Source organism: Clostridium sp. AF32-12BH (genome assembly GCF_003477935.1).
GTDB lineage: Bacteria > Bacillota > Clostridia > Lachnospirales > Lachnospiraceae > Brotaphodocola.
Genome location: NZ_QUEH01000001.1, coordinates 1 through 112,150 on the forward strand (window position 1 = coordinate 1; position 112,150 = coordinate 112,150).

Sequence of the window (112,150 nt, forward strand, 5' to 3'; positions counted from 1 at the left end):
TAATCAGATGCTCGGTAATTCAATTGCCGATGTAGTTCACGTGAATCAGGTGGTCAATTTTGTCTGATGATTGGCGGGAATCTGGATACACAGCCGAGCAGATTGCCAGTGCAATGTCCACCGACATCAACCTGGTTGCGCTGAAGGTGGCGCACCTGGCAACACTTGGCTATAATCTGCACGCACTGGAACATAAGAGCAACTTTTTGAAATAACGTACCTTCGAGGAGCCTGGATTGGCTCCTCTTTTTGTTGCAAATTGTGCAGGCGGCGCTTGCATAATTATCAGCCTAACATCTGCATGTGGTAGAGCTTCACTTTTTCCTCGAACGGCAGTCCCGGATCTGTTTGTTGTAAAATAAAAATGTAGTTGCAAAAAGGACTTGCAAAAATTATTTTGTGTTAAAAAATCTTAGGTTTTTAAACAAATCATCTTTACCATCTTGAATTGATCAGAAACTGCCATACTGACCTTTGTGGATAGCTTTAAACTATTTTTAGGGATGTAACGATAGTATGGTTCCTCCGTAATCACTTTCCCATTACCCCCGATTTTTGCTGCCAGTTCTTCCGCGGAATCCACATAAAAGAACATCTGTGCATCGGCATGGCCGACCTGTTTCATATATTTTTTCTTCATCATGGTCATGCCTCTTTTGTTCACTGTATCAAAAACAACTTCCATATTTCCAAATTGCCCAATCATACGCAGAAGGGCAATGACCTTATGTTCCTCAAAATAATGAAATAATCCGCCTGCAGTAACGAGAATAGGAGCATCAAGTACATCATTGCGAACTTTTTTGATCCAATCCTTTGCAAAGGCATCACCGGAAATATATAATTCCCTCTCTGGTTCGGGAAGAAAATCTCGCCGGTATTCGATCACATGCGGCAGATCCACGGCATACCAGTGTGTCTTTCCGTTATCACATCGGTGATAAGTTGTCTCCAGACCACAGCCCAGCTGGACAATCACACCGTCCGGTCTGCGTTCCAGAAAAGCCCGAATAATCCGATCCATATTAGCAGACCGGGAAGCAGAGGCCAAAAGGGTATCCTCCACGACTCCTAACTTGGACATAGCCAAACCTCCTGTTTTGATACATTACTTTCTGCCAACAAGCAGCCGGGAAGACCCCAGCATCATCATGGCAGCCCGGCGGTGGGAGCCAAAAGCTTCCTGTGCAGTGTCAACGAGTCGCACTTCCTCATACCCCATATCTCGCAATTTCTGCGCAAAACCTTCCATGTCACCGTACATCTTTGGTTTCATATCATCGTTGAGTGCAAAGACGCCGCCTTTTTTCAATACCCGCAGGCTTTCCAGCAGCAGTTTCTGCATATCAGCACCCATAACATTGTGATAGACATAGTTGCTGATGACTACATCAAAACTCTCATCAGGAAAATCCAGCTGCTTCGCATCACCGTGCTGAAATACACAGCGGGAAGCCACGCCCTCCCTGGCAGCATTCTTCTCGCAGAGTGCTTTGCTGTAATTATACACAGCGCCCCAGTAATCAACACCAATCACTTTTGCTTTCGGCCATGTCAGAGCTGAACGGATTGTCAATGCTCCGGAGCCGCAGCCTACTTCCAGAATCTTCCCCTCACCGTCATAGTCCAGATGAGAGAGAACGACTCGATGAACCTGTTCCATAATTCCGCCACCGCCAAAGGCATACTGCCGCCTGATCCATGTGATCCAGATCAGAAAAACCAAAATTGCGATTGTGATAACAGTAAACAGAACACCAAGAACAGCGACATGTAATACATAAAAAGAGAGGACAGCCAGCACAGCGGCCAAAACTCCGATTCCGCCAATGATGTAAAAGACAGGGTTGGACATCCAGCTTCCATAGTCTTCTCCGTGGGTGCCAAGTCGGATATTTTCCTGCTTACCATGGTTCTTGTTCATTACATTTCCTCCTTCTTTACGCAAGTTTCCAATTCTGGCTTTCTGTCTGCAGTTTTACCATATGGGCATATACACCATTCTTTTCTTCCAGATCCTTTGGTGATCCTTCTTCTGCCACGGTGCCATCAGAAAGGACAACAATTTTATCTGCTCCTGCTACGGTACGCATCCTGTGGGCGATGACCAGAACCGTTTTATCTGCGATCAGACGGGAAAGGGCTGTCTGTATCAGAGTTTCATTCTCCACATCCAGGGAAGCAGTAGCTTCATCTAAAAGAATGATCGGCGCATTTTTCAGAAATGCACGGGCAATAGAGATACGCTGGCGCTCTCCGCCGGAAAGTTCACAGCCATTTTCCCCGATCTTGGTATGCCATCCATCCGGCAGTTTTTCCGCAAATTCATCCACATTGGCAAGTTTCGCAGCAGCAATGACCTGTTCATCTGTGGCGTCTTTGTTTCCGATTCGGATATTTTCCAGAATCGTATTGTCAAACAGTGTAACATCCTGGAATACGATGGAATACAGAGAAAGCAGTGTTTCCGGGTCAATTCGGGATACATCCATGCCTCCCACGGTAATCTTTCCTCTGTTAATATCCCAGAACCTTGCTGCAAGCCGGGATACGGTTGTTTTTCCGCCGCCAGATGGGCCGACCAAAGCCGTAACCTCTCCCTGCTTTGCTGTAAAGGAAACATCTTTTAATACGGTTTCTCCGGTATTGTAGGCAAACCCAACATGGTCAAAGACAATATCATACCCCTGATTGGAAAGCCTGTCGCTGCCCTGCTGGATCGGATGATCGAGAACTTCATTCATACGGGCAATGTTGGTTCGTGTACTGATGACTGCCGCAAGATTCTGGAGTGCGCCCTGCAGAGGGTCATATAAACGGGATACTACCAGAAGGAACATAAAGAATGTAAGCACGGAGAGGCTTCCTTGCATGAGCAGAACAGCTCCCACCAGCGCAACCGTTGCAATACCAAGCTTCAGCACCAGTGACGCGGAAACCACAAAAGCAGCAAGACCAAATTCATTGAGGATGGAACGATGCTCCACGGCACGAATCTTCTTTTCCAGACCTTTTAAATATGCTTGCTCCGCATTGTTTGCTTTTAGGTCACGAACTGTTTCAATACACTCCTGTATCCCGTCTGCACAGGCCATCTTCACATCCATGGCTTTCTGATTCAGATTTTCCTGAATTTTTGCAGAAAATCCCACAATCGCAAAGGCAACCGGCAGAACCCATAAGGCAGCCAGCGCCATTCTCCAGTCCGTAAAGAACAGACCAACGGAAATCAGGATCGTAGAAATGATTGAACCTGCAAGCTCAGGGATAAAATGTGAAAAACTCTGCTCTAGGAAGGTACAGTCTGCCATAATGGTACTGGTAAGATCGGCTAAATCCTTTTTCCCGAAAAAGGAAAGGGGGATTTTGCGCAAATGCTCTGCTAGGGTAATGCGGCGGATACCGCTTTCTTTGTAAGTGGCAAAATAGGTCGCATTATATTGAAAGAAAGTGGTCAGCAGAATCAGACCGATACACACCACGCAGCCTGCCACATAAAATAGAATTTTCCCACCGGGAACACCTCCGTTCATCAGATCGCTGACCATGTAATATAAAAGACCTACCGGAAACATCAAAGACAGATTCTGAAGGACACAGGCCAGGCAGCCTTTGATCAGGTCTTTTGCTCCCTGTTCAGACAGGGCATATTTTTTCTGCAGTTTTTTGATCATATTACTGCACCTCCTTTGTTACCTTCCATTGCACGGAAGTCTGGTAATTTTTCCACATACGGCTGAAAATGCCGTCTTTTGCAAGCAATTCACAGCTGTTGCCGCACTCGGCAACTTGTCCGTTGCAAATGACAAAAATCTGATCCACATTTGTTACGGTAGAAAGCCTGTGGGCAATCATAATCACGGTCTTTCCCTCGGAAAGTCTTGAGAAAGCAGCCTGTACGCGGCTTTCGTTATCCGGGTCAGCAAAGGCAGTGGCTTCATCCAGAATGATGATCGGTGCATTTTTCAGCATTACACGGGCAATGGCAATTCGCTGCTGCTCGCCTCCGGAAAGATAGACACCCTTTGTACCGATAACCGTATCCACACCCTGTGGGAGTTTTTCCAGAATATCATCGCACTGTGCGTGATGAAGAGCAGTCAGAACTTCCTCACGGGTAGCTTCCGGTTTCCCCATACGCACATTTTCCAGAATGGACGCCTTGATCAGACGGCTGTTCTGAAATACGAAAGACACCGTATTCATGAGTTCCTCCTTCGGGATGTCTTTCACATTGACACCACCTATTGTTACCATTCCGCTCTGGGGATCAAAGAATCGGGAAATCAGGTTGGCAAGGGTTGTTTTACCACCGCCGGACGGGCCGACAAAAGCTACGGTTCGTCCTTCAGGAATGGTCAGTGAAATATCTTTTAATACTTCTTTTTCTCCATCATAGCTGAAATGAACCGATTTCAGTTCCACGGAAGCGTTTTGCGGATGCATTGGGTGTTTGGTTTCCTCCAGAGGCTTCAAATGCAAAACGCTGTCAATTCTCTGTAAAGCGTCATCTACGATCATGGCATTTTCACTTTGGAACATGATGCGTGTCAGTGTAACAGAAATAACCGGCGTAATCATGATATAGAAAATGAGATCCAGTAAGAAACCGGAAGTCACACCGTCTTGTGTCAGCAACAGTCCTCCGGCGATCAGTGTGGCAAAAACTCCGTTGATCGCAGCTGTATAGAACATCATCGGTGTCCGAAGCTGCTTGGTATAGGCGATCACCCATACTTTATAGCGGTCAATGGAGTCTTTAAACTTCTTAAAGGAAAAGATCGTCTGACCAAAGGTTTTTACCACCGGAATACCGCGGACATACTCTACCGCTTCATTGGACATATCATCCAGCGCATTCTGGTATTCTTTCATCTTTTCCTGCATCTGCTTTCCGGTCATTGCCATCATAATCAGAAAGCCCAGCACAACCGGAACAAGACTCAACAGTCCCAGTCTCCAGTCAAACACGAACAACAGCACCAAAAGACCGCAGGGGGTTGCAATGGCATTGGCTCTGTCGGGAAGCTGATGAGCGAGATAGGTTTCGGTGGCTGCACTGGATTCGTTGACGATTTTGCGCAGTTTTCCGCTGCCAAAACTCTCGGCAAATCCAAGAGGAAGCTTAACAATATGCTCCATGGTCTGGATACGCAGGTTTGTGGCAATACGAAATGCCCCTAAATGAGAACACATAAGCCCGGCTATGTAGACAAGCACCGCCAGGACAGCAAACAATACTGCCATCCAGCCATTGCCAGTCAGATTCTGTGCCTGGCCAAAATCTGGTGCCACCTCCAGTACTTCCTTGATCATTTTCCAGATGTAATAGAATGGCACCAGAGCAATCAGGGCACTGATGGCAGAAAGCACCCAGGAAGCATAGGTCAGGTACTTATGGCTGCCTGCAATTTCCAGCAGACGTGATAAATTGGATTGTTTTTTCAAAAAAATTCCTCCTTTTCTTTGTGTTTATGATAAAGAGAACACGTCTATGTTCTTACAATATCTAAATTTAGGTTAGTTACGGCTAACTTACAAACAAAAATTATAAGGCATTACTGCCCCATAATTTTCATCCATCCCGCTGTATAAAAGGCGCGCATTTCTCTGACGTAGTTTTCGGCATCTTTGAGCGGCATTTCGTGGATGATCAATTCAAAAAAAGTATGAAACATTCCGGTGATCAGAATATGCTCCAGCGAAGGATCGATATGCGGAGAGGGCCGTCCAAGCTGCCTTAAGACATCCTGATAGGCATGCGTCCCATCTATCTCAATCTCCACCATTTCATCAATTAGCCCGGCAAATTTTGTCCCTTCCGAACAGCAGAGGATCAGTTTACATTCCTCTAAATGTTCGTACGCATAATAGAGAATATCGTACATGCAGATTCCCGAAATATCACTCATGACTTCCGGCTGCTGGGCAGCTGGTAGTTCGGCGAACTCCTGCTGTGCCTTTATAAAACGGTTACGAATATATTCATAATGTTCACCAACGATGGCTTCAAAAAGTTCTTCTTTGCTTTTGTAATATCCGTAAAAGGCTCCAGTAGTCATTCCCACGGATTTCACAATATTCCGCAAGGAAGCGTCTTTATATCCTTTTTCTAAAAATTCTGCTTTCGCTGCCCGTTGGATATTTTCTAAAGTCGTTCCATTTCCGTTTATTTTGCACACCTCCTATATAACGCTGATATATAACACTGTTATAGTTATAATCTCTAAAAATTATTTTGTCAAGAGCAACAAGAAATAGTTGCATAAAAATAGCAATCCAAACAGCATTCTGCACTTTATTACTGATAAAATTTTTAAATACTGGTTTTGACAAAAGTTTCATTTTTTGTAACTATTCAGAACCAGCTTTACTCAAAGATGAAATCAGGGTGACCTGAGATTGCATTTTTGATTGCTTGGTAAGCATTATGTCCCCGCTTATGTGCCGTGCCAATGTAGGACATGATTTTCAGATAATCTCTGGCACCTTCCTCAGTTCGGAAGCATCCAGATACTTTGGTCTTGACCTTTATCATCCGAAGATCACGTTCTGCCTGGTTGTTATCAAATGGGACATTGAAGTTATGGATAAAAAGGCAGACTGAGACCTTGTAATTCGCAAGGCGTTCTACAAGGGCAAGGATTTTCCCTTTTTTCTTCCGGCCACGTTTTTTTCTCCGTGGTTTCGGGAAGTGGATTTTCTTTCTGAGCCTGTTCGATAAGTTTATCATACTTTTTATCGAACTTATGATAGTGATAATAGCTCAGAAAGTCCTTACCTTTCTCTATAACTTTGTCTTTGACCTTTTTCATTTCCAGTAAAATGGACGGAGCGTAAGTCCTTCCAAGGAGGTTAAGAAAACTTCTGAATGGGTAAACATTGCATTCATGAAAAAAGGCTCTGACATTGAAGCACAGCTCCATGTCAGAACCCTTTTATTTCACAAATTATTTTGGGGGGTTGCGTCGCCCGCTGTTTTCCGAGCCACGCACTTCCTCATGGTAAAAGTAATCCACAATTACGGGGTGCCCAGGCTCTGCTCGTCCGTAGGGCAGCTCGTTATCCACGAAGGGACAGCTGTATTCTTTCGCTAGCCGTTCCGCTTGATCCTCCAAACCACAGAAGTAGCTTCTGTCTCCCTTGTTGTAGATAGCGTCGTACAGCGGAACCAAGTCAGGATATTTTTTACGTATATAGTCAAGGATGTCTTTTTTGAAGCCGCCTCGCAGGTTTAAATTTTCTAACCATATCAGGTCGCATTAATTTCTGACCTGATGGAAGATAGCCTCAAAATCCGTGATACCGGGAAAAACCGGAGCGATAAAGCACACAGTTCGGATACCTGCGTCATAAACCTGCTTCATGGCATCCAGCCGCCGCTTGATGCTGACGGCATTGTCCATATCGTTTTTGAAATCCTCGTCCAGCGTATTGATCGACCAGGAAATCGTGACCTTTCCCAGTTCTTTCAGAAGGTCGATATCACGGATTACCAAGCCTGACTTGGTACAGATGAGAATTTCCGCCTCGCTGCCCCGAAGCTGCTCAAGAAGCTTTCGGGTGTTCTGAAACTGAGCCTCCTGGGGCAGATAGCCATCGGTCACAGAACCGATGACTACGCGCTGCCCTTTGTACTTTTGCGGATTTTTGATTGCCGGCCAATGCTTCACATCCAGGAATGTACCCCACGGTTCGGTGTGCCCGGTAAATCACTTCATAAACGAGGCGTAGCAGTATTTGCAGCTATGGGTACAGCCCACATAAGGATTGACGGAATAGCCGCCCACCGGCAGGGTGGATTTTGTCATAATATTTTTGGTTTCTACATCCTGAATCAGAATGCTACTATCTTTCACTTCCGCCATGTCTTCTGTTCCTCCAATACCCGGTAAAAAGCCGGGGGAAATTCTTGTACCATATGTGTTTCTCCCATGATAGGAAGTAGATCTTCCTTCATGAATACAGGGATGCCAAGCGCATGGGCCTGATGTGTCAGGTTCCACACCCATTCCGGTTTCGATACGGATTTGCCCTTCCTATGTCCGGTCTCAGTCCCAATGACGATCCACTCAATTCCGGTAAGGTCCACCATACCAACACCATCAAACATAGGTTCAAAGGTCACATGATAGTGTCCGCCATGGATATGCTCCCGCAAAGTCCGGATACGGTTTTTCTCTTTACTGGAGGTAACAGTTACACCAAACCAAGCATTCTCTAGGGTAGTGGAAAACACAATATCCTCCGGTCGCTTGGTCAAAAACAGATATTGGTGCTGCGGATTTTCAGTCATCTTGACAAATATCTGTTCCCGCCACTCTGGCTTCCAGTGGGAAAAATCGCTCATGCCGGTGAGCAGAAAATTCTGTGGGCGCTTTTTCTCCATCAGCCGCAGCTTATTGGGAAAAAACTCCGGCTTTTCAAAGTCGTCGATCATGTGAAACCGGCGGACATTATTTCTGGCGTAGCAGTAGCTGCAACCAATAGTACAGCCGATCACCAGATTCATGTTCTGAATACAGTCTTTAATACAAACAGCCACCGCTAACGCCTTCTTTCCGTTTTAAGATTTAGCCTTCTATCGCAGGCGCAACTTTCCCGAAGCCGTTCCAGGCATACAGCCCCTTCTTGTCCTCATCGCCCAGGAACTTGTCCACCTGACAGATGTGCAGGATATGGTCGCCAACTTCCACCGACTGCTGCAGAGTGGCCACCATCGCCAGACGAGTATCCACCGGAATCTGGATGTCACTGCCCTCCACAGCCATCATCTCGATGTTGTTGGCGGCCACCTTGTCGGTCTTGGCACCGGTAGACGCTCCGCAGGCCATCACCGACTGGGCAAGACTCTCGTCAGGAACGGTGACAATCACCTTTCCAGTCTCTCGTACCTGCTTACCGGTGTGGGACTGTTTTCCAGTGGCGAAGCCCACCATAGGCGGATTGAAGGAGAGGTAAGACACAAAGCAAATGGGAGCCAGGTTCGTAGAACCGTCCTCCTTTTTAGAGCAGATCAGTGTCAGCGGATTGGGGGAGGTCAGAACAGTAGCCTCCATAATGTTCAGTTCTTTCATGTCATTCAGACCTTTCTAAGAAATTTCAGTCGTTGACTGCATGGCCAACTAGTGATATATTTATTATATCTGATAGCAATTTTTGTTCAAGTACGCAAATTATTTGTACCTGGTATCAAAAAATATACCGCAAAAGACGAGGAACGATCCAATTATGACTTATGAAGAATTCAAAGAAAAGGTTGGCAGTGTCATTCTAACCGGCGAGGGAAACTGCCCGGTCACGCCGGTGGTTCAAATGCTGCAGGGCAAATGGAAACTCCAAATTCTATATGAGCTGTGCATCAAGTGCCCCATGCGGTTTGGGGAACTGAAAAAAGTTCTCAAACCCATTACCAATACAGCCCTGACCAACGCCCTGAAGGAACTGGAAGCGGACGAATTGGTTCAGCGTATCCAATATAATGAAATGCCTCTGCGAGTGGAGTACTCCTTCACCGAGAAAGGGCGGGATCTGCTGCCGGTCTTTTATTCTATCTCTCAGTGGGGCATGAAATATATACCGTAACTCCAAATATAATGACGCCTTTTTAGAATAGGAAAGCCGGGAAGCATTGGCACTGAGCCCACTTCCCGGCTATTGTTTTTTTCATTGACAGCTGGAGTTTCATTGTCAATGGCGTTTGCTTTACATTATTTTACGGAAAATATTTTATCACTTGACAAGCAAGGATGCAAACTGTGTTTTAAAACGACAAAGTTTCACCGTCGGCAGGGATCTTCACTCGAGAGAGAAGATTCTGTAATTCCAACTGCTCACTTAAAGAAGTGCGAGAAAGAGAAGCATGTGCCACATTATCCATATGACTGATAATAATATCGGCTTCTGGAGCGTGTGCGATTACTTGTGCCACATCTTCAGCATCCATAATCAGTCTGCCAAAATCAACAAGCTCCGCAGCACAAGCATTTAGTATGATAACATCAGGCTGAAACCGTCTCAAGTTTTCCTCTACCTGTTCATACCAAACGGTATCACCGGCAAGATAAAGTGTTTTTTCCTCTCCTTCCATCATAAACCCCATGGCAGAACCACAGGGAATCGTCACGCCATGTCGTGCCGGTACATTTGTCACGGTTATTTCTCCAATCGAAAGACCAGACTGCGGCAAGATTCTTACATCTTTAAATCCCGACCGAACAAAAACCTGCGCATCTTCGTCGTTCTGTACCAGCACGGGTGTTTCCTTGTTTAACATATTCCCAACTGTTCCGTCCATCTCCATATCAATATGATCCGGATGGATATGAGTAACAATATAATAGTCCACATCTGCAAGAATTTCATCAACCGTTGTGGGAAGCGGACAGATGGGCATGGAAATGAATGTTTTCTGAGAATCCGGCGTTTTAAAGGGAATGGATTCGGGAAGTCTTGCAAAGCAACCAAAACCGTCCTTGGGGGTGAGCCACGGATCGACTAAAAAAATCTTTCCCCCATAGTGAATTTTAATGGTTGCATTTCGTATCTGTCGAATTTGCATAATTTACCCTCCTGTTTGAATTTTAAATATCAAAATTGTATCCTTTACTCTGCCTCTAAGAGAAAAATGACTGGCCGAATTCCGTCTGGACAAGCGAACACGCCAATCGTATCATCATTCAGCCAAGTACCAGATGGCTGAACCAATTCCCCCAAGGATAACTGACGCGCCATGGGAGCAATCACCTGCCAGGCAACGCCACACATCCCATCCGGCGGATTGATGCCATCGCTGTATAATACTTGACCTTTCTGATGAAAAGGACACATCCCCAAATTAGGAATTGCATACGGTTCTGCCAGTTCCTGATAGTATTCCGTGCGCAACACGGTGATTTTAACCTTCTTATGCATTAGCATCCCCTCTTTCAAATTGTTCCGCGTAACGGTAGAGGGATTTTCCCTCGGCTGTACGAAGATAGCGGATGCCCAGCCCATTCGGTCCCAAGCGGAAGCGATCCAGCGCATCAGCATCCTTGAAGATGTGATACAGAAGAATGCCGCTCTTCTGTTCCGTCAATGCTGCCTCGCCCAAGACGTCATCCCTGTCGTGAAATGCCATGACCAGATAAACTCGGGTATCAAAGGACAGCGAATTTGTCTGACAATAGTCCCTGTAGTAATCTGCTGCTCGCTGGCCATGGCCCACATCCAACCAGTCATCCTGGCGGCGGGAGTCATGGAAAACCGCGGCGGCACACAGTGCCTCCCGCTCTTTCTGGGATAAATCCATCTTGTCTGCGATCAGCAAAGCGAACAGCAATACCCTGGCACAGTGTTCTTTAGTGTGTTTCTCGCTATCAGACAGCGAAAACTGTACTTCTTGTTCGAGAAAATGATACCATCTCTTATAGTCATTTTGAACTTGTTTCGGAATCGTCATGCCTCGCACGCCTCCCGGAGAGCAGGCAGCAGCTCATCCAGTCGCCCGTCCAGACCGAAGGACTTTTCTTTGATATTGTCCGTAATGTAGATCTCACCCAGATTAAGGGTCACATAAGTGGCGTTTGGCTCGCTGGCCACCAGGCGCATCATCGGGGCCTTGATCAGCTGATTGCGCCAGCCAATGCCCAGCTCCAAAACCACCAGTTTTTTCCCGTGGCAGGTTTTCAGAAAGTTTTGGAACCGTGCCTGGGCAGCGGTATCCGGAATCATTCTCTGACCCGCACCCATGTGGATATCCATGGGACCGCCGCACTTGGGACAGCGCGGCACCAATTCTGTAGGCACATGGCCGCTCTGTTCGGCAGCCGATAATTTTTCTGCCACCTCCAGACTAGGATAGATGGTGTCGTGGCAGGGGCGGGCACACTGCATCGTAAACCAGTTGCCCTCAATCTCATAGATTTTCGACGGATCGAAGCCACACAGTTCAAAGTGACCTTCTCCGTTTGATGTGACGACAAAGTAATCTTTCTCTCCCACAATGGCCTTCAAATCGTTCATCACCGGCGTAGGCTGGTACTGCCCGCAGTAATGATGGATGAGTCGGGCCCAGAAGGCCCATTTTTCCTCCTCGCTGGGCCATCCAGCCATCATGCCCTGCAAAATACACCCAAGGCCATATTTCCGTTTAAAATCCCCAAACAGTCTTTCAAAGGCCGCATTGTCCGCAAACAAATGCAGTCCTTCGGTGATGGACAGTCCGTTACTGGCCCCGATCAAGATAGCGTCCGCTTCTCTGAATTTTTTCGCAATAGGGTTCCAATCAATCATATTCGTTCGCCCCTTTCTATTTTATGTTTGCTGCGCTGGAGCGCTCCTGCCGGAGGGCAGCTAGAGTTTCCGCCAAATCTCCTTGCAGATACAGGCTGCGTCCCCGCAAATGCTCTGGCCTATGAGATGACTCTCGATTAAGACATGCATAAAAGACGTTTTCGTTTTTGGCAGTAAGTTCCCAGAAGGGCAGTTTGATGATACTGGGCGTCATCTCACCCACGCCAAGTTCCAACAGCAGGACTTTTTTGTCGAACTGATCCATTATCCAGCGTCGCAGGAATCTATGGTAGCGGTGCAGGTTATCCTGCCAGAAGGTTCCCTCCAGAAAGGTATCATCTCGTACCCAAGGCATCAGCACCCGCCCGCAATCCGGGCAACGAGGAACAGCTTCCTCCGGCAGGCGCACACCCACCAAGCGACCGGTCAGTTCCTTTACCAGTTCGCGGTTTTTCCAAATATCATCCCGACAGGGCTGGCTGCACTGGCAGTAGCTAAAGTCTCCCTGAAAGGCGCAGATTTGTTTCTGGGGAAATACTCGCAAAAACTGCTGATCGACATTAGTGGTCAGCACAAAGACCGGTTTATCTGCAATAATTGCTTGCAGATCCAGATAGGGCTGCCCCGTAGGGGCTTCCCACATGAAGCGCATATATTGGCTGTAATATCCCCACTGCTCCCCATAGCTGGAAAAACAATGGTAGAATCCAGCCAGCGGGGAGGTAAAGCCATACTGTTCACGAAAGGGAGCCAATGCCTCCGAAAGTGCCGGGGACCAATGGTAGTGGTCGTATCCAGCTGCGCTTGACAGGCCGGAACCGCCGCCGATCACGATGGCATCTACCTGATCGATACGCTCGGCAAGTTCCTGAAGCGCCGCTTGGTTTCCAACCCTCATTGATCGTTATCTCCGCTTTCCATGGTGTTCCGTGCATCCCGCAGCACTTGAGCAATGTCGGCCACAATGGTCATGCCCTTATCCTCCAACTGCTTGGGCAGGAAGTCATATTTGTCGTTGATAGCAATATATCGAACATGGGGAAAGCTGAGGGTCAGGTTCCAGAAAGGCTCCTGGATAAACATGGGAGTCATTCGGCCAACGCCCAACTCCAGGAACAGAATTTTGCTGTCTTTGTGTTCCAGTACATAGCGAGAAATTTTTTCGTACTGTTCTTCATATTTCTTTCCTTGCAGGAAATTCCCATATCCTCGCACCCAGGGGAAAGCCTCACCGCCGCAGTGCGGACACCGGGGAATGAGATCGGTGGGAATCTTCGTGCCATCCCCCATAGCGGCCACCATATCAGCCACTGGCTTTACCGCATCCCAGGTGTCATCGGTACAGCAGGCGGCACACTGGAAGAACCGGTGATCTCCCTGGATCTCCGCCACCTTCTCCTCCGGGTAGAGTTTGACAAACTGGGTATCCTGATTGGTGGTGAGGATGAAAAAGTCCTTGCCTTTCAACAAAGCGTCTAGATCCAGATAGGGATGACGCACAGGTGCGGTCTGGGTGGTGTGAAGGAAGGTGGCGAGATACCCCCAATACTCTTCCCGGGTCTCCCAGGGATGCATCATCCCTGCAAAAGCACCTTTGAAGTGGTACTTCTCCGCAAAAGGCCGGAAGTATTTCCGGTAGGAGTCGTTGTCCTCATAGTAAAAATCTCCGCCACCGGCAGCGGACAGACCGGAGGCCCCGCCCACTACCACACAGTCAGCTTCCTTTACCTCCTGTACCAACCGATTGATCTGTTCGCTATACGGCAGCGGCTTTTTGTCAGTCAGCTGATAAGGCGTACTGCCGGAAGCATAGATATGATAGTACTTGGAATAATTCATCTGGGCCTGCATGACCAAATCATCATAGAAGTTCATTGTCATCATTCCTTTCGAGTGGGTGTTATTTTTATTCTTACTTCAAATCATTTTAGCATCCTCTTGCGCTGCTGTCAATATGCTGTTATAATAAAAATAACATCAAAGAAAAAAGGAGATCAGTCCATGAAATATCCCACCCGCCTTAGCGATGCCGTTCATATTTTAGCCTTTATCGCTCTGTACCCAGACTGCGACCTGACTAGCAACAAACTGGCAGAAAGCGTTCAAACCAATCCTGCCTATGTACGCCAGCTCATGTCCGCCTTGCGGAAAGGAGGGCTGCTGGTCAGCGTGAAGGGACATCCCCGGCCTGCCCTGGCTCGTGAGCCGGAGAAAATCACTCTGCTGGATGCCTATCGGGCAGTGGAGGGCAACAAGCCCCTGCTCCACCAGGACATCCATACCAATCCAGCCTGTGGCGTGGGTGTAAATATCCAACTGGTGCTGCAGGATTTTTACTTGGATATTCAAAAAACAGCGGAACAAAGAATGCAAGAAATCACGCTGAAAGATGTGCTGGAACAATATCACATGAAGTTAGAAGGGATGCTCTTGCAGCGTTTATGACGGATTGATTTTCAGAAACTCTTCCATTTGGGACAAAAATTCTTCTGAACGGGAAATACAAGACCTCCTTGCGGTACTATACTGAGAACCGGAGAGACCTATACCCTGTATGGGTATTCCGCTTTTCAGAAAAGGAGGTTTCAAATATGCAGGAAAAGTACAATGTCACAGGCATGACTTCTGAGAATTTATTAGTTTACAAAACTGGAATTTGGCTATTTCGTTGCAACAATACTTATCCAATGATTTTTTGCATTTGAATACGTTTTGATCTCTGTAAAACCCGCTTCTTTCAAAGCGGCAACAAGTTGTTTAGATGTGTAAATCTTCATACCATTGATCATCTTTGTCCATTTTTCATCTGCGCCATTCGTTCCGTCACTCTCGTTACAAATCAGGAATATGCCTTCGCTTTTCAGCACACGGTTGACCTCGGAAAAGCATTTTACTAATCCTGGCCAAAAGTAAACTGTTTCGAAGGCAGAAACATAATCAAAAGTCGCGTCAGAAAAGGGTATAGCAGATACATCTCCTTGAACTACATTACATTTCCCTTGTTTAATGGCGAGGGCGTTCAACTTTTGAGATTCTGCCACACTAACCTCAGAATAATCCATTCCTGTCACGTGGCCACTTCTACATCTATCAAGCCAGACCGCAATATTTGCTCCGCCACCACAGCCGATGTCCAAAACTTCAGCATCAGACTTCGCGGAGATATTTGAGAATCCCCATTGCGATAATTTGGCGTGACCGCTGTTCATCATCTTCGTCATCAATTTTCCGCCGAAGCCTTGTGGCTTACGGGTATTTTCAAAAAATCTCATTACAGAATTCCTCCTCCACAAATACCAGTTTTCTTAATTCGACAAACCGGTATTGCTCAATCGTTTTTCTCCGTTAGGAGAATATACAATCCATGCATGATGGAACCACCCTGCAATGCGGTATAAACATATCTGCTGACAGCATCCCATGCTTCGCCACAGAACTTTCCGTTCATCAGATGATAAAAATCATCCTGTTGCGGTGTCCTTTTCAAAAGAAAAGTATCTCCTGTCTTAAAACATGGACATGGTCCTGATTTTGGATCTGCCAGGTATTTTTCCTGCAGTTCAGGGAATACCTTTGTTTCCAGAACTGTTATTCTGCATTCATGCTGCATAGACTCACCTCCGTCTTATATTTCTCGCTTCACATAGGTCAGCTCTACATCGTAACCAAGCTTTTCTAACATCTGCAGGAATGTGTTATTTACAATTCCGTCTTTCTTTTTTATCAGGCGATTTACATAGGACGGCGTGGTTCCAACTTCTTCAGCCAGTTTTGCCTGCGTGGTCGCAGCTTCTATACATTTTACCTTTACATCGACCTCTATATTATTCTTCAGCATACTCCACCTCGTTTGTTTTCTAGTTGAAATATATTTCACTGTAAGTGCAATTTATTATAACGCAGAAATTGTTCTCTTTCAATTGTCGTTCCGCATTGTTTACAGTCCGAATTTTGAACGATTTTTTTAGAATCCACGCTTCTGCAAGCAGAGGGGCTGTGAAAAAACATAGCCTATAAAAAAGAAGGACCAAGGATTCATAATGAATCCAAGGTCCTCTTTTTGTGTTAAAATTAATCTGCAATGAAAAAAATAACATGCACTTATTCTAACCCCAAACAGGCAGTTTTGCCAATACTAATTCAAGATTATCTGGACATTTGTGATCCGGTGCTGACATTTGATCGATTTATGGGAGAAATCGATTTGGAGAAATACCTGAAGGAAATCCCGAAACATGAGGTGGGAAGACTTCGGTATAACCCGGTCAGTATGCTGAAAACAATCCTGTTCGGATTTATGACAAATGGATATATCTCTCTTCGTAAGCTGGAAGACAGCTGCAAAGTGAATCTAAGGTTCATGTATCTGATGGATCATAAAGTCCCATCCTATCGGACTTTTGGATATTTTATCAATGAGATACTCAGCGATTCTATTGAGAAACTATTCTGTGATATCAATCAAAAAATTTTGAGAAAGAACATACGGACCTGCAACATTTATATATTGACGATTCTAAGTTTGAAGCCAACGCAAACAAGTATTCCTGGGTATGGAAGAAAGCGACTGAAAAATCCAGATACCGCCTGTTTGAGAAGATCACTTCCCTGTTTCAGGAAATTAATCTTGAGCTTCAATACACGGGGATAAAGTTTAGTATTAATACGGAATACTCGCCAGAATACTTAAAGGAAGCCGCATCGAAATACGTAGAAATCTGGCAGTTGGATGAAACAACGTTTGTCGCTGGTAAAGGACATCGAAAGTCCGTCCAGCAGCGCCATTATGAAAAACTTAAGGAATATCTGTCAAAGCTGAATGAAAGTCAACAAATTTATGGGGTAAGGGGGAAATGCGCTTTTAGAGACTACTTCGTTTATAATTTTTTAGTCTAAAAGAGCGTGTAAAAAATGATTTCTCATTTTTTCACACGCCCTTATATTGGCAGCAACACGCAGTCCTTAGCCGAGCGCGGAGCTTCCGCTATCCGGGTTTGGACGCCAGCCGTCCATGAGCTTGTCATTCTCCATGATAAAGGGAGTCGCCGTATCCTGTCCCCATGAGGTGTCATATTTTCCCATAAGATAATCGCTCAGTGCCGTTCGGTTCGCAAATCGCAGCAGCCGGTACGGCTCCTGAAAGGCAACTTTTTCTACAAAGTACAGCGTCCCGTCCTCCGCCGTCAAAAGTACGCCAACATGCCCGACAAACAGCAGAGATTCCTCCTCAGTCGGCTTATCATGGAAGAATACCGTGATAAGGCGGATCCTTTCATTCTCCTGAAAAGTAACGCCGCGGGATGCCCATTCTTCTTGTACAGTTTGCACATGGCGCGGTATTTCCGTGGTATTATTCGCCTTCATAGAGGAATACAGTGCGCGGAAATCCGCAAGGCTGCTTCCTCCCAACGCAGAGGGATCTGTTTTCAGCGTCTCCTCGTCCACAAACAGCACATCTTCACCGGCATTGATTTGAGAGTCTGCGCTCACAGAGAGGAAATCCCCAAACAGGCTCATGGCGGTGATCCGGCAGTTATAGCCCGGAAACGTCCCGTTCTTCGCCGTCCATTCGTCCTGCATGGTATAAGGGTCGTATTTCGTATACAGCAGCTCCGCTTCCTCAAAGCCATCCGTAAGCCATTCCTGCTTCACGATGTCATTAAAGTGATCCAAACGGCGGAAAAAGCCCTGAATACGCCCATCTGACACGCCTGCGTCGGAGAGCAGCTCCTGCAAAAGCTCCCTCGAACCACTGTCGTTCAAGTTCGTGTATTCAATTTTTTCCAATGCCGGACGCTGCTCGGCTGCGCCGCAGCCTGCAAGTACGGCGGCAATAAGCACAACACATATAATAAAAGTGATTTCCCATCGTGATCTCATAGTTCTAATCCATCCTTTCTTTGGCGATTGCTCGATTTGCTGAGGTTATTATAGCACCGGATCATAAATCTTATGTTAAGATATACAAAGTGTTGCGGCTTTTGCAGCAAGCAACTTTCCTCACATCTCCAAGTGTTCTGCCATGAGAAGCATTATCTGGTGCAGGCGGTGTGTAGGAGTATCGAAGCAACGAACAAAAAAGTAAACAGACAACTCATGAGTGGCGAGGATAAATGGCCATGCCTTCAATGATTGCTTTCAATCTGCACCCATCACGCTCGCATCGTCCGCAACCTGCTGGGCGAACTGGCGGAGAAGAACCTGCGGCTCAACGAAAAGCTCACCCACATGGGGCAGCGCACGACGCGCGCAAAGCTGATGTCCTATTTTTCCGCCGAGGCGCAGCGGCGCGGCGGCTATGAGTTCGACATTCCGTTCTCCCGCCAGCAGCTTGTGGATTATCTTGGTGTGGAGCGCAGCGGGCTATCTCTGGAGCTTGGAAAAATGCGGGATGAGGGGCTACTTGACTTTCACAAAAGCCATTTTCTTCTCAAAACGCCGGAGTCGGACAGCCTTCTTCCTTCTACGCGATAAGGAGCCCCCCCTTCGAGTGTATCGGCAAGTGCGGATATACCGGGCAGGACGTTGGGCTTTTGCAGGCGTAAGAAACAGCTACGGTCTGTAGAGATTGGCAGGACAGCGTCAACTCGTACAATCTGATTTGAAAATGCCCACAGCCGCTTTGGCTGTGGGTATTTTCTGTTTGAACTCTAAAAGCTTTGCAGAACGCAAGGAGCCTAATTCCAAATTCAGCATGTCACCAACTATGAGGAAAACATCTTTTAGAGAAAGGTCAAAAGGTTCGGCAAGGAAGATGAACCGCATCCCTTTGCGACACCGCTTTCGAAAGATTACAGCTTCGCCCCTTAACAAAGACTTTAAGTTAAATCTGTTATACTGCAGCAGTCCCCTCGAAAATACAGACAGGAGAAAAAATTGACCTATGATGAAAAAAAGATATTTCGCTATTCCCATTCTTGCAATCGCACTGCATTTTTTGCTGTCCAACCTGTTGTATTTCCTTGTGGAAAGACTTGTTTTGGATGTTTTTCATATCTCCCCACAGCAATTTATGAAATACTCATATTGGGGCGAGATTCTGATTTACGTCGTCCTTATCCTCGTATTCTTCACCCTCTATAAACTGCTTTGGAGGAAAGAGATAAGCGAACCGCGCACAGCGACAAATTTCAAAGATGTGCTCGGCAGTCTGGTCGTGGGATTTGGCATTTGCGGAATCTCCGGTCTTTGGATCATGCTGGCAGAGCAGCTTCCCTCGCTTCAAAAAAGCGTTGAGGCAATGAACGCCGGTGCTGAAAATATTGCCGGCGGAAATGCATTTGGAACATTTATGATTGCGGTGATCGCTGCACCTGTTGTAGAAGAAATTCTATTCCGCGGCATTGTGCTTCGCTCCATACGGAAATTTGCCCCCGCTTGGGGCGCGATTCTAATATCATCCGTACTCTTCGGCGTTTATCACCTGAATATCGCGCAGGCTGTCTATGCCACCCTTATGGGCATTGCCGCAGGAATCCTTTACGAGAAGAAAAGGGACCTGTTGTTTCCCATCCTCGTGCATTTCGCAAACAACCTCATTACTATGCTGCAGGGCTTTGCGCCATCCGAAGTGAATGAACTGATCAGCATTTTTATTCTGATCATGATCGCTCCGGCAGGGTATATCGTCTGCCGCTCACTCCGACAGGACAAAAGAGCAGATAGCATGTAAGGGGTTTCGATGAGGCGAAACCCTGTGATTGCTGACCTGTTTCACCGCATGAAGTACATGGAACGCCGTGGAAGTGGTCTGCGCAAAATCGTCAGTGAAACTGAAAAGCTGCCTGGATACACAGCGGCATATAAGCCTGAATTTTCCTCAACAGCGACAGATTTCAGAGTCATCTTGAAAAATGTAAACTACAACATGTGCGGTGCTTCCGTACATGATGCCGCACATGATACAGCACATGATGCCGCACATGATACATCTGTGATCAGCAAGCAAAACTTGCTATTGGAATTTTGTGCAGATCCTAAAAGTCGAGATGAAATGCAAGCATATATTGATGTTTCCAGCCGTTCTCACTTCAGCAAATATTACCTCAAGCCTTTATTATCTTCTGGTAAACTTGAAATGATGTTTCCAGACAAACCCAAAAGCAAAAACCAGAAATACACTACCGTTCATTCCAAATAACCCAGAAGCAGGGCATTGGGGCTCATCTCCCATTGTCCTGCTTCTTTTCATTCCTGTTCCTCCTTCCAACGCTCCAGATGCCGTTTGCACAGGGCATCCGCTTCTCTCTCATCATCTTCCGTCACTTCCCGTTTTCCTTTGGTCAGTTCAATCTCCAGATAAGTCCGGTAATCATCGGCTAAGAGGTCGAACAGTTCCTTGGGAGTATGGCACACCTCGCCGGTGCAATAGTGAAAGTCCTGGTCAAATTCCACCCTTACACATCCGTGACGGCTGATATAAACTTCGATGGTCTCGTCTGCGGCCAGGTAGTCCGCAAAAATCTCCAGCACCTTTTCAAAGGTCAGCATCTGTTTTCACTCCTTTGCTACGCTTCTTATTCTACTCATATTATCCGGTACGGACAGGCAAAAGACAAGGATACCGCCAAAAAGAAAAAGCGGAGGAAGGTGCGGCGAAGAAACGCCGTTACTCCCTCCGCAAATGGAGTATCTATCCCTGTTATGAAAGTTTGGAGAGTTGGGTAAGGAAATCCGTCATACCTGTTACCTCCTGCTCAAATTTGTCTCGCCGGATTTCGGGCGAAAAAAATAGAGCCTCGCCCCATTCTCGTTTTCAAAGAATGAGCCAAGGCTCTATGTAACAGGATACCTGATATTAAATTTTTGCAGAATTCGTCAGAACTCGCCAAACGAACCTGACACTGTTTTTCATTCCGTTTCAGCCGGATTTTTGCCGAAAATCTGTCAAGGATATCGGGCTAATTTCCCCTCCAAAATGGCCTTCTGTAAACCCATTTTCCCACTCATTAGGCTCAAAAATAGGCCGTAAACCCATGGTAAACCCATCAAAATGGGTTAATTTGAAGTCAAATTTCCTCAAATTTCACCATCGGAATCAGATGATTTCAGGCATAGAAAAAGCCCGGAAAATGGCGTATTTCCGGGCTTTTTTAGCATTATTAAGCAGTCGATTATCGCTTGCTGAACTGCGGAGCGCGACGAGCTGCTTTGAGACCGTATTTCTTTCTCTCTTTCATACGCGGGTCTCTGGTCAGGAAGCCTGCTTTTTTCAGAACCGGTCTGAAATCAGCATCTGCCTGAAGCAGTGCTCTAGAGATACCGTGACGGATTGCACCAGCCTGGCCAGTGAAGCCGCCGCCGCGAACGTTAACCAGAACGTCGAACTTGTCAACGGTCTCGGTTGCTACTAACGGCTGACGAACAACTACCTTTAAGGTCTCAAGACCAAGATACTCGTCGATGTCTCTCTTGTTGATGGTGATTTTACCGGTACCTGGTACCAGATATACTCTTGCGATAGATTTTTTTCTTCTACCTGTTCCGTAATATTTATTTGCCATGATAACTTCCTCCTTTCAGTACCTTTCCTTAGAATTTGATTTCCAGAGCTTCCGGCTTCTGAGCTGCCTGCTCATGATCCGGTCCTGCATATACATGAAGCTTGGTCATCATGCTTCTTCCTAAAGGTCCCTTCGGAAGCATACCCTTAACAGCAAGCTCGATCACACGCTCCGGCTTCTTAGCCATCATCTCACGCAGAGTGGTCTCTTTCATACCACCTACGTAATCAGAGTGATGATAGTAGATCTTCTGATCTAACTTCTTACCGGTTACTTTGATCTGATCTGCATTAACAACGATCACATAATCGCCGCAGTCGATGTGCGGGGTGTAGATCGGTTTATTTTTACCTCTTAATACTTTTGCTACTTCTGAAGCCAAACGTCCTAAAGTACATCCGGCAGCATCTACTACATACCATTTTCTCTCAATCGTCGCTGGACTAGCCATAAAACTCTTCATTGGTTAACCTCCTGTTAAACTATCTGTTCCTAACGGTCACTTACCGCAATTGTTTTGAAATGTATAGTAAAATGCCTATTCCGGGGCTTTGGCCTAAGCATTTCCACCTAACGTCACAGTTGTATATTATATTATATCCGCCGTTTCATGTCAAGCGCTTTTTCCTTGATTTTACGTGATTTTGAAGGGTTTTCCACAGTTTTTTCAATTTTGCGGTATGTTATCCACAAGCGGAAGGGCAGTTACCCACCGCAGAGCAGTTTCCTTTGCTGATGTTTCTTCTTCCTGTGCTGTATTTCCGGAGGGCTTTGCACATTTCACACAATCTGGACGTTCCCCGCCGCTTTGCACCAATTTTCTCAGCGCCTCTGCCTCTTCTGGCGTAAAGCAGTCTCCAGCTTCCTTCTCCGTCTCTTTCAGCACATAGCGTCCATGAACATCCCCCGCCTGTAACCGCTCCGGCTTTTCCAGATCGGTCACATAGACTTTCTCAGCCCCATTCTGGAATGCATGATGGATATTTCTCCGGAGGATTCCATCCAGTTCTTCCTCCACGCAGCGGGTGAGCACGAAAAAGGCTGTCTTCTCATCTTTTATATGGGACTGCAGAATATCATACTTCCAGTATTTGTTCTCCCGGTGATGCCAGTCCGGCAGTTCTTTCTGATATTCCATGCTGACCAGAGTCAGTCCTCTCGCCGGTGCCGTGCGTCCTGCTGCCTGGCGGTCTCTTGCATCCAGAATTTCTTCCATGTGCTTCGGCGGGTACGCACCCATGCCAACTTCCAGAAGGGTTCCCGCAATGATGCGCACCATATTATAGAGGAATCCACTTCCGCTGATGCGGATGGTGATCATGTCATCCTGCTTTGTGATATCCAGACTGTAAATGGTACGCACCGTCTCTTCTGCCTGGGTCCGCACTGTACAAAAACTCTTAAAGTCATGTTCTCCGATCAGATAAGCAGCTGCCTGACGCATTTTCTCAAGATCCAGGTTAAAATAACAAAAATGAGCATATAATCGTTCTAACGGCATGGAAATTTTCCGGTTTAATACCTTGTATTCATAAGTTTTGGTGCAGTTTGCTTTCCGTGGATGCCAGTCTGCAGGCACCTCTTTTGAGCTCTGGACGCGGATATCTTCCGGCAGACGCTGGTTGAGCGCAAAGCAGATTTTATCTGCCGGCATGCGGTTTTCGGTGTCGAACACCGCTACATTTCCTCTCGCATGAACCCCGGAGTCGGTCCGGCTCGCACCGATCACAGAAATGGGTTCTTTTAACAGCGCTGTCAGTTCCCGGTTCAGCACTTCTTCTATGGTAATACCGTTTGGCTGCAGCTGCCAGCCACGATACGCGGTGCCGTCATAAGCGACCACCAGTTTTACTCGTTTCATACGTTCCTCCAGGTAGCATTCATTTTTTAGCTTGCAACATGTATCTGTAAATTTCTAAAATCCGATTCGTAAAAGTGTCACATAAGAAGCATCACATACAATGGCTGTAAATAGAAAATTGCTTTCCAAAAACGCAGGAAAGCAATCTTTTCATTTATGCACGCAGTAAGATGACAAGCACCAGATAAATCACATAAACCAGATATCCGATATGATCACGCTTTGCGTATTTAAGCGGTTTCATCTTGGTCCGTCCCTCACCGCCATGATAACAGCGGGCCTCCATGGCCATAGCCAGATCCGTTGCGCGGCGGAATGCTGAGATAAACAGCGGAACCAGAAGCGGAACCATGCTCTTTGCCTTCTGGATCAGATTTCCGCTCTCAAAATCAGCGCCTCTAGCCATCTGGGCTTTCATGATCTTGTCCGTTTCTTCGACCAGAATCGGAATAAAGCGAAGGGCAATGGACATCATCATGGATATCTCATGAACCGGCACTCCGACTTTATTTAAAAAGCCAAGGCTTTTTTCCAGACCATCGGTCAGTTCATTCGGTGTCGTTGTCAGGGTCATGACAGAAGAACCAATTACCAGATAGATCAGGCGCAGTGCCATAAATCCAGCGATACGCACACCTTCCTGGGTGATCTTTAAGAAACCAATCTGGAAAATTGCAGTTCCCGGTGTTAAAAATAAATTAAAGCTGACACTGATCAGCAGCAGGAATACAACGGCCTTTAAGCCCCTTACGATAAACGAAAAAGGAACCTTTGACATGCGGATCGCTGCCACCAGAAATAAGGTTGCTGCCACATAGCAGGCAATGCTGTTCGCAAAGAACAACGACACAATAAATACCAGTGTTCCAAACAGCTTGGTCCGGGGATCCATGCGGTGCAGCACCGAATCCACCGGATAATATTGTCCTAAGGTAATATCACGAATCATGCTCTTTCATCCTTCCCGAGCAGTTTCAGGATCGCATCCTTTGCCTCTGCTACTGTGGTAATATCATCGGCAATCGGCACACCATGCTCTTTCAGCCCATGCACAATGTAAGTAATCTGCGGTGCAGCAAGTCCGATTTTCTCCAGCTCCTTATAATGACGGAAGACCTCTTTCGGCGGTGCATCGAACATCTTTTCCCCGTGGTTCATCACCATGATCCGGTCTGCATAGCGTGCAATATCCTCCATGCTGTGTGAGACGAGAATAATGGTCATATGGCGTTTTTTATGAAGTTCTGAGATTTCATCCAGAATTTCATCCCGCCCTTTTGGGTCCAGTCCTGCCGTCGGCTCATCCAGGATCAGTACTTCCGGATGCATTGCCAGAACACCGGCAATGGCAACCCTTCGTTTCTGTCCGCCTGAAAGTTCAAATGGAGACTGCCTCCACAGTTTCTCATCCAGTCCAACCTGGATAAGGGCTTCTTTCGCCCGCTCTTCTACTTCTTCTTTGGAAAGTCCCTGGTTTTTCGGTCCAAAGCAGACATCAGAAAAAACGTCCACTTCAAACAGCTGGTGCTCCGGATACTGGAAAACCAGACCAACCTTACTGCGCAGCGCCTTCATATCGTAGCCGTCCTGGTAAATGTTTTCTCCATTATAATAGATTGCTCCGCTGCTGGCCCGCAAGAGACCATTCAAATGCTGGATCAGTGTGGACTTTCCGGAACCGGTATGTCCGATCAGCCCGATAAACTGTCCATCCTCAATTTCAAAACTGACATCCTTTAAGGCATACTGCTCAAAGGCTGTTCCTTCCCCATAAATATGGTTCAAATGTTCTGCCCTGATTGACATAGATGCCTCCTTCTATTTTACCTCTGGATATTTTTCATGAAACATCGGAAGAAGCTTTTCCATCAGCTCGTCCATGGTCAGAATTCCGTCCGGCAGGTCTAAGCCCGCCTGCTTTAGCTCGTAGGCAAGCTCCGTCACCTGCGGAACATCCAGCCGGTATTCCTTCAATTCCTTTACCCGTGAGAAAATCTCCCGCGGGGTTCCATCCATAACCAGTTTTCCGTCATCCATCACGATCACGCGGTCTGCGTCGATGACTTCTTCCATATAATGTGTGATCAGAAGGACCGTGATCTTCTCCTGGCGATTCAGCTCGTGAAGCGTGGCAATGACTTCCTTACGTCCATTTGGGTCCAGCATCGCTGTCGGCTCATCCAGAATGATGCACTGCGGCTTCATTGCCATAACACCTGCGATCGCCACACGCTGTTTCTGTCCACCTGACAGCTTATTTGGAGATTTTAAGCGGTATGCCGTCATGCCAACCGCTTCGAGGCTCTGGTCCACGCGTTTCCAGATCTCATCGGTCGGGACCCCAAGGTTTTCCGGTCCGAACCCGACATCTTCCTCTACAATATTACCAATGATCTGGTTGTCCGGATTTTGGAAGACCATGCCGGCTGTTTTGCGGATATCCCAGATGTGGGCATCGTCTGCGGTATTCATGCCGGAAATCCAGACCGTTCCATCCGTCGGAAGAAGAATGCCGTTCACCTGCTTGGCAAAGGTAGACTTTCCAGAGCCGTTATGCCCCAGGATTGCCACAAAATCCCCCTGTTTAATGTCCAGGGTCAGATCATCGATGGCACGCTTTACCTCTTCCACATGGTCATCTTCATCCCGGCGGATATAATCGTATATTAATTTTGAAGCTTTTATGATTCCCATAAAATTGGCTTCCTTTCCTGTATACAGCGATATCGTTTTCCTTTGTGAAAAACTGCCTTAGCTTTTTCCCCATCAAGCAGAAAAATTCCGCAGTTTTCCACCGTTTTTTCATTTTAAGCGAAATTATACACAGCGTCAACCAGAAAACACACGAGTTCCTGTTTTTCATCTCCAAATAGGCAAAATCTGGTTCCTTTAAAGAAGTGTTTCATCATAGATTGCCCGGGCTCCTCCGGTAAATTTCAGGCGGGTTCTCGCGCAGATGACTCTGGCCGCCCCGATCTGCCGTCTTTCGATCCGCACCGGAACTGCCACCTCTTTTAAATGCATGCCGATCAGGGTATCACCAATATCCATTCCGGCCGCTGCGCGGATATGCTCCACTGCCACCGGACTTTCAAAAGTATGATACGCTGCTGTCGCAAAAGAGCCTCCGGCTTTCGGCTGCGGAATCACGTTGACCTGCTCATATCCATAACGCTCGGCTGCCTCTTCCTCCAAAATCAGGGCACGGTTTAAGTGCTCGCAGCACTGGGCAGCAAGAGAAACACCTGCTTCTTTTGCTGCGCGGTAAATCCCGTCAAACAACGCCTGCCCCAGTTCCGGGCTGGAAAAGCTTCCAATCCGTTCCCCTGCCACCTCACTCGTAGAACAGCCAACCACAAAAATACTGCCCTTTTTCGGATGCGCGGCTGCGAGCAGCTGGGAAGCTGCCTCATACGCCTCGTTTTCTATTTCCATCAGTTCCTGTTTATCTGCTTTCCGATCGGATAATCCGGTTCCCATCGCTGTTTTCCTCCATTCTTCTACCCATGATGTTTCACTCATTATACGCTATCTTACCACAAAATAACAATATTGCACAGTAAGTATCAAAGGGGCGAAAGTTTCCACAGCCGCCATGCATGGCGGCTGCGGAAACTTTCGCCCCTCGTTCGTTATCGTGTGATATTGTTGCTTTAGTGTACCCACACACCCTGCTCATTCACATAAAATGTGTCGATGTTTGTATTCACGGCCTTGTTGCCCTGGCCTGGATAGAAGTAATACCAGTTGCCTTCGACCTCGTTCCAGCCTTCAGCCATATAGCCGGTGCTGTTTAAGTAATAGGTTTTTCCGTCCTTTGTCAGCCAGTGTCCACGAACCAGGCAGCCATAATACTGATCCTGAGTTTCGTTCATATAGCACCAACGGCCATTCCAGGAAACCCAACCGGTGACCATGGCACCACTTGCATCCAGATAGTACATCTGGCCATTACGTTCCTGCCAGCCAGTCAGCATTTTGCCGCTATTATCGAACACATACCATCTGCCGCCTACTTCAACCCAGCCGTTCTTTACGTAACTGCCATCTGGATAATAATAATACCAGGCATTATCGTATTTCTGCCAGCCAGCTTTGCTGTTTCCCGGAGTTCCGCTTGGTCCGCCATTACTGGTGCTATTGTTTCTGCCGCTTCCGTCCGATACATCTTCCTTGGCCAGGTAGATTTCATCGGATTCTACCCATTCGCTGCTCTTACCATAATCGTCCTGTTTGGATGTTTTTGCGATGGTACGAACACGGAACTTATAAGTTCCTGCCTGCGTCATATACGGATAAAAATTGAAGGTTTTACTGGTTGTCTCGGTTGTGTAAATTTTGGTGGATCCCTTGCGAAGCTCTACCTCATACTGACCGGTTCCTCCATTGTCTGGTTCCTCCCACCGGGCAGTTCCCTTTGCATTGTCCTTCCAGTAAGCATCCTGTGGAGCTTCAAATGTGCCTTTTAATGGTTTTAACCGGGCCTTGATTACCAGATCACCGCTGCTCTTGCTGGCACTGATAAATTCGCCGCCTTTTATGGTCACATTGCTGGAACGATAGGTTCCCTTAAATGCATAACCGGAATCAATCACTTCCAACCGGATCTTTAACTCTGGCTGATATCCGACGCTTACTTCTTTGGAAGAAGAAGTCGTCCAGTCCGCTTCTTTAATCTGATAGCGGTCCGTGGAACCGGAAATTGCGATACCGCCGCCCGGTGCCGTGGTACTGTCAATGTCAATGGCTGCATCCCCGATCTTATCGCCTGGCTCTAAGTCGGTATAAATCTGTAATTTGACACTGGAGATTGTTTTGTCAGCCGCATAAGCTGTTTTCATTCCTGCGGTACTGACACACAGGGCAAATAACATTCCCCATACCGCAAACCTTTTCTTTGTCATGCTCATCCCTCGCTCTCTTATTTTCGATCATTCATGTTCTGTATTCTCTTGTGCGATCTATATATTCCTGATCTCTTTTTGTAATTTCATTATAAGCGAAGTAAGTTGTTCGGTCAACTTACGTATTCCTTACCTTTCTGACACAATCCTGCCGCAAATTGAAAGATTTATGACACATCCCACAGAGCTTTTTTGTTTCATAGGCTGCAATTTCTTATGAAGCCAAAAAGCTCCCGAAGATTTCTCTTCGGGAGCCATAAGCTCATAGATTTATAAAATTATAAATTAAACAAGCTCTAACAGCACTTCCATAGCGCCGTCGCCCTTACGCTGGCCGATCTTAACGATACGGGTGTAACCACCGTTACGGGAAACGTACTTCGGAGCAACCTCATCAAAGAGTTTTGCCGGGATATCTACGGACTTGGTGTTTTTCTTCTTACCAGCAGCTGCGGTCGGAACCTCAGTTACATCGTAGAGAACTTTGAGCATCTGACGACGAGCATGAAGTCTGGACGGCTTATCTTTCTTGATTTCCTTCTGAACTTCATCATAAACGGTAACTTTCTTGCCGTTTACTACTTCTTTGACTCTCTTACCCTCAGCGTCCTTTTTAGCAACCTTAGCGGTAACAGTAACGGTCTCGAAGTTATCTTTCTCTTTCACAGCCAGTGCGATCAGACCCTCAGCAACTTTGCGGATCTCTTTTGCTCTAGCCTCAGTAGTTTTGATGCTTCCATGATACAGCAGTGCAGTTACCTGGCTGCGGATCATTGCTTTTCTCTGGCTGGAAGTTCTTCCAAGCTTTCTATAACCTGCCATTTTATTTTCCTCCATATAATGTGGAGTGCAGTCCCGTGCCCTTTGGTCTTACCGGACCACAGCTTCCAATTTTCATAATGTAGCGGCTCTCTGCCTGATGGACTTACGGAGCCGCCACTTTTTCAGTTTCTAATTGTCGAATTACTCCTCGCTGACAGGGGAAACTCAAACTCCGTTTCACTTCGTTCGAGTATCACCCAAGTTCGTCGTTTTACTCCTCACTCGGATTCAGCTGCAGACCTAATTCTTTTAACTTCGCCAGAACCTCCTCGAGGGACTTTCTGCCGAGGTTACGAACCTTCATCATATCCTCCGGAGTTCTGTTGCACAGCTCCTCCACAGTATTGATGCCGGCTCTCTTTAAGCAGTTGTAGGAACGAACAGACAGTTCCAGTTCATCGATGTTCATCTCGAGAACTTTCTCTTTCTCATTGTCCTCTTTCTCTACCATGATCTCAGCGGTCTTGGCATTCTCAGAAAGGTCAATGAACAGATTTAAGTGCTCGCTCAGAACTTTCGCTGCAAGGCTTACAGCCTCGTCTGGAGCTAAGGTTCCATTGGTATACACGTCTAAGGTCAGCTTATCGTAATCGGTAACCTGTCCAACACGGGTATTCTGAATGGACATGTTGACACGCTCAACCGGTGTATAGATGGAATCCACCGCGATCACACCAACTGGCATATCTTCTGTCTTATTCTTGTCTGCGCTCACATAGCCACGGCCCTTGGTGATAGTAAGCTCCATGTAGAACTTGCTGTCTGCACCGCCGCTTAAGTGTGCGATCACCTGATCCGGATTCATGATCTCGATGTCCGGGTCAGCCTGGATATCAGCTGCAGTAATGACACCCTCACCTTCGAACTCGATGTAGGCGGTCTTTACTTCGTTGCTATCGCTGTTGTTCTTAATAGATAAGCTCTTGATGTTCATGATGATCTCAGTTACATCTTCCTTAACACCCGGAATAGAACTGAACTCATGCAAAACGCCGTCGATTTTCACCTGGCTGACAGCTGCACCCGGCAGAGAAGAAAGCATGATTCTTCTCAGGGAGTTACCCAGCGTTGTGCCATAGCCTCTCTCAAGTGGTTCAACTACAAACTTGCCATATTTCTTATCATCAGAAATCTCAACAATCTCAATGTTTGGTTTCTCAAAATCGAACACGACTCTAGCCCCTCCTTTTGGGTTCTTCTATCGAGGGAAATTGGTACTCTTAATTATTTGGAGTACAACTCGACGATAAGCATCTCGTTTACCGGAACATCAATCTCATCTCTGGTCGGCAGCTCTTTAACAGTACCGCGCAGATTCTCCTGGTCAACATCCAGCCAAGCCGGAACCAGACGTCCTGCAGTTACCTCAAGAGCATCTTTGTATCTCTGAGAAGATTTCGCCTTCTCTTTTACTTCGATTACGTCACCAGCTTTTACCAGGTAGGACGGGATGTTTACACACTTGCCGTTTACCAGGATGTGCTTGTGATCTACGATCTGTCTGGTCTCGCGTCTGGTGCGGCCGAATCCCATACGGAATACAACGTTATCCAGTCTGCGCTCCAGGAGAATCATCATGTTCTCACCAGTCTGGCCTTCCATTTTCTCGGCTCTGGTGTAGTAGTTACGGAACGGTTTCTCTAATACGCCATAGATGAATTTTGCTTTCTGTTTCTCACGTAACTGGAGACCATACTCACTTACTTTTCTGTTAGCTCTTTTTAATTCTCTGTTTGATTTTTTATCAATTCCTAAATAGATCGGATCTAAACCAAGAGATCTGCATCTTTTAAGAACAGGAACTCTATCTACTGCCACTTTTAGTACCTCCTAATTAGACTCTTCTACGTTTTGGCGGGCGACATCCGTTATGTGGAACCGGAGTTACGTCCTTAATGCTAGTTACTTCAATACCGCATGCGGAAAGCGCACGAATTGCTGCTTCACGGCCTGAACCAGGTCCTTTAACCATAACGTCTACAGATTTTAAACCATGTACTAAAGCTGCTTTTGCGGCAGTTTCTGCAGCCATCTGAGCTGCATATGGAGTAGATTTCCTTGAACCTCTAAATCCCAGACCACCGGCACTTGCCCAGGACAACGCGTTACCCTGTGCATCGGTTAAGGTAACGATGGTGTTGTTAAAAGAAGACTGGATATGTGCCTGTCCGCGTTCAACGTTTTTCTTTACGCGCTTTTTTGTCACTTTTTTTGCAGTGGACACTTTTTTAGCCATTTTAAACTAACCTACTTTCTTGAATTTCCGAATCTTGTTTCCTGTTTTTAAAACATGCAACGTGATTCTACATAATGTTACGAATTACTTATTTCTTCTTGTTTGCAACAGTCTTACGAGGACCTTTGCGGGTTCTTGCATTGGTTTTGGTCTTCTGACCACGAACCGGCAGACCTTTTCTATGACGGATTCCGCGATAGCAGCCAATCTCCTGCAGTCTCTTGATGTTCATAGCGATCTCTCTACGAAGATCACCCTCAACAGTCTGGGTCTCAGCAATAACAGCTGCCAGCTTCTTTACTTCGTCATCGGTCAGATCCTTAACACGAGTGTCAGGATTAACGCCAGCCTCAGCAAGGATACGGTTTGCACTTGTTCTACCGATTCCGTAGATGTAAGTCAGACCGATTTCAACACGTTTTTCTCTTGGTAAATCAACACCTGAAATACGAGCCATTTGCGTCGTAACCTCCTATAACTTTTTGTTTTTAACCTTGTCTCTGTTTGTGCTTAGGATTTTCACAGATTACTCTGATACTGCCTTTGCGTTTGATGATTTTGCACTTTTCGCAAATCGGTTTTACTGATGATCTCACCTTCACGGCAATTCTCCTTTCTACAGTTGCATATATCTGTCCAGATATATTGGTACAGCCGGGCTGGTTTTAGACAAACTTCACCCAGCATCTCAACAAAGTCGCCATGATATTATAACATCATGGTTTCTTTTATGCAAGTGTTTTTACAAATATTTTTACAATTTTTTATTTATAAAAGCGGATGCTTTTATAAGCTTATTTATCTCTCCAGATGATTCTGCCCTTGCTTAAATCATACGGAGACATCTCAAGGGTAACCTTATCGCCCGGCAGGATACGGATATAGTTCATACGCAGCTTACCGCTGATATGAGCCAGCACCTGATGGCCATTCTCTAATTCTACCTGGAACATTGCGTTCGGCAGCTTCTCAACAACAGTTCCCTCGATTTCAATAACATCTGATTTCGACATATAATCAATTCCTCCTAAATACAACCGTGGCGTTCCACCCAGGTCTTGAGCGCGTTTCGGATTTCTTCATCAGTGGGAAGACCGCGAAAAAGCGGTGTCTTCCCTGCCTGAATATGTTTCTTGTTTTTCCGCTTCGGGTCGTCCACCTTGCGGGTGGTTCCATTTGCCATGGTAACGGATTTCCCTTCATCGGATATTACGATATAATACTGGTTTTTGTCATGCCCTGCAAGAGACTTTACCGGACAGTACCGCTCTATGTTCATCGCGCACCGCCTTTACAGAGATAAGATCTCCGGCTCACCGTCAGTAATGAGAATGGTATTCTCATAATGGGCAGACAAACTGCCGTCTTTCGTCACAACGGTCCAGTCATCATCCAGCCACTCTACATTCGGGGTACCGATGTTGATCATAGGCTCAACAGCCAGTGTCATGCCAGGAACCAGTTTGATGCCTTTGCGGTTCCGGGAGAAATTTGGCACCTCCGGATCCTCATGTAAATGAGAACCGATTCCGTGACCGACCAGATCGCGGACAACACCATATCCGAAGCTTTCTGCGTAAGCCTGGATTGCCGAAGAGACATCATTGAGATGATTGCCAGCTTTCGCGAACTTAATCCCCTCAAAGAAAGATTGTCTCGTGACATCGATCAGTTTCTGTGCCTCCGGACTGATCTGACCAACCGCATGGGTTCTTGCTGCATCGGAATGATATCCTTTGTAGATCACACCAGCATCCAGACTGACAATGTCACCCTCTTGGATGATATGATGCTTATTCGGAATACCATGTACCACTTCATTGTTCACGGATACGCAGATGGATGCCGGGTAACCGTTATAATTCTTAAAGGAAGGAACACAACCGAATTCCCGGATCAGTTTTTCGCCCAGACGGTCAATGTCCAGCGTGGACATGCCTGGCTGAATGGCTTTTCCCAGTTCTTCGTGTACCTTTGCCAGAATTCTTCCAGCTTCCCGCATGAGTTCAATCTCTCTTGCAGATTTGATCGTTACGGCCATATTACGCCTCCAGGACAGCTTCAATGTCCTCAAATACTTTATTCAGATCCTGTGTTCCATCTACGGATTTCAGAATTCCTGCTTTTTTGTAGTAGTCAATCAGCGGCTGCGTCTGGTCGTGATAGACAGTCAGACGTTTCTTCACAGTCTCCGGCTTATCGTCGTCACGAAGCACAAGATTCTGACCACATGCATCGCAGACACCTTCTACCCTGGTCGGATTGTAAACAATGTGATAAGTAGCACCGCAGGAGAGGCATGCTCTTCTGCCGGACATACGATTAATGATGGATTCATCCGGAACGTCTACATCGATTGCAAAATCCATCTTCTGTCCCAGTTTGTTCAGTGCTTCGGTAAGGCTCTCTGCCTGCGGAATGGTTCTTGGGAAACCATCGAGCACATATCCGTTCTCGCAGTCAGCTTCTGCAATACGGTCTAACAGCATACCGATGGTTACATCATCCGGTACAAGCTGTCCCTGGTCCATGTAGGATTTTGCCTTCATGCCAAGCTCTGTGCCGCCCTTAATGTTAGCACGGAAAATATCTCCGGTGGAGATGTGCGGAATTCCATATTTCGCTGCAATCTTCTTTGCCTGGGTGCCTTTTCCGGCGCCCGGAGCACCTAACATGATGATCTTCATTCTGGTCTATCCTCCTATATACAAAAGAAGCTGCTGCCCTTACGCGTGCAGCAGCTTTCTCTTACGAACGCTTAATCATTTAAAAAACCTTTGTAATTTCGAACGATCATCTGGGATTCGATAGACTTGAGTGTCTCCAGGATAACGCTGACAATAATGATCAGGGAAGTACCCATGAAAGACAGACGGCTTACCGTAAACACTCCGGAAATGATGATCGGGATAATGCTGACAATGATCAGACCAATCGCACCGATAAATACGATGTAATTTAAGATCTTGTCAAGGTATTCAGAAGTCGGTTTACCTGGGCGGATACCCGGGATGAAACCGCCGGACTTCTTCATATTGTTTGCCACTTCCAGCGGATTGAAGGTGATGGATGTGTAGAAATATGCGAAAAGCACGATCAGCACAAGATAGATCACCAGTCCCACAGAATATGCCGGCATTTCCGGTCTGAACCAGTAAGAAGAGTTCAGAACCATCAGGATCTTACCACCAATGGTAGTGTAATCCGGATGGAAAAACTGTGCGATTACAATCGGGAAGGACATGATGGAGGAAGCAAAGATTACCGGGATGACACCTGCGGTGTTCACCTTTAACGGAATATGGGAAGCCTGGCCGCCCACTAACTTTCTGCCTACCATCTTTTTTGAATACTGAACCGGGATTCTGCGCTCGCCATCCTGAAGGATGATAACGAACACAACCATAGCTGCAAGGATCGCAATCATAATCAGTACGATCAATACAGTAGATCCGATGTTCTTGCTGTTGCTTAAGAATCTGGTGTACAGGGTGTTCACATCCTGCGGAAGGGAGGATACGATATTGAACAGCAGGACGATAGAAATACCATTGCCTACGCCCTTGTCTGTGATACGCTCACCGATCCACATCAGGAATGCGCTTCCTGCAGTCATGGTAACGACTGCAATGATCACGCTCCATACATCATAATTGATCAGAAGTCCCTGACCGCCGAAACCGACTGCCATACCGATGGACTCGATCAGTGCAAGTGCAACCGTTAAATAACGGGTGTACTCTGCGATCTTCTTACGACCATCCTCACCGTCACGCTGCATTTCTTCCAGTTTCGGAATTGCAATCGTGAGCAGCTGCATGATGATGGAAGATGTAATGTACGGGGTGATGCTCAATGCAAAAATAGACAAGGAGGAGAAGGATCCGCCTGTCATCGCATTGAAAAATCCAAATGCATCAGTGGACTGATTTGCAAAAAAGTTTGCAAAAAAGTCCGTCTTTACTCCAGGAATCGGCAGTTCAGATCCAAAACGGATTACCACCAGCATGAGGAAGGTGAAGATCAGTTTCGATCTGATCTCCTTGATCTTCCATGCATTTCGGAGTGTCTTTAACATATTAGATCACCTCGCAGGTTCCACCTAAAGCTTCAATCTTAGCCTTTGCACCCTCACTGAATGCATCTGCCTTTACGGTCAGCTTTTTGGTCAGTTCTCCATTACCCAGGATCTTAACGCCATCTCTCGGATTTTTAACAATTCCGCTCTCAAGAAGAGTCTCAACAGTAACAACTGCATCGTTCTCGAAGCACTCTAAAGCGCTTACGTTGATACCAACGATCACTTTGGTGTTACGGTTCTTGAATCCTCTCTTCGGGAGACGTCTGTATAACGGCATCTGACCACCCTCGAAACCAGGTCTGGTTGCGCCGGAACGTGCTTTCTGACCCTTGTGGCCCTTACCAGCAGTCTTTCCGTTTCCGGAACCGTGACCGCGTCCTCTTCTGAAATTATCGCTATGCTTAGAACCTACAGCAGGCTGTAAATTGGATAAATCCATTGCACTGCACCTCCTTACTTTTATAATTAGATTTCTTCTACCTTAACTAAATGCTTTACGTGCCAGATCATACCTCTGACAGCCTCATTATCCGGAAGTTCAACAGTCTTGTTGACTTTCTTCAGGCCCAGAGCCTCTACGGTAGCTTTCTGCTTCGGGATAGCACCGATCGGGGATTTGACTAACGTTACTTTTAACTTCTCTGCCATTTCATTACCCTCCTTAGCCTAAGATCTCTTCAACAGATTTGCCGCGAAGTTTTGCATACTCTTCCGGAGTCTTAAGCTGAGTCAGACCGTTGATCACTGCAAGAACAACGTTGGTCTTGTTGTTGGAGCCTAAAGACTTAGCACGGATGTTCTTGATACCAGCAAGCTCCAGTACGGAACGAGCCGGGCCACCAGCGATGATACCGGTACCTTCCGGAGCCTTCTTTAACAGTACAGAAGAGCTGCCGAACTTGCAGATGTGGTCGTGCGGGATACTCTTGTTCTCGTCAACCGGAACCTCTACCAGGTTCTTCATAGCTGCTTCTCTTCCTTTGCGGATTGCTTCCGGAACTTCACCAGCTTTACCAAGACCTGCACCTACGTGACCATTGCCATCACCTACTACTACCAGAGCAGAGAATCTCATGGTACGTCCACCTTTTACGGTTTTGGATACACGCTTGATTGCTACTACATTGTCATTTAATTCAAACTGACTTGGGTCAATAATTGTACGCTTCATGCCGTTCTCCTCTCTACTAGAATTTCAGACCAGCTTCACGAGCTGCGTCTGCAAGTGCCTGGATCTTACCCTGGTAAATGAAACCGCCTCTATCGAAAACGACTTCCTCAATACCCTTCTCCAGAGCTCTCTTAGCGATCAGAGTTCCAACATAAGTTGCTGCTGCAGTGTCATTGGTGTGCTCAAGCTCAGCCTTAACTGCCTTCTCATTGGTGGATGCTGCTACCAGAGTATTGCCGACTGTGTCGTCAATAATCTGAGCATACATATGATTATTACTTCTGAAAACAGCCAGACGCGGTCTCTCTGCAGTACCTGCAAAGCGATTACGTAATCTGGTATGCTTTTTAACGCGAATTTCGCTTCTTGATTTCTTACTAACCATCTTTGTACTCTCCTTAATTATTTCTTACCAGTCTTACCAACTTTACGTCTGATAGTCTCATCAGCATACTTGATACCCTTGCCCTTATACGGCTCAGGTCTTCTCTTATCTCTGATCTCTGCAGCGTACTGGCCAACTTTTTCTTTATCGATACCTTTAACCGTGATCTTATTCTGACCGTCCAGAACAGTCTCAAGACCTTCCGGATCTTCCATCTCTACCGGATGGGAGTAGCCCAGGTTAAGGGTTAATTTCTTGCCCTGCTTAGATGCTCTGTAACCTACACCGTTTACTTCCAGAACTTTCTCGTAGCCAGCGGTAACACCAACTACCATGTTATTGATCAGGGTTCTGGTCAGACCATGTAAAGATTTCATCTTCTTTAAGTCATTCGGTCTGGTTACAACAATATGTCCATCTTCTTCCTTGATGTCCATCTCTACCGGTAACTCTCTCTCAAGGGTTCCCTTAGGACCTTTTACAGTCACTTTATTATTCTCTGCAATCGTTACAGTTACGCCTGCCGGGATTGCGATTGGCATTCTTCCGATACGTGACATGCCATTTACCTCCTACTTAAATTTTCGGAAAACGCTCTGTGCGTTTTCTGTTTTCAGTTACATAATATATAGAAGTAGCTTCGCGGCAACGAATTACCAAACGAATGCTAATACCTCTCCGCCTACGCCCAGACGACGTGCTTCCTTATCGGTGATAACGCCCTGGTTGGTAGAAATGATTGCGATTCCCAGACCGCCAAGTACTCTCGGAAGGTCCTCTTTGTTAGCGTATACACGCAGACCCGGTTTGGAAATTCTCTTGATGCCGCTGATGATCTTCTCATTCTTATCTGCACCGTACTTTAAAGTGATGCGGATGGTCTTGAATGCGCCGTCCTCAACGATATCGTATTTTGCAATGTAACCCTCTTTTACCAGGATGTCTGCGATAGCAAGTTTCATCTTGGAAGACGGTACGTCAACAGTGTCATGTTTAGCAGTGTTTGCGTTACGGATTCTTGTAAGCATATCTGCGATCGGATCACTCATAGTCATGATGGATAATTCCTCCTTAATATTGTTAGTTGGTTTCCTTTTTGTTGGACCTCACTCCTTCGAAACTTACAGGCACCACAAGGGGGCTTATAAGTTTCGGGAGGGACATCACTGATTGCGTTGCCTGTATTCTCACACGGGCTACAACGTCACTCAACTAAGCTCATGCTGCGCTTTACAGCTTGCATTCGCTAAGGTTCGTGACGGGCCTCGCACTAAGCTTGCCCAACGCCTTGCGGCTTGGGCTCGCTAAGTTGCTTTCGGCCTACCAGCTTGCCTTCTTAACACCCGGGATCTGGCCCTTATATGCCAGCTCACGGAAGCAGATACGGCAGATGCCGTACTTTCTTAAATATGCATGCGGACGTCCACAGATTCTGCAACGATTGTACTCTCTGGTGGAGAACTTCGCCGGACGCTGCTGCTTAATCTTCATTGAAGTCTTAGCCATGGATCTTTCCTCCTGTTATTTTGCAAATGGCATATTGAATAATGTCAAAAGTTCACGAGCTTCTTCATCAGTCTTGGCAGTGGTAACGAAGATGATGTCCATACCTCTTACCTTGTCAACTTTATCGTATTCAATCTCAGGGAAGATCAACTGCTCTTTGATACCCAGAGCGTAGTTACCTCTGCCATCAAATGCATTCGGGTTAACACCGCGGAAGTCACGTACACGCGGCAGAGCCAGGTTGATCAGACGATCAACGAACTCGTACATCTTCTCACCACGAAGGGTAACTTTACATCCGATCGGCATACCTTCTCTGATTTTGAAGTTTGCAACGGACTTTTTAGCCTTAGTGGTAACTGCTTTCTGTCCGGTAATCAGCTCTAAATCTCTAACTGCAGAATCCAGAACCTTAGCATTGTCTTTTGCCTCACCAACGCCCATGTTGATAACGATCTTATCAAGCTTCGGGACTTCCATGATGTTCTTGTAACCAAATTTCTTAATCAGTGCGTCAACCATCTCGCTCTGATACTGTTCTTTTAATCTAGCCAACTCTCTGTTCCTCCTCTCTGCAATTAGTCGATTACTTTACCGGTTGCCTTAGCAACGCGGACTTTCTTACCATCTTTTACTTCAAAGCCAACACGGGTAGCTTTGCCATCAACAACCAGCATAACATTGGAAATGTCCATTGCTGCTTCCTGATTTACGATGCCGCCCTGCGGGTTTGCAGCGTTCGGTTTGGAGTGCTTGGTAACCATGTTGCAGCCCTCAACCAGAACTTTACCGCCCTTAACGCTCAGGACTTTACCGGTTTTGTCTTTATCTTTACCTGCGATAACCTTTACAAGGTCGTCTTTTTTAATTTTCTGCACAGCCAATACCTCCTTACAGTACTTCCGGAGCCAGAGATACGATCTTCATGAACTGCTTCTCACGTAATTCTCTTGCTACCGGTCCAAAGATACGGGTTCCTCTTGGGGTCTTGTCATCTTTGATAATAACTGCTGCGTTCTCATCGAACTTGATATAAGAACCGTCTTTTCTGCGTGCGCCCTTAACGGAACGAACAACAACGGCCTTAACAACATCGCCTTTCTTTACAACGCCGCCTGGTGTTGCATCTTTAACGGAAGCGACGATTACATCACCAATGTTAGCATATCTTCTTGTAGAGCCACCCATAACACGGATGCAAAGTAACTCTTTTGCTCCGGTGTTATCAGCAACCTTCAGTCTGGTTTCCTGCTGAATCATGCCTGATACTCCTTCCTGGATAACTTATTTAGCCTTCTCGATAATCTCAACCAGTCTCCATCTCTTGTCCTTGGACAGCGGTCTGGTTTCCATAACTTTAACGGTATCACCCTTGCCGCACTCGTTGTTCTCGTCATGAGCTTTTAACTTAACGGTCTTTTTTACGATCTTGCCGTATAAAGGATGTTTGATGTGGTCCTCGATTGCTACAACGATGGTCTTGTCCATCTTGTCGCTTACGACTTTACCTACGCGGGTTTTTCTTAAATTTCTTTCCACGGTCATGTTCTCCTTTCAAACCTTAAGCCAGTTTAGATTTCTCTGTAATAACAGTCTGAATTCTAGCGATATTCTTGCGAACCTCTTTGATTCTGCTGGTATTATCTAACTGGTTGGTTGCATTCTGGAATCTTAAGTTGAAAAGTTCTTTCTTTGCAGCTACTAATTCTTCCTGTAACTCAGCCGCTGATTTTGCCTTTAAACCTTCTACGAATTTATTAGTTTTCACTGTTATCACCGCCTTCTAAATCTGCTTTAGCAGCAATCTTACATTTGCATGGTAACTTGTGCATAGCAAGACGTAATGCCTCACGCGCGGTCTCCTCCGGAACACCAGCGATCTCGAACATTACTCTGCCCGGTTTAACAACTGCTACCCAGTACTCCAGAGCGCCCTTACCGGAACCCATTCGGGTCTCAGCCGGCTTAGCGGTTACCGGTTTGTCCGGGAAGATCTTGATCCAGACTTTACCACCACGTTTGATGTAACGGGTCATAGCAACACGGGCTGCCTCGATCTGGTTAGATTTGATCCAGCACGGCTCGGTAGCAACCAGACCGTACTCACCATAGTTAATTTTATTTCCTCTTAAAGCCTTACCGGTCATAGTTCCACGGAACTGTTTGCGGCGCTTTACTCTCTTAGGCATTAACATTATTTATCGCTCCCTTCCTTGTTTCCTCTAGTAGGAAGTACCTCGCCTTTGTAGATCCAAACCTTAACGCCAAGCTTGCCGTAGGTGGTATCTGCCTCAGCGAAACCATAGTCAATATCTGCTCTTAATGTCTGTAACGGAATGGTGCCCTCGCTGTAGAACTCGGTACGAGCGATATCAGCACCGCCAAGACGTCCGCCAACAGCAGTCTTGATTCCCTTAACGCCAGCCTTCATGGAACGACCCATGGTAGACTTCATAGCACGACGGAAGGAAACACGGTTTTCCAGCTGCTGTGCAATGTTCTCAGCTACTAACTGAGCATCGCGGTCCGGTCTCTTGATCTCTTTGATGTCGATAAATACTCTCTTGTCGGTGAGCTTCTGAACCTCTCCTCTGAGCTTCTCGATCTCTGCGCCGCCCTTACCGATTACAACGCCCGGTTTAGCGGTGAAGATGATGATCTTCACTCTGTCAGATGCTCTCTCGATCTCAATTTTGGAAACGCCAGCGCTATACAGTTTCTTCTTGAGGAATTTACGGATGTTGTAATCCTCAACGAGGCAATCAGCGAAGTTGCCTTCTGCATACCACTTGGAATCCCAGTCTTTAATAACACCGACTCTTAAGCCGTGCGGATTAACTTTCTGTCCCATAATTGCCTCCTCTTATCTCTCATTCAGCACAACAGTGATGTGGCTCATTCTCTTTTCGATTCTGTAAGCTCTGCCCTGTGCTCTCGGTTTTACTCTCTTCATGGTCGGTCCCTTGTTAGCAAAGCACTCCTCTACGTAAAGTTTTGCCGGATCCATGTTGTTGTTGTTCTCTGCATTAGCAATTGCAGATTCCAGTAATTTTTTAATTAAAGAAGAAGCATATCTTGGGTTGTAAGTTACAATACCAAGTGCGGTCTGTACATCTTTGCCTCTGATGGCATCTAATACGAAGCAAGCCTTCTGAACAGAAACACGTGCGTAAGATAACTTTGCGCTCGGTCTGGTGTCCTTCTGGGCATTTCTCTCTCTCTTAATCTGACTTCTATGTCCTTTAGCCATTGCTAATTAACCTCCTTTCAATCCTGACGATTATCGTTTGGATTTCTTCTCGTCTTTTCCATGTCCTCTGTAAGTTCTGGTAGCTACGAACTCACCCAGCTTGTGGCCAACCATATCCTCGGTAACATATACCGGAACATGCTTTCTGCCATCGTGAACTGCGATTGTATGTCCAACCATCTGCGGGAAGATTGTGGAACGGCGGGACCAGGTCTTGATTACCTGATGCTGTCCTGCTGCGTTCATTGCATCAACTTTTTTCAGTAAGTGTGCATCTGCAAATGGTCCTTTTTTTAATGAACGTGCCATAGGTTTTGTATCCTCCTTGAATTATTTAATGGTCTTGCCGTCGCGTCTTCTTACAATCAGCTTATTAGACTGCTTGTTTTTCTTTCTGGTCTTCAGACCCAGAGCAGGCTTGCCCCACGGAGTAGAAGGACCCGGACGACCGATACCAGTCTTACCTTCACCACCACCGTGTGGATGGTCATTCGGGTTCATAACGGAACCGCGAACTGTAGGACGGATACCCATATGACGTTTTCTACCAGCCTTACCAAGGTTAACAAGATTGTGCTCGCCGTTGCCAACAACACCGATGGTTGCGCGGCATACGATCGGAACCATTCTCATCTCGCCGGAAGGAAGTCTTAAGGTTGCATATTTGCCTTCTTTTGCCATAAGCTGAGCAGCGTTACCAGCGGAACGAACCAGCTGACCACCCTTGCCCGGATACAGCTCAATATTATGAATCTGCGCACCAACCGGAATGTTTGCCAGCGGTAAGCAGTTACCTACTTTAGCCTCTGCAGTCTCGCCGCTCATAACCTTCATGCCGTCGGTTAAACCAGCAGGAGCCAGGATATAAGCTTTCTCGCCGTCTGCATAGCAGATCAGTGCGATGTTTGCAGTTCTGTTCGGATCGTACTCGATACCGATAACGGTTGCCGGGATACCATCCTTGCTGTTTCTCTTGAAATCGATGATTCTGTATTTTCTTCTGGAACCGCCACCACGATGTCTAACGGTGATCTTACCCTGGTTGTTACGGCCAGCATTCTTCTTTAAAGAAGTAACCAGAGACTTCTCCGGGGTGGACTTGGTGATCTCACTGAAGTCAGAACCGGTCATATGTCTTCTGGAAGGTGTATATGGGTTGTATGTTTTAATTCCCATGACTTGAACTCCTTTCAATTCCGTACACGTCCGTGCGTTTTCAACGCACTCGCGTGTATCTCTTTATCACGGCGCAGTATATTCTTTTCACTGGCTGCCGTATAGTTTCTTTTCATTTCATCGCTCAACGAAGCTCGGCTTTCAGCCTCGCTAAGATTCGCGATGGGCTTTCGCACTAAATTCGTGCTCTGCGCACTCATTAAGTGCTCAATGCCTACAGACCTGCGAATACCTCGATCTCTTTGCTGTCCTCAGTTAACTGAACGATAGCTTTCTTGGTAGCAGCGGTCTTGCCGAAGGTCATACCACGTCTCTTGTTCTTGCCTTCGCTGTTCATGGTGTTTACACTCTTAACTTTGGTTCCCGGGAACATCTTCTCAACAGCCTCTTTGATCATGGACTTGTTCGCATCGGTGTGAACCAGGAAAGTGTATTTCTTCTCGCTCATTGCGTTCATGCTCTTCTCGGTAACAACCGGTTTCAGAATGACATCATAGTACTGAACGTTAGCCATTATGCGTACACCTCCTCGATATTTGCAACAGCAGCCTTGGTAGCTACTACGGTGTTGTATTTCAGAATGTCATATACGTTGATGGTATTGACATAAGCGGTCTTTACAGACGGGATGTTCTTAGCAGACTTAACAACGTTCTCGCTGTCCTCGCCAACTACTACCAGAGCCTTGTTAACCTTTAAGTTATTCAGAACGGTCTGGAATTTCTTGGTCTTGATCTCATCAAGTTTCAGCTCGTCAACAACGATGAACTTGTTCTCAAGCACTCTGCTGGTCAGTGCAGACTTCAGAGCAGCTCTCTTCTCTTTCTTGTTGAGTCTGATTGTGTAATCTCTTGGAGTCGGAGCGAATACGATACCGCCGCCGGTCCACTGCGGAGCTCTGGTTGAACCCTGACGTGCATGTCCGGTTCCTTTCTGTCTCCACGGTTTTCTACCGCCACCAGATACCTCAGAACGGGTTTTTGCTTTCTGAGTACCCTGACGATTGTTAGCAAGCTGTGCAACGACTGCCATGTGTACTAAGTGCTCGTTAACCTCAACACCGAATACAGCATCGTTTAAATCCATCTTGCCTACTTCATTACCTTCCATATTGTAAACAGATACGTTTGCCATCTGTGTGTTCCTCCTTTCTCGTCAAAGCTTACTTGGAAGCTTTCACTGTTTCTTTGATCGTTACTAAAGATTTCTTCGGTCCTGGAACAGCGCCCTTAACCAGAAGCAGATTGTTCTCAACGTCTACGCGGACAATCTCAAGGTTCTGAATGGTAACCTGCTTGGAACCCATATGTCCCGGCATGCCTTTACCCTTGAATACCTTGCTCGGATCAGAACAAGCACCGTTGGAACCCTGATGACGATGGAACTTAGAACCATGAGCCATAGGTCCTCTGTGCTGACCATGTCTCTTGATCGCGCCCTGGAAACCTTTACCTTTGGAAACAGCGGTTGCATCCACCTTATCGCCGTTAGCGAAGATGTCAGCTTTGATCTCGTCCTTTACAGAATACTCTTCTGCGTTCTCGAAACGGAACTCGCGGACGAATCTCTTGTAGGAAACACCTGCCTTGTCGAAGTGTCCCTTAACCGGTTTGCTAACCAGTTTTTCTCTCTTGTCTACAAAACCAACCTGAACTGCTTTGTAGCCATCGTTCTCAACGGTCTTAACCTGGGTTACTACACACGGGCCAGCCTGAAGAACGGTTACCGGAACTAACACGCCATCTTCGTTGAAGATCTGAGTCATTCCGACTTTGGTAGCTAAGATAGCTTTCTTCATTTCAATTTCCTCCTTACAGCGGATTACCTTTTACGGCAATCATACTAAAGCTTATTTCTGTTTCATTTTGATGTCGATATAAACACCAGCCGGCATTTCCAGTTTGCTCAGTGCATCAACTGTCTTCTGGCTCGGAGTGGTGATATCGATAAGTCTTTTGTGAGTTCTCTGCTCGAACTGCTCTCTGGAATCTTTGTACTTGTGTACCGCTCTCAGAATAGTTACTACCTCTTTCTTGGTCGGTAACGGTACCGGTCCGCTCACCTGAGCCCCTGTCTTCTTTACGGTCTCGATGATTTTTCCAGCAGACTGATCAACTAACTGATGATCATAAGCTTTTAATGTGATTCTCATTACTTGACTTGCCATAAAAAAAGTCGCCTCCTTTTCGCACTTTTGTTTGAAGTACGACAAGCGGTGACTGTACACATCTCCGTGTGTGTCGCGCGGACTACACACTGCGTTACTGCAATTACTCTTTTACTACAGCTGTTAAATTGGTACAGTGACTTGTCGTCAGTTTCCTAACTTGACATTCGCTCCACGGAAAACCTGCCATGTGGGCAGCAACCTCACGCTTCATCGCTATCATGTCACAGCCTTTGTATATTACCATAGTCTTTCCATAAAAGCAAGTGTTTTAGCCATTATTTTTATGTTTTTATTTGTATACAATCTATTTCCCATTTCCCGGTCCAAACGGGTTTCTTCTATATATAATGGCATATCCGATCCATGTAAAAATGCAAAAGGGAAAGCAGCCGGTCTTTCAACTGTCCGCTTTCCCTTTTCTGGTCATGCCTGTCTAAACGCCTATCCGATGCCAGCGCTCACTTCCGGCACGTTCATGGTCCGGTTAGTCGTTATCCCATTCCGGTTCCTCCGGACTGCGATAACTTCCACCATCCACGCTTTCGTCATCTTCTTTCACCAGAATGCCGCTGCTGTTCGTTTTGTATTTCACACCATTGCTGTCTTTCACCGTGGTGTTCTTCGCGATCTTTCCGGAGGTATTGACTACGTAGTTCTTGTAGCTGCTGCCGCTCGGAATGCTGTACACCTCATATTTACTTCCGGAATCTGCCTTCTGGAGTTTGCCCATATAATAAAGGTAATTATCGTATACCCCCGTATAGCCGCGTCCGGTGGAATTGAAATAGTAAGGCCAGGATACGCCGCCCTCCGTGATGTTGTACTTTCCCTTCAGCATACTGCTCTGAGCATAGGTTCCAAAATAATAAGCCGTATACTCACTTTCACTGCTGTTGGTATAAACCTTCTGAATGCCATAAACCGGAACACCATATTCATTAAACAGATAGGTATTGCCATTGATACGCTTCAAATCACTGCTTTTCGCGCTGCCCTTGGACGGACCAACCTCCGGAACTCCCTTGGAGTTAAAGTAGAACCATTCTACATCATGATCGTAATGCCCCTGCAGATATTCCGGCGGTTCCGTAGAATACCAGCCGGTACGAACTTTTCCATCGGTATCTACCAGACGATAATCCTCAATACTGTCCGATTCATCTCCAGTAACGCAGACCCAGCCCGTCTGGAGTGCTCCATCCTCCCGCAGGCAGTAATAAGTTCCATTGATCTTTTTCTGTTTGACGTTCGTTCCGTTTTCATTCGGCACAACTTTTTTGCCGTTCGTTCCAAAATAATACCAGTACTGGCCATCGTTTGCAGTCTCAAACGGTCCCGTGTGCTTCTCTTCATCCTGATATTCTTCCGGCGGAGTCAGTTTTTTCCATCCGGTTACCATGGCTCCGGCATCATCGCAGTAATACATATTGTCCAGGATCCATCCGGTTTCCATAACACCACTGTCTCCGAAATAATGGTACTGGCCATCGATCTGCACCCATTTGTCTTTTGCGCATTTTCCGTTGTTTCCAAAATAGTACCAGTCATAGCCGGATGTTTTCCGGCTGTTCGCTACCTGAAGCCACCTATTCGCAATCATGACACCACTGGCATCTACATAGTAATCATCGTTGTCGACCCATTTGTTTGTTGCCATGACACCGCTGCTCTCCAGATAACGCCAGGTTCCGTCCTGAGCCTGACGCCATGCGTTCGTAACCTTACTTCCGTTATTATTATAGTATACCCAGTTACTGCCCTCCTGCGCCCAGCCGGTTGCCGCAAACGCAGTGATTCCAACTGTGCCAAAGCTCATAACCGCAGCCAGCATAACCATTGCAAAATTCTTTTTCTTCATATTATAAAGCTCCTTCGTATCATTGCGCCGCCGCTTCTTTTTGCAGGTCCATCCGAAACCGGCAATCATCCTTATTCAAGCGACCTTTATGCTTTCCATTTTAGCAATAATACACAGATTATTCAACTAATTCACACGAAATAGATTCTTACAAATTTCGGACAAATAACAATATAAGTATATGACAAGGGCCGTGCGAGTTGCCGAAAGGCAACTCACACGGCCCTATTAAAGTGAATCAAATGGTTACTCTGTTTTATACCTCAAACATCAGATCACCATAGCTCGGGAATGGCCACAGGTCCTTGTCTACGATCATTTCCAGCTTGTCGGCCGGTGCACGGAGTGCTGCCATAGCCGGAACAACCTTATCGTGGTAAGCATGGGCCTGAGCCTCTGCACCGGAAACACCTGCTGTTTTCTCCGTAATGTCGGTCAGTGCTGCCAAAGCCACTTTCATGTCAGACAGCAGTGCAGAAGTTTCGGTAAGCAGTTCTGTCTGCACACTGGTATCTGCCTCTGGACATGCAGCCTTGACTGCTCCCAGGGAACCTGCCAGCTGGGTTGTGTACTTGATAACTGCCGGGATGATCTGCTTGCTTGCCATATCGATCATGGTCTTTGCTTCAATGTTGATCATCTTGGAATATGCCTCGTACTCAACCTCGGCGCGGGACTCCAGCTCTGCCTTGGTGAATACGCCAAAGGATTCATACAACTTCACAGCCTTATCGGTGGTGATAGCCGGGATTGCATCTACCATGGAGCGGATGTTCGGAAGGCCGCGTCTCTCTGCTTCTTCTACCCATACATCGGAATAGCCGTTGCCGTTGAAGATGATGCGCTTATGATCGCGGAACTGCTTCTTGATCATGTCATGAACTGCAGTATCAAAATCCTCTGCCTTTTCGAGTTCATCTGCTGCTTCCTTAAATGCCTCAGCTACAATGGTATTCAGCACTACGTTTGCCGGAGCGACAGAATCCGAAGATCCCACCATACGGAACTCAAATTTATTTCCGGTAAATGCAAACGGTGAAGTACGGTTACGGTCGGTTGCATCTTTGTCCAGATCCGGAAGGGTTGCAACGCCGGTCTTTAAGGTACCGCCGGTCTTGGAATGGGTTGCCTCACCGGTGCTGCACAGCTGATCGATGACATCCTCCAGCTGCTCACCTAAGAATACAGAGATGATGGCTGGCGGTGCCTCATTTGCACCCAGACGATGATCGTTTCCGATATCGGCTGCGGATTCACGAAGCAGGTCTGCGTGGGTATCAACTGCCTTTAAGATGCAGGCCAGAACCAGAAGGAACTGGATATTTTCATGAGGGGTATCACCCGGATTTAACAGGTTCACGCCGTCATCGGAAGTCAGGGACCAGTTGTTATGCTTACCGGAACCATTGACACCTGCGAACGGTTTCTCATGAAGCAGGCAGGTAAGGCCCTGACGGCCGGCAACCTTCTTTAAGGTTTCCATGACCATCTGGTTGTGGTCTACTGCCAGGTTTGCCTGATCGTAGATCGGAGCCAGCTCATGCTGTGCCGGAGCAACCTCATTGTGCTGGGTCTTGGAGGTAACACCAAGCTTCCAGAGTTCCTCGTTGACTGCCTTCATGTAAGCACCAATACGCTCACGGATCGCACCAAAGTAATGGTCATCCAGCTCCTGTCCCTTAGGAGGCATTGCGCCAAATAAGGTACGGCCGGTGTAGATCAGGTCTTTTCTCTGTAAATATTTCTGACGGTCTACGATGAAATACTCCTGCTCCGGACCAACAGATGGACATACACGCTTTGCAGTGGTATTGCCAAAGAGTCTTAAGATTCTTAAGGACTGCTCGTCAATCGCCTGCATGGAACGGAGAAGCGGGGTCTTTTGATCCAGTGCTTCACCGGTATAAGAACAGAATGCAGTTGGGATGCAAAGAGTTACGCCACATGCATCTTCTCTTAAGAATGCCGGGGAGGTGCAGTCCCATGCGGTATAGCCTCTTGCCTCGAAGGTAGCACGCAGACCGCCTGAAGGGAAGGAAGATGCATCCGGCTCACCTTTGATCAGCTCTTTGCCGGAGAATTCCATGATTACCTTTCCCTCTGAATCTGGTGCAGAAATGAAGGAATCATGCTTCTCAGCAGTTACACCAGTCAGCGGCTGGAACCAGTGGGTATAATGGGTTGCTCCTCTTTCGATGGCCCAGTCCTTCATTGCATGTGCAACTACATCTGCAATGGATGGATCCAGCTCAGCACCATCTTCGATGGTCTTTTTCATTTTTTTGAAAACGCTCTTTGGTAAGCGTTCTCTCATAACGGTTTCGTTGAAGACGTTCTTGCCAAAAATCTCAGCTACATTTACGATTTCGCTCATAGACTTTTCCTTCCTCTCATTAGAATTGCCGTTCCCGGTTTCCTCATCCTGCCCTAACTTATTTTTATGTATACTTAATTTTCTTAAGTCGGGTTCCAGGTTAAAAAAAATGGTGTTCTTCCTTTCTGGAAGAACACCATCGTTCCCTTCTTAAAATAAACCATTAGTTTGGAAAAAGCAAGTGTTTTTTTGCATTTTCCAGTATTTTTTTCAAAGCACTGAAATTCAGGCTTTTCCAACGGAACCGAACAGTTCCATCTTCTCTTTTACAGTTTCCTTGATTGCCTCTGCTCCCGGTGCAAGCAGCTTACGCGGATCGAAGCCTTTGCCTTCCAGATCTTTGCCTGCTTCAATATACTTACGGGTTGCATCAGCAAACGATAACTGGCACTCGGTGTTTACGTTGATTTTTGCTACGCCAAGGTCAATCGCTTTCTTGATCATGTCAGCCGGGATACCGGTACCGCCATGCAGAACAAGCGGCATATCGCCAACCTTCTCTTTGACTGCTGCGAGCGTCTCAAAGCTTAAGCCCTTCCAGTTTGCCGGATATTTGCCGTGGATGTTGCCGATACCTGCTGCCAGGAAGTCTACGCCGAGATCTGCAATCATCTTACACTCGTTCGGATCTGCGCACTCGCCCATACCGATTACGCCATCTTCCTCACCACCGATGGAGCCTACCTCAGCCTCGATGGAAAGTCCCATAGCATGAGCAACTTTTACCAGTTCTTTGGTCTTCTCTACGTTCTCCTCGATTGCATAATGGGAACCATCAAACATGATGGAGGAGAAACCAGCCTTGATGCATTTGTAGCAGCCATCGTAAGTGCCGTGGTCTAAGTGCAGTGCTACCGGAACGGTAATGTTCATTTCCTCGATCATGGCTTTTACCATTGCGGAAACAGTCTTAAAGCCGGTCATATATTTGCCTGCGCCCTCGGACACGCCCAGAATAACTGGGGAGTTTAACTCCTGTGCGGTTGCAAGGATTGCCTTGGTCCACTCCAGGTTGTTGATGTTGAACTGACCTACTGCATAGTGTCCTTCTACTGCTTTTTTCAGCATTTCTGTTGCAGATACTAACATGTTCAAAACCTCCGTTTTTCTATAGTTTTGCCGCAATGCCTGTCCCAAACCAGACACCCTCTGTAACGGACTTACATTTTGTTACTGCGGCTACTGTCTCTATTATAGTACAAAAACTAATTTTTGTGAAGCATATAACAGGATTGTCTACAGCCCAAGAATTTCTGCCACATTCTTCTCCATGTCTGCCGCGTCGCACTCTCTGGTATGACGGATCTTTGCGTTGCGGATTTCTTCCACAGCACGCGGGATTGCCACACCGGATGCTTTGCACAGCGCATCGATGGATGCAAATTCATCGGTGTCTGCCTCCTTGCCTGTCACCGCTGCCATAACGCTGTGGGAGAACTTGTACGGACTTGCAGTAGACGCAATGACCGTCGGCGTCTTGTCTCCGGTTTCTTCCACATACTTTTTATATACGCAGGAAGCGACTCCGGTATGCGTATCAATGATATATCCGGTTTCATCTGCCAGATGCTTAATGCCTGCAGCATTCTCTGTCTCTGTTGCATAGCCGCCCACAAAGTCTTTCATGAACGCTTTCATGGAATCCGTTACCGTGTAGGCACCCTTCGTGCTTAAATCTTCCATAAGCTTCTTATTTGCAGCCGCGTCACAGCCGGTGCTTAAGTAAATAAGGCGCTCTAAGTTGCTGGAGATCAGGATATCCATGGACGGGGAGTTGGTCAGGATAAATGCCCTCTTGCGGTCATAAGTACCGGTCTTAAAGAAGTCATAAAGAACCTTGTTGTCGTTGGAAGCACAGATCAGGGTCTTGATCGGCACGCCCATCTGTTTTGCCAGATATGCAGCAAGAATGTTTCCAAAGTTTCCAGTCGGAACTGTCACGTTGATGAGATCGCCATTCTGGATCTCGCCGTTTAATAGCAGTTTTGCATAAGCGTAAACATAGTAAACAACCTGCGGAACCAGACGGCCAATGTTGATGGAGTTTGCAGAAGAAAGCTGGAAGCCCTTTGCTGCCAGTTTTTCCGCAAATGCCTTATCACCGAAAATTTTCTTAACACCAGTCTGGGCGTCATCGAAATTACCATGAATGGAAACAACCGCAGTATTTTCGCCTTTCTGGGTTACCATCTGCAGTTCCTGTACTTTGCTGACACCACCCTTCGGATAGAAGACAATGATGCGAGTTCCCGGTACATCTGCAAAACCTGCCATAGCAGCCTTACCGGTATCACCGGAAGTGGCCGTTAAGATTACGATCTCATTTTCCACATGATTTTTCTTTGCAGAAGTGGTCATAAGATATGGAAGAATGGACAATGCCATGTCTTTGAACGCAATCGTGCTTCCATGGAACAATTCCAGATAGTAAGCACCGTCTGCCTTTACAAGCGGAGCAATCTCCTCCGTATCGAACTTGCTGTCATATGCGTGATCGATGCAGTAACGCAGCTCTTCTTCTGTAAAGTCTGTCAAGAACTGCTTCATAACACGGTATGCCGTCTCCTGGTAAGTCATGCCAGCCAGTTCTTCCATAGATACATCCAGTTTCGGAATCGAAGTCGGCATGAATAATCCGCCATCCTCTGCCAGTCCCTTCAAAATAGCCTGGGATGCTGTCAGTCCGCTTTCGCCGCCTCTTGTGCTCTGATATGTTAAATTCATAGCTTTTTCCTTTCTCCCTTTACAAGTATGCACAGGTTTTCTGTAACGATTATTTTTTGTTGATTGTAGCACAGGCGAACAGGATTTGTCCATGATTTATTCTGGTTACAATTTAAAAAATTCCAACCGGATTTTTTCATCCCAAACCAGGAAATTATGTTTCGGAACACTTTTTTCTGGGCAATCCTGCATGAGATGTGTATTGAAGGTTCCTTTCGGATATGCTAAACTAAATGGATATTAAGAAAAACACTCAGAAACAACTTACTTTTCACTGCACAGCATGAGGAGAACTGCAATGTACACTTACGCGTGGTATCACTGGCTCACTTTCTTTTATATCTACTGTTTTTTCGGCTGGATCTTCGAATCTACCTATGTATCCCTAAAGCAGCATCGTTTTGTCAACCGGGGATTTTTACGTCTTCCCATGCTGCCTTTATACGGAACCGGCGCAGTCATGATGCTCTGGGTATCCCTTCCAGTCAAAAATAATCTGTTTCTGGTTTACTGTTCCGGTGTTGTTGCTGCCACACTTCTGGAATATGTGACCGGTTATGTGATGGAACGTCTGTTTAAGGTCCGTTACTGGGATTACAGCAATCAAAAGTTTAATCTTCATGGATATATCTGCCTGACCTCTTCCATCGCCTGGGGATTTCTTACCATCTTCATGACGGAAGTGATTCACAAGCCGATGGAACGCTTTGTACTGAACCTGCCGCCAGCACTGGAATGGTGTCTGCTGGGCGTAATCAGCGGATGCTTTGTCATGGATACCATCCAGTCCACCAAGGAAGCACTCAATCTCGCCAAGGCACTGGAACGTGTTGCAAAGCTGCGGGCCGATCTGGACGAAATGCAGGTACAGCTTGCTTTATTGAAAGCTGAAACAGCACAAAATATTGAAACCGCCAAAGAAGAGTTGCGCATGACTGTGGCTGAAAATATTGAGTCGGGCAAAGAAATAGCAGCCGCACGCAAAGAGGCTCTGGAAGAAGCCGTTGCTGCCGGAAAAGAAAAACTGGCAGAAACCGCCGCTGTTCAGAAGGAACGCCTGACCGAAGCAGCTTCCGCACGGAAAGAACGTCTGACCGAGGCGGCTTCCGCGCAGAAAGAGGCACTGGCAACCGCTGCCGAAATTCACCGGGAAAACGTCGCCGCACGCAAAGAAAAGTTTGCAGAAACACTGGAAGCTCACAGAGAAAACGTCGCTGCACGCAAAGAAGAACTGGCTGCAGCAATCGATCTCAAAAAAGCTTCCCTGGCAGCCCGCATCAGCAGTCTGAACGAAAAGATTGCCGACACGAACCGCCTCTTAAAAAACCAAAAAACAATTGGGCGTCCTTCTATTCTGCGCCGCAACCCATCTGCAGTTTCCAGACATTTTGCTGATGCATGGAAAGAACTGTATAAAGAATGGGATGATCAAAACCACGCTTGACCGGGATCATGATTCAACATTCCGGTTCAAATCACCTGATTGCAGCACCGGAGGCATCTTATGGATTTAAAACAGATCGAATACATTGTAAAAATTGATGATGAACACAGCATCACACGTGCTGCGGAAAAACTTTTTGTAACCCAGTCTGCCTTAAACCAGCAGCTTCTTCGTCTGGAAAAAGAACTGGGCGCCCCGCTCTTTCATAGAAGCAAGGTGGATATGCGCCCCACGGAAATCGGTCAGGTTTATCTGGATAACGCAAGAGAAATCCTGCGGATCAAACAGCGTACCTACAACCTGATCAACGACATGACGGATGCCAAAAAGGGGCGTCTCTCCATCGGCTTCACTCCGGGTCGCGGAAGCGAAATGTTCACCCATGTCTACCCGGCATTTCACCAGTCTTACCCAAATGTCATTGTAGAACCACACGAATTAAGCGTACACCGCCAACAGCAGATGATTGCCCAGGGAAATCTGGATATCGGATTTCAGACGCTGTCCGAACGCCAGCGTACGGACAGTGAATACATAAAACTTGGTAAGGAAGAGATTTTTCTTCTGGTTCCAAGCATTCATCCGGCTGTAGAACAGCTCTCGGCAAAACCAGTTTCCCCACTCCTGCATTCAGCGCAAAACTCCGGTCAGACAGATCCAGCTTCCATTTCTTCTGCCTTTCCGATTGCCGACTTAAGCCTGTTTCAATATGAACCATTCGTGTTGATGTACAAAGAATCCACGATCCGCGCCATCACAGATGATATTTTCCGCAAATCCGGATTCACACCGAATGTTCTCTTTGAAACCTCCAGCAACAATACCGTGCTTTCCATGATCCAGGCAAATCTCTGCTGTGGAGTTGTCCCGGAACACTACGTGCGCAATCTGCCGCCCAGCGTCAGCTGTTTCGCCTTTCCGTCCCACCCATCCTGGGATATTGTGGCCAACTACCGTAAGAACGGATATCTGAGTGAAGCCGCCCGATATTTCATCGAGCTGGTGCGGAACTTCTGGAAATAGCAATTTAAGTATATGAAACAAGAAAGGGCCGAAAGCTTCCGCCCCGCCGTATGGCGGGGCAGGAACTTTCGGCCCTAATCATTGCGTTCACGGTATGGTTATATTTTAGTATGCTCTTCCCCAGTATACCATCTTTTTAGCCGGCTTGCCGCAGCATACGCACTTGTCGGAGAGGGTCTCCTGTGCGAACGGCATGCAGCGGGAAGTTGCTGCGGTATCTTCTTTGATCTTGTCTTCGCAAGCCTGATCGCCGCACCACATTGCCTTTACAAAACCAGGTTTCTCGTTGATGGTCTTTACAAACTCATCATAAGTGGTTGCCACATAGGTATGGGAATCGCGGTGTGCTCTTGCACGCTCCAGCATATCGTGCTGAATGGTGTCTAAGAGTTCGCTTACCTTTGTCTCGATCTCATCCAGGGAAACGGTTACTTTCTCATGGGTATCGCGGCGTACCAGTACCGCCTCATTGTTCTCGATATCTCTCGGTCCGATCTCAACACGTACCGGAATACCACGCATCTCAGACTCACTGAACTTCCAGCCCGGGCTCTTGTCGGAATCGTCGACTTTCACCTTAAAGTTGGAAAGAACATCTCTTAACGCAAATGCTTTGTCCAGAACGCCCTCTTTCTGCTGCTGGATCGGAACGATCACAACCTGGGTCGGAGCGATTCTCGGCGGCAGTACCAGACCATTGTTGTCACCGTGTACCATGATGATGGCACCGATCATACGGGTGGTCATACCCCAGGAAGTCTGATGGACATACTGCAGGGTATTGTCTTTTGCTGCATACTGGATGCCGAATGCCTTTGCAAATCCATCGCCGAAGTTATGGCTGGTACCGGACTGCAGTGCTTTTCCATCGTGCATCAGGGACTCGATGGTGTAGGTTGCCTCTGCTCCTGCAAATTTCTCTTTGTCGGTCTTCTGTCCGCGGATAACCGGGATTGCCAGAACCTGCTCGCAGAAATCTGCATACAGATTCAGCATCTGGATGGTTCTTGCCTCTGCTTCTTCTGCAGTTGCATGTGCGGTATGACCTTCCTGCCACAAGAACTCTCTGGAACGAAGGAACGGACGGGTGGTCTTCTCCCATCTTACAACGGAACACCACTGGTTATATACCTTCGGCAGATCGCGGTAGGAATGAATGTCTTTTGCGTAGAAATCGCAGAACAGGGTTTCCGAAGTCGGACGTACACACAGGCGCTCCTGCAGCGGCTCCAGACCACCGTGGGTTACCCATGCAACCTCCGGTGCGAAACCTTCTACGTGATCTTTCTCTTTCTCAAGCAGGCTCTCCGGAATGAAGATCGGCATATAAACATTCTGAACGCCGGTTTCTTTGAAACGGCGGTCCAGCTCATGCTGAATATTCTCCCAGATTGCGTAGCCTGCCGGTTTGATGACCATGCAGCCCTTAACGCTTGCATAATCACACAGCTCTGCTTTTTTTACCACATCCGTATACCACTGGGCGAAATCTACGTCCATGGATGTGATTGCTTCTACCATTTTTTTGTCTTTTGCCATGGTTAATCTTCCTTTCTTGAAAATATTAAAAAAAGTCACCCGGTCCTTTGCCATCTCTGACAAGGGACCGAATGACCAGATAAATTCGGCGGTACCACCCTGATTAGCACTTTCTACATAAAAAGCACTCGCTCTATGCTCCGTTAACGCCGGAAACTACGCTGCAGTTCACTGCAGGACTCCAAGGCCGGTTCAGCACTCAGGGACATGAAAGTCTTGCACCAAAATGACTCTCTCTCTGAAATGTAATGGATGCTTACTAATCCTCTTCACTGTCATATTGTCTTATAAACATCTGCCGCATACGACTCAGACGGACATCTTGAAAGCCGCTTGCACCGCATAACTACATGCTTGATTTTAAGGCATTTTTTCTGCTTTGTCAAGGGGCTGCGCTATGCGTACCACTTCCACCAGATTCGTGTGCTGAGCATTTCCGCGCGCATAAGGGGTCGGGTGCTGTGAAGTCAGTACATTGATGCTGCCAGCCATATCGGTGCCGTCCTCATCCGGTCGGTACCAGGCTCCCTGGGAGATTGCGGTCACGCCCTGCATGATCCGCTCGGTAATGTGGACCGGCATACGAATCCTGCCGCGGTCATTGAACACTTCAACCAGATCCCCCTCACGCAGGTCACGCGCAGACGCATCAGCCGGATTCATCCACAAGGTCTGGGGATCCAGCCTGTGCATGGTCCGATTGTTGTCATGAATGCTGTGACAGCGCCGTTTGGTATGCCATCCGGTCAGCTGCAGCGGATAGCGAAGGGAAAGCGGATCCTGCGGTCCTTCCACAGGCGGAATATAACGCGGAATCGCCGGCACAAATTCCGGAAATATTCCACGATAAACCTGTTCTGAAAAAATTTCAATTTTACCACTCCTGGTCGGAAACGGAACCCGGTCCGGATCCTGACATTCTTTTTCAAACGCCGGATGAACCGGTTTCTTTTTGTAGCGGAACAGTGCCTGCTGCTTAAATGTCTGGTAATCCGGCAATTCTGTCTCTGTTTTTTTCAGATCTTCATATAAATATTCCAGCCATTCCGAAGATGTGCGTCCACAGGTAAACGCTTCTTTTAAACCAAGCCGCTCTGCCACTTCTGCCAGCCAGTCATATTCAAACCGTCCTTCATAAAGCGGATCCAGAACTTTGTTATTAAATCCGAGGAAATTGCCGTACTGCCAGGGCATAGTGATATTCTCACACTCAAACATAGAAATGCCCGGAAGCAAAATGTCGGCAAATTTTGCACTGGCAGTCATAAACAGATCACTGCACACGATAAACTCACATTTACTCTCATCCTGTAAGATCCGCGCAGTCCGGTTGATATCGCTGTGCTGGTTGATCAGACAATTGCCTGCCAGGTTCAGGATCATCTTAATATCACGTTCCAGTTTCACCGGTTTTTCAGAACCATCCAGCCATTTCACACCATCCAGTTCTGTCATATCATGCCCGTGCAGGACTGCATCGGTCCATAAAAATACCGGGATCTGACGGTTGTATGGATTTTTAAGCTTGGGCCACGACGGATTTTTATGTTCGGTCCAATCAGCAGTTCCGCTCGCCCAGCCTCCGGAAATTCCCACATTTCCAGTCATACAGGCAAGTAAAATTCCGCCCCGCGTGCTCTGTTCTCCGCTTGCATTCCGCTGCGGACCATACCCCTGGATCAGGGCTGCCGGTTTTGCCTGCGCATAACGGATGGCAAGACTGCGGATGGTTTCTGCCAGTACCCCGGTGATAGCTTCTGCCCACTCCGGAGTTTTTTCCACTCCATCCTTTTCTCCGTACAAATAGGAAAGATAGCACTCCGAAGGATCCACGCCTTCCGGCATATGGTTTTGATCAAATCCGAGACAACAGCGGTCTAAAAACACCTGATCCTGCAGCTTCTCCTGCACGATGACCCACGCCATGGCATCCATCATGGCGCTGTCGGTTGCCGGGCGGATCGGGATCCACTCTGCATCCAGGCGCATGGCCGTATCGTTTTTGCGCGGATCGATCACAATGATCGGAATTCCTTTTTCCTTTGCACGAAGGAGCACATGCATCGTAATGCTGTCAAATTTCGTTTCTTCCGGATTATGCCCCCAGAGAAGGATGAGCTTCGCATTCAGCCAGTCCTCCGGATTGTGCCCGGTCTGGTTCGTGCCATACATAAGAGGCGTTGCGTGGCGGATGCACGCGGTACTGTAGGAATTATAGTAATCCAGAAAACCACCATCTAAATTCAAAAGACGTTTGGCCAGATTATTTCCCCGGTTTAAGGCGCTGATTCCGGTCGCATAGTTTACATAGCGGGAACCAGCTCCATACGTGTCACGGATACGGATCCATTCCGATGCAATGATATCCACTGCCTCGTCCCAGCTGATCCGTTCAAATTTTCCCTCCCCGCGTTTTCCCACTCGCTTCATGGGATAGCGCAGACGGTCTTCTCCGAGATAAGTCTTATGATAATTCATGCCACGCACGCACGCAGTCAGCGGAATTTCTCCATCCGGGGCATCACACGGGCGCTCCGTACTGAGATGGTCAATCTTGCCGTCTTTCATGTGAACGCAGATCACGCAGCGTCCTCCGCAGTTGTTTCTTCCCGTGGTACGGATGGTTTCTGTTGCCTGCACTTTTGTTATTTCTGTCTCTTCTGTCACTTGCATTTCTGTTCCCTTCACTTCTGCTGCTTTCGTTTCGGTTCTTTCCTTTCTGCTGTCTACGCTTCTGCTTCCCCCGCTTTTTCTGCTTTCATTTCGGTTTCTTTCATTGCTGCTGGCGGCTCTTCTGCTTCCTTCATTTCAGGTTCTTTTCTTTCTGCTGGCGGCTCTTCTGCTTTCTTCATTTCAGGTTCTTTTCTTTCTGCTGACGGTGCTTTCGCTGTCTGCGTTTCTGCTGCACTTACTTCCGGGCGAGAATTTCTCCGGCGGTCATGCCCCTTCTTTTCGTAGTATTTCTTCTTATCTTCATACATTTTTGCATCTGCTTCTTTTAAAAGTGCATCGAGTGCATCGCATTCTTCTGTCCAGATTGCACCGATAGAAAGGCTGATATGATGCTGACGCGTATTCAGTTTCAGCTGCGACAGTAAAAATTCAAACTGCACTTCCAGAACATCCGGATAAACCACCACGAATTCATCGCCGCCGATCCGGTAAGTGTGTTCCGGAAAAACTGCCACGATCTGCTGGGCAGCCCGACGGATAAAGGAATCGCCCGCCTCATGTCCCTGTTCGTCATTTACCTGCTCCACATTCTGGTATACGATAAAAAGCACCACAGCCGTCGTAACGACCATGAGCAATATCTGTAATGTTTTTCTAATCCGGCTATTCATTCTTATCCATCTTTTCTTATCATGCGGCACATATCGTTCGATATGCGGGCGGTTAAATTATAACTTTTTCATTTTATCATTGTAATAAATCCATACTACCATAATTCCACATTCTTTTCCACGAAAAAACAGGTAAAAACAATACAAAAAGAGACTATCACCCGGCAAACTTCAATTGCCTGAGTGATAATCTCTTTTTAAAACGTCACCATTCAAACCGAATGACTGTAAATTTTAGTAAAACATCTGGGATCCAGGTCCTAACGGAAGACCAAGCAGATACCATACCGCAAACATTGCGATCCAGCCAATCAGGAAAGCAAGGGAGTACGGAAGCATGGTGGAAATAACGCTTCCGATTCCTGCCTTTTTATCGTACTTCTGGAAGAATGCTACCGTCAGCACGAAGAATGGCATTAACGGAGCAATGATATTGGTACTGGAATCACCAATACGGTAAGCAACCTGGGTCAGCTCCGGAGAGAGACCAAGACGCATGAACATCGGCACGAAAATCGGTGCCATGATTGCCCATTTTGCAGAATCCACTGCAATGAAAATATTGATAAATGCAGTCAGTACAATAAAGCAGATGATCAGCGGCAGTCCGGTAAACCCTACAGACTGCAGGAAATCCGCACCGGAAACAGAAATAATGGTTCCCAGATTTGAATAGTTAAAGCATGCTGTAAACTGTGCTGCAAAGAAGATCAATACCATAAAGCTGGATAAGCCACTGATTGTTTTATTCATCAGGGCAACTACGTCTTTGTCGTTTTTGATGACGCCGGCTCCGATACCATAGGCAAGACCTGGAAGTAAGAACAGCAGCATCATAAAGAAAATGATTCCGCTCATAAACGGAGAGCTTAAGAACGAATGGGTCTCCGGATTGCGCAGCAGACCATTGGTCGGAACTACAAGGATTGCGATCAGTACGACATAAACCAGAGCTGTGATGCCTGCAAAACGCATGCCGCGTTTCTCATTTTCTGCGATATCCTGAACCTGCTCAGAAGCATCCGGAACATACGGAGTCAGACGCGGCTCGATCAGTTTGTCTGTTACCAAAGTTCCGATCACGGTGATCAGAACGGTGGATGCTATCATAAAATACCAGTTTGCAACCGGCAGAACGGTATAGTTCGGATCCAGCATCTGGGCTGCCTGGGTAGACATACCTGCAAACATCGGGTCATTGGTACCGATCAGAAGGTTTGCGCTCCAGCCTCCGGATACACCGGCAAATGCTGCTGCCAGACCGGCGATCGGATGACGGCCAAATGCCATAAACAGGATTGCGCCAAGCGGAACCAGTACAACATATCCGGTAGAGGATGCGATATTGGACATGATTCCCAGGAATACAACCACTGCAGTCACCATTCCCTTCGGGGTGGATGCTGCGACTTTGCGAAGCAGTGCAGACATGAAACCGGTTCCGTCTGCAACACCAACACCGATCATAATGGTAAATACGGTTCCCAGTGCAAAGAAACCGGTAAAATTACCAACCACGGTGGTTACCATGTGGCGGATGCTGTCCGGAGCAAGCAGGCTAACTGCTGCTACTGTTTTCTGGGTGATCTGCCCGGAAGCGCTGTCCAGAAAATCATAGGTTACAGAAACTCCGCAAGCTGCACAGATTGCGGATAAAACGATAACAATTCCTGTTAAGATCAGGAAAATGGTTGCCGGATTCGGCAATCCGTTTCCGACACGTTCTACGGTATCAAGCGCCCGCAGAATAAACCCCTTTTTTTCTTTTGTTTTTGCCTGTGACATGTTACTTTTCTCCAATCATGATTTTAATAATTTCATCGTTGGTCTCTTTCATTCCCTCTTTGCCCAAGCGGCCAACATTTTTTAACGTATCCTCGACTCCTTTGGATACAATACCGTCTCCACCGTAGAACTGCTGTCCGCGGATATACATATTATATCCAAGAATCCCGGCATCTACTGCAGAAGCGATTTTTGCCGCACAGGATGCCTTTGCTCCGTCGCACACAATTCCGGAAACAATAGCCAGCGCATTCACAACTGTATGAATGACTTCCTTGTATCCGCCGCCGCAAAGATAAGCAATTCCTGCTCCTGCTCCTGCGCCCGCTCCGACTGCCCCGCAATATGCAGACAGACGTCCGATCGGTGTCTTTACATGAATGGTCGTCAGATTTGCCAGCATCAGTGCACGGTAACGCATTTCTTCGCTGACTCCCAGCTCTTTGGCATATACGATCACCGGAACGGAAGTTGTGATTCCCTGGTTTCCACTGCCAGAATTGATCACGACCGGAAGCTCGCACCCGTTCATGCGGGCGTCGGAACCTGCAGCTGCCATAGCCTTTGCCCGAACCCTGACATTATCTCCATCCATGGCTAACAGCACTTTTCCGATATTCGCTCCATACTCATGCCGGATACCTTCCTCTGCAATTGCCATATTGCAGCTGATCTGCTGGTCCAGAAGTTCTTTTACATCGGCCACGTCTGCGGTCGTCGCGAATTCCCAGATATGCTCCATGTCCAGAAGACTTCTGTCTGTAAGTCCTTCCTCGCTGTCACCCGCTACCGGAAGCTGCTTAAGGATCTGTCCATCTTTTTCGATCAGCACAATATTCGTATGGAAGTTTGCAATACGTACTTTCACGTAGGATTCCCCGCGATACAGGATCACAATGATATCGAAGGTACACCCCTCGTCAATGTGCTCCACTTCGATGGAGGTTGTCTCCATAAACTGCTTCATCTGAATGATCTGCTCCGGAGTCACCTGTGCGATCACTTCCAGCTGTTTCTCCGGATCTCCGGCTATGATCCCGGCTGCAACCGCTGCATCAATGCCTTTAAGATGATCCGTATTCGGAACAATGACCGATTTTACATTCTTAATGATACTTCCACTTGCCTGAACCTTCACTCTGTCTGGCATCCCGCCAAGTGTCCTGCGGGCCACGGCACCTGCATATGCCAGTGCGATTGGCTCAGTACATCCCATAGCCGGAATCAATTCTTCTTTTAAGATCTGAATATATGCCTGATAACGCTGATCCGACTTTTTCATTCCATTTGTCCCCTTTCCTGTTTCGTATTTTTTAAATGGATCTAATTTAAAAAATAGATTCTATCATTTTGGCTTGCCTTATTGATAAAAACATCGTAACATAAAGGTGGATTAATGTAAAATTTAAAGTTTTTATTATATCGTTTAATTATTTTTAATCTTCGAACGGAGGATGTTATGGAATACCGTGAAATTAACACGTTTTTGCATATCGCACAGCAGCAAAGCTTTTCCAAAGCAGCCAAACAGCTTGGCTATTCCCAGGCCGCTGTCACGATCCAGATCAAACAACTGGAAAAAGAACTGAATGTCCATCTGTTTGACCGGATCGGGAAACAGATTTCCCTGACACACCAGGGGCAGATTTTCTATAACTACGCCATCTCGATTGTCAAAAGCATGGAAGAAGCAAAATCCGCTGTTTCCAATGTGCTGGATGTTTCCAATCTAAATGGTCAGCTCTGTCTTGGAACCATTGAATCCATCTGCGCTTCCATTTTTCCGGAACTGCTGGCAGAATACCACCATCTTTACCCAAATGTCTCCATCAGTATCATCACCGATTCTCCAGAGGTGCTCCTAAACCGGATGAACGAAAATGCCATCGACATCGTGTATATTCTGGACCGCCGCATCTACGATACCCGTTGGCACAAAACGCTGGAAAGCCCGGAACGCAATATCTTTGTCGCTTCTCCAAAGCATCCCCTGGCACAAAAGGATCACGAATTAGGACTGGACGAAGTCCTGCATTTTCCATTTCTCCTCACAGAAAAAAATGCAAGCTACCGCTACATGCTGGAGCAGTATCTGGCCTCAATCGACCATTCTATTCAACCCTTTCTGGAGATCGGCAACACGGAATTTATCATTCAGATGCTCTTAAAAAATATGGGGATTTCTTTTCTGCCTGAATTTACGATCCAGAAAGAACTGGAACAGGGGCAGTTAAAAGAACTGAAGGTCCGCGATTTTCACATACAGACCTGGCGGCAGATTTTTTACCACAAGGATAAATGGGTAACCCGGGAAATGCAGGAATTTCTGAAACTGGCAGAAAAAATGGACACAAAAAAGCAGCAGAACACCAGATGATATTCTGCTGCTTTTGTCTGTACTGCATAGCGCGGATGCAACACCCGCGCGTCCGTATCTTTATTTCTGACTTTCCTCATAACACTGGCGTACTGCCTGTGCCAGCTGGTCTGCGCAGGAAGTATCTCTGCTTCCGCAAGTATTGCCATGAAGCACATTGTAAACCTGATCAACGGTCATGCCGTCTACCAGCTTGCTGATCGCTTTTAAGTTGCCGTTGCATCCTTTTGTGAATTCTACATTCTTTACTACATCGCCCTCTAAGTCAAAAGAGAGGGAAGTCGGGCACACATTGTGTGGTTTTACGGTGTATCTCATCCTATTTTCCTCCTAATGTTTTTTGCAGGCTCCAATCGTGGAAATGGCTGCCGCAAACAGCCTCCTGCTTTTTTAATCAGTCGCTGTCTGGCAGCAGCTTGATCCGTACAATGATCCGGCGGACAAAACCGCCTTCGGGAACCTCAATATCTTCCTCATGACTCTGGGCCGGGAACTCGCCGCCCTCTTCCAGCTCCAGCATCAGCCAGTTGTAGGCTGCTTCTCTTGCATCGTCCAGGGCATCCTCCAGATCCGGTCCGTCTCCTTCGCAAAGTTCCAGATCCGGGAACACGATATGGAAACCGTCGTCATCTTTATGCGGTGTGATTACCGCAGGATAGGTAAATGTCATTTTCCTGCCTCCTGTTTCATTTTATTGCATTGTATATCGAGGAGACGCCAGTGGCGCATCCGCTGATTCCATGCAGCACTTGCACTCCGGCTACGGAAATATTTCAACAAGGCAGTATCAGTATACGACATTTTTTTTCATATGTAAATGGATTATCTTCAGTCTCTTAGCCGGTTTTCCCATGGACCCACCTCTTTTTGATTTGTACTTCCTTTGTACATGTTCTAGTCTGCCCACCTGCTTTCGATCTATGCAGTCAATTTGCAGGAAATCCGAAATGCCGCCTCTTTCCCGGAAATTCCATCGCCCGTCGCAGGCACAAACCATTTTTCATCAGGAAGGAAACGCGCCAAACTGCCGGAATATACCGCCAGACGGATTCTGCCGGAACGTTAACTGCTTTCCGGTCACCGGATGGGTAAAGGTGAGTTCAAATGCTGCCAGAGCCACATCTGTCCTTAGTGCACGTCTGGGGATACGTGTTCCTGGTTCTGCCGGTTGTCTCTGTGAAAACTCCGGATTATAACGGTTGTCTCCCCAGATTGGCATTCCATGCCCGGACATCTGCACCCGGATCTGGTGATGACGTCCGGTAAGCAGTTCAATCTCCGCCAATGTCAATTGCCCATACGGAGGAATCTCCTTTGTTTCCAGGGCCCGGCAGATCAGTTCCGCACGTTTTCCACCTTTTATCCCCATATCCACAATCCGTGACACATTTTCTTTTTCATCTTTCAACAGATAATCCACATACTTTTCCACATTATCCACAGGTTTTCCACAGAGTACCGTCAGGTATTTTTTATGCATTTTCCCTTCAGAAACCTGTTTGCTCAGCGCAGCTGCTGCCTTTTTTTCTTTCGCGTACACCATAACACCGCTCACCGGTTTATCCAGCCTGTGGATAACTCCCACATACGGTTCCGTGGATTTTGTGGACAGGTTGTGATTATCCTCACGATTCTTTGTGGATAAGTATCTGCGTATTTCACTGACCATGTCTGCCTGGAAACCACGTGCCGACTGTGACTCCATCCCAACCGGTTTCCAGACAACCAGAATCGCTTCATCTTCATATAATATATTCAACATCTCATTATGCTCCTTCGCGTTTGGATTTCTTCTGTCTTGTAAATCCTGTTTTTGTATGTTTGATCTGCTTTTTCTAATTTCCGGGTAAATAGTTTGATTCTCAAAATTTTTAAAGGAAATCCCTTGCATTTTTCTCCCCAAAGCTGTATAGTATATAAAACAATTACATGTAGTTTTGAAAACTACATTCATTTTATTCTTGTTTTCCTATTTAAGGAGGGATCGTCATGACACTGAAAATCAAAGACCCGGGCAGCGCCCTGACGCATTTTATCGCCATGATTCTGGCACTGTGCGCCTCATCACCACTGATCATAAAAGCAGCACAGGAACCCGGTCTGGTCCACGTACTGGCACTTTCCATATTTATTACCAGCATGATCCTGCTTTACGCAGCAAGCACGATTTACCACACCCTGGACATTTCTCCAAAAGTTAACCGTATCCTGCGTAAGGTAGACCACATGATGATTTTTATTCTGATCGCCGGAACCTATACACCGGTCTGTCTGCTGGTTTTAGGCGACCGCACCGGCGGGATCATGCTTGGACTGGTATGGGGCATTGCCGCTGTCGGCATTCTCATCAACGCCCTGTGGATCACCTGTCCAAAATGGTTTTCTTCCCTGGTTTATATCGCCATGGGCTGGATCTGTGTTCTGGCTTTTGGCAAGATCATTGCAGCACTTCCGCGCCAGGCTTTTGGCTGGCTTCTCGCGGGCGGCATCATCTATACGGCAGGCGGTGTGATCTACGCACTGAAACTTCCCATTTTCAACCAGAAACACCGCTACTTTGGTTCCCACGAAATTTTCCACCTGTTTGTGATGGGCGGAAGTCTTTGCCACTACATCATGATGTATGCTTTCGTGGCCTAGTGGTTTTCGGACGCAGCAATCAGCTGCAGCTTTTCTTTCCGGCTCAGCTGCTTGAGAGCCCATTCCCGCTTCATGGCTTCCTGTTTTGTGCTGAATATCTCATGATATTTCAGCACAACAGGCCGGCGGGTTTTGGTGTATTTTGCGCCTTTCCCGGCATTATGGGCCTGTACACGTTTTTCCAAGTCATTCGTCCAGCCGCAATAAAGCGTTCCATCCGCACATTCCAGAATATATGTGTAATTTTGAGCTGACATTCTTTTGCCTCCGACAATTCGTCACGGTTCACAGGTTACATCGTACCATAAGAACGCCGCCCCGGCAAGGATTCCCCGCTTCGAATGCATTATATTCCAAATCGTCAAAATCGGCTGCCAGAGCGGTATCATACAGATTTTTCAATTCAAAAAATCCCGGCATGTGAGCAGTAACAAACCACCAAACTATGTAGGCGGCGCCTGCTGCTTGCAAGCACAGCATGCGCCGCCCAGGTTTCCCTGATCTATGAAAAGCACCGGCCTGATGCGGGATGCCAGGCTGTTTTCTCTTTGCAAAAGTTCTTCTTCCCTTTATAAAAACCAAATCGTTCTGTACATTCCAGTTTCTCTCGAGCACCTCTATACGATAGGATACGCAGTTTTTTTATTTTTGTGCATCCGGATTCAGATTTCTTTTACCAGAATCAGACAGTCTCCGGGATTTATTTTTTCTTCCAGAAGCTCATTTGATTCCATGACCGACTCTTTTGTGGTATGAAACCGTTTTGCCACGCTCCACAGGGAATCCTGTGGCTGGACGATATAACCAACAATTCCCGGCATGCGCTTCATCTTTTCGCTATCCATCGGCTGAATCTGCGCCTGAAAAATCACCGGATACTGCTCCGGCTGCAATACGAAAACATCCAGGGAGATCACCGCCCGGATTTCCGCCTGTCCACCTCCTGCCATAACCGCAGTCAGCTGTTCCAGTCCCGGCTGCAGATGCCAGATGCTGTCCTCCCGGATTCCGGGTACTTCTGCTTCATAATGAAATGGAACGATGCGGGTAACGGCCTGCACCGGTCTCGCATCATCGTCTGTCAGATAAAGAATTTTCACCTCCAGGACGCCATCCATAACCAGTGCATTTTCCCGCACTTCTGCCGCATCCATCTTGACACTTCCGCTGCTGTGACAGATTTGAAGGACCCGCGGTTCCAGTTCCATTCCCACTTTTTCCACAAGTTTACACTTTCCGCAGTTGCGGCTTAAGATGCGGTCAAACACAGCCTCTCCGGTATCCAGTGTAATTTCCCGGTTTGTCGCATACAGATCCTGCAAAAGCATCAGCTCCTGCTCTTCATAAAGACGTACATCCAGTTCAATCACTGCATCCACAGAAAGTTCCCGCATTTCTCCGTCATAATCCGGTTTTTCTTCCAGATCCCGGTGAATCAGTTTCAAGCCAATGGCAGGAATCATCTCCGCAGCAGCGCCCTGCATCTCCACTTCTCCGGAAAATGGAATGCTTTCTTCGATCCATTGAATCTGACCACTTTCCCCGCCCTCATAAAGTGCAAAAATCAGCAGGGTGCCTTCCAGATGGATCTGACCATCCAGCGGTTTTGCCGCACTTCCGGAAAGCTTGATTTCCGTCCACAGCATCCGCTCGATCGCCGGCTTGTTTCCCGGCAGCGTCACATCCTGTTTTAAGCGCCAGGTATCTTTCCTGCGCAGGGCAATCACAGCAGCCGGCACCTGTTCTTTTTGGATTTGAAGACGTACTCCGTCTGTCTTCAGCTTTCCGGTATCTCTTATCTCCACTGCGGCCTCCGTATCATACAGTGCCTCTGCCTTTGCCTCCAGTGTCACAAGCGCCTTAATCCCCAGTTTTCTCGAATTGATCATCTCAGTATTCAGATCATCCAGCTGCCAGGATACACTCACAAAATCCTTTTCTTCCAGATCCGGTATGTTGATGATCTCCTCAAACGGGATTGCTCCGCCAAGCGTCTGCAGTCCGCCCTCTTCTTTCCGGTAAAGCACATGAAATTCCAGCTTTCCCCTCACCGTGATCCGTTCCCGCTGAATCCGGACCGGTTCCAGCGAAATCACCCCCGCATCCAGGATCACCTCACTGATATCGCTCATCGTGTCCGGAACAATAAAATCGTCATCCAGAGTCACCTGTGTCCCTGTCTGGCTTTTCAGACGGTTCCTGTGCAGATTCTGTTTTTCCAGCTCCAGCATAAAAAAGCACCCACCTTTCTTTTTGTATCGGAAACCCTTTACAAAAAGTCTATGTGGATGCTTTTTCTTTTATTCTTCTTTGGAATCTTCTGCCATTTCCTCTTTCAGTCGGGCCAGCTCTTCCTCCAGTTCTTTGATGCGTTCTTCCATTTTGCTGAAATGCTCCATGGTAACTGCTTTATTCTTGTTTTTGATCGGTACACCAGCCACCTTGACCGGGCGTGCCGGAATGCCGACTGCAGTGGTATCGTTGTCCAACGGTTTTAACAGCACTGCATTCGCAGCAATGTTACAGTTATCTCCCACTTCAAAAGCACCAAGGATCTTTGCGCCACAGCCTACGGTAACATTGTTTCCAAGCGTTGGGTGACGTTTTCCCTTGTTCAGACCAACACCGCCCAGGGTAACACCCTGGTAAATGGTACAGTTATCTCCTACTACGGTTGTTTCACCGATCACAACACCGCAGCCATGGTCAATCAGAATACCGTGACCAAGCTCTGCGCCCGGATGAATCTCAATCAGTGTGAAAAAGCGGGCAATCTGCGAGATCAGACGCGCAATAAAAAACATGTGATGTTTATAAAACCAATGCGCAAACCGGTGCCAGATCAAAGCGTGCACACCCTGGTAAAGCAAAAGTACCTCCAGGGCACTCCGCGCTGCCGGGTCACGTTCCTGTACTGCTTTCACATCGGTCCAGATATCTTTTAAAATCATAAGTTCATCCTCCGCAAGCATTTATGAATCCCATTCTATCATATGATGTCGCGGAAATACAAGTGTTACTGAAAAATGACGGGCTGTTCCAGATACTCTGTTTTTATAACAACAAAGGGATACGATTTTTCCACCCCTGTCGTTTCTCCCGTCTGCGGTCCCAGAAGTTCTGTATCTGTTACAATCGCATTTTCCGTCAGGTAAAGTTCTTTTACGGAAATACTGTAACCCCCGGTTTCCTGTTCCCCATACCCGACAACTATGTACAGATTCTGATCATCGGTATACGTCAGCTTAAACGGTCCCATCTTTTTTTCTTCGATCACATTTTTCAGTTCTTCCGGAAGATCCGTTTCACCAACCACCGTAAACTCCAGGTCGCGTACCTTTTCCAGTTCTTCTTTCTCCACGCTGCAGGCCGTTAAAAACCGCACCACGAAGACCCATGCCAGAAGAGCCACTACAACCAGCACTTTCCCACTTGTTTTCTTTCCCATAACAGCCTCCCCGAAAATATGTTTATTACTAAGCTATTCTCCCCGGGAGGAATTTATACGCTGCTGTTCAAAATTATTTTCGGTTTCCGGTCTTTACATCCACCTGATTGCGCATCTGATTTTTTTCTCCAGACAGATACTTCTCCAGATTTTCTCCGGTAATCCGCACGATGCGCTCGAAGGTTTCCTGTAAGTGGAATTTTCCGGCACTGTGCGGGGTAATGATGGCGCGCGGCGCATCCCACAGCGGATGGTCAGCCGGAAGCGGCTCCGGTTCGGTTACATCCAAAGCACAGCCCGCAAGGCTGACTCCCTCACGCAGAACTTTATTTAACGCATCACAATCTACAGCGTCGCCGCGGCCTGCATTGATCAGATAACTGCCCGGCTTCATAAGGCACAGTCTGCGCTCATCCATGATGTGGTGGGTAGCCGGAGTGCTCGGTAAAATAAATACTGCAAAATCTACCTTCGGAAGAACCTCATCCAACTGGTCCATGGTATAGATCTCGTCGATAAAATCTGGTTTGTCCACCACATTGCGTCGGATTCCGATCACATGGCTGCCAAGCGCTTTCATTCGCTTCGCATACTCGCTTCCGATATCGCCAAGACCGGCAACCAGCGTCGTGGAATTCCAGATAGAGGTTACACTTCCCTCCTCCTTCCATGCATGATTTACCTGATTCTTCATATACAAATCCATTTTCCGGCAAAGCATCATGGACATGGCAAGCATATGCTCAGAAACAGACAGACCATAAGCACCGGTCGCACAGGTTAAGATCGTATCCGGTCCAATGATGCCCGGCTTGCAGTATTGGTCAGAACCGGCGGAATTCAGCTGCATCCACTCCAGATGGTCGTTCTGCTTCACCAGTTCCGGACTGATGTTGCCAAAAATAATGTCGGCTGCTTTGACTTCCTCAGCTGTGGCAGTTTTGATCGTGGTGTAATGAAACTTGCAGTCCGTTCCAATTTTTTCGATATAAGACTTGTGTTTGTCGCCAAACGGCATTGCTACTAATATGTTCTTCATGGGGGATCCTCCGTATTTGCTTATTTTATTGTTTCATTTTAGACCAATTCAGGAAAATACACAAGAAAAACGTTGTCGCTTGTTTTCAGAGATATGTGATGATAAAATAAGAAAACAAAAGATACTGGCTAGGCACAATAAAACACGGAAAGGACTTTCCCATGAAACTTCTGATCGTAAGACACGCTGACCCTGACTATTCCATCGACTCCTTAACACCAACCGGCTGGAAGGAAGCACAGCTGCTCGCCGAGCGGCTTATCAAAACTCCGGCAGACGCTTACTACGTTTCCCCGCTTGGCCGGGCAAGAGATACCGCCTCCCTGACGTTAAACGAACTCGGACGCACTGCAACGGTATGCGAATGGCTGCAGGAATTTTCCCCACGCATCATAAAACCTGGCATGGACCGTACCTCCTGCATCTGGGACTGGCTTCCGGAACTCTGGACGAAAGAACCCCGCTACTATGACCCGGAAGAATGGTATCACACAGAAGCCATGTGTTCTGTCAACGCAGAGAAAGAATACAAGTGGGTTACTACAGAATTTGATCGGCTATTAGCCGCACACGGCTATGAGCGGGAAGGATTCTACTACCGGGCTGTAAAACCCAACCGCGACACCATCGTGCTTTTTTGCCATTTTGGCGTGGAATGTGTACTGTTAAGTCACCTGATGCATGTCTCCCCCATGCCACTCTGGCACAGCCTGTGCGCAGCGCCATCTTCGCTCACAACCATCTACACCGAAGAGCGCAGGCAAGGCATCGCCAGTTTCCGCGTCAGCGCATTCGGAGACACCTCACATCTTTACGTGGCAGGAGAAGAACCTTCCTTTGCAGCACGGTTCTGCGAAACCTGGGACAATGAAGAAGAGCGGCATGACTGATTGCCGCTCTTCTTTGCTCTATTTTCATTCTAATTTATTTCTGCTCTTCCCGGCTGCAGATGGCCACCCGGTGCTGATATTTCTCCCTGGTAGCCATGCCACCGCGGATATGCCGCTCAGACTTATTAATGTTCAGTACGATTCTTGCCCGGGCTGCCAGCGCCGGATTTATGTATTCCAGACGATCCGTGACATCCTTGTGGACCGTGCTCTTGCTTATCCCAAATTTTTTCGCAGTCTGACGCACCGTAGCATTGTGGTCTATGATGTAATTGGCAATGGCGATGGCCCGCTCTTCAATATACTCTTTCAAAGGAAAACCCCTCGGAATTCTTTTTTACAGTCTATGAAGCATTCTGAGGGGTTATACTATTTATTCTTAATTATGCCATACTATATTCCAGCATTTCATACGCCACGCGGCATCCTTCGCTGATCTCAGCCGGAAGCAGCGCCCTGGCTACGCACTTTTCTTCTGCAGCTGCATCATCCACACGCTGCAGATACGCATAATCTCCATCAATTCTTGCTACTGTGTACTCTACTCTCTCAAACATAGCCTTCTCTCCTTTTCATCTCCCGGCCAAATAGCCGGTTTAAAATCCGGTCACATAACATCGTGTACAATGCAGCGCCCACATTCGTACCGATTCTTAACACAACCGCTCCTGCCAGCCCAAAAGCCCCAGATGCAATATAGAGCGCCCCAAATGTGTTGAAGACGGTCTGCCATGCATATCCGGCGGAAAACCCAACACCAATTCCACCCAGGATTCCCAGATACGGGTGCAGAGACTCAGGAAGCAGGAAATATAAAACCGTAAAAACGGTACAGCCCAAAATGTTGTACATCCCACGGGTCTTTGCTCTCGGTGCCATATCGCCGGAAAACGGCAGACACACCGACATGCAGGCAATGCCCGCCCACATGGCTCTGGGCAGTCCCAGGAGATTCATGATCAGGAGCGCTGTTGATACGGTCAGTGTCATGCGGATGTACCACCAGTTTCTCGCCGAACGAATGTGAAACTCCCGGAATAAATCCAGAAAACTCCTGCGGTATGGACGCAGCTTCTGATTTTTATAAAAAACAACCATGCAGATCAACATTCCGGCTAAAAGTCCCAATATGCGCTTTTGATAGTCGGCTCCGCTTACATCGTATCCCTGCAGAAGCAGATAACTCAGTACAAACGTCGAATGGTTTGACATGATCACATTGTGGCAGCCAAGTACCATCAGGATCATAATACAGACACAGTTCACGAAAAACGCATAGCCCGGTGCCAGCATATTCGAAATGCGCGGTCCTGCCATCAATACGGCAAAGATCAGCCCAATGCAGATGAGACCATGCGATGTACGGATTCCGAAATCTGCCTGACGAAGCACCAAAAGTGCCAGCAGCACAACAACACCTGCAATGCTGTTGGCCGAACCAAACAGCACACTGAACGCGGTCACCACTGCGAAACAAAACGCAACCACCAGATATACCTTAACATTATAAATAAGGATATGACGTTTCTTTTCTTCTTTGTTTTCCGTCCGCCGGATCAGATTCTTGGAACCTGCACAGCTTAATTGCAATTCCTGGTATACAGTCATAACATCCCTGCCTTTTCTCTGAATTCGTATTAAGAACTATATCCTGTACCGGCCGGAATGTCAAATGATTTGTGAAAACATTTTTGCGACCATGGAATATAATCAAAATGAACGATTGCTGAACGATTTTCATCTGTCCAGGTTGACATTGGAAACTGCCCTATTTATAATCGTTCTGATGGCTCCGGCAGCACAAATCATACAAACGCTGACATTCTTTCCAAAACTGCGGGAGCAGCAATCACACAAAATAACGACGTTTTACAGGAGGCAAATCGGGCAATGGCAAAGAAAAACGCACGCAATACCCGCGGCAAGATCGTAAATGCCGCATGGAAGCTCTTCTACGAGCAAGGCTATGAAGATACAACCGTAGAAGAGATCATTGATCTGTCCGGTACATCCAAGGGATCTTTTTACCATTACTTTGATGGCAAAGACGCGCTCCTTTCTACCTTAAGTTCCCTGTTCGATGAAAAGTATGAAGAACTGATCCAGGAACTGACACCGGAAATGACTGCCATGGACCAACTGCTATTCCTAAATCAGGAGCTGTTTCGCATGATCGAGAACAGCATTTCCCTGGATCTTCTGGCACGGCTTTACTCCACCCAGCTCACCACAAACGGAGAAAAACATCTTCTGGATCATAACCGGATCTACTATAAGCTTCTCAAAAAGATCATTGCCAAAGGACAGGCAGACGGACAGCTCAGTACCCGTTCCAATGTCAACGAGATGGTAAAGCTTTATGCACTCTGTGAGCGTGCCCTACTCTACGACTGGTGTCTCTGCTCCGGCGAATATTCCCTGGTGGAATATGCCGCAAAAGTAATGCCTGGATTTTTAAGCAGCTTTCAGCCGTAACGGGTTGAAAGCTGCTTTTTGCTGTATTGTACCTCAGAATTTATGTGCCTTGCATCCGTTTATCAAAAATATATTTTTCGTATCGATTTTATTTTTATTAATCGTCTAGTTATTATTTATTGTATTTAAGACATTTTTATCATTTTAAATTCATTTTCGTACAGTATTCATTCTATACGTTGTTCTGTATTGTAGTCTAAAAAAAGCTATGTTATAATCGACCACATCATATTGCTGGGCACATATACAAAAACACAAATAGAATCCCGTTTCTATTTCAGCATACGCAAACAGCAATGGGAATGAGGAGGAAAAACTATGTTATCAGGACAGATTGGAATTCTGGCTGCCATTGTGATTTATCTCGCTGCAATGGTATACGTCGGATTCTATTTCAGCAAACAGGGCAGCGGCGATTCCGCTGATGATTTTTACTTAGGAGGACGAAAGCTCGGACCATTTGTAACCGCCATGAGTGCAGAAGCCTCTGACATGAGCAGCTGGCTCTTAATGGGACTGCCAGGGGTCGCTTATCTTTCCGGTATCGCAGATGCAGGCTGGACCGCCATCGGACTTGGTCTTGGAACTTATTTGAACTGGCTGATCGTGGCACAGCGTCTTCGCCGTTACTCCGTTGTATGCAATGCCATCACAATCCCGGACTTTTTATCCAGACGTTATCACGATCATAAGAATATCCTGATGTGCATCTCCGCGATCATCATCCTGATTTTCTTTATTCCTTATACTGCTTCCGGATTTAAAGCCATCGGAACGTTATTCTCCAGCCTGTTCGGTGTGGATTATCACATGGCTATGATCGTCGGTGCGGTCGTCATTGTCGGCTATACCGTTATGGGCGGATTCCTTGCAGTATCGACCACCGACCTGATCCAGAGTATCGTTATGACCATCTCCCTGATCGTGATCGTTTTCTACGGTATCCATATGGCTGGCGGCTGGGATCAGGTTGTAAGCAATGCAACTTCCCTGGCTGGTTACCTTTCCATGACACACATTCACGACCGCGCAAGCGGAAGCGCTGCACCGTACAATTTTTTAACCATTGTTTCCACACTGGCATGGGGACTTGGCTATTTTGGAATGCCGCACATTCTGCTTCGTTTCATGGCCATTGAGGACGAGAAGAAACTGGTTCTCTCCCGCCGGATCGCAACGGTATGGGTTCTGATTTCCATGTGCGTTGCAATCCTGATCGGTATCATTGGTTACGCTGCTTCCGTAGCCGGTGCAATCCCGCTCTTTACCCAGAGTTCTGAGTCCGAGACCGTCATCATCCAGTTCGCTCATCTGTTGGGACAGCACCGCTTCCTGCTTTCCTTAGTCGCAGGTGTCGTTCTCGCCGGTATCCTGGCCTGCACCATGTCCACCGCAGACTCCCAGCTGTTAACCGCCGCTTCCGGTGTCTCCCAGAACCTTTTGCAGGACTTCTTAAAGATCAAAATGAGCACCGCCGCTTCCATGATGGCAGCGCGCCTGACGGTTGTCGCAATCGCGATCGTTGCAATCTTTCTGGCATGGAATCCGGACAGTTCCGTATTCTACATCGTCTCCTTCGCATGGGCCGGTTTCGGTGCAGCATTCGGACCGCTGGTACTTTTCTCCCTGTTCTGGAAACGTACGACCCTGCAGGGTGCACTTGCCGGAATGGTAGCCGGTGGCGTGATGGTGTTTGTATGGAAATATCTGGTCCGTCCGATGGGCGGTACCTGGAATATCTATGAACTGCTCCCGGCATTCATCGTATCCGCTCTCGCCATCGTGATCGTATCCCTGGCAACGAAAGCTCCGTCCGAGGAGATCTGCAGGGAATTCGATTCCGTAGGAAAATAAACAATTTGCTATATGAAACACAAAAGGGCCGAAAGCTTCCGCCCCGCCGTATGGCGGAGCAGAAACTTTCGGCCCTTGTTCATTGCGTTGATGATATTGCTACATAAAATCTGCCTGACAGTACATAATCACGCCATCCTTCATGGTCATCTGGGGGACGATGACCTGATGACCGGTGAATGTATGTCCGGTTCTGTCGCAATAAGGCACTTCCTTTTCTTTCACTTTAAAGATCACAAGATCTGCTTCGGTTCCAGGTGCCATGGAAGCCAGGCTTTCCCGGTGCACCAGTCTTGCCGGAACACGGGTTACCGCATCCAGGACTTCACCAAGGCTCATGCCAAAATCCAGGTATTTGCTCATGATGCGCGGCAGGCTGTGCTGCCGGATCATAAACTTCTCCGCCTCTGATTACAAATGCTCCCATTGAACTTGCTCCTTTTTCTTATTTTTTCGCTGCATCAATTGCTTCAAACAGCTGATTTACAATCTCATCTCCCAGGTCATCACGAACCATTTCGTAAACCGGCTCTGCCTTTTCGCGAAGTTCGGCCAGCACAGAATCATCCAGTGTGATAATCTGGCATCCCGCATCTTCACAGGTCTTTTTGTAGCTCTTAATGCTCTCATCGGCCTTGGAGTTGCCGTACTTGGTTGCAGCTGCCGCACACTCATCAACCAGGGTCTTCACATTGTCCGGAAGGCTTCCATACAGGTCCTTATTCATATAGAAGGTAATGATATGACCCAAATGGTTCGTCTCAACCACATACTTCTGAACCTCCTGCACGTTGTTGCCGACAATGTTCATGTACGGGTTCTCCTGACCGTCGATCGTACCCTGCTGCAGACCCATGAATACTTCTGTGAACTGCATCGGAGTTGCCGCTGCGCCCAGTGCATTCCAGTATGCAATGTGGTACTTATTGGTCATAACACGGATCTTACTTGGAGACTTAAAAAAAGAAGCCACAGGAGAAATCAACCTGGGGCTTACTCATGAACATGGAATCGATTTGTTTACATCCGTTTTTACTTCCTTCAACCAGCGCTATCCAGGCATTTCTTTTTCCCTGACAGAGGCAATCGTGGCGAAACAGAATGAACTGCTTTTGTCCGGTCAGCTGGACCTGGGACTGGTCATGCTGCGGGAATCTGAACGGATCAACCTGGAATATATCACACTCTTTTCGGAAGAACTGATCCTTGGTGTTCCGAAAAATCATCCGGAAGCGGCACGCGCCAATGCATTTGGCACGCCGCTTGCCACAACGGAATTAACCCGTTTTTGGAACAGCAAATTTTCCCTGATCTTCAGTGTCTCCACCATGCGCCAGCTGATTGATCCGCTGTTCCAGGAAGCCGGTTATAAACCAACGATCCTCATCGAAACCGCCATGAACCATGCACTGATCCAGCTGGTAAGCAAGGGCTTCTGCTGTACCATCGTTCCCTATTCCAGAATGCTGAACAGCCCTTACAGTGCAGACTGCGCCTGGTTCAAACTGCCTGGTCGTCCAAGCTGGCAGGTATGCTTCGCCCGCAGAAAAGACACAAGCTTAAGCGAAGCACACCGGTATCTAATCCGGCTGGCCAAGCGCTATGGAGAAACTTTAAAGGAACGCTTCATCTGATCCGGAAACGCTTTTTTGTTTTACCCCGGAGTCATCATTTCCATCTTACCCCAGGATCATCGCCCAAACCGGAATTGTCACAAGGGAAAGCAGGGTGGATACCACAATACATTTTGTTGCAAAGGTATAATCACAGCCATACTTTGCTGCCAGAATCGCAGAAGTACTTCCCGCCGGCATTCCGGTGATCAGGAGGCAGACCCCGGTCAGGAACGGATCAATGCCCGCCAGGCGGCAGCCAACCAGTACCATAGCCGGAAGAATGACCAGACGCAGCGCAGACATGAACAAGGTATTGCTATCCAGCATGCTCTTTAAGGACATGCCAGAGAACATCATACCGATCAGCACCATGGTCATCGCCGTGGTACAGCCGCCTGCGGAGCGCACACCCTTATCCAAAGCACCCAGAAGCACCTTCACCAGATCCGGAAGTACCGGGATTCCACAATTTAAAACTGCCTGATATGCCTCATTCAGTGGTGCCTGAAAGATCATCAGACCCAGGCCGATATACACTGCCACAATACACGGATGAACGACCAGTTTTTTCACCACGCTCTTCATGTCCGGGCTCTCGGTAAAGCAGGCAATACCGGCGGACCACATCATGACACGCATTGGAATGATAAAAATAGATGCATACATCATGCCTTCTGCGCCATAGATTCCCTGTGCGATCGGCAGCCCCAGAAATCCAGAGTTGGAAACGATCGTGCAGTACTGCATAACACGTTTTACTTCCTTGGGTTTATGGTTATAAAGCACTTTGCTGAGGATATAGCACACCAGCTGTACCAACAGAGAAATAGCCAGGACCACGGCAAATTTTCTTAAAATTTCCAGATTAAATTCCATCCGGAAGGAATTGATGATATTACAAGGCAGAAAGAAATACAAAACGAGATCGGTCAGGATTGCCTTTGCATCATCCTTTAAAATGCCTGTACTTTTTAAAATTGCCCCGGCAGCCACCAGAAGAAACATCATGACCTGCAGGGTCCATAAATTACTGATATCCATTTTCTTTTTTGTCTCCCCTTGCTGTAATCTTGTTCTTGTTCAAACATACCTGCGCTAAACAGCGCGTCATAGTACACGTATATATACCCAGAAACAACCAATATCCACAAATAGGGCCGGTCAACAAGTGACCGGCCTCCATTCGAAGTCTGAATCTTGCAGTTTTCAGGCTGCTGTTCGTGTATGCAGAAACAGCGGCCATTCTGAACTTATTCTGTTAAAAATAATTACTTCATCTGCATGCCGACACGGATCATACGGAAAGTTCTGTCTGCTGCATTTGCGTAAAGTTCTTCTGCACGCTCCAGAGCTTCTTCAATATCCATAGCGCCGTTGATGGTCGGAACAATGCTCTCCACGCCAAACTCGTAAATTTTCTCTGCTCCGTTGCCCATACCGCCTACGATTGCAACAGCCGGAACACCTTTTGCCTTGCAGCGCATACCAACACCGCTCGGTACCTTACCAAATGCAGACTGCCAGTCGATACGTCCCTCACCGGTTACAACCAGGTCGGTACCCTCTAACAGACCATCGAAATCGATCAGATCCAGCACGGTCTCGATACCGGACTTTAAGTTTGCCTTTAAGTAACCGCACAGAGCTGCGCCAAGTCCGCCTGCAGCACCTGCACCTGCCTGGTTCTCTACGTCCATACCCTTATCGCGCATCACTGCTGCATAATTCTTCATGCCTGCTTCCAGACGATCCAGGATTTCCGGAGTACCGCCCTTCTGCTTACCGAAGGTATAGGTTGCGCCATCCGGTCCGGTTAACGGGTTGTTTACATCACACATAACGGTGATCTCTGCCTCAGCTACTGCCGGATGAAGACCGCTCATATCGATGTCTGCTACTTTTTCCAGGTCGGAACCAACGCCAGTCAGCTCGTTTCCGTCCGCATCCAGGAAGCGAACGCCCAGTGCACGCATAGCACCCATACCACCATCGTTGGTCGCACTGCCGCCGATTGCGATGGAAAGCTTACGGTAACCGTTGTCCAGAGCGTCTTTAATCAGCTCACCGGTACCATAGGTTGTGGTATTTAACGGGTTTCTCTTATCGGTTGGAACCATCGGAAGACCGGAAGCTGCTGCCATCTCGATGATAGCGGAATCGCCGTGGAATACACCGTAGGAAGCCTCAGTCTCCTCCATGAGCGGGCCGTGTACTTTCACCTTGCGGTAATCACCTTTGGTTACAGCGATAACTGCATCTACGGTACCCTCACCGCCATCTGCGATCGGCACGCCTACTGTCTCACAGCCCGGGAATACACGCTGTGCAGACTCATTTAACAGTTTGATGATCTGGTCAGAAGATAATGTTCCTTTGAAGGAATCGGAAGCAAACAGTAATTTCATAAATCCTCCTTATATAAATGGAATTGATGATATGGTTGGTTTTATTATAACAGAAAATGGACCGGCATTCCAGAAGAATCGCCGGTCCATCGTCAATGCCGTAATTGGTATTCAGTTAGAAATTAAAGCAGACCAGCCTTGGTCATCTCAGCTTTGATCTTGTCTAATACCGGTCCCTCCGGAGTAGCCAGGTTCGGGGTATACGGAAGACCGATGTTACGGCCGCGTAAGTTAGCCATATCCTTTGCTGCTACCGGGAAGCTTGCGCCGTCCATGGACAGACGTACCGGGTTTAATTTGAACTGAGCCTCAAGAGAACCCTGAAGATCGCCTGCAACGTACTTGTTGTATACGTCAGTGATCAGTTCCGGCATGAAGTTTGCTGCGGTACATACACCACCAACTGCGCCGTGGCACATGGAAGCGTAAAGCAGGGTATCTTTTCCGCCAAATACCTTGAAGTCAACGTCTCTGTTTCTGCGGATGAACTCAGAAGTCTGGGTGATATCACCGCTGGTATCCTTCATACCTACGATGTTCGGAACTTCATGAGCCAGTCTCTCAACCAGGTTTGCAGACAGGGTGTAGCCTACACGTCCCGGGTTGTTGTACAGCAGTACCGGAGTCTCCGGAATAGCGTCAGCGATTGCTTTGAAGTGAGTAAACAGCTCGGTCTCAGTTGGCTTTAAGAACATTGGCTGCAGAACAGAAACGCTTGCTGCGCCGTTTGCTACTGCCATCTTTGCAAGACGGATGCACTTCTTGGTGCTGATTGCACCGATACCGAAGTATACCGGAACACGTCCAGCTGCCTGATCTACAACGATCTTTAAGCCTCTCTCCATCTCGTCTTCTTCTACTACGTAGAACTCGCCGTTGCTGCCGAATAACAGGATTCCGCTAACGCCGCCATCGATTACGTAATCAACCTGGCTGCGGATTGCAGCTTCGTCGATCAGCTCATCTTTGTCGATCGGGGTGATCATCGGGACAACTACGCCCTTAATAAACTCTGTATTCATACCTATCTCCTTCCAGCGTTCTGAATTGACGCCTTATCTGACACACTGCTGCCCACGAACCCGTAAGCAGCAGTGCATGATGACTTTATTTTAAATTATTTTATCTGGTAAAGCTTATTATTTAACGATGCTGGTACCAGAAATCTTCTCGTAGTACTTAACGATGCTGGAGTGATCCTCTTTGTCGCATCCCTCAGATCTTAAGAACTGCATGATCTCCATCATCTCAGCGGTTAACGGAGCCGGAGAGCTGATTGCATGAGCTGCGTTCAGAGCGTTGTTCAGGTCTTTGATGTGAAGCTCGATACGGAAGCCCGGCTTGTAGTTGCCAGCCAGCATCATCGGAGCCTTAGCATCCATAACGGTAGAACCAGCCAGACCACCGCGGATTGCCTGGTATACTAACTCAGGATCGGTGCCAGCTTTCTTAGCGAAGGTCAGAGCCTCAGCTACAGCTGCGATATTGATAGCTACTACCATCTGGTTAGCCAGCTTAGCTACGTTACCGGAACCAAGGTCACCAACGTAAACTACGGAACCAGCCATAACCATCAGCATGTCATAGTACTTGTCGAACAGCTCTTTCTTACCGCCGCACATAACGGAAAGGGTACCGTCGATTGCCTTCGGCTCACCACCGGATACCGGGCAGTCAAGCATATCAATGCCGTGCTTAGCCAGCTCAGCACCGATTGCCTTGCTCTCAGTTGGGTCGATGGAGCTCATGTCGATAACAACAAGACCCTCTTTAGCGCCCTCAACAACACCGTTCTCGCCCAGAATTGCTGCTCTTACGTGCGGGGAGTTCGGAACCATGGTGATAACAACGTCAACCTGGGATGCCAGGTCCTTGTTGCTCTCAGCTGCGGTTGCGCCGCAGGATACCAGGTCTGCTACAGCTTCTTTATTGAAATCGAAAACAACCAGCTCGTGACCTGCTTTAACCAGGTTCTTTGCCATCGGTCTTCCCATGATACCTAATCCGATAAATCCAATTTTCATTTTGAATTCCTCTCTTTCTTAAATAAAAAAGTAAAACATCATTTGGTTTCCCTGACAGGATTCGTGCTTTCGCATTTCTTTCTGTCAGCTTATGTCTGAATTATAATCAAACCGGTTCCGCCAAACAATAGGCAGAATATCCAAATCCGAATTCAAAAATGAGGCAAATGTGATAGTTTTTCAATTTTATCGCATTTTTATTTCTTTCAGTTTCATTTTTATTTCATTTTCAACTTATTATTCCATTTTCCTGTGTTTTTTCTGTTAAGTTAAATTTTTTTCTCATGTCCTGCCAGTGCCACTCCAACCCTATTATTTATAGATTCCCTTCATAATATCAGCTAATTCGAAAGGATCTGTTGTCTGGCGCATCTTTGCCATGCGTTCATCATCGAACTTACGAAGTCTCCTGGCATTTTCCAATACTTCTTTCAGATATTTTCGCGGAAATTTTACCGCACCGCTTTCATCCATATGGACAACTTCCATAGGTGCCACATCCATACCGCACATGCTCACCGGAACATTTACCGCCTCAACCGCTGCTGTTCCATGCCCTGCTACCGTACCCGGGAACATACATTGCACTTTCATCGGACGCATCTCATCGATATCTCTTGCAGGAGCATCTCCAATAACACCAACCACACCGAGTTGTTTGAATGCCGTCATCATATTTCCACCGATCAATGCATTCCGGGATTTCATTTTTTCTGAGAAATTTTCTTTCAAAAGAAGAATGACCGGTCCCTCTGTTTCTGCGATTTCCAGCAGAATATCCTTAAATTCCAGACGTTTGAATGCCGGATCTACCATGCCATACACGGCAGTTACCGCATATCCGCACCGTGGTCCCAATTCCGGATACAGGCATCTTAAGTGGTTGTCCGTATACCAGTTTGCCTGCTGTGGATTGTATAAGCCCAGGCAGGAATTCATAGCCGGATAGGTTGCCACCACATTTGTGATTGTCGGCGTATCAAACGCCTCCAGTTCTTTCATAATTTTGATTTCTTCTTCCACAGTCAGCTTTTCCCGTTCCATGTTCTATTCCCCTTTCGAAATCAAACACAAATTATGCTGCAGCTTTTTCTGCTTTCGCTTTCTTGTAAGTACCATATGCAGTATAAGCAACAGCGATCACGGTACAAATCAGGAAGAATGCTGCAATTGGAGACTGGATGATCGGCAGAAAACTTCCATCGGTCTTCATCAGAGATCTTCTTAAATAGGTCTCCAGTGAAGGGGCAAGAATGAATCCAACAACCAGCGGAGCCAGCGGATATTTATGTTTCTTTAAAATGTAACCAAGTACACCAAACAGTACCATGATGAAGATATCCAGTACGTTGTTGTTTGCGCAGTAGGAACCTACGAAGCAGCATACGATAACAACCGGAAGAAGCAGGGTAGACGGAATAGACAGCATCTTGGTAAACAGCGGAAGCCCAAAGTACTCAATTAAGAAGAATGCAATATTCGCAACAATAAAGGTTGCAAGGATTGCATATACCAATGCACCACTCGTCTTAAACAGAAGCGGTCCCGGAACCACGTCATGCATCTGGAAACCAGCCAGAATGACAGAAGTTGCATTATCGCCAGGGATACCAAGCGTCAGCAGAATGATGATTGCACCACCGACGGTTGCGTTATTTGCGGTCTCTGATGCTACGACGCCATCTACAACACCAGTACCGAATTTTTCTGGATATTTAGATGTTTTCTTTGCATAAGAATATGCCATCAGGTTACTTACATTTCCGCCCAGACCTGGAAGAATACCAATAACAAGTCCGATCAGTGCACATGGGATCGCAGTCTTTAAGTGGAAAAAGAATTCTTTGACCGAAATACCAAAGCCTTTCACTTTCTTCTGAACAACCATCTCATCTGCTGCACCACCTGCAGCAACATCTGCAGTATCTTTCTTGTTCTTTGCAGTCATCATGATCTGGGATACTGCGAACAATCCGATCAGAACCGGTACCAGGCTGAAGCCGTTTGCCAGTTTGTTAATGCCAAAGGTATAACGATAGTAAGAACTTAAGCTGTCTGTACCAACAAAACCAAGAGCGATACCCATAAGGCAGGACAGCAGACCTTTTGTCATGCTTCCTTCAGACAGGGCAGATACCGTAGTCAGCGCAAACAGAATGATTGCAAAATAGTCGTAAGAACTGAACTTTAATGCCACACGCGCAATGTATGGTCCGACAAAGGATAATACCAGTGCGCCAAAAATACCACCGATGAAGGAGAAAAGTACTGCTGTTCCCAGTGCTTTCTTTGCCTCTCCCTTCTGAGCCATCGGATAACCATCAAAGCAGGTTGCAATGGAAGACGGGGTTCCCGGGATTCCAAGTAAGATTGCGGAGATCAGACCACCGGAACATCCACCAACATAAACTGCCATCAGGAAAGAAATACCATTTACCGGCTCCATTCCGAATGTAAATGGAAGCATGATCGCCAATGCGGTAAACGCAGATAATCCAGGCAGCGCACCGATAACCAGTCCGCCAAATACACCGCCAATGATCAGTGCCAGTGTAACCGGATTCATAATTGACACAAATCCCTGTAATAACTCCATGACTGCTCCTCCTCTAGTAGAATAATGCGCCCTCTGGGAGCTTGATGCTGAAGACATTCCAGAATACGGTATTTAAGAATACCGGAACAATGACAGCAACCAATACCAGAATGATCATTTTCTTCTTGTCTTTTACTTCGTCTTTTCTCATCAGTACGACGCCTTCAAAGAGCAGATATAAAATAGAAGTAAGGGTAAAGCCGATGCCAAGTACCAGAAGATAGTATGCAAACAGCGCAACGGTCGTCAGGATAAACGGTTTATTTAGCTTTTTCTCTTCTTTTTCTTCTTTTACTCCGGCTGCCTTCATCTGTTTGAGTTCACCCAGCGCACTTACAAGTTGCATCAGTGACAGGATTCCGATCAGGATTGCTACCGCTCTCGGAAAAAATCTGGAACCGAGAATATCTGATGTAGTCGCCGGGATCCAGTAGGATCCTACGAAAATAAATACACCAAACAGGAAGAATACTACAGATGAGCAGACATCATTGTGCTTTTCTTTCATGGTTCTCCTCCTAGGATTCAACGGACATGCCAGTGGCACTGCCGCAATATATAATAAAAAACAGGAGAGACAATATCGCTTCTATCGTCCCTCCGCCATTTTTATGGATTACTGCTGAGCCAGGAACGCATCCTTGTACGGAAGAAGTCCATTCTCATACATACTATTTGCAAAATCCTGTGCTTCTTTGCCTCTCATAAAGTCTACGTTCAAATAATAGCCTTCTACGGTAGAAACAAATTCAGGATCTTCACAAACCTTTTCAATTACATCAGCAAGTGCATCTACGGTCTCGTCCGGAACTTCAGGACCAGTACCCACCCAGAAGAACTTACTGAAGTCGATATCTGCCAGACCGTAGTCCGATGCCATTGGAACATCCGGAAGCAGTTCATTTTTCTCTGCACCCAACAGACACAGCGGAATAAACTCACCAGTGCTGAAGTAATCAGTTGCCAGTGCATAAGAAATGTTGATTACATCTGTCTGCTCACCAAGCAATGCGGTCATCTTTGCTGCGTTGTTTCCAACATCTACAAACTTCAGGCCTGCATTCCACTCTTTGTTCATAGCGATGCCGCAGATCTGGTTGGAAGCACCGATCTTTCCGCCATACTCAATGCTGTCCGGAGCTGCCTGCGATGCTTTCAGTAAATCCTCAAGGGTATTCCAGCCGGAGTTCTTGTTTACTGCAAGTACGGTGGTGTTATCGATTAACGGGATTGCAACGGTCTTGAAACTGTCGATGTTGATCTCGGAGCTGCCCTGCATATACGGTACGAACATATCGGTTCCGTTTACAACCAGGGTATTTCCGTCTGGTTTTGCGTCTAAGCACTCCTGCATGCCCATTACGGTTGCACCGCCGTCTACGTTCTTAACAACAACGTTAACGCCTGCATATTTCTGCATGTACTGAGCAAGAAGACGGGTGTTTCTATCGGTATCACCGCCTGCCTTAACCGGGCAGATCAGGGTGATGGTATCTTTGAATTCATAGTCGGATGCTGCTGCCTCAGATCCTGCCTCAGAAGCTTCCTCAGCTTTGGTCTCTGCTGCTGCCTCGGTGCTCTCTGCTGCCGGTGCTGCAGTGGTCTCTGCTGCTTTCTGGGAAGAACCACAGCCAGCCAGCATGGATGCTGCCATCGCTGTTCCAAGTACTACGCTTGCGATTTTCTTCTTCATAACATTAACCTCCATTAGTATAATTTCTGCAAAAACAGATATCTTTTTTTGCGATTTCTGTTCTTTTTCCCTTACACGTGCCATTATACTGTTGCGGTTTTGTCAAAACAATCGGCAAAGATACGAAAAACCTGATTTCTTGTTATTCACCTTATCTATGTTTTCAATTTTTATTTCACTGCCGTAAAAATTCATTTCACGCATGATAAGTTATATTACATTTCCGTTTTCATTTCAGTTTCCATCTAAACTTCAATCCCATATTTTTTCATGCGTCTCCATAAGGTAACCTTGCTGATTCCAAGCGCCTCCGCTGTTTTTTCACGGTTTCCACAGAAAAGCCGGAGAGTTTCCTGTATCTTGTCTGATTCTTCAGAATGAACCAACGCAGTATACGTTTCTTCCTTCTCTCCAGTCTGCAGCAGCTGTGCATAGATTGAATTTTCCGAAATCTCCCCCATGGTCTCTCCAGTCTCATCCGGATACAGATTTTTGAGAAGCGATACAATTGCAACTTCATCAAATACACGTTTTTTCGCTGTCAGCACAAGCCGATCCATGAAACTTTCAATCTGAAAAAGATTTCCCGGCCATGAGTAACGCTGCAGCACAATTTTGGCTCCCTCTGTTAAAATGTGATAATGAGAATAATGATCACAGCTCTTTTGAAATGCCTGGGTAATTTTATAACGAAGGTCTTCTTTTCTTTCTCTCAGCGGTGGAATCTCAAGTTCCAGACCAGAAAGCAAGTAAAACAGATCTTTTCTCATTTTACCGGATTTTACCAACTCATGCAGTGGCTGACTGACTGTTGCGATCACGCGGACATCCCGTTTTCGCAGGGTTCCCATTTTCGCACCATAGTAAACATGAAAACGGATCAATTGATACAGTCGATACTGGTTCGGAAAAGAAAGCTGATCTGCATCCTGCAAGAGCAGGGTGCCTCCCTGTGCCTGCTGAACTGCTCCATTTTCTCCAAAAATAACATTCCACTGTTCTGTATCATCCAAACCCTCGCATGGAATATCCAGAAATGGTCCCGTCTTTCGCTGACTGCTGTTATGAATACTTTCGGCAATGATTCGTCTTTCAGTTCCCGGCTCTCCTCTTAAAACAACCGGCTGTTCTGAATACGCAAACAGCTTAGCCATTTGGACACATTCCTGCATAACTTCCGAATACTGGATGATATCAGAAAACTGTGCCATCACCGGCGCATATTTTTTTCTATCTGCATTTGTCTCCTGTTCCGTCCGCTCCATCTGTGGTCTTCTCATCCTATGACAAGTCACAATTGCACCGTCCACACTTCCATCTACTACGATCGGGGCAACCATAGTAAACAGCTGCGTATTATTCCGTTCAGCTTGAAAGGAATAATCTTTTCCCGCAGCAAGGATTTCAAGCATTGCCTCTTTTTTGATTTCCGGGAAAATATCATAAATCAGTTTTCCGGTAATTTCTTTCTCCTGCTTCTGAATTAAGCCTTCCATCATCGCATTTGATGACACAATCATCCCATTTCCATCGATCTGAATAATCCCATTATCGGAATAATCAATCAGCGTCTCCAATTGGGCTACCGAACGTTTTTCCACACTTATGGCATAGTCCATTCGCTTTGCCATTTCCAATGCCTGATGCAACGATTCTTCCGTAGAAGACAGGTACAGAGATTTCACCTGAAGCTGCTCTGTAATTTTTAAAACCGACTCCCCGCCAATCACCAGATCGCACTGTTCATTGACTGCCCTTTGCACTAGCCCGGGGATTTCGTCACTGTTATCCACAAGGTACGGCCGAAAATCCACCTCGTACAATTCATTAAAATGAGACATATCACTAAACATATTACGAAAACCAACCAAACCAATCCTTGGAATTTCTTTCCCAATGATACGCTTTGCCTTAACTACCAAAAGTGCCATTTCCTGAGCTGTCATCGTAATTTCGACAATCGGTATGGAAGTATACTGTTTTAACAGAGAAGCCTGCATTCCTCGTGTAATGATAATGGACACCCCATGTTCCGCTACTTTTTTTGCCTCATCCAAAACCATACCGGGATTCGTTATTTTTACTTCTTCCACCTCAAGATCATAGTCCTGCAACAGATTATGTGCCTGATACAACATTTCTTCTTTTGGTAAAAACAGTGCTATTTTTCCCATATATTTCTCCTTTTCAAGCGTCCTTCGCTCATTATAACGTTCTCTTTTCAGCTATGCAAGAAACGAAAAAGGCATACTGTTTTCATTTACAGTATACCTAAATCAAAATAATACCTATTTTATTTCTAACGCATTTTAAACTGCAGCCAGCTTCTGAACCTGCGCCCAGACGGAATCATCTACATGAACACCTTCCCGCATACTCTTTGCACGGGTTGCTAAAGTCCGCTCACCGGGGCAGGTTACATGCCCGCCCTCGGTAACCGGGTGAGCAGCGTCTGCAGCGGCAACACGGTGATTCAGCATATCCTGAATTTCTTCTTTGCTTCCAAACAGATATGGATCATAAGCAATAAAGATCTGACAACTGCCACCACAACTGCCTTTTCCATACTCATCCATGTCAGAACCACTCATACCATTTGCCATAAGTGCTGCCGCCATGTCAAGTGCAATCGCCATGCTGCTGCCCTTCCAGTAACCGGTCGGAAGAATTCTGCGGGTTTTCTCGATAGCACCTGGATCCGTTGTCAAATTACCATTTTCATCAAAACCACCCGGATATGGAAGCTGTTTACCAGCAAGCCTGTATACACCAAGTTTTCCATATGCATACTGACTCATCGCCATGTCCAAAACAATCGGACCGGCTTCCCGTGGAATCGCAAGGCAAAACGGGTTATTTCCAACACTTTGCTCATCGCTGCCCCAGAGCGGCATACAGCTTTCCGTGTTGATCCAGCTGATTCCCATATAACCTTCTTCCGCCATACGCCATGCATAAGTACCGCCTCGCATCCAGTGAGTCGTGTTTTTCAGCGCAACACAACCGATGCCATGTTCCTTTGCCAATTCCACGGCTCGATCTGCACAAAAGATTGCGTTCGTAATACCAATCCCCATATGTCCATCATAATTTTCCACAGCGCCTTTAGCACCGACAAGTTCCGGTTTTCCAGATAAATTGATCCATCCTTTTTTTACATAATCTGCAAAACGTGGGATACGGTTTAATCCATGACTTTCTACCCCGTCAGCACTGGATTCTGTGTGAATCTGTGCACAGATTTCTGCTTCTGTTTCCGTTACTCCAAGATTTAATAATGCTTGTTTTATTGTATTTTTCACTTCATCAAACGCTACCCGCATTGTATCAACCTCCCAGATTTTGTAGCATTCTGTCATCACTGTTTTTAGATTCTATCGATAAATAAAGAAAATAACAAGAAACAGAATCCACAAACTCCATTGATTTTCTTATACATAGAGCATTTGATTTCATTTATTCTTTCATATTATGAAAATTTGAAATATTTTATTGCAGTCTTTTTTCACCTGCTATTCCATACTTCTTCATATGTCTCCACAGCGTTGCCTTACTGATGCCAAGTGCCTGTGCGGTTTTCTCCCTGCTCCCACTGAATTTGTGCAGCAGTTCTTTTATTTTGACCGCCTCATCCGGAAGGCTCTGCACGGTTTCCTGCTGCATTGCTTCCTGCAGTCCGGTTCCCTGTTTTGTTTTATTCTCCTGTCCAACTGATCGTTCCGGGTAAAGTTCTTCCAACAGTTTTCGCACCGCGATCTCATCAATCGAACGCTTTCCTGCCATCAGGATCAGGCGCTCACAAAAGCTCTCGATCTGGAACAGATTTCCTCTCCAGGGATAATTCAGCAGAATCTCCATGGCACCTTTTGTCAGTACATGGTATCGGGAATAATGCTCACAACAATCATGGAGTGTGTCTTCAATCTTTTCGAGCAGATCCTCTTTGCGTTCCCGGAGCGGTGGGACAAACAGTTCCAGTCCAGATAACAAATAATAAAGATCCGGACTGATTTTTCCTTCTTCCATCAGTTCAGAAAGCGGACAGCCGATCGTCACCATGACACGCACATCGACCTTCCGCAGGCTTCCGATATCTGCGCCATGACAAACGCGAAAACGGATCAGCTGATAGAGACGGTACTGGTTTGCCGCTGTCAGTTCTTCCACGTCTCGAAGCAAAAGCGTTCCTCCCTGTACCTGGAGCACCGCGCCGCGGTTTCCGAAGATCATATTTTTCTGTTCCTCCCCGGAAAGACCTTCGCACGGTACATCCAGAAATGGTCCCTGTGCGCGGACACTGCTGTTATGGATACTTTCTGCAAGCATGCGTTTTTCTGTCCCAGGTTCTCCGATCAGCACCACCGGATGTTCAGACAGTGCATACAGGTTTGCCTTGCGGATACACTCCTGCATGGCTTTTGACTTCTGCAAAATATCTTCGAACTGAACCAGTGGCGGCAAAACGCGGCTGTTGTCCCGCTTCTGACTGCTGCGGGATTTTTCCGGTGTTACCGTCTTCTTTTTCATTTTGTGGCAGGTAACAATGGCTCCGTCTACACGGGACTCATATAAGACCGGGGCAAGTACTGCGAAGATCGGAGTCTGGTTCCACTCAAAGAACAGCGAATAGTCTTCTCCTTCCTGAAATACCCGGTTCCATGCCTCTTCCCCGATCATCGGTGCTGCTTTGCGAATATCCTGACCTTTTAACTCTGCTTCTGTTTTTCCGATCATATCTTCCATGAGCGGGTTTACCGCAGTAATGATCCCGCTTCCATCCAGACGGATGACGCCGCTGTAGGAATAGTCTAACAGCGTTTCCAGCTGTGCTGCGGTTTTCTTTTCCACATTCATGGCATATTCCATGTTTTCCGCTGTGGAAAATGCCTGACGCATGGAATCCTCGGTCATGGACAAAAAGAGGGATGGAACCCCGGCTTCCGTTGCAATGGAAACCGCCGTATCACCACCGATCACGACATCTGCGCCATCGGAAATTGCTTTGCGCACCGCTACCGGAAGTTCAGCTCCCTGATCTGCAAAGTAGGTTTTCAATTCAATATTGTAAAGTTCGTCGAAATAGGCCATATCACAGAACATATTGCGGAACCCTACCACTGCAACAACCGGTTTTTCCTTCCCGGCGATCTGCTTGGCGCGCATGACAAGAAGCGCCATCTCCTGCGCAGTCAGAACGATCTCAACAACCGGTGTGTCCGTATACTGTTTGATAATGGATGCCTGAAGTCCGCGGGCAATGATAATAGTTGCCCCATCGGCAATGGAACGGCGCGCCTCCATAACCGTATTTTCGGTATGGATCACCCGCATTTCCTGGATTTCAAATTTTTTTTCCTGCAGAATGTTATGGGCCTGGTGGATCATCTCCTCCCTGGACACCAGAAGTGCTATCTTTCCCACACGTTTACCTCATTTTCAAAATATGCCGCCACGCCAAAACGGCGGGCGGCACAGATTTGTTTACTGCTGCTCTTTGATATTTCTGGAAACCGTGATCTCCTGATTGTCGATGTGCTCACGGATGGCTTTCTTCGCCTCTGCCACATGTCTGGAACGGATGGCTTTTAAGATATAATCATGCTCCACAACCAGGATCTGGCGTTTGTCTGCATCTTTGATGTACTCCAGGCGGTAACGGTACATCTGCTCGCGCAGATTATTCAGGATCTGGACCAGACGGTTATTGCCGGTTCCATTGTAAATGATGTCGTGATAATGCTCATCCGTCTCTGCGATGGTCATGGCGTCTGCGCTCTGGATGGCGCTGCGGAATGCCTCCTGTGCCTCTTCCAGTTCTTTGATATCATCCTCGGTCATGCGCTGGCATGCCAGTTCGATTGCCAGTTCTTCTAAGGAACGGCGAACTTCCAGCACATCGCGCAGACTCTTTTCGGAAATTTTTGCAACCTCAGCACCTTTACGCGGAATCATGAGAACCAGTCCTTCCAGTTCCAGTTTCCGGATTGCTTCACGGATCGGGGTACGGCTGACGCCCAGACGGTCTGCAAGCTGAATCTCCATCAGGCGCTCGCCTGGCTCCAGTTCACCTTTTAAGATTGCCTGACGCAACGTATTGAATACGACATCGCGCAGCGGCAGATATTCATTCATATTAACTTTCAGCTTGTTATCCATGATTTTTCTCCTTCTGATTGTAAAAATTCGTCAAATACACCTGTTTTGCCAGTTCCGCGGATTTTCCAAAACGTAATTCTTCATAAGCATCCTGCGCCGCCTTCGGATTTGTGAACAGTCCAAATACCGTTGGTCCGCTTCCGCTCATCAAGGAACCGATCGCGCCATATTCCAGCATCTTATCTTTGATTTCCTGAATGACCGGGTATTCCTTCACAGTAACCGTTTCCAGAACATTTCCCAGTTTTCCGGCAATCCCCATCAGATCCTGATGTTCAATTGCCTGGATCATTCCATCGATATCCGGATGTTGTTCCGGACGCAGGTCATTGGCATGCAGATTTTCATATACAAATTTTGTGGATACATTGATCCCCGGCTTTGCCACCAGGACCTGACACTGTGGAACCGGAGGAAGCTTTGTCAGTACCTCGCCAATTCCTTCGGAAAGAGCAGTTCCACGCAAAATACAATAAGGAACATCTGCCCCGATCTTTACGCCACGTTCCATCAGCTGTTTTGTTGTCAGCCCCAAACGGAACATTTTGTTTACGCCGAACAACACCGCGGCTGCGTCACTGCTTCCGCCTGCCATACCGGCTGCCACCGGAATGAATTTTTTCAAGCGGATCAGAAGACCATTCTGAACCTGAAATTCATCCATCAGAAGCTTTGCCGCCTTATAAACCAGATTATTTTCATTTACTGGCAGATAATAGAGGTTTGTTTCGACCTGGATTCCCGGTTCTTCTTTCCAGACCAGATCCACCCGGTCAAAAATGCCGACTGTCTGCATGATCATGCGTACATCATGATAACCATCTTCCCGCCTGCGAAGTACGTCAAGGCCAAGATTAATCTTGCCGTATGCCTTGAGACTTAAATGCTTTATCATAGCTTTTCTCCGTTTGAAAGCTGCCCGTCACACCAAATTTTGCGACTGTTCACGATCCGCTCGCGTGTCTGGTAAGTGAATTTCGACGATCCGGACGACTTCTTTTGCTGATTGTATTTATCTGTTACATTGTATACAGTATATTATAGTGCGGATGCACGAAATCTGCAAGGTATTTTGCTATTCTTTTCGCTTTTGTCACTTTTTGACAAAACAGTTCAAAAATCCCTCCAAAAAATGTCATTGACTTTCAAAAAACTTTGCTATAATAAAGCACATATTTATTTCGTATATCGCAAGTGCAAGAACAAGGGCGTTCCGGTCAGTGACTGGAGCGCCCCTTTTTGTATATCGGAAATAAATATAAAAATCCCCATTACAGTGAAGGAGGCTGGTTTTGTATGAAAAAGCTGGAAATCATCATCAAACCCGAAAAACTGGAAGACTTAAAAGGTATTCTGGACAGCTGCGGCGCCCATGGTCTTATGATCAGTAATATTATGGGTTCCGGATTGACAAATAGAAATCGTATAATAAATGAGTTTTTTTCTCAATATGAGTTATTTTCAGGGAGACACCACCGTCTGGCGGTTGTCTCCCTTCTTTTTTTCTGCTATAGTGGTTAGCATGTGCTTACTTTTATTTAATACACCAATCTGCACGCGCACCACATAGGGAGGTTTTTATGGAACTACGACAGTTGGAATATTTTATGATTACCTGTGAGAAAGGCAGTTTTAACCAGGCCGCGGAATGTCTCTACACCACCCAACCCAATGTCAGCAAGGTGATCAGCTCTCTGGAAAAGGAACTGGGGCGCTCGCTTTTTGAGCGCAGCAGCCGCGGGATCCGCATCACCCCATACGGGGAAGCTGTGCGGGAATATGCCCAGAATATTCTTCACAATGTCAGCCTGATCGATTCCCTGAGCGACCACAACCAGGGAAAAAAATTCAGTCTTGCCACGTATCCCAGCAATATGATTTCGCGCCTTCTCACCGATTTTTATAAAGAAATGGGGAGTTCCTATATTGTGGAACACTCTGAAGGAACGGTGGAAGAAATCAGCAACCGGGTAGCACAGGGGCTTTCTGAGATTGGCATTGTCTATATCGCGCAGAAACAGCTGCACCAGTTCCAGCATATCCTTTCCCACAAAAAGCTGAAATTTATCCCCCTGGATGTGAAAGAAGCCTGTGTCTATGTTGGTCCACATCATCCGCGCTACCACGATGAAAGCATTGATTTTCAGGAGCTCTCCAGCCTTTCTTTTGTGCGCGGTGTCCGTGACTTTTTCTCGGTCGAGCACCATTTAAGCCATGTCAGCCTGGGAGCGATCAGCACGGAACAGCTTCATTATTCTGTCTATACCAACAGTGACCACCTGACCATCAACCTGTTGATGAACACCGATGTCTGCAGTCTCGGCATCAATTTTCTCCATGACCAGTACAAGCAGTACGACGTGCAGCAGCTTCAGATCAACAACTGCGAGCCGTTTCTGCTGATCGGCTACATCTGCCCGGAGGAAGGAAGCTTAAGTGAAGCTGCGAAGTGGTTTATCCGTAATTTTCAGGCGATCCTCTAACAAAATTTCTTCTGGTTATAACAATTTAGAATAACTAAGCCCCTCCAAATTCATCAGTAGTAAGCAACCGCTAACCTGTGTTATACTTCCAGACGTCCGCATAAGCCGGACCAATCGAAACCTAGTTGTTTGTGTTGCTGTTATCCTATACCAAACAGTGCCAAGGCAATTACTTATTTTTTTACACAGGAGGAAACTGATTATGAAAAAAAGATGGGGCACTCTGCTTCTTGCAGGTCTCTTAGGCACCGCCGTATTAAGCGGCTGCGGTTCATCCGCGTCTGACTCTGCATCCACCACTGCTGCGGATTCTTCCGCAGAGACAACGGGAACTGCTGATACAAAAAAAGAAGACCTGGTCTTTGTAAACTACCGCGATATCCGCGATTTAAACCCGCATTTATATGCCGGCGAGATGTACGCACAGGAAATGCTCTACGAGGGTCTTGTCAACATCACCGCCGATGGCTTTGAAGGCTGCCTGGCAGAAAGCTGGGATGTCAGCGAGGATGGTAAGGTATACACCTTCCACATCCGCCCGGGTGTCACCTTCTCCGATGGTGAGAAATGTGACGCGTACGCGATCAAGGCAAACTTCGATGCAATCCTGGAGAATAAAGACCGCCACACCTGGCTGGAGATGATGCATCTGTTAGTCGGCGTAAGCGCTCCGGATGAAAATACTTTTGTGATCGAACTGTCTGAGCCGTATTATCCGCTCTTAACCGAACTCGGCGTTACCAGACCGTTCGCCATGATCTCTCCGAAAGCCATGAAAGACGGAAGCACCAAGGACGGCGTGGAGGCTTACATCGGTACCGGTCCGTATGTGCTGGATGAGTTCGTGACCGACGAGTATGCCGTATTCAAGGCAAACCCGACCTACTGGGGCGAGCAGCCGGCGATCAAAACCATTACCGTAAAGGTCATCCCGGATAACCAGACCCGTATCCTGGCACTGGAAAAAGGTGAGATCGATATGATCTTCGGAAAGAATATGATCGATGCAGATGCAATCAATCAGTATTTAGACAGCGACAAATTCACCGTGGAGCTCTCTGATCCGACCTCTACCAGACAGATCGTCCTGAATACCACCTCTGACATTCTCTCCGAGAAGGAAGTCCGCATTGCCCTTCAGCATGCGACCAACAAGCAGAATATCTCTGACGGTATCTTTTACGGTCTGGAAAAACCGGCTGATACCTTATTTTCCACCACAGTCCCATACTGCAACATCGATCTGGAGCCGTATGCCTACGACTTAACCCTTGCCGGACAGATTCTCGATGATGCTGGCTGGAAAATGGGTTCCGGCAATGTCCGTGAAAAAGACGGCAAGCAGTTAAACATTGACCTGCTCTACAACAGCGACAGTGTAACTGAAAAATCCATTGCCGAATATCTGCAGAGCGAATACCAGACTATCGGTGTTTCCTTAAATATCCACGGCGAGGAGGAACAGTCTTACCGCGATAACATGAAGGCCGGTAACTTTGACATGGTGTTCAACATCTGCTGGGGTACCCCGTACGATCCGCAGTCTTCCCTTGCGGCAATGCGCGCCCCGGTATACGGTGACTATGCAGCACAGCTTGGTCTTGAGGATAAGGCTGAGATTGACTCTGCCATTACCGAAATCCTCATCACAACCGATGAGGCACGGCGTCAGGAGCTTTACACCTACGTGCTGACCCATCTGCATGAAGATGCAGTCTACATCCCGCTGACCTACGAATGCAACAAGGCAATCTACCGCTCCGATATGAAAGGCTTCCACTTCACCCAGACCCAGTACGAGGTTCCGTTCCAGGATTTCTCCTTCTAAGGCGGATGAAAAAGCTTCAAATCAGCGAAACCTATACAGGAAGCCGTCTCCTTTGAGGCGGCTTTCCTTGCATTGCATGTTGTGTCTTCGAGACTGACTTATCTGTTATTCCATTGGAGGTATTATCTTGAAACCATATATCATGAAACGGATCCTGTCTGCGATCCCGCTTCTTCTTATTATATCGTTTGTATGCTTTGTATTTATCAACCTGATCCCGTCTGATCCGGCGGAGGTTGCCCTGCGTGTCCGCCAGGTCCCGATCATCACAGAGGAGGCCATTGCCGAGGTCCGCGCAGAACTGGGTCTCGACAAACCTTATCTGGTGCGCTACTTCACCTGGGTGCTTGACTGCCTGCGCGGCAATTTCGGCATCAGCTACGTCAATCCGACCCGTACCGTTGCCGGAGAACTGCTCCGCTGCATGCCTGCCACCCTGCAGCTTGCCGGAGCGTCCCTGGTCATGGTGATTCTCTTAAGCCTGCCGATTGGCTTTCTTTGTGCCGTATACAAAGATGGCTGGTTTGACCGGATCATGCGCGGCATCGTCTTTATGACTACCGCTATGCCTGCTTACTGGGTTGGACTACTCTTGATGTGGCTGGTTTCCATTAAGCTGGATCTTCTGCCGACCAGCGGAAACGGGACCCTGAAACATCTGATTCTCCCCGCTTTCACCGTATCGTTAAGCTATATTTCCACCTACATCCGTCTGATCCGCAACAACATGCTGGAAAACATGAAACAGGATTATGTACTCTACGCCAATGTGCGCGGACTTCCACAGAAATCCATCCTGGTAAAACATATCCTGAAAAACTCCATGCACACCTGCATCGTCGCCATCGGTATGAGCATCCCGCAGCTGATCTCCGGAACCATTGTCGTGGAAAACGTGTTTGCATGGCCGGGACTTGGAACGCTTTGCATCAGTTCTATTTTCAACCGCGATTACCCGGTCATCCAGACCTATGTGCTTTTGATCGGTGTTTTATTCGTTGTATTTAATCTGCTGTTCGATATCCTTCAGACAGTGTCAGATCCACGTATGAGAAAGGAGAGTCACTAATCATGCTTCATCGTTTTCTTCATAATAAAACGGCCGTCGGTACGGTCAGCCTGGTTCTGATCGTGGCCCTCATCGGAATTTTTGCCCCGGTCATTGCCCCGCACGACCCATATGCCACCAACATTCTCAACAAATTTGCGCACTTCAGCAGGGAATATCCGCTTGGAACGGACAATCTGGGACGCTGCATTCTCTCCCGCATGATCTACGGCATCCGGCCGACGCTGGGTCTGGCTGTCCTTACCATGCTTGGCACCATCGGCCTGGGCGCCCTGATGGGACTTTTAGCCGGATATTTCCGCGGGATCACGGAGGAGCTGATCATGCGCGTGGTTGATGTAATGCTTTCCTTTCCGAGCCAGATCATGGTATTTGCCGTTGTGGCACTCCTTGGCATCAACGTGCAGAACGTGATCCTGGCCAATGTCTTCATCAAGTGGGCCTGGTACGCCCGCATGATCCGCACCGGTGTCATGCAGTACCGCGACCGGAACTTTGTCCAGTTTTCCCGCTGCATCGGCACACCGGAACGTTTCATCCTCTTCCGGCATCTGGTCCCTTCCATCGCGGCTGACCTGGCTGTGCTTTCTTCCCTCGATGTCGGCTGGGCCATCATCAACATTTCTACCCTGTCCTTTCTGGGACTCGGTGTCCAGGCTCCTACCCCGGAATGGGGTGCCATGCTCAGTGAAGCGAAAAATGTCCTGACCAGCAATCCGGCGCAGATGCTGGTGCCGGGTATCGCCATTGTCATTCTGGTATCTGCCTTTAACCTGATGGGCGATGCCATCCGCGATGTGCTGGATCCAAAGGAGGTGCTGTAATCCATGTCTGCGATCTTAAAGGTTGAAAATTTAAATGTAACACTCACCCAGCGTAAAAGTTCCAAAAAGCTGGTGGAAGAGGTAAGCTTTGAAGTCCATCCCGGCGAATGTCTGGGCATTCTCGGAGAATCTGGAAGCGGAAAAAGCATGACCGTAAAGTCTGTGCTCGGTCTGCTGGACAAAAATTTCCAGATTTCCGGCCGTGCCATCTTCGACGGGCAGGATCTTTTGCGGGAATCCAAAGAAGAGCTGCGCCGTCTGCGCGGCAGCCGCATCACCATGGTGCTGCAAAATCCCATGACCTGCTTTGACCCGCTCTACCGCATCGGAAGCCAGATGGCAGAGACCTTCGCCACCCATACCACATGGAGCGCACAGGAAATCCGCTCCCACTCTCTGGAAATCCTGGCGCAGATGCGGATCCGAAACGGGGAGGAAGTACTGGAAAAATATCCGCACCAGCTCTCCGGAGGTATGCTGCAGCGTATCATGATCGGCATCGCCATGGCCTTAGAGCCGGAACTTCTGATCGCCGACGAGCCTACCACCGCCATCGATGCGATCACCCAGTACGAGATTTTAGAGGAATTTGTCCGGATCAAAAAAGAAAAACACACCGCCATGCTGTTTATCACGCATGACCTGGGTGCGATCTCAAAAGTGGCTGACCGCGTTCTGGTCATGAACAGCGGACATATCGTGGACAGCGGGACCTTCGAACACATTCTCATGCATGCCAACGATCCATACACCCGGATGCTGGTAGAAAAACGTTCTGCCGTGATGCACCGCTACCGCCAGGTTTTGCACGGAGACCCAATTTTGAGCCAAAACCAGATCCTGAATAGAAGCCAGGTTTTGAATGAAAAAGGACTTCTGAATGAGAAACAGTTTCTGGACGAAAGCCAGATTTTGAATAGAAAGGAGAATGCCGCATGCTAGAATTAAACGATATCTGTGTCAGCTTCCGCAGTGAACGCCAGGAAAAACTCTTCGGCACCAGCCGTGACCAGATTCTCTTTGATGTATCCCTGCGCGTTCCACAGGGGACCTGCCTCGGCATCTTGGGCGAATCCGGAAGCGGAAAATCCACCCTGGGCCGTGTGATCTGCGGGCTGTTAAAACCAGACCGCGGAGAAGTACGGATCCACGGCACCTCTGTCTATGCTTCCCGGAGTGGACGCAAGAATCTCCAGAAACGCTTAAGCGTCGTCTTCCAGGACTACACGACCTCCGCCAATCCACGGTTCCGGGTAAAAGAGATCATTGCAGAAGGACTTGCAGCAAGGGAACGGAACCAGAAAAACAACGGCGGCATTGCAGGCATCACGAATACCGCACAGCCTGGCACTCCGGCAAAATGGAACCGGCAGGAAGAAACCAGCCATCTTTTAGAGCTTGTCGGTCTCAATGCCTCCTATGCGGACCGCTACCCGCATGAACTCTCCGGGGGACAGCTGCAGCGTGTCTGCATTGCGCGGGCGGTGGCCTGCCAGCCGGAAATCATTCTGTTTGACGAGGCAATTTCTTCTCTCGATGCGCACACCCAGGTACAGATCATGGACCTGCTGCGCGACCTGAAAGAAAAGCTTGGCCTGACCTATATTTTCATCACACACGATCTGACTTCCGTGACCTATCTCTGTGATGATGTGCTGTTTCTTTATCATGGTCATGTCACAGAGCACATTCCGGTATCCTGCATTGCGGAAACAAAGGATGCGTATGCGCAAAAACTTTTGAGCTCTATCATTGAATTTGAGTAATGATAAATGTAGCAAAAGGAGATCTTATATCTATGAGACTGTCTGACTTAAAAGCCGGCACCGGAATAAAACAAACACTTCTGCTGCCTGTCACCAGCCCCTATCCCATCCAAATGACCGTGATCTGCGGCAGCCAACCCGGAAAAACGCTGGTGGTTACCGCCGGAGTACATGGCTGCGAATACGTCGGCATCGAAGCACTCCGCAGCCTTGGAAACGAATTAGAACCTGACAATCTTTCCGGGCGCATGATCCTTCTGCCTCTGGTAAACCCGGAAGGCTTCTACCACGGTGCAAAACAGATCATTCCAGCCGACGGCCAGAATCTAAACCGGATGTTTCCCGGAAGTAAAGAAGAGACCTTTTCCAGCCAGCTCGCGAAGGTGCTGGAAGAAACCCTGTACCCGGAGGCAGATTTTCTGATGGATCTGCACGGTGGAGATGTCAACGAAGCACTGACTCCGCTGATTTTCTTCCCCACAGCAGTGCCGGAAAAGCTTGCAACGCAATCTGCTCTGGCCGCAGCCGCCCTCTCGGTTCCTTACCGGGTTGCTTCCACCTCAAAAAACGGTCTCTACAGCTGGGCCGCACAATGCGGGATCCCGGCCCTGCTGGTAGAGCGCGGAGAGCGCGGGCTGTGGAGCACAGAGGAAGTTGCTGCATGCAAACATAATGTATATGAGATGATGGAGCATCTCGGGATGCTTCCTGTCACACAAGCAACCGATAACCAGCAAGAGCAGACATCGCTTCGTACAAAAGCGTTTTCAAGACCAACTGAAATCAACGACTCACGTTCTGCAGAAGCACATTCTGAACAAACCGAAATCCGCGATGCACTTTATGCAGAGGCGCCTTCCGACGGTTTCTGGTATCCTGCCATGAAAAAAGCCGGAAAAACCGTTCCAAAAGGTGCCCTGCTTGGCACTCTGAACGATGTTTCCGGCAAAGAAATCTTTCGCTGCATTGCCCCGTTTGACGGTGTCATCCTCTATTTCACCTTAAGTCTCGGTGTAAAATCCGAGGATCCGCTGGTCGCATTCGGAAGATTGGAGCATATTTAGTTGCTGGGCACGCATGCGTGAACAGTAACCATATTGGATTTAAAAGAGTCCGCCCAGTCCAAATACTCCGACTGCTGCCATAACCACGTTGACACATACATTGGCTACGGAAAGCAGGAACAGGGTGTAGAACATTTTGTTCATTTCCTCGGTGGTGGTCTCACGGGCTGCGGAGTAGGAGGACATGATGATGGCACCTCCGGTAGAAAGCGGGCTGATGGCTGCTGCGAAGGAGGTTGCAGTGATCGCTGCGACCAGTTCTACATAATTCACTCCGGCGAAGCGCTGGCAGATTTCCGCGGAGATCGGGTACAGGGTTGGCATCACCACAGCGGTGGTGGAGCTTACCCAGGACAGGATTCCGGAGGTGGCTGCCATGATCGGAGTTGCGGTATGCTCGGTCATGAAGGAAGCCAGCGTGTCGGAAATCAGGTCAATGCCGCCTAAGAGACTGATCATGTTGACCAGTACACCTACACCGCAGATCATGATCAGGGTGCCCCACGGGATGCTCTTGATGGCTTTCTTCTCATCAGCACATCCAAGCAGAATCAGAACCGCTGCCATGACAAACGCAAAAAGACCGGTATCCAGCTTAAAGCCGATGCAGCAGATAACCATAATGACAATAGCTGCCATAGTGATGCGCTGTTTTCCGTTGAATTTCTCAATTTCAGAAAGCTTCAGCGGATTGTCTGCTTTTACTTTGTAGCCTTTATAAAGCACATAGACGATCAGGGTAAACACAAAGCCGGAAAGCAGGGTGCTGACAAACAGGTGCAGGGAAAAGCCTGTGTACCCAAGCGGCTCGGACAGTTCCTTTGCCAGAATGCCCGTCAGGGACAGCGGAGATGCACAGCCCGCATTGGCACCAAGCTTTGCGTACAGTGCCGTTGCCATCGGGTTGATATCCAGTTCCAGTGCCAGGTATACGGCAAAGGTTGTCATCAGGATTCCTGCTGCGATGTGACCCGGACCGATCGCAGAGATAAACGCGGACAGGAAAAACATCAGAACCGGGATCAGATACGTCCGTTTGCCGACCAACGCTACGATCTTTTTCGAAAACAAATCCAGCGTTCCGTTCTGGGACGCCATGCCAAACAGGAAGGTAACACCAACCAGCGTCACAAACATAGAACTGGAAAAGCCTTTTGCCACGTCACTGGCTTTTAACAGCCGCATGGTATCGCCGGATTTGATCTGCAGCTCCACTGCCATTCCCAGAAGCGCCAGCAAAAAGGCGGCTCCGATGGAAAAGAATCCGATATTGATTTTCTTTACAAATCCAACTGCGATTACCATAATTAATACCAGCAGAGAAAGCTGCGGTAAGATTGCCCGAATCATTTCCATAGTATATCCCCCCATTATCTTCTGACTGATGCAACGCCTTCCATTAACAGGTTGGCAGTGCGGAATCCAAATGTATCTTCAATAACCGGCTCCTTCTCCTCTGGCCGGTAATCCACTCCACATTCCAGTACTCCGCCCGGATGTCCAATGCGGATAAACTGGGTATCGGTGTCCGGATTTAAGACCTGCGCTACCACGCTTCCCGGCACAACTGCTGCTGCCGCCGTGCACATGGCTCCGGTCATCGCATAACTCGGATGTGTTTTCTGCATCGACATCATCCGGGAAAGCAGGTCAATTTCTTCTTTCCGGATTGTTGTTCCATCTGCAGTTTCGTAAGTATCCGACTCTGCCACAAAGGTCATCTTCGGAATACCAGGTGTTTCCCATGCTGATTTCTTATAATCATCGATCAGGCCAAGCTTCACTGCCGCAAGTCCCCGCACCGTTTCCAGAAGCTCCAGCTTCGCTGCATCCGCATTTAATTCATCCGGATTTTCTTTTCCGGTCAGCCCCAGATCCTTTGCTTTTACAAAAACAAGCGGATTTGCCGCATCAACAATGGAAACCTCCACCTCGCCGAAGTCCGGCACAGTCAGCATATCCACTGCATTTCCGGTTGGAAGCAGACCCTTTCCTAATGTTCCGGCTGGATTTATAAATTTCAGGCGGATCGGTGATGCCGTTCCCGGGACTCCGGCAATCTGAAAATCACCTGTATAATTCACGCCTTCATCCGAGGTCTTCACATCTGCCGCAATGATTTTTCCCGTATTGGTGTTGTAGATCCGCACGGTAGTCTCGTTCTCTTTCGGTGTGACCAGACCTTTTTCCAATGCAAACGGGCCAACACCGGAAGAAATATTTCCGCAATTTCCTTTGTAGCTGACGATCGGCTTATCAACCGATACCTGTGCAAAGGTATAATCCACATCTGCATCTGCTCTCTGTGAGCGCTTTACGATCGCAACCTTGCTTGTTACTGACTGGGAACCGCCAAGCCCATCGATCTGTTTGGCATCCGGACTTCCCATGAGACGAAGCAGGATTTCATCCCACGCTTCCTTATCTTTTGGGAGATCGGATTCCAATATGTAAATTCCTTTGCTGGTACCTCCCCGCATGATCGTCACCGGGAGCTTATATACCTGTTCGTTCTGATTCTGCATTTCGTTTCCTCCATCACCTGTGTGTGAAGGCGGCTGGCCATGCCGCCGGTCTTTTTAACCGGTACCGTTTTATGGTTTTATCATAGCATGAGGCCAACTGTAATACAAATTCATAATTTTCATTCAAACTATTCCACGCATCTATAGTTCATGGTATGATATGCATATCGGATCGCAAGCAGTTCCTAAACAGATTGCAAAACCGAAAACGCGATTCTATGACCATGTTAAATAATTTTTGGGGGATTTTTATGGATTTTAGAGACTTATCTTATGTCCTGGCGATCGCCAGATATCAGAATATTACCAAGGCTGCGAATTCTTTATATGTAACCCAGCCGACACTTACAAAATTTCTCCAGAACCTGGAGGCTGAGCTTGGACAAAAGCTGTTCCGGAAGCTGGGGCACCGTTTTGTTCTCACCTATGCCGGGGAACGCTATGTAGAAAAAGCGGCCGAGATCCTGAACCTGAAAAAAGAGCTGGACCAGGAAATGAACGACATCGTAAAGAACCATTACGGCTCCTTAAAGATTGCCTTTCCGACCATGCGCGGCACTTACATGCTTCCCTGTACCCTGCCGATTTTCAATTCCTTATATCCCAATGTACGGCTGGAAATTCTGGAGTCGCATTCCTATTTACTGGAAGATATGCTGTTAAACGCAGAGGCTGATCTCGCATTTTTCAATCTGCCTGTAAAAAGCCCGGATATTGACTACGAGATCATCAGCCACGAGGAACTGCTCCTGATCTTGCCGCATCATCACCCGCTTGCGGAAATGGGCGTACAAAAGCCGGACTGCAAATACCCGTGGATGGATCTTAAATATTTAAAAGACGAGCCATTCCTGTTCCAGACTCCGGGACAGCGGACCCAGCAGACAGTAGACCAACTTTTTAAAGCGGCCGGGATCACCCCGATCATAAAGCTGCAGACCAGCAACATCGCCGCAAAGGTCCAGCTGGTAGCAAAAGGCTACGGCTGCGGGTTTGTGACCGAAACCCATTTAAAGCACATCCAGCCGCCGCCTGACATTGCCTGCTTTTCCGTTGGCCCGGAAACCTGCACCACCGTTGATTTTGTGGCAGCCTACCGGCGCGGCAGTTATCTGCCGTACCATGCGCAGGAATATATTAAAATTGTAAAAGATTTCACCTAAAGCTCCATTTCCCTGCCATCCAGAGAAGCCGATACCAGCTTATCGTGACCATCATAGACAAGCTTGAGGGAGAAGAAATCCGTGCGTTCATTCAGAAGTCGGAAGAAGATCTTATCTCCCTCCCAGATGTTTAACGTTACTACGTCTTCCTTATTGACCCATACCAGTTCGCCCTCATTGCATGCGATCGGTTCGCCGGTAAAGGCATCTGCCGTAAAAAGTGACATATATTCTGTCACGCCATTCCCGGAGACAAAGGTCACAATGGCACGGTATTTCCAGGAAGTCAGCGTATAACCGGTCTCCTCCCAGACTTCACGGAGCAGACATTCCTCCGGGCTTTCATCTGCCTCAAAATGACCTCCGACTCCAATCCATTTGTCCTTATTTACATCATTTTTCTTCACAGTGCGGTGCAGCATCAGATACTGTCCGTCTTTTTCAATATAACATAGCGTACTCAATGAGCTCTTCACTTTTTCATACCTCCGCAGATCATAGCAGATTATTTTCCAAACTGGGAATTCTTTTATTGCCGTTCACATATTACAAACAGTAAAATACGTTACCTTTAGTTTCCGAAGCAGCCGGACCGATGCCGTATTTTCTCCTGCCACGCAGGCACACACCGGACAATCCAGTTCGTTCTTTGCATAATCGAGGATCGCACGGCATGCTTCTTCGGCATAGCCCTGGCGGCGGTAGGGCTGAAAGACGTGGTATCCGAGTTCCAACTCTTCTTCCGGCACATTTGCTCTTACAGCCTCCCGCTCCTTCGCATTGGATAACCCGGCTTTTCCGATGATCCTGCCATCTGTTTTTCGCACCAGTGCCCAGATCCCATACTCATAAAAGCGGTACTGACTTTTGATGTAAGCCTTTAATTTCTCTTCATCGTAAAAGACCTGGTCGGCTTCCCGTTCTTCCTGTGTAAACCAGGCATCCGGCTCCTTTGGCATAGCGCCAATATCTTCCGGGGTAAATTCCCGGATAAGCAGACGGTCTGTTTCGGCAATGATCCAGGGGAGGCTGATGTGGCGGCGCACAATGCGTTCTAAATATTCCGGGCAGATGGCATCCGGCGTTGCCAGATACTCTGCATCCCAGATGTCATTCGCTGTCTTTCCCTCTGCTGTCTTTTCGACCGGCTGGTTTTCTGTTCGCCGAAGCTCTGATGTCTGGCTTTTCTCCGTCCGTTCTTCCTTCTGACTTCCTCCACCATGTTCCTCCAAATGAATCAGACCAACAAAAGCTCTCCCCGCTGCTTTCGCGGCAAGGAGAGCCTCTCGTTCGTCAGAAACCACAACTGGATATGCTTTCTTTTCTACCCAAACTGTATAGTTCTGAACCATATATTCTTTTCCTCTGAATCAGCACTTCTCCGGCTCGTCGTACACTTCACCGAAGGTATCTACGGTCATGCTCTTGATCTTCTGCTCTTTGAGCGGTCTGTCGCTGTAGTCGGTGCGAGTCTCGGCAATCTTGTTTACCACGTCCATGCCGTCAATGACCATACCGAATGCTGCATATGCACCGTCCAAGTGCGGAGCGTCTTTATGCATGATGAAGAACTGGGAGCCTGCGGAGTTCGGCATCATGGAACGTGCCATGGAAAGAACGCCTGCAGTATGCTTTAAATCATTCTGGAAACCGTTCTGGCTGAACTCACCCTTGATGGAGTAACCCGGGCCGCCCATGCCGTTGCCGTTCGGACATCCGCCCTGGATCATGAAGCCTTTGATGACTCTGTGGAAAATAAGGCCATCATAGTAGCCCTTTCCTGCCAGGCTGATAAAGTTTTTTACGGTGTTCGGAGCAACCTCCGGATATAATTCTGCGCGGATCACGCCGCCGTCTTCCATAGTAATGGTAATCTCTGGATTTTTCATGGATCAAATCTCCCTTCGTGTAGTACGTTTGGTGTCACAACGCAAACGCTAAGATGGGGAATATTATATCATAAATTCCTCTAATACGCAAATATCCAACTCATGAGTCATGTTCCGTTCTGTATACACGGGTAGTTACCGTTCAGGCAGGTGAACGAGGCCTTCACCCTGTAATCATCCTCCGCAGTCTTTCCAGATCCTCCTGATCCGGGTGGGAAAGCGCCTGATCGAAGTTCTCGATCAGCGCATCCAGATTCGGCTTCGCATCCGGCATCTCCTTCATCTTCACATAGCGGTCCCGCACCGCCTGCGGCATCCTGCCCTGGCACATGTACTCTCCAACCACCGTGTTACTTGCGTCAATGGCCGTGCGGACATTCGCTAGAATCTTCTGATAGTATGCTTCACTGCCGCCGAAGCCCGCGGTGCCAAACAGGAAAATCTTTTTGTTCCGAAGCCTGCCCAGCAGCTCCAGGCATGCCTGATCCGCCGTGCCCTTGTCCGTCCAGAAACCCACATAGATCATCTCTGCATCCGGATCTGCGGATTTCGCCTCCCCGAAGTACGCACACCGCGCGTCCGGCAGTGCCCCTCGAATCGTATCCGCGAGCTTCCTCGTGTTGCCCGTCCGACTGCTGAAAATAATGGCATATCTCTCTTCGCTCATCGTCCTGTCCTTCCTTTCATTCTCTTCAGTGAACTACCCATTGTCTAAAGCCAATGGGCTTCCTGCTTTACAGACCTCGTAACCTACTATCTCCACAGGCGTTAATTCGGGCAGTCCCTGCCCTATATTGTTATTTTTATGCTATTTGTCTTAATCCTTCTTCCAGTATATTCTTTGCTGCATTGATATCCCTGTCATGATTTGTTCCACAGACAGGACATATCCATTCCCTTACTGATAGATTTTTCGTCTCTGTATTTTGGTATCCACAAACTGAACACAATTGACTACTGGCATAGAATGTATCTATTTTGACATATTTTCTGCCATTCCACTTGGCCTTATATTCTAACTGTCTTGTCAGCTCATGCCATGATACATCACTTATGGACTTTGCCAAATGATGATTTTTTACCATGTTTTTTATCTGCAAATCTTCCGAAACTATCACTTGGTTTTCGCTGATAATCTCATGTGACATCTTGTGCAGATAATCTTTTCTGGTATTTGTTATTTTCTCATGGCACAATGCTATCTTTTTCTTTGTTTTGTAGTAATTTTGACTTCTTTTCTCTTTATGGGCTAACTGCCTTTGCAGTTTCACCAGTTTCTTTTCGTATTTTCTGATGATTTTGGGATTTTCGTATTTTTTTCCATCAGAAGTAATACATAACTCCTTAATACCTAAATCTATTCCGGTATTTTGATTTGTATGTGGCAGTTCCGTGTGTTCTGTTTCCACTAAAATTGATACATAATATTTTCCACTCGGAACTTGTGATATCGTTACCGATTTTATCTGTCCACTAAAATTTCTATGCAGTTTTGCTTTTATACCTTTTAATTTAGGCAGTTTTACTCTATTGCACCCGAAATCTACTGTTATATTGCCATTCGTAAAATTTGTTGTATATGACTTATGATTATCGTGTTTACTCTTAAACTTCGGATAACCTGCATGTTCCTTAAAAAATTTCTGGTATGCAACATCCATGTTGTAAATCGCATTTGTCAGAGCAAATTTATCCACTTCTTTCAGCCATTCATATTCTTTCTTTAATTGTCTGTTGCAGTAATTGTTACAGTCGGTTTTACTAACTGATTTTTTCTCTTTCTCATATACTTCTTTCCGGTATGCCAGGGTCTGATTATACACAAAACGGCAACAGCCAAATGTTTTTGCAATCTGTATTTTCTGCTCATTATTAGGGTATATTCTGTATTTATATGCCTTTAACATCCACTGTCACCCTCTTTCTCAACCTTGATTTTCTATATATCTTTTCAGCATTTCTTCCGATACATTTCCTACACTACAGGCAAAATATCCATCTGTCCAAAAGGTATGTTCTTTCCAGAATTGTTTTCGTAAATATTGAGGATATCTTTTCCATATATGGTATGTTGTATAGCTCTTCATCAGGTTTACAATCTTACTAATAGACATTGTTGGTTCTGTCTCTATCATGTAGTGAATGTGATCTTTGTCTGTTTCCATATGTCTTATTATCACACTGTGTCTCTGACATATCTCATCCGAAAACTGTTTTATATCATCTGATATCTGCCTCGAAACCAGTAATTTCTTTCTATATTTGCAGACAAAAATAATTTGATATTGTAATAGGTATTTGTGTCTGTTTTTAGATTTCCATGTTCCCATGCCATGAGTATGCAATAATTTCTGATTTTTGGCTACCTTAACCCACCGTCTAAAGCCAGTGGGATTGCGGTAGCCCTATTTCAATGTCTGCATCCCTCTGCTTCATCGGATGCTTTCTCCTCGTTCACTTACATGATCGTCTTCATTTTTCGACATCATCCAGGCATTCCGAGCCTCGTTCATCCCTGTTTCACGCTTCCAGTATCGCCTTGATGCCTTTTGCACTTCGCATCGCCACGTCCCGGAAGTGATTTCCGGGGTTCAGTTCCCAGCGCACATCCACGCCGAGCTCCTGATAGTGCTGAAGGATCGCCTCCGTATTTTCCTGCACGGTTTTCAGCACCGCATTGAAAACGATCAGTGGCCGGTCTTCTCCCTGCGCCGGATACAGCGTAAGCTCCTTATAAGGAGTCTCTTCCTTTATTTCAAACACTTTTGAAGCCACCTTCACGCCTCCTCCCAGAACAGGTCATCCAATGTTCGGTTCAGTGCCCTGCAGATTGCGATGCAGAGTCGGATCGTCGGGTTATAATCGCCCTTTTCGATGGCGTTGATGGTCTGCCGCGACACGCCGACGAGATCTGCCAGCTGCTGCTGTGACAGGTCCAGCGCCGCCCGTGCCGATTTCATCTTCAGGTTCTTCATTTCAGCAGACCTCCCACCGATCGACACCGTTTTTCGCGAATTTCATCTTCCCGTTTTCCATCCCACCGCGTCTCTCTCGCATATCGATATAGAATTTCATCATCCGGTTTTTCATTCCGCCGAACCTCCCCGTTTATCCACCCACGCTTTCAGTAGCAGGTTCACGATGATCAGCGCGAAGAACGCGAAGATCAGCAGATAGATGCCGCCATCCCAGGTGAGGACGCCATCGACGATCACGTCGCCAGCATTGGCATGTCCCCGGAAACCCAGGTACTGCATCACCATCACCGCCACCATGAGCACGATCGCGGCGTTCGAGCCCGATGTCTGCCGGATACCCCAGTACGCATCCTGCCAGATATCATAGAGGATGACCACCAGACATCCCACCATAAGGCAGGCCATCATGAGGAGTGAAAACTCGATCGGCAGTGCACCCACGCACTCCTCCCACAGCACCGCTGCCGCAAGCAGTGCGGCCAATGTCAAAAAGCCGTAGCGAAATGCCCTCCCGCGGATCAGCTCCTGCCGCTCATCATAGCCACTGTAGTCCTTATCCTTCTTAAACATAATGATCTTAAATACCTGAACCGCGATAAATGCAGCCGTAAATGCGAAAATATCTGACATATACACCGACCTCCTTCCAACAATATGTAAACTATATCTTACATCTACAGTATATATCAGAGGCGTCATTATGTCAAGAATACTTTACATTTTCGAAGCACCTCAATACAAGCCACAAAAAAGCTGCCCCGGCACATGCAGATGCACAGGCCAGAAACAGCTTTTCAAGTCTTATTCTTTTAATCCGCTAAATGCAGCATCTCGATCAAAAAGATCCAGGTGAGACCATAATAGGAAATAACCGCTACCAGGTCATTCACGGTGGTGATAAGCGGACCGGACGCTACCGCCGGGTCTACGCCGAATTTCTTAAACAGGATCGGGATCACGGTACCGGAAACACTGGAGATCATCATGGCCAGAAGCAGGGCCACGCCGATGCAGGCAGAGACCGCAAATCCAAAGCCCGGTGTCATGCCCTTTGCGAAAACTACATAAAGTCCGATAAATACAAAGGAAAGAACGCCAAGGATCAGTCCGTTGCACACGCCGACTCTCGCTTCCTTAAATACCAGGCCAAGTTTCTGCTTGCCATCCAGGTTCTCATCCATCAGCACACGGATGGTCACTGCCAGGGACTGGGTGCCGACGTTTCCGGCCATGTCCAGAATCAGGGACTGGAAGCAGATCACAATGGTCAGCTGCGCTACCACACCCTCAAACAGACCAACCACACTGGAAACCACAAGACCAAGGCCAAGTAAAATGATCAGCCACGGAAGACGCTTGTGCACGCTCTGGCGGATCGGCTCGTTTAATTCCTCCTCAGAAGCAAGACCTGCTAACTTTGCGTAGTCATCGCCCATCTCATCATCGACAACCTGAACGATGTCCTGCGCAGTGATGACACCAAGGATCTTGTTGTTCTCATCCAGTACCGGGATGGAATCCTCGGAGTAGTCCTTCATGCGCTCGATACAGTCTTCGATCATCTCACGGGCATACACATATGGGTAAGACTCCATGATGATATCATCCAGGCTGCTGCCCTCTCGGGCAATGATCAAATCCTTTAAGTCGATCGCACCGCAGAACGTGTGCTGGTCATCGGTTACATATAAGGTAGAAATATTATCGTTTTCTGCCGCCTGTGCAACCAGCTCCCGCATCGCTTCACGGACACTGATTCCAGCTTTAATCTCAATAAAATTCATGCTCATGCGGCTTCCGATCTCATCTTCATCGAAAGACTCCAGCATGGCAATGTCGCGCTTGGATTCATTGTCAATCAGGTCAATGAGCATATTACGCTCCGGCTTTGCCAGGCGCTTAAGCAGCGCTGCTGC

At 47.3% G+C, this 112,150-nt stretch carries 130 protein-coding genes, 3 pseudogenes and 1 other annotated feature (1 of these 134 cut by a window edge); of the genes and pseudogenes, 25 read left to right on the forward strand and 108 right to left on the reverse strand.

Going from position 1 to position 112,150, the window contains the following annotated elements; all coding sequences use genetic code 11:
• Positions 1-59 precede the first annotated feature (59 nt).
• Positions 60-215, forward strand: coding sequence for a hypothetical protein (locus DWZ40_RS00005; RefSeq protein WP_243035133.1), 156 nt, complete (start codon positions 60-62; stop codon positions 213-215).
• A gap of 197 nt (positions 216-412) precedes the next feature.
• Here DWZ40_RS00005 and DWZ40_RS00010 read toward each other — a convergent pair whose 3' ends face one another.
• From DWZ40_RS00010 to DWZ40_RS19715, 6 genes are all read right to left on the reverse strand, one after another.
• The gene (locus tag DWZ40_RS00010; RefSeq protein ID WP_118540122.1) at positions 413-1,084 is read right to left on the reverse strand and encodes a class I SAM-dependent methyltransferase; all 672 of its coding nucleotides are present in this window, start codon (positions 1,082-1,084) and stop codon (positions 413-415) included.
• A gap of 24 nt (positions 1,085-1,108) precedes the next feature.
• Positions 1,109-1,924: a class I SAM-dependent methyltransferase gene (locus DWZ40_RS00015; protein WP_118540123.1), complete on the reverse strand. Its 816-nt coding sequence runs from the start codon at positions 1,922-1,924 to the stop codon at positions 1,109-1,111.
• 16 nt (positions 1,925-1,940) lie between these two features.
• Positions 1,941-3,674, reverse strand: a complete 1,734-nt coding sequence (locus DWZ40_RS00020; RefSeq protein WP_118540124.1) for an ABC transporter ATP-binding protein — start codon at positions 3,672-3,674, stop codon at positions 1,941-1,943.
• 1 nt (position 3,675) lies between these two features.
• Positions 3,676-5,448 carry an ABC transporter ATP-binding protein gene (locus tag DWZ40_RS00025; RefSeq protein WP_118540125.1) on the reverse strand — a complete coding sequence of 591 codons (1,773 nt, stop codon included), beginning with the start codon at positions 5,446-5,448 and terminating at the stop codon, positions 3,676-3,678.
• Positions 5,449-5,558: 110 nt separating this feature from the next.
• Entirely contained in the window at positions 5,559-6,173 is a 615-nt protein-coding gene (locus tag DWZ40_RS00030) for a TetR/AcrR family transcriptional regulator (protein ID WP_347560020.1), read from the reverse strand.
• The gene (locus DWZ40_RS19715; RefSeq protein ID WP_207664480.1) at positions 6,100-6,336 is read right to left on the reverse strand and encodes a hypothetical protein; all 237 of its coding nucleotides are present in this window, start codon (positions 6,334-6,336) and stop codon (positions 6,100-6,102) included. Before DWZ40_RS19715 ends, DWZ40_RS00030 begins: the two co-directional genes overlap by 74 nt.
• 82 nt (positions 6,337-6,418) lie before the next feature.
• On the opposite strand from DWZ40_RS19715, the gene DWZ40_RS19925 reads away from it, so the two are divergent.
• Entirely contained in the window at positions 6,419-6,607 is a 189-nt protein-coding gene (locus DWZ40_RS19925) for a hypothetical protein (protein ID WP_243035134.1), read from the forward strand.
• Here DWZ40_RS19925 and DWZ40_RS19930 read toward each other — a convergent pair.
• From DWZ40_RS19930 to DWZ40_RS00055, 4 genes and pseudogenes are all read right to left on the reverse strand, one after another.
• A complete protein-coding gene (locus DWZ40_RS19930; protein WP_243035135.1) occupies positions 6,585-6,815 on the reverse strand; it encodes a hypothetical protein in 231 nt (76 codons plus the stop codon). The genes DWZ40_RS19925 and DWZ40_RS19930 overlap by 23 nt on opposite strands.
• Before the next feature lie 135 nt (positions 6,816-6,950).
• Positions 6,951-7,868: pseudogene (locus DWZ40_RS00045) on the reverse strand (radical SAM mobile pair protein B).
• Entirely contained in the window at positions 7,856-8,545 is a 690-nt protein-coding gene (locus tag DWZ40_RS00050; RefSeq protein ID WP_118540129.1) for a radical SAM mobile pair protein A, read from the reverse strand. Before DWZ40_RS00050 ends, DWZ40_RS00045 begins: the two are co-directional and overlap by 13 nt.
• Positions 8,546-8,573: 28 nt before the next feature.
• Entirely contained in the window at positions 8,574-9,077 is a 504-nt protein-coding gene (locus DWZ40_RS00055; protein ID WP_118540130.1) for a flavin reductase family protein, read from the reverse strand.
• A 154-nt stretch (positions 9,078-9,231) separates the two neighbouring features.
• On the opposite strand from DWZ40_RS00055, the gene DWZ40_RS00060 reads away from it, so the two are divergent.
• Positions 9,232-9,585 (forward strand): helix-turn-helix domain-containing protein, encoded by a 354-nt coding sequence (locus DWZ40_RS00060; protein WP_118540131.1) that lies wholly within the window; start codon positions 9,232-9,234, stop codon positions 9,583-9,585.
• A gap of 178 nt (positions 9,586-9,763) precedes the next feature.
• Here the strand turns inward: DWZ40_RS00060 and DWZ40_RS00065 are convergent, their stop codons facing one another.
• The 6 genes from DWZ40_RS00065 to DWZ40_RS00090 form a co-directional block, all read right to left on the reverse strand.
• Positions 9,764-10,561, reverse strand: coding sequence for an MBL fold metallo-hydrolase (locus DWZ40_RS00065; protein WP_118540132.1), 798 nt, complete (start codon positions 10,559-10,561; stop codon positions 9,764-9,766).
• A 44-nt stretch (positions 10,562-10,605) separates the two neighbouring features.
• Positions 10,606-10,914, reverse strand: a complete 309-nt coding sequence (locus DWZ40_RS00070; protein ID WP_182430484.1) for a TIGR04076 family protein — start codon at positions 10,912-10,914, stop codon at positions 10,606-10,608.
• Positions 10,907-11,443, reverse strand: a complete 537-nt coding sequence (locus tag DWZ40_RS00075; RefSeq protein WP_118540134.1) for an HD domain-containing protein — start codon at positions 11,441-11,443, stop codon at positions 10,907-10,909. The genes DWZ40_RS00070 and DWZ40_RS00075 overlap by 8 nt, the downstream gene beginning before the upstream one ends.
• Positions 11,440-12,225, reverse strand: a complete 786-nt coding sequence (locus tag DWZ40_RS00080; protein WP_347560015.1) for an NAD-dependent protein deacetylase, SIR2 family — start codon at positions 12,223-12,225, stop codon at positions 11,440-11,442. The genes DWZ40_RS00075 and DWZ40_RS00080 overlap by 4 nt, the downstream gene beginning before the upstream one ends.
• 67 nt (positions 12,226-12,292) lie before the next feature.
• Positions 12,293-13,174 carry an NAD-dependent protein deacetylase, SIR2 family gene (locus DWZ40_RS00085; RefSeq protein WP_118540136.1) on the reverse strand — a complete coding sequence of 294 codons (882 nt, stop codon included), beginning with the start codon at positions 13,172-13,174 and terminating at the stop codon, positions 12,293-12,295.
• On the reverse strand, positions 13,171-14,160 hold the full coding sequence (locus DWZ40_RS00090; protein WP_118540137.1) for an NAD-dependent protein deacetylase: 990 nt from the start codon (positions 14,158-14,160) through the stop codon (positions 13,171-13,173). The genes DWZ40_RS00085 and DWZ40_RS00090 overlap by 4 nt, the downstream gene beginning before the upstream one ends.
• A gap of 117 nt (positions 14,161-14,277) precedes the next feature.
• On the opposite strand from DWZ40_RS00090, the gene DWZ40_RS00095 reads away from it, so the two are divergent.
• On the forward strand, positions 14,278-14,721 hold the full coding sequence (locus tag DWZ40_RS00095) for an Rrf2 family transcriptional regulator (protein ID WP_118540138.1): 444 nt from the start codon (positions 14,278-14,280) through the stop codon (positions 14,719-14,721).
• Between the two features lie 215 nt (positions 14,722-14,936).
• Here DWZ40_RS00095 and DWZ40_RS00100 read toward each other — a convergent pair whose 3' ends face one another.
• The 3 genes from DWZ40_RS00100 to DWZ40_RS00110 are packed head-to-tail and all read right to left on the reverse strand — an operon-like array spanning position 14,937 to position 16,114.
• Positions 14,937-15,548 (reverse strand): class I SAM-dependent methyltransferase, encoded by a 612-nt coding sequence (locus tag DWZ40_RS00100; protein WP_118540139.1) that lies wholly within the window; start codon positions 15,546-15,548, stop codon positions 14,937-14,939.
• A gap of 56 nt (positions 15,549-15,604) precedes the next feature.
• Entirely contained in the window at positions 15,605-15,886 is a 282-nt protein-coding gene (locus DWZ40_RS00105; protein ID WP_118540140.1) for a TIGR04076 family protein, read from the reverse strand.
• A gap of 15 nt (positions 15,887-15,901) precedes the next feature.
• A complete protein-coding gene (locus DWZ40_RS00110; RefSeq protein WP_114000404.1) occupies positions 15,902-16,114 on the reverse strand; it encodes a helix-turn-helix transcriptional regulator in 213 nt (70 codons plus the stop codon).
• 459 nt (positions 16,115-16,573) lie between these two features.
• Between DWZ40_RS00110 and DWZ40_RS19935 the strand changes: the two genes are divergently transcribed.
• Entirely contained in the window at positions 16,574-16,927 is a 354-nt protein-coding gene (locus DWZ40_RS19935; protein WP_243035149.1) for a transposase, read from the forward strand.
• Positions 16,928-17,238: 311 nt separating this feature from the next.
• Here DWZ40_RS19935 and DWZ40_RS00120 read toward each other — a convergent pair whose 3' ends face one another.
• On the reverse strand, positions 17,239-18,156 hold the full coding sequence (locus DWZ40_RS00120; RefSeq protein ID WP_243035136.1) for a DUF4300 family protein: 918 nt from the start codon (positions 18,154-18,156) through the stop codon (positions 17,239-17,241).
• Between the two features lie 252 nt (positions 18,157-18,408).
• Here DWZ40_RS00120 and DWZ40_RS00125 point away from each other — a divergent pair, with 252 nt between their 5' ends.
• The 3 genes and pseudogenes from DWZ40_RS00125 to DWZ40_RS00140 form a co-directional block, all read left to right on the forward strand.
• Entirely contained in the window at positions 18,409-18,750 is a 342-nt protein-coding gene (locus tag DWZ40_RS00125; RefSeq protein WP_243035137.1) for a helix-turn-helix domain-containing protein, read from the forward strand.
• A gap of 409 nt (positions 18,751-19,159) precedes the next feature.
• The gene (locus DWZ40_RS00135) at positions 19,160-19,948 is read left to right on the forward strand and encodes a type II CAAX endopeptidase family protein (protein ID WP_118540142.1); all 789 of its coding nucleotides are present in this window, start codon (positions 19,160-19,162) and stop codon (positions 19,946-19,948) included.
• Positions 19,949-19,954: 6 nt separating this feature from the next.
• Positions 19,955-20,416 (forward strand): annotated as a pseudogene (locus tag DWZ40_RS00140) (Fic family protein); the annotation flags it as partial.
• A gap of 47 nt (positions 20,417-20,463) precedes the next feature.
• Here the strand turns inward: DWZ40_RS00140 and DWZ40_RS00145 are convergent.
• The 45 genes from DWZ40_RS00145 to thrC all read right to left on the reverse strand — a co-directional run bounded on the left by DWZ40_RS00145 (position 20,464) and on the right by thrC (position 52,297).
• On the reverse strand, positions 20,464-20,766 hold the full coding sequence (locus DWZ40_RS00145) for a hypothetical protein (RefSeq protein WP_118540143.1): 303 nt from the start codon (positions 20,764-20,766) through the stop codon (positions 20,464-20,466).
• Between the two features lie 623 nt (positions 20,767-21,389).
• Complete coding sequence (gene rpsI, locus DWZ40_RS00155; protein WP_118540145.1) at positions 21,390-21,779, reverse strand: 30S ribosomal protein S9; 390 nt, start codon at positions 21,777-21,779, stop codon at positions 21,390-21,392.
• 28 nt (positions 21,780-21,807) lie between these two features.
• Positions 21,808-22,242, reverse strand: coding sequence for a 50S ribosomal protein L13 (gene rplM, locus DWZ40_RS00160; protein ID WP_118533980.1), 435 nt, complete (start codon positions 22,240-22,242; stop codon positions 21,808-21,810).
• A 204-nt stretch (positions 22,243-22,446) separates the two neighbouring features.
• A complete protein-coding gene (gene truA, locus DWZ40_RS00165; RefSeq protein ID WP_118540146.1) occupies positions 22,447-23,640 on the reverse strand; it encodes a tRNA pseudouridine(38-40) synthase TruA in 1,194 nt (397 codons plus the stop codon).
• A 154-nt stretch (positions 23,641-23,794) separates the two neighbouring features.
• Positions 23,795-24,589 carry an energy-coupling factor transporter transmembrane component T gene (locus tag DWZ40_RS00170; RefSeq protein WP_118540147.1) on the reverse strand — a complete coding sequence of 265 codons (795 nt, stop codon included), beginning with the start codon at positions 24,587-24,589 and terminating at the stop codon, positions 23,795-23,797.
• Complete coding sequence (locus tag DWZ40_RS00175) at positions 24,586-25,446, reverse strand: energy-coupling factor transporter ATPase (protein WP_118540148.1); 861 nt, start codon at positions 25,444-25,446, stop codon at positions 24,586-24,588. Before DWZ40_RS00175 ends, DWZ40_RS00170 begins: the two co-directional genes overlap by 4 nt.
• A 12-nt stretch (positions 25,447-25,458) precedes the next feature.
• The gene (locus DWZ40_RS00180; RefSeq protein WP_118540149.1) at positions 25,459-26,334 is read right to left on the reverse strand and encodes an energy-coupling factor transporter ATPase; all 876 of its coding nucleotides are present in this window, start codon (positions 26,332-26,334) and stop codon (positions 25,459-25,461) included.
• Between the two features lie 195 nt (positions 26,335-26,529).
• Positions 26,530-27,075 carry a TIGR01440 family protein gene (locus DWZ40_RS00185; protein ID WP_243035150.1) on the reverse strand — a complete coding sequence of 182 codons (546 nt, stop codon included), beginning with the start codon at positions 27,073-27,075 and terminating at the stop codon, positions 26,530-26,532.
• A 218-nt stretch (positions 27,076-27,293) separates the two neighbouring features.
• Positions 27,294-28,544: an N-acetylmuramoyl-L-alanine amidase family protein gene (locus DWZ40_RS00190; protein WP_182430486.1), complete on the reverse strand. Its 1,251-nt coding sequence runs from the start codon at positions 28,542-28,544 to the stop codon at positions 27,294-27,296.
• 285 nt (positions 28,545-28,829) lie between these two features.
• Positions 28,830-29,366 carry a L17 family ribosomal protein gene (locus DWZ40_RS00195; RefSeq protein ID WP_118533408.1) on the reverse strand — a complete coding sequence of 179 codons (537 nt, stop codon included), beginning with the start codon at positions 29,364-29,366 and terminating at the stop codon, positions 28,830-28,832.
• A 211-nt stretch (positions 29,367-29,577) separates the two neighbouring features.
• Positions 29,578-30,537, reverse strand: coding sequence for a DNA-directed RNA polymerase subunit alpha (locus DWZ40_RS00200; protein ID WP_118540152.1), 960 nt, complete (start codon positions 30,535-30,537; stop codon positions 29,578-29,580).
• Positions 30,538-30,590: 53 nt separating this feature from the next.
• Entirely contained in the window at positions 30,591-31,184 is a 594-nt protein-coding gene (gene rpsD / locus DWZ40_RS00205) for a 30S ribosomal protein S4 (protein WP_118540153.1), read from the reverse strand.
• Positions 31,185-31,200: 16 nt separating this feature from the next.
• The gene (gene rpsK / locus DWZ40_RS00210) at positions 31,201-31,602 is read right to left on the reverse strand and encodes a 30S ribosomal protein S11 (protein WP_118533414.1); all 402 of its coding nucleotides are present in this window, start codon (positions 31,600-31,602) and stop codon (positions 31,201-31,203) included.
• Between the two features lie 88 nt (positions 31,603-31,690).
• The gene (rpsM, locus tag DWZ40_RS00215) at positions 31,691-32,059 is read right to left on the reverse strand and encodes a 30S ribosomal protein S13 (RefSeq protein ID WP_118540154.1); all 369 of its coding nucleotides are present in this window, start codon (positions 32,057-32,059) and stop codon (positions 31,691-31,693) included.
• 31 nt (positions 32,060-32,090) lie between these two features.
• Complete coding sequence (gene rpmJ, locus DWZ40_RS00220) at positions 32,091-32,204, reverse strand: 50S ribosomal protein L36 (RefSeq protein ID WP_003497809.1); 114 nt, start codon at positions 32,202-32,204, stop codon at positions 32,091-32,093.
• A 192-nt stretch (positions 32,205-32,396) separates the two neighbouring features.
• Entirely contained in the window at positions 32,397-32,615 is a 219-nt protein-coding gene (infA, locus tag DWZ40_RS00225) for a translation initiation factor IF-1 (protein ID WP_118533418.1), read from the reverse strand.
• Positions 32,616-32,629: 14 nt separating this feature from the next.
• The gene (locus tag DWZ40_RS00230; RefSeq protein WP_118540155.1) at positions 32,630-32,881 is read right to left on the reverse strand and encodes a hypothetical protein; all 252 of its coding nucleotides are present in this window, start codon (positions 32,879-32,881) and stop codon (positions 32,630-32,632) included.
• A 12-nt stretch (positions 32,882-32,893) separates the two neighbouring features.
• Entirely contained in the window at positions 32,894-33,643 is a 750-nt protein-coding gene (gene map, locus DWZ40_RS00235; RefSeq protein ID WP_118540156.1) for a type I methionyl aminopeptidase, read from the reverse strand.
• Between the two features lies 1 nt (position 33,644).
• Positions 33,645-34,289 (reverse strand): adenylate kinase, encoded by a 645-nt coding sequence (locus DWZ40_RS00240; protein ID WP_118540157.1) that lies wholly within the window; start codon positions 34,287-34,289, stop codon positions 33,645-33,647.
• Between the two features lie 71 nt (positions 34,290-34,360).
• Complete coding sequence (secY, locus tag DWZ40_RS00245) at positions 34,361-35,680, reverse strand: preprotein translocase subunit SecY (RefSeq protein ID WP_118540158.1); 1,320 nt, start codon at positions 35,678-35,680, stop codon at positions 34,361-34,363.
• Position 35,681: 1 nt separating this feature from the next.
• On the reverse strand, positions 35,682-36,122 hold the full coding sequence (rplO, locus tag DWZ40_RS00250) for a 50S ribosomal protein L15 (RefSeq protein WP_118540159.1): 441 nt from the start codon (positions 36,120-36,122) through the stop codon (positions 35,682-35,684).
• 26 nt (positions 36,123-36,148) lie between these two features.
• Positions 36,149-36,331 carry a 50S ribosomal protein L30 gene (gene rpmD, locus DWZ40_RS00255; RefSeq protein WP_118533430.1) on the reverse strand — a complete coding sequence of 61 codons (183 nt, stop codon included), beginning with the start codon at positions 36,329-36,331 and terminating at the stop codon, positions 36,149-36,151.
• 13 nt (positions 36,332-36,344) lie between these two features.
• Entirely contained in the window at positions 36,345-36,854 is a 510-nt protein-coding gene (gene rpsE / locus DWZ40_RS00260) for a 30S ribosomal protein S5 (RefSeq protein WP_118540160.1), read from the reverse strand.
• Between the two features lie 16 nt (positions 36,855-36,870).
• Positions 36,871-37,239 (reverse strand): 50S ribosomal protein L18, encoded by a 369-nt coding sequence (rplR, locus tag DWZ40_RS00265; RefSeq protein ID WP_118540161.1) that lies wholly within the window; start codon positions 37,237-37,239, stop codon positions 36,871-36,873.
• A gap of 17 nt (positions 37,240-37,256) precedes the next feature.
• Positions 37,257-37,799: a 50S ribosomal protein L6 gene (gene rplF, locus DWZ40_RS00270; protein WP_118540162.1), complete on the reverse strand. Its 543-nt coding sequence runs from the start codon at positions 37,797-37,799 to the stop codon at positions 37,257-37,259.
• Positions 37,800-37,892: 93 nt separating this feature from the next.
• Positions 37,893-38,294, reverse strand: a complete 402-nt coding sequence (gene rpsH / locus DWZ40_RS00275; RefSeq protein WP_118540163.1) for a 30S ribosomal protein S8 — start codon at positions 38,292-38,294, stop codon at positions 37,893-37,895.
• Positions 38,295-38,559: 265 nt separating this feature from the next.
• Positions 38,560-38,745: a type Z 30S ribosomal protein S14 gene (locus DWZ40_RS00280; protein ID WP_002566501.1), complete on the reverse strand. Its 186-nt coding sequence runs from the start codon at positions 38,743-38,745 to the stop codon at positions 38,560-38,562.
• A gap of 15 nt (positions 38,746-38,760) precedes the next feature.
• Positions 38,761-39,300, reverse strand: coding sequence for a 50S ribosomal protein L5 (rplE, locus tag DWZ40_RS00285; RefSeq protein ID WP_118533440.1), 540 nt, complete (start codon positions 39,298-39,300; stop codon positions 38,761-38,763).
• 23 nt (positions 39,301-39,323) lie between these two features.
• Entirely contained in the window at positions 39,324-39,623 is a 300-nt protein-coding gene (gene rplX, locus DWZ40_RS00290) for a 50S ribosomal protein L24 (RefSeq protein ID WP_118533442.1), read from the reverse strand.
• A gap of 13 nt (positions 39,624-39,636) precedes the next feature.
• On the reverse strand, positions 39,637-40,005 hold the full coding sequence (rplN, locus tag DWZ40_RS00295; protein ID WP_118533444.1) for a 50S ribosomal protein L14: 369 nt from the start codon (positions 40,003-40,005) through the stop codon (positions 39,637-39,639).
• 24 nt (positions 40,006-40,029) lie between these two features.
• Complete coding sequence (rpsQ, locus tag DWZ40_RS00300) at positions 40,030-40,290, reverse strand: 30S ribosomal protein S17 (RefSeq protein ID WP_118533445.1); 261 nt, start codon at positions 40,288-40,290, stop codon at positions 40,030-40,032.
• A gap of 16 nt (positions 40,291-40,306) precedes the next feature.
• Positions 40,307-40,513 (reverse strand): 50S ribosomal protein L29, encoded by a 207-nt coding sequence (gene rpmC, locus DWZ40_RS00305; RefSeq protein ID WP_118533447.1) that lies wholly within the window; start codon positions 40,511-40,513, stop codon positions 40,307-40,309.
• The gene (rplP, locus tag DWZ40_RS00310) at positions 40,503-40,940 is read right to left on the reverse strand and encodes a 50S ribosomal protein L16 (protein ID WP_118540164.1); all 438 of its coding nucleotides are present in this window, start codon (positions 40,938-40,940) and stop codon (positions 40,503-40,505) included. The genes rpmC and rplP overlap by 11 nt, the downstream gene beginning before the upstream one ends.
• A complete protein-coding gene (gene rpsC / locus DWZ40_RS00315; RefSeq protein ID WP_118540165.1) occupies positions 40,940-41,596 on the reverse strand; it encodes a 30S ribosomal protein S3 in 657 nt (218 codons plus the stop codon). The genes rplP and rpsC overlap by 1 nt, the downstream gene beginning before the upstream one ends.
• A 12-nt stretch (positions 41,597-41,608) precedes the next feature.
• Positions 41,609-41,995, reverse strand: coding sequence for a 50S ribosomal protein L22 (gene rplV / locus DWZ40_RS00320; protein ID WP_118533453.1), 387 nt, complete (start codon positions 41,993-41,995; stop codon positions 41,609-41,611).
• Positions 41,996-42,025: 30 nt separating this feature from the next.
• Complete coding sequence (rpsS, locus tag DWZ40_RS00325) at positions 42,026-42,304, reverse strand: 30S ribosomal protein S19 (protein WP_006782235.1); 279 nt, start codon at positions 42,302-42,304, stop codon at positions 42,026-42,028.
• Positions 42,305-42,325: 21 nt separating this feature from the next.
• Positions 42,326-43,171 (reverse strand): 50S ribosomal protein L2, encoded by an 846-nt coding sequence (rplB, locus tag DWZ40_RS00330; RefSeq protein WP_118540166.1) that lies wholly within the window; start codon positions 43,169-43,171, stop codon positions 42,326-42,328.
• Between the two features lie 214 nt (positions 43,172-43,385).
• Positions 43,386-43,685: a 50S ribosomal protein L23 gene (rplW, locus tag DWZ40_RS00335; RefSeq protein WP_118533457.1), complete on the reverse strand. Its 300-nt coding sequence runs from the start codon at positions 43,683-43,685 to the stop codon at positions 43,386-43,388.
• Positions 43,685-44,305: a 50S ribosomal protein L4 gene (gene rplD / locus DWZ40_RS00340; protein WP_118540167.1), complete on the reverse strand. Its 621-nt coding sequence runs from the start codon at positions 44,303-44,305 to the stop codon at positions 43,685-43,687. The genes rplW and rplD overlap by 1 nt, the downstream gene beginning before the upstream one ends.
• Positions 44,306-44,333: 28 nt before the next feature.
• Positions 44,334-44,969 carry a 50S ribosomal protein L3 gene (gene rplC / locus DWZ40_RS00345; RefSeq protein WP_118540168.1) on the reverse strand — a complete coding sequence of 212 codons (636 nt, stop codon included), beginning with the start codon at positions 44,967-44,969 and terminating at the stop codon, positions 44,334-44,336.
• 51 nt (positions 44,970-45,020) lie between these two features.
• Positions 45,021-45,338 (reverse strand): 30S ribosomal protein S10, encoded by a 318-nt coding sequence (gene rpsJ / locus DWZ40_RS00350; protein WP_118533463.1) that lies wholly within the window; start codon positions 45,336-45,338, stop codon positions 45,021-45,023.
• Between the two features lie 487 nt (positions 45,339-45,825).
• Positions 45,826-47,199, reverse strand: coding sequence for a cell wall-binding protein (locus DWZ40_RS00355; RefSeq protein ID WP_118540376.1), 1,374 nt, complete (start codon positions 47,197-47,199; stop codon positions 45,826-45,828).
• A 256-nt stretch (positions 47,200-47,455) separates the two neighbouring features.
• A complete protein-coding gene (locus DWZ40_RS00360; RefSeq protein WP_118540169.1) occupies positions 47,456-49,573 on the reverse strand; it encodes a glutamine synthetase III in 2,118 nt (705 codons plus the stop codon).
• Between the two features lie 225 nt (positions 49,574-49,798).
• Positions 49,799-50,662, reverse strand: coding sequence for a class II fructose-1,6-bisphosphate aldolase (gene fba / locus DWZ40_RS00365; protein WP_118540170.1), 864 nt, complete (start codon positions 50,660-50,662; stop codon positions 49,799-49,801).
• Positions 50,663-50,809: 147 nt separating this feature from the next.
• On the reverse strand, positions 50,810-52,297 hold the full coding sequence (gene thrC, locus DWZ40_RS00370) for a threonine synthase (protein WP_118540171.1): 1,488 nt from the start codon (positions 52,295-52,297) through the stop codon (positions 50,810-50,812).
• 298 nt (positions 52,298-52,595) lie between these two features.
• Here thrC and DWZ40_RS00375 point away from each other — a divergent pair, with 298 nt between their 5' ends.
• Together DWZ40_RS00375 and DWZ40_RS00380 are read left to right on the forward strand one after the other, a co-directional pair.
• A complete protein-coding gene (locus DWZ40_RS00375) occupies positions 52,596-53,741 on the forward strand; it encodes a hypothetical protein (protein WP_118540172.1) in 1,146 nt (381 codons plus the stop codon).
• Between the two features lie 60 nt (positions 53,742-53,801).
• Positions 53,802-54,764 (forward strand): LysR family transcriptional regulator, encoded by a 963-nt coding sequence (locus DWZ40_RS00380; protein WP_118540173.1) that lies wholly within the window; start codon positions 53,802-53,804, stop codon positions 54,762-54,764.
• Between the two features lie 105 nt (positions 54,765-54,869).
• Here DWZ40_RS00380 and proS read toward each other — a convergent pair whose 3' ends face one another.
• The 5 genes from proS to DWZ40_RS00405 all read right to left on the reverse strand — a co-directional run bounded on the left by proS (position 54,870) and on the right by DWZ40_RS00405 (position 62,714).
• The gene (gene proS, locus DWZ40_RS00385; RefSeq protein WP_118540174.1) at positions 54,870-56,303 is read right to left on the reverse strand and encodes a proline--tRNA ligase; all 1,434 of its coding nucleotides are present in this window, start codon (positions 56,301-56,303) and stop codon (positions 54,870-54,872) included.
• A gap of 59 nt (positions 56,304-56,362) precedes the next feature.
• Positions 56,363-56,585, reverse strand: a binding site (T-box leader).
• Positions 56,586-56,663: 78 nt separating this feature from the next.
• Complete coding sequence (locus tag DWZ40_RS00390; protein WP_207664477.1) at positions 56,664-58,970, reverse strand: DMSO/selenate family reductase complex A subunit; 2,307 nt, start codon at positions 58,968-58,970, stop codon at positions 56,664-56,666.
• A 59-nt stretch (positions 58,971-59,029) separates the two neighbouring features.
• The gene (locus tag DWZ40_RS00395; protein WP_118540176.1) at positions 59,030-59,647 is read right to left on the reverse strand and encodes a diguanylate cyclase; all 618 of its coding nucleotides are present in this window, start codon (positions 59,645-59,647) and stop codon (positions 59,030-59,032) included.
• 234 nt (positions 59,648-59,881) lie between these two features.
• A complete protein-coding gene (locus DWZ40_RS00400; RefSeq protein WP_118540177.1) occupies positions 59,882-61,432 on the reverse strand; it encodes an AbgT family transporter in 1,551 nt (516 codons plus the stop codon).
• A gap of 1 nt (position 61,433) precedes the next feature.
• Entirely contained in the window at positions 61,434-62,714 is a 1,281-nt protein-coding gene (locus DWZ40_RS00405; protein WP_118540178.1) for an L-serine ammonia-lyase, iron-sulfur-dependent, subunit alpha, read from the reverse strand.
• 177 nt (positions 62,715-62,891) lie between these two features.
• Here DWZ40_RS00405 and DWZ40_RS00410 point away from each other — a divergent pair, with 177 nt between their 5' ends.
• Positions 62,892-63,809 (forward strand): LysR family transcriptional regulator, encoded by a 918-nt coding sequence (locus DWZ40_RS00410; RefSeq protein WP_118540179.1) that lies wholly within the window; start codon positions 62,892-62,894, stop codon positions 63,807-63,809.
• 60 nt (positions 63,810-63,869) lie between these two features.
• Here DWZ40_RS00410 and DWZ40_RS00415 read toward each other — a convergent pair whose 3' ends face one another.
• The 3 genes from DWZ40_RS00415 to DWZ40_RS00425 form a co-directional block, all read right to left on the reverse strand.
• Positions 63,870-64,127, reverse strand: coding sequence for a TIGR03905 family TSCPD domain-containing protein (locus tag DWZ40_RS00415; protein WP_118540180.1), 258 nt, complete (start codon positions 64,125-64,127; stop codon positions 63,870-63,872).
• Between the two features lie 76 nt (positions 64,128-64,203).
• Positions 64,204-64,479 carry a type II toxin-antitoxin system HicB family antitoxin gene (locus tag DWZ40_RS00420; protein ID WP_118533499.1) on the reverse strand — a complete coding sequence of 92 codons (276 nt, stop codon included), beginning with the start codon at positions 64,477-64,479 and terminating at the stop codon, positions 64,204-64,206.
• A gap of 333 nt (positions 64,480-64,812) precedes the next feature.
• Entirely contained in the window at positions 64,813-65,571 is a 759-nt protein-coding gene (locus DWZ40_RS00425; protein WP_118540181.1) for an RluA family pseudouridine synthase, read from the reverse strand.
• Positions 65,572-65,798: 227 nt separating this feature from the next.
• Here DWZ40_RS00425 and DWZ40_RS00430 point away from each other — a divergent pair, with 227 nt between their 5' ends.
• Positions 65,799-66,449, forward strand: a complete 651-nt coding sequence (locus DWZ40_RS00430) for a hemolysin III family protein (protein WP_118540182.1) — start codon at positions 65,799-65,801, stop codon at positions 66,447-66,449.
• Here the strand turns inward: DWZ40_RS00430 and DWZ40_RS00435 are convergent.
• The 5 genes from DWZ40_RS00435 to DWZ40_RS00460 all read right to left on the reverse strand — a co-directional run bounded on the left by DWZ40_RS00435 (position 66,446) and on the right by DWZ40_RS00460 (position 70,936).
• Positions 66,446-66,706, reverse strand: coding sequence for a GIY-YIG nuclease family protein (locus tag DWZ40_RS00435; RefSeq protein WP_118540183.1), 261 nt, complete (start codon positions 66,704-66,706; stop codon positions 66,446-66,448). The two genes, DWZ40_RS00430 and DWZ40_RS00435, sit on opposite strands and share 4 nt — an antisense overlap.
• Before the next feature lie 405 nt (positions 66,707-67,111).
• Positions 67,112-68,680, reverse strand: a complete 1,569-nt coding sequence (locus DWZ40_RS00445; protein ID WP_118540185.1) for an SPOCS domain-containing protein — start codon at positions 68,678-68,680, stop codon at positions 67,112-67,114.
• A gap of 69 nt (positions 68,681-68,749) precedes the next feature.
• Entirely contained in the window at positions 68,750-69,400 is a 651-nt protein-coding gene (gene cysE / locus DWZ40_RS00450; RefSeq protein ID WP_118540186.1) for a serine O-acetyltransferase, read from the reverse strand.
• A 65-nt stretch (positions 69,401-69,465) separates the two neighbouring features.
• Positions 69,466-69,897: a protease complex subunit PrcB family protein gene (locus DWZ40_RS00455; RefSeq protein ID WP_118540187.1), complete on the reverse strand. Its 432-nt coding sequence runs from the start codon at positions 69,895-69,897 to the stop codon at positions 69,466-69,468.
• A gap of 73 nt (positions 69,898-69,970) precedes the next feature.
• Entirely contained in the window at positions 69,971-70,936 is a 966-nt protein-coding gene (locus DWZ40_RS00460; protein WP_118540188.1) for a D-2-hydroxyacid dehydrogenase, read from the reverse strand.
• 161 nt (positions 70,937-71,097) lie between these two features.
• On the opposite strand from DWZ40_RS00460, the gene DWZ40_RS00465 reads away from it, so the two are divergent.
• Positions 71,098-71,826, forward strand: a complete 729-nt coding sequence (locus DWZ40_RS00465) for a histidine phosphatase family protein (protein WP_118540189.1) — start codon at positions 71,098-71,100, stop codon at positions 71,824-71,826.
• Between the two features lie 34 nt (positions 71,827-71,860).
• Here the strand turns inward: DWZ40_RS00465 and spoIIID are convergent, their stop codons facing one another.
• From spoIIID to DWZ40_RS00480, 3 genes are all read right to left on the reverse strand, one after another.
• Complete coding sequence (gene spoIIID / locus DWZ40_RS00470) at positions 71,861-72,139, reverse strand: sporulation transcriptional regulator SpoIIID (protein WP_118540190.1); 279 nt, start codon at positions 72,137-72,139, stop codon at positions 71,861-71,863.
• Positions 72,140-72,209: 70 nt separating this feature from the next.
• Positions 72,210-72,383, reverse strand: coding sequence for a chorismate--pyruvate lyase (locus DWZ40_RS00475; RefSeq protein WP_118540191.1), 174 nt, complete (start codon positions 72,381-72,383; stop codon positions 72,210-72,212).
• Positions 72,376-73,434: an FUSC family protein gene (locus DWZ40_RS00480; protein ID WP_118540192.1), complete on the reverse strand. Its 1,059-nt coding sequence runs from the start codon at positions 73,432-73,434 to the stop codon at positions 72,376-72,378. Before DWZ40_RS00480 ends, DWZ40_RS00475 begins: the two co-directional genes overlap by 8 nt.
• A gap of 282 nt (positions 73,435-73,716) precedes the next feature.
• Between DWZ40_RS00480 and DWZ40_RS00485 the strand changes: the two genes are divergently transcribed.
• Together DWZ40_RS00485 and DWZ40_RS00490 are read left to right on the forward strand one after the other, a co-directional pair.
• Positions 73,717-74,301: a TetR/AcrR family transcriptional regulator gene (locus DWZ40_RS00485; RefSeq protein WP_118540193.1), complete on the forward strand. Its 585-nt coding sequence runs from the start codon at positions 73,717-73,719 to the stop codon at positions 74,299-74,301.
• Between the two features lie 318 nt (positions 74,302-74,619).
• Positions 74,620-76,155 (forward strand): sodium/proline symporter, encoded by a 1,536-nt coding sequence (locus DWZ40_RS00490; RefSeq protein WP_118540194.1) that lies wholly within the window; start codon positions 74,620-74,622, stop codon positions 76,153-76,155.
• Between the two features lie 99 nt (positions 76,156-76,254).
• Here the strand turns inward: DWZ40_RS00490 and DWZ40_RS00495 are convergent, their stop codons facing one another.
• Together DWZ40_RS00495 and DWZ40_RS00500 are read right to left on the reverse strand one after the other, a co-directional pair.
• Entirely contained in the window at positions 76,255-76,548 is a 294-nt protein-coding gene (locus DWZ40_RS00495) for an amidohydrolase family protein (protein ID WP_118540195.1), read from the reverse strand.
• A gap of 52 nt (positions 76,549-76,600) precedes the next feature.
• On the reverse strand, positions 76,601-77,089 hold the full coding sequence (locus tag DWZ40_RS00500) for a TRAP transporter substrate-binding protein (RefSeq protein WP_118540196.1): 489 nt from the start codon (positions 77,087-77,089) through the stop codon (positions 76,601-76,603).
• Between DWZ40_RS00500 and DWZ40_RS00505 the strand changes: the two genes are divergently transcribed.
• Positions 77,070-77,789, forward strand: coding sequence for a LysR family transcriptional regulator substrate-binding protein (locus DWZ40_RS00505; protein ID WP_243035138.1), 720 nt, complete (start codon positions 77,070-77,072; stop codon positions 77,787-77,789). The two genes, DWZ40_RS00500 and DWZ40_RS00505, sit on opposite strands and share 20 nt — an antisense overlap.
• Before the next feature lie 45 nt (positions 77,790-77,834).
• Here DWZ40_RS00505 and DWZ40_RS00510 read toward each other — a convergent pair whose 3' ends face one another.
• The 13 genes from DWZ40_RS00510 to ispE all read right to left on the reverse strand — a co-directional run bounded on the left by DWZ40_RS00510 (position 77,835) and on the right by ispE (position 93,540).
• Entirely contained in the window at positions 77,835-78,812 is a 978-nt protein-coding gene (locus DWZ40_RS00510; protein WP_118540197.1) for an AEC family transporter, read from the reverse strand.
• A 227-nt stretch (positions 78,813-79,039) separates the two neighbouring features.
• Positions 79,040-80,176 (reverse strand): glycerate kinase, encoded by a 1,137-nt coding sequence (locus DWZ40_RS00515; RefSeq protein ID WP_118540198.1) that lies wholly within the window; start codon positions 80,174-80,176, stop codon positions 79,040-79,042.
• A gap of 122 nt (positions 80,177-80,298) precedes the next feature.
• Positions 80,299-81,198 (reverse strand): dihydrodipicolinate synthase family protein, encoded by a 900-nt coding sequence (locus tag DWZ40_RS00520; RefSeq protein ID WP_118540199.1) that lies wholly within the window; start codon positions 81,196-81,198, stop codon positions 80,299-80,301.
• Positions 81,199-81,315: 117 nt separating this feature from the next.
• Positions 81,316-82,200, reverse strand: a complete 885-nt coding sequence (gene garR, locus DWZ40_RS00525) for a 2-hydroxy-3-oxopropionate reductase (RefSeq protein ID WP_118540200.1) — start codon at positions 82,198-82,200, stop codon at positions 81,316-81,318.
• 312 nt (positions 82,201-82,512) lie between these two features.
• Positions 82,513-83,244 carry an RraA family protein gene (locus DWZ40_RS00530; RefSeq protein WP_243035139.1) on the reverse strand — a complete coding sequence of 244 codons (732 nt, stop codon included), beginning with the start codon at positions 83,242-83,244 and terminating at the stop codon, positions 82,513-82,515.
• Between the two features lie 31 nt (positions 83,245-83,275).
• On the reverse strand, positions 83,276-84,796 hold the full coding sequence (locus tag DWZ40_RS00535) for a tripartite tricarboxylate transporter permease (RefSeq protein WP_118540201.1): 1,521 nt from the start codon (positions 84,794-84,796) through the stop codon (positions 83,276-83,278).
• A 13-nt stretch (positions 84,797-84,809) separates the two neighbouring features.
• Positions 84,810-85,304: a tripartite tricarboxylate transporter TctB family protein gene (locus DWZ40_RS00540; RefSeq protein ID WP_118540202.1), complete on the reverse strand. Its 495-nt coding sequence runs from the start codon at positions 85,302-85,304 to the stop codon at positions 84,810-84,812.
• 108 nt (positions 85,305-85,412) lie between these two features.
• Positions 85,413-86,489, reverse strand: coding sequence for a tripartite tricarboxylate transporter substrate binding protein (locus DWZ40_RS00545; RefSeq protein ID WP_182431570.1), 1,077 nt, complete (start codon positions 86,487-86,489; stop codon positions 85,413-85,415).
• Between the two features lie 245 nt (positions 86,490-86,734).
• Entirely contained in the window at positions 86,735-88,663 is a 1,929-nt protein-coding gene (locus DWZ40_RS00550) for a PrpR N-terminal domain-containing protein (RefSeq protein WP_118540204.1), read from the reverse strand.
• A 135-nt stretch (positions 88,664-88,798) separates the two neighbouring features.
• Positions 88,799-89,812, reverse strand: coding sequence for a 3-dehydro-L-gulonate 2-dehydrogenase (gene yiaK, locus DWZ40_RS00555; RefSeq protein ID WP_118540205.1), 1,014 nt, complete (start codon positions 89,810-89,812; stop codon positions 88,799-88,801).
• A gap of 166 nt (positions 89,813-89,978) precedes the next feature.
• Positions 89,979-91,910, reverse strand: a complete 1,932-nt coding sequence (locus tag DWZ40_RS00560; protein WP_118540206.1) for a PrpR N-terminal domain-containing protein — start codon at positions 91,908-91,910, stop codon at positions 89,979-89,981.
• A 60-nt stretch (positions 91,911-91,970) separates the two neighbouring features.
• Positions 91,971-92,645, reverse strand: a complete 675-nt coding sequence (locus tag DWZ40_RS00565; protein ID WP_118540207.1) for a GntR family transcriptional regulator — start codon at positions 92,643-92,645, stop codon at positions 91,971-91,973.
• Entirely contained in the window at positions 92,638-93,540 is a 903-nt protein-coding gene (gene ispE / locus DWZ40_RS00570; RefSeq protein WP_118540208.1) for a 4-(cytidine 5'-diphospho)-2-C-methyl-D-erythritol kinase, read from the reverse strand. The genes DWZ40_RS00565 and ispE overlap by 8 nt, the downstream gene beginning before the upstream one ends.
• 401 nt (positions 93,541-93,941) lie before the next feature.
• On the opposite strand from ispE, the pseudogene DWZ40_RS19940 reads away from it, so the two are divergent.
• From DWZ40_RS19940 to DWZ40_RS00610, 8 genes and pseudogenes are all read left to right on the forward strand, one after another.
• Positions 93,942-94,052: pseudogene (locus DWZ40_RS19940) on the forward strand (P-II family nitrogen regulator); the annotation flags it as partial.
• A gap of 173 nt (positions 94,053-94,225) precedes the next feature.
• Positions 94,226-95,128 (forward strand): LysR family transcriptional regulator, encoded by a 903-nt coding sequence (locus DWZ40_RS00580; protein WP_118540210.1) that lies wholly within the window; start codon positions 94,226-94,228, stop codon positions 95,126-95,128.
• 202 nt (positions 95,129-95,330) lie between these two features.
• The gene (gene nikA, locus DWZ40_RS00585; RefSeq protein ID WP_118540211.1) at positions 95,331-96,956 is read left to right on the forward strand and encodes a nickel ABC transporter substrate-binding protein; all 1,626 of its coding nucleotides are present in this window, start codon (positions 95,331-95,333) and stop codon (positions 96,954-96,956) included.
• A gap of 127 nt (positions 96,957-97,083) precedes the next feature.
• Positions 97,084-98,025 carry a nickel/cobalt ABC transporter permease gene (gene opp1B / locus DWZ40_RS00590; protein WP_118540212.1) on the forward strand — a complete coding sequence of 314 codons (942 nt, stop codon included), beginning with the start codon at positions 97,084-97,086 and terminating at the stop codon, positions 98,023-98,025.
• A 2-nt stretch (positions 98,026-98,027) separates the two neighbouring features.
• Positions 98,028-98,849 carry a nickel/cobalt ABC transporter permease gene (gene opp1C / locus DWZ40_RS00595; protein WP_118540213.1) on the forward strand — a complete coding sequence of 274 codons (822 nt, stop codon included), beginning with the start codon at positions 98,028-98,030 and terminating at the stop codon, positions 98,847-98,849.
• Positions 98,850-98,852: 3 nt separating this feature from the next.
• Positions 98,853-99,791: an ABC transporter ATP-binding protein gene (locus tag DWZ40_RS00600; RefSeq protein ID WP_118540214.1), complete on the forward strand. Its 939-nt coding sequence runs from the start codon at positions 98,853-98,855 to the stop codon at positions 99,789-99,791.
• The gene (locus DWZ40_RS00605; protein ID WP_118540215.1) at positions 99,785-100,615 is read left to right on the forward strand and encodes a dipeptide/oligopeptide/nickel ABC transporter ATP-binding protein; all 831 of its coding nucleotides are present in this window, start codon (positions 99,785-99,787) and stop codon (positions 100,613-100,615) included. The genes DWZ40_RS00600 and DWZ40_RS00605 overlap by 7 nt, the downstream gene beginning before the upstream one ends.
• A gap of 32 nt (positions 100,616-100,647) precedes the next feature.
• A complete protein-coding gene (locus DWZ40_RS00610; protein ID WP_118540216.1) occupies positions 100,648-101,679 on the forward strand; it encodes a succinylglutamate desuccinylase/aspartoacylase family protein in 1,032 nt (343 codons plus the stop codon).
• A 39-nt stretch (positions 101,680-101,718) separates the two neighbouring features.
• Here the strand turns inward: DWZ40_RS00610 and DWZ40_RS00615 are convergent, their stop codons facing one another.
• Entirely contained in the window at positions 101,719-103,035 is a 1,317-nt protein-coding gene (locus DWZ40_RS00615) for an SLC13 family permease (RefSeq protein WP_243035140.1), read from the reverse strand.
• Between the two features lie 14 nt (positions 103,036-103,049).
• Positions 103,050-104,204: a PrpF domain-containing protein gene (locus tag DWZ40_RS00620; RefSeq protein WP_118540217.1), complete on the reverse strand. Its 1,155-nt coding sequence runs from the start codon at positions 104,202-104,204 to the stop codon at positions 103,050-103,052.
• A gap of 251 nt (positions 104,205-104,455) precedes the next feature.
• On the opposite strand from DWZ40_RS00620, the gene DWZ40_RS00625 reads away from it, so the two are divergent.
• Entirely contained in the window at positions 104,456-105,367 is a 912-nt protein-coding gene (locus tag DWZ40_RS00625; RefSeq protein WP_118540218.1) for a LysR family transcriptional regulator, read from the forward strand.
• On the opposite strand, the gene DWZ40_RS00630 is transcribed toward DWZ40_RS00625, so the two are convergent.
• From DWZ40_RS00630 to mgtE, 10 genes are all read right to left on the reverse strand, one after another.
• On the reverse strand, positions 105,364-105,843 hold the full coding sequence (locus DWZ40_RS00630) for an 8-oxo-dGTP diphosphatase (RefSeq protein ID WP_243024906.1): 480 nt from the start codon (positions 105,841-105,843) through the stop codon (positions 105,364-105,366). The two genes, DWZ40_RS00625 and DWZ40_RS00630, sit on opposite strands and share 4 nt — an antisense overlap.
• Positions 105,844-105,906: 63 nt before the next feature.
• On the reverse strand, positions 105,907-106,719 hold the full coding sequence (locus tag DWZ40_RS00635) for a GNAT family N-acetyltransferase (protein ID WP_118540219.1): 813 nt from the start codon (positions 106,717-106,719) through the stop codon (positions 105,907-105,909).
• An 18-nt stretch (positions 106,720-106,737) separates the two neighbouring features.
• The gene (locus tag DWZ40_RS00640; protein WP_118540220.1) at positions 106,738-107,256 is read right to left on the reverse strand and encodes a peptidylprolyl isomerase; all 519 of its coding nucleotides are present in this window, start codon (positions 107,254-107,256) and stop codon (positions 106,738-106,740) included.
• A 163-nt stretch (positions 107,257-107,419) separates the two neighbouring features.
• Positions 107,420-107,923 carry a flavodoxin family protein BilS gene (gene bilS, locus DWZ40_RS00645; protein ID WP_118540221.1) on the reverse strand — a complete coding sequence of 168 codons (504 nt, stop codon included), beginning with the start codon at positions 107,921-107,923 and terminating at the stop codon, positions 107,420-107,422.
• A 136-nt stretch (positions 107,924-108,059) separates the two neighbouring features.
• Positions 108,060-109,163: an IS200/IS605 family element RNA-guided endonuclease TnpB gene (tnpB, locus tag DWZ40_RS00650; RefSeq protein WP_118540222.1), complete on the reverse strand. Its 1,104-nt coding sequence runs from the start codon at positions 109,161-109,163 to the stop codon at positions 108,060-108,062.
• Positions 109,164-109,181: 18 nt separating this feature from the next.
• On the reverse strand, positions 109,182-109,586 hold the full coding sequence (tnpA, locus tag DWZ40_RS00655; protein WP_118540223.1) for an IS200/IS605 family transposase: 405 nt from the start codon (positions 109,584-109,586) through the stop codon (positions 109,182-109,184).
• 190 nt (positions 109,587-109,776) lie between these two features.
• Positions 109,777-110,031, reverse strand: coding sequence for a hypothetical protein (locus DWZ40_RS00660; protein ID WP_118540224.1), 255 nt, complete (start codon positions 110,029-110,031; stop codon positions 109,777-109,779).
• A 2-nt stretch (positions 110,032-110,033) separates the two neighbouring features.
• On the reverse strand, positions 110,034-110,231 hold the full coding sequence (locus tag DWZ40_RS00665; RefSeq protein WP_118540225.1) for a helix-turn-helix transcriptional regulator: 198 nt from the start codon (positions 110,229-110,231) through the stop codon (positions 110,034-110,036).
• Positions 110,232-110,342: 111 nt separating this feature from the next.
• Positions 110,343-110,933, reverse strand: a complete 591-nt coding sequence (locus tag DWZ40_RS00670; protein ID WP_147354116.1) for a hypothetical protein — start codon at positions 110,931-110,933, stop codon at positions 110,343-110,345.
• Between the two features lie 110 nt (positions 110,934-111,043).
• Positions 111,044-112,150 carry the 3' portion of a magnesium transporter gene (mgtE, locus tag DWZ40_RS00675; protein ID WP_243035141.1) on the reverse strand. The gene runs 315 nt beyond the window's last position, so 1,107 of the gene's 1,422 nt are visible here — the last part of the coding sequence; its start codon lies off the right edge, out of view; it ends in the stop codon at positions 111,044-111,046.

Excerpts from the sequence above, each read along its gene's own strand:
- DWZ40_RS00010 (WP_118540122.1), bottom strand. The coding sequence starts at position 1,084 with ATGTCCAAGTTAGGAGTCGTGGAGGATACCCTTTTGGCCTCTGCTTCC.
- DWZ40_RS00015 (WP_118540123.1), bottom strand. The coding sequence starts at position 1,924 with ATGAACAAGAACCATGGTAAGCAGGAAAATATCCGACTTGGCACCCAC.
- DWZ40_RS00020 (WP_118540124.1), bottom strand. The coding sequence starts at position 3,674 with ATGATCAAAAAACTGCAGAAAAAATATGCCCTGTCTGAACAGGGAGCA.
- DWZ40_RS19930 (WP_243035135.1), bottom strand. The coding sequence starts at position 6,815 with ATGAAAAAGGTCAAAGACAAAGTTATAGAGAAAGGTAAGGACTTTCTG.
- DWZ40_RS00055 (WP_118540130.1), bottom strand. The coding sequence starts at position 9,077 with ATGAAAGAACTGAACATTATGGAGGCTACTGTTCTGACCTCCCCCAAT.
- DWZ40_RS00060 (WP_118540131.1), top strand. The coding sequence starts at position 9,232 with ATGACTTATGAAGAATTCAAAGAAAAGGTTGGCAGTGTCATTCTAACC.
- DWZ40_RS00065 (WP_118540132.1), bottom strand. The coding sequence starts at position 10,561 with ATGCAAATTCGACAGATACGAAATGCAACCATTAAAATTCACTATGGG.
- DWZ40_RS00070 (WP_182430484.1), bottom strand. The coding sequence starts at position 10,914 with ATGCATAAGAAGGTTAAAATCACCGTGTTGCGCACGGAATACTATCAG.
- DWZ40_RS00075 (WP_118540134.1), bottom strand. The coding sequence starts at position 11,443 with ATGACGATTCCGAAACAAGTTCAAAATGACTATAAGAGATGGTATCAT.
- DWZ40_RS00085 (WP_118540136.1), bottom strand. The coding sequence starts at position 13,174 with ATGAGGGTTGGAAACCAAGCGGCGCTTCAGGAACTTGCCGAGCGTATC.
- DWZ40_RS00090 (WP_118540137.1), bottom strand. The coding sequence starts at position 14,160 with ATGATGACAATGAACTTCTATGATGATTTGGTCATGCAGGCCCAGATG.
- DWZ40_RS00095 (WP_118540138.1), top strand. The coding sequence starts at position 14,278 with ATGAAATATCCCACCCGCCTTAGCGATGCCGTTCATATTTTAGCCTTT.
- DWZ40_RS00100 (WP_118540139.1), bottom strand. The coding sequence starts at position 15,548 with ATGAGATTTTTTGAAAATACCCGTAAGCCACAAGGCTTCGGCGGAAAA.
- DWZ40_RS00105 (WP_118540140.1), bottom strand. The coding sequence starts at position 15,886 with ATGCAGCATGAATGCAGAATAACAGTTCTGGAAACAAAGGTATTCCCT.
- DWZ40_RS00110 (WP_114000404.1), bottom strand. The coding sequence starts at position 16,114 with ATGCTGAAGAATAATATAGAGGTCGATGTAAAGGTAAAATGTATAGAA.
- DWZ40_RS19935 (WP_243035149.1), top strand. The coding sequence starts at position 16,574 with ATGACAAATGGATATATCTCTCTTCGTAAGCTGGAAGACAGCTGCAAA.
- DWZ40_RS00120 (WP_243035136.1), bottom strand. The coding sequence starts at position 18,156 with ATGAGATCACGATGGGAAATCACTTTTATTATATGTGTTGTGCTTATT.
- DWZ40_RS00135 (WP_118540142.1), top strand. The coding sequence starts at position 19,160 with ATGATGAAAAAAAGATATTTCGCTATTCCCATTCTTGCAATCGCACTG.
- DWZ40_RS00145 (WP_118540143.1), bottom strand. The coding sequence starts at position 20,766 with ATGCTGACCTTTGAAAAGGTGCTGGAGATTTTTGCGGACTACCTGGCC.
- rpsI (WP_118540145.1), bottom strand. The coding sequence starts at position 21,779 with ATGGCAAATAAATATTACGGAACAGGTAGAAGAAAAAAATCTATCGCA.
- rplM (WP_118533980.1), bottom strand. The coding sequence starts at position 22,242 with ATGAAGAGTTTTATGGCTAGTCCAGCGACGATTGAGAGAAAATGGTAT.
- truA (WP_118540146.1), bottom strand. The coding sequence starts at position 23,640 with ATGAAACGAGTAAAACTGGTGGTCGCTTATGACGGCACCGCGTATCGT.
- DWZ40_RS00170 (WP_118540147.1), bottom strand. The coding sequence starts at position 24,589 with ATGATTCGTGATATTACCTTAGGACAATATTATCCGGTGGATTCGGTG.
- DWZ40_RS00175 (WP_118540148.1), bottom strand. The coding sequence starts at position 25,446 with ATGTCAATCAGGGCAGAACATTTGAACCATATTTATGGGGAAGGAACA.
- DWZ40_RS00180 (WP_118540149.1), bottom strand. The coding sequence starts at position 26,334 with ATGGGAATCATAAAAGCTTCAAAATTAATATACGATTATATCCGCCGG.
- DWZ40_RS00185 (WP_243035150.1), bottom strand. The coding sequence starts at position 27,075 with ATGGAAATAGAAAACGAGGCGTATGAGGCAGCTTCCCAGCTGCTCGCA.
- DWZ40_RS00190 (WP_182430486.1), bottom strand. The coding sequence starts at position 28,544 with ATGACAAAGAAAAGGTTTGCGGTATGGGGAATGTTATTTGCCCTGTGT.
- DWZ40_RS00195 (WP_118533408.1), bottom strand. The coding sequence starts at position 29,366 with ATGGCAGGTTATAGAAAGCTTGGAAGAACTTCCAGCCAGAGAAAAGCA.
- rpsK (WP_118533414.1), bottom strand. The coding sequence starts at position 31,602 with ATGGCTAAAAAAGTGTCCACTGCAAAAAAAGTGACAAAAAAGCGCGTA.
- rpsM (WP_118540154.1), bottom strand. The coding sequence starts at position 32,059 with ATGGCTCGTATTTCAGGTGTTGATTTACCAAGAGAAAAACGTGTTGAA.
- infA (WP_118533418.1), bottom strand. The coding sequence starts at position 32,615 with ATGTCGAAATCAGATGTTATTGAAATCGAGGGAACTGTTGTTGAGAAG.
- DWZ40_RS00230 (WP_118540155.1), bottom strand. The coding sequence starts at position 32,881 with ATGAACATAGAGCGGTACTGTCCGGTAAAGTCTCTTGCAGGGCATGAC.
- map (WP_118540156.1), bottom strand. The coding sequence starts at position 33,643 with ATGGCCGTAACGATCAAATCTGCAAGAGAGATTGAACTCATGCGGGAA.
- DWZ40_RS00240 (WP_118540157.1), bottom strand. The coding sequence starts at position 34,289 with ATGAAGATCATCATGTTAGGTGCTCCGGGCGCCGGAAAAGGCACCCAG.
- secY (WP_118540158.1), bottom strand. The coding sequence starts at position 35,680 with ATGTTAAAGACACTCCGAAATGCATGGAAGATCAAGGAGATCAGATCG.
- rplO (WP_118540159.1), bottom strand. The coding sequence starts at position 36,122 with ATGGATTTATCCAATTTACAGCCTGCTGTAGGTTCTAAGCATAGCGAT.
- rpmD (WP_118533430.1), bottom strand. The coding sequence starts at position 36,331 with ATGGCAGAGAAGTTAAAAGTAACGTTAGTCAAATCCCCGATCGGTGCT.
- rpsE (WP_118540160.1), bottom strand. The coding sequence starts at position 36,854 with ATGAAGCGTACAATTATTGACCCAAGTCAGTTTGAATTAAATGACAAT.
- rplR (WP_118540161.1), bottom strand. The coding sequence starts at position 37,239 with ATGGTTAGTAAGAAATCAAGAAGCGAAATTCGCGTTAAAAAGCATACC.
- rplF (WP_118540162.1), bottom strand. The coding sequence starts at position 37,799 with ATGTCACGTATCGGAAGAATGCCAATCGCAATCCCGGCAGGCGTAACT.
- rpsH (WP_118540163.1), bottom strand. The coding sequence starts at position 38,294 with ATGACTATGAGTGATCCGATCGCAGATATGCTTACAAGAATCCGTAAC.
- DWZ40_RS00280 (WP_002566501.1), bottom strand. The coding sequence starts at position 38,745 with ATGGCTAAGACTTCAATGAAGATTAAGCAGCAGCGTCCGGCGAAGTTC.
- rplN (WP_118533444.1), bottom strand. The coding sequence starts at position 40,005 with ATGATTCAGCAGGAAACCAGACTGAAGGTTGCTGATAACACCGGAGCA.
- rpsQ (WP_118533445.1), bottom strand. The coding sequence starts at position 40,290 with ATGACCGTGGAAAGAAATTTAAGAAAAACCCGCGTAGGTAAAGTCGTA.
- rplP (WP_118540164.1), bottom strand. The coding sequence starts at position 40,940 with ATGTTAATGCCTAAGAGAGTAAAGCGCCGCAAACAGTTCCGTGGAACT.
- rpsC (WP_118540165.1), bottom strand. The coding sequence starts at position 41,596 with ATGGGACAGAAAGTTAATCCGCACGGCTTAAGAGTCGGTGTTATTAAA.
- rplV (WP_118533453.1), bottom strand. The coding sequence starts at position 41,995 with ATGGCTAAAGGACATAGAAGTCAGATTAAGAGAGAGAGAAATGCCCAG.
- rpsS (WP_006782235.1), bottom strand. The coding sequence starts at position 42,304 with ATGGCACGTTCATTAAAAAAAGGACCATTTGCAGATGCACACTTACTG.
- rplB (WP_118540166.1), bottom strand. The coding sequence starts at position 43,171 with ATGGGAATTAAAACATACAACCCATATACACCTTCCAGAAGACATATG.
- rplW (WP_118533457.1), bottom strand. The coding sequence starts at position 43,685 with ATGGCTAACGTTCAGTACTATGATGTCATTCTGAAACCGGTTGTTACC.
- rplD (WP_118540167.1), bottom strand. The coding sequence starts at position 44,305 with ATGGCAAACGTATCTGTTTACAATATGGAAGGTAATGAAGTAGGCAAG.
- rplC (WP_118540168.1), bottom strand. The coding sequence starts at position 44,969 with ATGAAGAAAGCTATCTTAGCTACCAAAGTCGGAATGACTCAGATCTTC.
- rpsJ (WP_118533463.1), bottom strand. The coding sequence starts at position 45,338 with ATGGCAAGTCAAGTAATGAGAATCACATTAAAAGCTTATGATCATCAG.
- DWZ40_RS00355 (WP_118540376.1), bottom strand. The coding sequence starts at position 47,199 with ATGAAGAAAAAGAATTTTGCAATGGTTATGCTGGCTGCGGTTATGAGC.
- DWZ40_RS00360 (WP_118540169.1), bottom strand. The coding sequence starts at position 49,573 with ATGAGCGAAATCGTAAATGTAGCTGAGATTTTTGGCAAGAACGTCTTC.
- fba (WP_118540170.1), bottom strand. The coding sequence starts at position 50,662 with ATGTTAGTATCTGCAACAGAAATGCTGAAAAAAGCAGTAGAAGGACAC.
- thrC (WP_118540171.1), bottom strand. The coding sequence starts at position 52,297 with ATGAATTTAACATATCAGAGCACAAGAGGCGGCGAAAGCGGACTGACA.
- DWZ40_RS00375 (WP_118540172.1), top strand. The coding sequence starts at position 52,596 with ATGTACACTTACGCGTGGTATCACTGGCTCACTTTCTTTTATATCTAC.
- DWZ40_RS00380 (WP_118540173.1), top strand. The coding sequence starts at position 53,802 with ATGGATTTAAAACAGATCGAATACATTGTAAAAATTGATGATGAACAC.
- proS (WP_118540174.1), bottom strand. The coding sequence starts at position 56,303 with ATGGCAAAAGACAAAAAAATGGTAGAAGCAATCACATCCATGGACGTA.
- DWZ40_RS00395 (WP_118540176.1), bottom strand. The coding sequence starts at position 59,647 with ATGAATAGCCGGATTAGAAAAACATTACAGATATTGCTCATGGTCGTT.
- DWZ40_RS00400 (WP_118540177.1), bottom strand. The coding sequence starts at position 61,432 with ATGTCACAGGCAAAAACAAAAGAAAAAAAGGGGTTTATTCTGCGGGCG.
- DWZ40_RS00405 (WP_118540178.1), bottom strand. The coding sequence starts at position 62,714 with ATGAAAAAGTCGGATCAGCGTTATCAGGCATATATTCAGATCTTAAAA.
- DWZ40_RS00410 (WP_118540179.1), top strand. The coding sequence starts at position 62,892 with ATGGAATACCGTGAAATTAACACGTTTTTGCATATCGCACAGCAGCAA.
- DWZ40_RS00415 (WP_118540180.1), bottom strand. The coding sequence starts at position 64,127 with ATGAGATACACCGTAAAACCACACAATGTGTGCCCGACTTCCCTCTCT.
- DWZ40_RS00420 (WP_118533499.1), bottom strand. The coding sequence starts at position 64,479 with ATGACATTTACCTATCCTGCGGTAATCACACCGCATAAAGATGACGAC.
- DWZ40_RS00425 (WP_118540181.1), bottom strand. The coding sequence starts at position 65,571 with ATGTTGAATATATTATATGAAGATGAAGCGATTCTGGTTGTCTGGAAA.
- DWZ40_RS00430 (WP_118540182.1), top strand. The coding sequence starts at position 65,799 with ATGACACTGAAAATCAAAGACCCGGGCAGCGCCCTGACGCATTTTATC.
- DWZ40_RS00435 (WP_118540183.1), bottom strand. The coding sequence starts at position 66,706 with ATGTCAGCTCAAAATTACACATATATTCTGGAATGTGCGGATGGAACG.
- DWZ40_RS00445 (WP_118540185.1), bottom strand. The coding sequence starts at position 68,680 with ATGCTGGAGCTGGAAAAACAGAATCTGCACAGGAACCGTCTGAAAAGC.
- cysE (WP_118540186.1), bottom strand. The coding sequence starts at position 69,400 with ATGATTTTAAAAGATATCTGGACCGATGTGAAAGCAGTACAGGAACGT.
- DWZ40_RS00455 (WP_118540187.1), bottom strand. The coding sequence starts at position 69,897 with ATGGGAAAGAAAACAAGTGGGAAAGTGCTGGTTGTAGTGGCTCTTCTG.
- DWZ40_RS00460 (WP_118540188.1), bottom strand. The coding sequence starts at position 70,936 with ATGAAGAACATATTAGTAGCAATGCCGTTTGGCGACAAACACAAGTCT.
- DWZ40_RS00465 (WP_118540189.1), top strand. The coding sequence starts at position 71,098 with ATGAAACTTCTGATCGTAAGACACGCTGACCCTGACTATTCCATCGAC.
- DWZ40_RS00475 (WP_118540191.1), bottom strand. The coding sequence starts at position 72,383 with ATGTTTGAGAGAGTAGAGTACACAGTAGCAAGAATTGATGGAGATTAT.
- DWZ40_RS00480 (WP_118540192.1), bottom strand. The coding sequence starts at position 73,434 with ATGACTGTATACCAGGAATTGCAATTAAGCTGTGCAGGTTCCAAGAAT.
- DWZ40_RS00485 (WP_118540193.1), top strand. The coding sequence starts at position 73,717 with ATGGCAAAGAAAAACGCACGCAATACCCGCGGCAAGATCGTAAATGCC.
- DWZ40_RS00490 (WP_118540194.1), top strand. The coding sequence starts at position 74,620 with ATGTTATCAGGACAGATTGGAATTCTGGCTGCCATTGTGATTTATCTC.
- DWZ40_RS00495 (WP_118540195.1), bottom strand. The coding sequence starts at position 76,548 with ATGATCCGGCAGCACAGCCTGCCGCGCATCATGAGCAAATACCTGGAT.
- DWZ40_RS00505 (WP_243035138.1), top strand. The coding sequence starts at position 77,070 with ATGTGGTACTTATTGGTCATAACACGGATCTTACTTGGAGACTTAAAA.
- DWZ40_RS00500 (WP_118540196.1), bottom strand. The coding sequence starts at position 77,089 with ATGACCAATAAGTACCACATTGCATACTGGAATGCACTGGGCGCAGCG.
- DWZ40_RS00510 (WP_118540197.1), bottom strand. The coding sequence starts at position 78,812 with ATGGATATCAGTAATTTATGGACCCTGCAGGTCATGATGTTTCTTCTG.
- DWZ40_RS00515 (WP_118540198.1), bottom strand. The coding sequence starts at position 80,176 with ATGAAATTACTGTTTGCTTCCGATTCCTTCAAAGGAACATTATCTTCT.
- DWZ40_RS00520 (WP_118540199.1), bottom strand. The coding sequence starts at position 81,198 with ATGAATACAGAGTTTATTAAGGGCGTAGTTGTCCCGATGATCACCCCG.
- garR (WP_118540200.1), bottom strand. The coding sequence starts at position 82,200 with ATGAAAATTGGATTTATCGGATTAGGTATCATGGGAAGACCGATGGCA.
- DWZ40_RS00530 (WP_243035139.1), bottom strand. The coding sequence starts at position 83,244 with ATGGAACGGGAAAAGCTGACTGTGGAAGAAGAAATCAAAATTATGAAA.
- DWZ40_RS00535 (WP_118540201.1), bottom strand. The coding sequence starts at position 84,796 with ATGGAGTTATTACAGGGATTTGTGTCAATTATGAATCCGGTTACACTG.
- DWZ40_RS00540 (WP_118540202.1), bottom strand. The coding sequence starts at position 85,304 with ATGAAAGAAAAGCACAATGATGTCTGCTCATCTGTAGTATTCTTCCTG.
- DWZ40_RS00545 (WP_182431570.1), bottom strand. The coding sequence starts at position 86,489 with ATGAAGAAGAAAATCGCAAGCGTAGTACTTGGAACAGCGATGGCAGCA.
- DWZ40_RS00550 (WP_118540204.1), bottom strand. The coding sequence starts at position 88,663 with ATGGGAAAAATAGCACTGTTTTTACCAAAAGAAGAAATGTTGTATCAG.
- yiaK (WP_118540205.1), bottom strand. The coding sequence starts at position 89,812 with ATGCGGGTAGCGTTTGATGAAGTGAAAAATACAATAAAACAAGCATTA.
- DWZ40_RS00565 (WP_118540207.1), bottom strand. The coding sequence starts at position 92,645 with ATGGATAACAAGCTGAAAGTTAATATGAATGAATATCTGCCGCTGCGC.
- ispE (WP_118540208.1), bottom strand. The coding sequence starts at position 93,540 with ATGATAAAGCATTTAAGTCTCAAGGCATACGGCAAGATTAATCTTGGC.
- DWZ40_RS00580 (WP_118540210.1), top strand. The coding sequence starts at position 94,226 with ATGGAACTACGACAGTTGGAATATTTTATGATTACCTGTGAGAAAGGC.
- nikA (WP_118540211.1), top strand. The coding sequence starts at position 95,331 with ATGAAAAAAAGATGGGGCACTCTGCTTCTTGCAGGTCTCTTAGGCACC.
- opp1C (WP_118540213.1), top strand. The coding sequence starts at position 98,028 with ATGCTTCATCGTTTTCTTCATAATAAAACGGCCGTCGGTACGGTCAGC.
- DWZ40_RS00600 (WP_118540214.1), top strand. The coding sequence starts at position 98,853 with ATGTCTGCGATCTTAAAGGTTGAAAATTTAAATGTAACACTCACCCAG.
- DWZ40_RS00605 (WP_118540215.1), top strand. The coding sequence starts at position 99,785 with ATGCTAGAATTAAACGATATCTGTGTCAGCTTCCGCAGTGAACGCCAG.
- DWZ40_RS00610 (WP_118540216.1), top strand. The coding sequence starts at position 100,648 with ATGAGACTGTCTGACTTAAAAGCCGGCACCGGAATAAAACAAACACTT.
- DWZ40_RS00615 (WP_243035140.1), bottom strand. The coding sequence starts at position 103,035 with ATGGAAATGATTCGGGCAATCTTACCGCAGCTTTCTCTGCTGGTATTA.
- DWZ40_RS00620 (WP_118540217.1), bottom strand. The coding sequence starts at position 104,204 with ATGCAGAATCAGAACGAACAGGTATATAAGCTCCCGGTGACGATCATG.
- DWZ40_RS00625 (WP_118540218.1), top strand. The coding sequence starts at position 104,456 with ATGGATTTTAGAGACTTATCTTATGTCCTGGCGATCGCCAGATATCAG.
- DWZ40_RS00635 (WP_118540219.1), bottom strand. The coding sequence starts at position 106,719 with ATGGTTCAGAACTATACAGTTTGGGTAGAAAAGAAAGCATATCCAGTT.
- DWZ40_RS00640 (WP_118540220.1), bottom strand. The coding sequence starts at position 107,256 with ATGAAAAATCCAGAGATTACCATTACTATGGAAGACGGCGGCGTGATC.
- bilS (WP_118540221.1), bottom strand. The coding sequence starts at position 107,923 with ATGAGCGAAGAGAGATATGCCATTATTTTCAGCAGTCGGACGGGCAAC.
- tnpB (WP_118540222.1), bottom strand. The coding sequence starts at position 109,163 with ATGTTAAAGGCATATAAATACAGAATATACCCTAATAATGAGCAGAAA.
- tnpA (WP_118540223.1), bottom strand. The coding sequence starts at position 109,586 with ATGGGAACATGGAAATCTAAAAACAGACACAAATACCTATTACAATAT.
- DWZ40_RS00665 (WP_118540225.1), bottom strand. The coding sequence starts at position 110,231 with ATGAAGAACCTGAAGATGAAATCGGCACGGGCGGCGCTGGACCTGTCA.
- DWZ40_RS00670 (WP_147354116.1), bottom strand. The coding sequence starts at position 110,933 with ATGACGCCTCTGATATATACTGTAGATGTAAGATATAGTTTACATATT.